110 protein-coding genes and 4 pseudogenes are annotated in these 114,008 nt (G+C 62.0%); 69 read left to right on the top strand and 45 right to left on the bottom strand.

From position 1 onward, the window contains the following. Positions 1 to 33 precede the first annotated feature (33 nt). The 6 genes from IVA93_RS23535 (at position 34) to IVA93_RS23555 (ending at position 3,645) form a co-directional block, all read left to right on the top strand. Positions 34 to 1,053, top strand: a complete 1,020-nt coding sequence (locus IVA93_RS23535; RefSeq protein ID WP_247789245.1) for a TAXI family TRAP transporter solute-binding subunit — start codon at positions 34 to 36, stop codon at positions 1,051 to 1,053. Next, complete coding sequence (locus IVA93_RS23540) at positions 1,050 to 1,601, top strand: hypothetical protein (RefSeq protein ID WP_085349056.1); 552 nt, start codon at positions 1,050 to 1,052, stop codon at positions 1,599 to 1,601. Before IVA93_RS23535 ends, IVA93_RS23540 begins: the two co-directional genes overlap by 4 nt. 34 nt (positions 1,602 to 1,635) lie before the next feature. Continuing rightward, the gene (locus tag IVA93_RS23545; protein WP_085349057.1) at positions 1,636 to 2,232 is read left to right on the top strand and encodes a DsrE family protein; all 597 of its coding nucleotides are present in this window, start codon (positions 1,636 to 1,638) and stop codon (positions 2,230 to 2,232) included. Positions 2,233 to 2,714: 482 nt separating this feature from the next. After that, positions 2,715 to 3,011, top strand: a complete 297-nt coding sequence (locus IVA93_RS23550; protein ID WP_085349058.1) for a hypothetical protein — start codon at positions 2,715 to 2,717, stop codon at positions 3,009 to 3,011. 135 nt (positions 3,012 to 3,146) lie between these two features. After that, positions 3,147 to 3,434, top strand: coding sequence for a DUF7662 domain-containing protein (locus IVA93_RS41220; protein WP_433994716.1), 288 nt, complete (start codon positions 3,147 to 3,149; stop codon positions 3,432 to 3,434). Beyond that, entirely contained in the window at positions 3,403 to 3,645 is a 243-nt protein-coding gene (locus IVA93_RS23555) for a hypothetical protein (RefSeq protein WP_204510837.1), read from the top strand. The genes IVA93_RS41220 and IVA93_RS23555 overlap by 32 nt, the downstream gene beginning before the upstream one ends. On the opposite strand, the gene IVA93_RS41225 is transcribed toward IVA93_RS23555, so the two are convergent. Continuing rightward, entirely contained in the window at positions 3,626 to 4,156 is a 531-nt protein-coding gene (locus IVA93_RS41225; protein WP_240543176.1) for a hypothetical protein, read from the bottom strand. The two genes, IVA93_RS23555 and IVA93_RS41225, sit on opposite strands and share 20 nt — an antisense overlap. Positions 4,157 to 4,335: 179 nt before the next feature. Here IVA93_RS41225 and IVA93_RS23565 point away from each other — a divergent pair, with 179 nt between their 5' ends. After that, entirely contained in the window at positions 4,336 to 4,494 is a 159-nt protein-coding gene (locus IVA93_RS23565) for a hypothetical protein (RefSeq protein ID WP_018456767.1), read from the top strand. 672 nt (positions 4,495 to 5,166) lie between these two features. Here IVA93_RS23565 and IVA93_RS23570 read toward each other — a convergent pair. Next, positions 5,167 to 5,382 (bottom strand): hypothetical protein, encoded by a 216-nt coding sequence (locus tag IVA93_RS23570; RefSeq protein WP_018456770.1) that lies wholly within the window; start codon positions 5,380 to 5,382, stop codon positions 5,167 to 5,169. Positions 5,383 to 5,462: 80 nt separating this feature from the next. Between IVA93_RS23570 and IVA93_RS23575 the strand changes: the two genes are divergently transcribed. From IVA93_RS23575 to IVA93_RS23600, 6 genes are all read left to right on the top strand, one after another. Further along, positions 5,463 to 5,888 carry a hypothetical protein gene (locus IVA93_RS23575; protein ID WP_157642985.1) on the top strand — a complete coding sequence of 142 codons (426 nt, stop codon included), beginning with the start codon at positions 5,463 to 5,465 and terminating at the stop codon, positions 5,886 to 5,888. A gap of 769 nt (positions 5,889 to 6,657) precedes the next feature. Continuing rightward, positions 6,658 to 7,026: a hypothetical protein gene (locus tag IVA93_RS23580; RefSeq protein ID WP_143273771.1), complete on the top strand. Its 369-nt coding sequence runs from the start codon at positions 6,658 to 6,660 to the stop codon at positions 7,024 to 7,026. After that, positions 7,026 to 7,238 (top strand): hypothetical protein, encoded by a 213-nt coding sequence (locus IVA93_RS23585; RefSeq protein ID WP_085409711.1) that lies wholly within the window; start codon positions 7,026 to 7,028, stop codon positions 7,236 to 7,238. Before IVA93_RS23580 ends, IVA93_RS23585 begins: the two co-directional genes overlap by 1 nt. A 321-nt stretch (positions 7,239 to 7,559) precedes the next feature. Next, positions 7,560 to 7,733 carry a hypothetical protein gene (locus IVA93_RS23590; protein WP_162847236.1) on the top strand — a complete coding sequence of 58 codons (174 nt, stop codon included), beginning with the start codon at positions 7,560 to 7,562 and terminating at the stop codon, positions 7,731 to 7,733. Positions 7,734 to 8,430: 697 nt separating this feature from the next. After that, a complete protein-coding gene (locus IVA93_RS23595) occupies positions 8,431 to 8,592 on the top strand; it encodes a hypothetical protein (protein WP_247366697.1) in 162 nt (53 codons plus the stop codon). A 34-nt stretch (positions 8,593 to 8,626) separates the two neighbouring features. Further along, entirely contained in the window at positions 8,627 to 8,839 is a 213-nt protein-coding gene (locus IVA93_RS23600; RefSeq protein WP_018456774.1) for a hypothetical protein, read from the top strand. A 99-nt stretch (positions 8,840 to 8,938) separates the two neighbouring features. Here IVA93_RS23600 and IVA93_RS23605 read toward each other — a convergent pair. Together IVA93_RS23605 and IVA93_RS23610 are read right to left on the bottom strand one after the other, a co-directional pair. Continuing rightward, a pseudogene (locus IVA93_RS23605) lies at positions 8,939 to 9,134 on the bottom strand (cold-shock protein). Between the two features lie 396 nt (positions 9,135 to 9,530). Continuing rightward, positions 9,531 to 9,830: a hypothetical protein gene (locus tag IVA93_RS23610; RefSeq protein WP_026233247.1), complete on the bottom strand. Its 300-nt coding sequence runs from the start codon at positions 9,828 to 9,830 to the stop codon at positions 9,531 to 9,533. A gap of 1,138 nt (positions 9,831 to 10,968) precedes the next feature. Between IVA93_RS23610 and IVA93_RS40960 the strand changes: the two genes are divergently transcribed. After that, the gene (locus IVA93_RS40960; RefSeq protein ID WP_338014018.1) at positions 10,969 to 11,274 is read left to right on the top strand and encodes a DNA ligase-like domain-containing protein; all 306 of its coding nucleotides are present in this window, start codon (positions 10,969 to 10,971) and stop codon (positions 11,272 to 11,274) included. A 1,671-nt stretch (positions 11,275 to 12,945) separates the two neighbouring features. Here IVA93_RS40960 and IVA93_RS23620 read toward each other — a convergent pair. Then, the gene (locus IVA93_RS23620) at positions 12,946 to 13,425 is read right to left on the bottom strand and encodes a hypothetical protein (protein WP_201264207.1); all 480 of its coding nucleotides are present in this window, start codon (positions 13,423 to 13,425) and stop codon (positions 12,946 to 12,948) included. Between the two features lie 711 nt (positions 13,426 to 14,136). On the opposite strand from IVA93_RS23620, the gene IVA93_RS23625 reads away from it, so the two are divergent. After that, on the top strand, positions 14,137 to 14,391 hold the full coding sequence (locus IVA93_RS23625) for an H-NS histone family protein (protein ID WP_346732219.1): 255 nt from the start codon (positions 14,137 to 14,139) through the stop codon (positions 14,389 to 14,391). A gap of 1,133 nt (positions 14,392 to 15,524) precedes the next feature. On the opposite strand, the gene IVA93_RS23630 is transcribed toward IVA93_RS23625, so the two are convergent. Then, positions 15,525 to 15,773: a hypothetical protein gene (locus IVA93_RS23630; RefSeq protein WP_158091481.1), complete on the bottom strand. Its 249-nt coding sequence runs from the start codon at positions 15,771 to 15,773 to the stop codon at positions 15,525 to 15,527. Between the two features lie 1,233 nt (positions 15,774 to 17,006). Between IVA93_RS23630 and IVA93_RS23635 the strand changes: the two genes are divergently transcribed. The 7 genes and pseudogenes from IVA93_RS23635 to IVA93_RS23670 all read left to right on the top strand — a co-directional run bounded on the left by IVA93_RS23635 (position 17,007) and on the right by IVA93_RS23670 (position 29,575). After that, positions 17,007 to 17,747 carry a Crp/Fnr family transcriptional regulator gene (locus tag IVA93_RS23635; RefSeq protein WP_085386237.1) on the top strand — a complete coding sequence of 247 codons (741 nt, stop codon included), beginning with the start codon at positions 17,007 to 17,009 and terminating at the stop codon, positions 17,745 to 17,747. 417 nt (positions 17,748 to 18,164) lie between these two features. After that, a complete protein-coding gene (locus IVA93_RS23640) occupies positions 18,165 to 18,407 on the top strand; it encodes a hypothetical protein (RefSeq protein WP_247371114.1) in 243 nt (80 codons plus the stop codon). Between the two features lie 1,587 nt (positions 18,408 to 19,994). Further along, positions 19,995 to 25,873: pseudogene (locus tag IVA93_RS23650) on the top strand (AAA family ATPase). A 2,170-nt stretch (positions 25,874 to 28,043) separates the two neighbouring features. Further along, on the top strand, positions 28,044 to 28,409 hold the full coding sequence (locus IVA93_RS23655; RefSeq protein ID WP_275974734.1) for a dodecin family protein: 366 nt from the start codon (positions 28,044 to 28,046) through the stop codon (positions 28,407 to 28,409). A gap of 165 nt (positions 28,410 to 28,574) precedes the next feature. Beyond that, a complete protein-coding gene (locus tag IVA93_RS23660; protein ID WP_085350876.1) occupies positions 28,575 to 28,886 on the top strand; it encodes a hypothetical protein in 312 nt (103 codons plus the stop codon). Positions 28,887 to 29,037: 151 nt separating this feature from the next. Continuing rightward, positions 29,038 to 29,208 (top strand): hypothetical protein, encoded by a 171-nt coding sequence (locus IVA93_RS23665; protein ID WP_166517563.1) that lies wholly within the window; start codon positions 29,038 to 29,040, stop codon positions 29,206 to 29,208. Positions 29,209 to 29,245: 37 nt separating this feature from the next. Beyond that, complete coding sequence (locus IVA93_RS23670; RefSeq protein WP_085350875.1) at positions 29,246 to 29,575, top strand: GcrA family cell cycle regulator; 330 nt, start codon at positions 29,246 to 29,248, stop codon at positions 29,573 to 29,575. A 128-nt stretch (positions 29,576 to 29,703) separates the two neighbouring features. Here IVA93_RS23670 and IVA93_RS23675 read toward each other — a convergent pair whose 3' ends face one another. The 4 genes from IVA93_RS23675 to IVA93_RS41230 form a co-directional block, all read right to left on the bottom strand. After that, positions 29,704 to 30,258 (bottom strand): hypothetical protein, encoded by a 555-nt coding sequence (locus tag IVA93_RS23675; protein ID WP_247366731.1) that lies wholly within the window; start codon positions 30,256 to 30,258, stop codon positions 29,704 to 29,706. A gap of 356 nt (positions 30,259 to 30,614) precedes the next feature. Next, positions 30,615 to 30,758, bottom strand: a complete 144-nt coding sequence (locus tag IVA93_RS23680) for a hypothetical protein (RefSeq protein ID WP_018458798.1) — start codon at positions 30,756 to 30,758, stop codon at positions 30,615 to 30,617. A 747-nt stretch (positions 30,759 to 31,505) separates the two neighbouring features. Continuing rightward, positions 31,506 to 33,167, bottom strand: coding sequence for a cytochrome b5 domain-containing protein (locus IVA93_RS23690; RefSeq protein WP_247370638.1), 1,662 nt, complete (start codon positions 33,165 to 33,167; stop codon positions 31,506 to 31,508). A gap of 382 nt (positions 33,168 to 33,549) precedes the next feature. After that, the gene (locus IVA93_RS41230; protein WP_502917287.1) at positions 33,550 to 34,056 is read right to left on the bottom strand and encodes an MBL fold metallo-hydrolase; all 507 of its coding nucleotides are present in this window, start codon (positions 34,054 to 34,056) and stop codon (positions 33,550 to 33,552) included. Positions 34,057 to 34,465: 409 nt separating this feature from the next. On the opposite strand from IVA93_RS41230, the gene IVA93_RS23700 reads away from it, so the two are divergent. Continuing rightward, complete coding sequence (locus IVA93_RS23700; RefSeq protein WP_157643068.1) at positions 34,466 to 34,618, top strand: hypothetical protein; 153 nt, start codon at positions 34,466 to 34,468, stop codon at positions 34,616 to 34,618. Positions 34,619 to 34,646: 28 nt separating this feature from the next. Here the strand turns inward: IVA93_RS23700 and IVA93_RS23705 are convergent, their stop codons facing one another. Continuing rightward, complete coding sequence (locus IVA93_RS23705) at positions 34,647 to 34,952, bottom strand: response regulator (RefSeq protein WP_247370640.1); 306 nt, start codon at positions 34,950 to 34,952, stop codon at positions 34,647 to 34,649. Between the two features lie 191 nt (positions 34,953 to 35,143). Here IVA93_RS23705 and IVA93_RS23710 point away from each other — a divergent pair, with 191 nt between their 5' ends. The 6 genes from IVA93_RS23710 (at position 35,144) to IVA93_RS23735 (ending at position 38,710) form a co-directional block, all read left to right on the top strand. Continuing rightward, positions 35,144 to 35,401 (top strand): response regulator, encoded by a 258-nt coding sequence (locus tag IVA93_RS23710; protein ID WP_345946361.1) that lies wholly within the window; start codon positions 35,144 to 35,146, stop codon positions 35,399 to 35,401. Positions 35,402 to 35,585: 184 nt separating this feature from the next. Next, entirely contained in the window at positions 35,586 to 35,861 is a 276-nt protein-coding gene (locus IVA93_RS23715; RefSeq protein ID WP_247370642.1) for a hypothetical protein, read from the top strand. 201 nt (positions 35,862 to 36,062) lie between these two features. Then, positions 36,063 to 36,656: a hypothetical protein gene (locus IVA93_RS23720; protein ID WP_247370644.1), complete on the top strand. Its 594-nt coding sequence runs from the start codon at positions 36,063 to 36,065 to the stop codon at positions 36,654 to 36,656. 16 nt (positions 36,657 to 36,672) lie between these two features. Continuing rightward, positions 36,673 to 37,098, top strand: coding sequence for a hypothetical protein (locus IVA93_RS23725; protein WP_244560462.1), 426 nt, complete (start codon positions 36,673 to 36,675; stop codon positions 37,096 to 37,098). 5 nt (positions 37,099 to 37,103) lie between these two features. Further along, entirely contained in the window at positions 37,104 to 37,259 is a 156-nt protein-coding gene (locus tag IVA93_RS23730; RefSeq protein WP_240543190.1) for a hypothetical protein, read from the top strand. Positions 37,260 to 37,507: 248 nt separating this feature from the next. Then, positions 37,508 to 38,710, top strand: a complete 1,203-nt coding sequence (locus IVA93_RS23735; RefSeq protein WP_247370646.1) for a calcium-binding protein — start codon at positions 37,508 to 37,510, stop codon at positions 38,708 to 38,710. 306 nt (positions 38,711 to 39,016) lie between these two features. Here the strand turns inward: IVA93_RS23735 and IVA93_RS23740 are convergent, their stop codons facing one another. The 6 genes from IVA93_RS23740 to IVA93_RS23765 form a co-directional block, all read right to left on the bottom strand. After that, the gene (locus IVA93_RS23740; protein ID WP_247477446.1) at positions 39,017 to 40,642 is read right to left on the bottom strand and encodes an FGGY-family carbohydrate kinase; all 1,626 of its coding nucleotides are present in this window, start codon (positions 40,640 to 40,642) and stop codon (positions 39,017 to 39,019) included. A 24-nt stretch (positions 40,643 to 40,666) separates the two neighbouring features. Beyond that, entirely contained in the window at positions 40,667 to 41,395 is a 729-nt protein-coding gene (locus IVA93_RS23745) for an SDR family oxidoreductase (protein WP_085350868.1), read from the bottom strand. Between the two features lie 27 nt (positions 41,396 to 41,422). After that, on the bottom strand, positions 41,423 to 42,679 hold the full coding sequence (locus tag IVA93_RS23750; protein ID WP_247789246.1) for a sugar ABC transporter permease: 1,257 nt from the start codon (positions 42,677 to 42,679) through the stop codon (positions 41,423 to 41,425). Then, on the bottom strand, positions 42,676 to 43,500 hold the full coding sequence (locus tag IVA93_RS23755) for an ATP-binding cassette domain-containing protein (protein ID WP_085350866.1): 825 nt from the start codon (positions 43,498 to 43,500) through the stop codon (positions 42,676 to 42,678). The genes IVA93_RS23750 and IVA93_RS23755 overlap by 4 nt, the downstream gene beginning before the upstream one ends. Before the next feature lie 60 nt (positions 43,501 to 43,560). After that, positions 43,561 to 44,634 carry an ABC transporter substrate-binding protein gene (locus IVA93_RS23760; protein ID WP_247370650.1) on the bottom strand — a complete coding sequence of 358 codons (1,074 nt, stop codon included), beginning with the start codon at positions 44,632 to 44,634 and terminating at the stop codon, positions 43,561 to 43,563. 206 nt (positions 44,635 to 44,840) lie between these two features. Continuing rightward, positions 44,841 to 45,728: an AraC family transcriptional regulator gene (locus tag IVA93_RS23765; RefSeq protein WP_085350864.1), complete on the bottom strand. Its 888-nt coding sequence runs from the start codon at positions 45,726 to 45,728 to the stop codon at positions 44,841 to 44,843. A 170-nt stretch (positions 45,729 to 45,898) separates the two neighbouring features. Between IVA93_RS23765 and IVA93_RS23770 the strand changes: the two are divergent. After that, positions 45,899 to 46,066, top strand: a pseudogene (locus IVA93_RS23770) (acetyl-CoA C-acetyltransferase); the annotation flags it as partial. 24 nt (positions 46,067 to 46,090) lie between these two features. Here the strand turns inward: IVA93_RS23770 and IVA93_RS23775 are convergent. From IVA93_RS23775 to IVA93_RS23805, 7 genes are all read right to left on the bottom strand, one after another. Further along, positions 46,091 to 46,309 (bottom strand): YciI family protein, encoded by a 219-nt coding sequence (locus IVA93_RS23775; RefSeq protein ID WP_247370652.1) that lies wholly within the window; start codon positions 46,307 to 46,309, stop codon positions 46,091 to 46,093. Positions 46,310 to 46,539: 230 nt separating this feature from the next. Then, positions 46,540 to 47,550 carry an NAD(P)H-dependent flavin oxidoreductase gene (locus IVA93_RS23780; RefSeq protein WP_018458778.1) on the bottom strand — a complete coding sequence of 337 codons (1,011 nt, stop codon included), beginning with the start codon at positions 47,548 to 47,550 and terminating at the stop codon, positions 46,540 to 46,542. 22 nt (positions 47,551 to 47,572) lie between these two features. After that, positions 47,573 to 48,760, bottom strand: a complete 1,188-nt coding sequence (locus IVA93_RS23785; protein WP_085350862.1) for an acetyl-CoA C-acyltransferase — start codon at positions 48,758 to 48,760, stop codon at positions 47,573 to 47,575. Positions 48,761 to 48,774: 14 nt separating this feature from the next. Further along, on the bottom strand, positions 48,775 to 49,905 hold the full coding sequence (locus tag IVA93_RS23790; protein ID WP_247789247.1) for an acyl-CoA dehydrogenase family protein: 1,131 nt from the start codon (positions 49,903 to 49,905) through the stop codon (positions 48,775 to 48,777). 23 nt (positions 49,906 to 49,928) lie between these two features. Further along, positions 49,929 to 51,110 carry an acyl-CoA dehydrogenase family protein gene (locus IVA93_RS23795; protein WP_018458775.1) on the bottom strand — a complete coding sequence of 394 codons (1,182 nt, stop codon included), beginning with the start codon at positions 51,108 to 51,110 and terminating at the stop codon, positions 49,929 to 49,931. A 9-nt stretch (positions 51,111 to 51,119) separates the two neighbouring features. Further along, positions 51,120 to 51,857, bottom strand: a complete 738-nt coding sequence (locus tag IVA93_RS23800; RefSeq protein WP_085350861.1) for an SDR family oxidoreductase — start codon at positions 51,855 to 51,857, stop codon at positions 51,120 to 51,122. A gap of 14 nt (positions 51,858 to 51,871) precedes the next feature. Beyond that, complete coding sequence (locus IVA93_RS23805) at positions 51,872 to 52,117, bottom strand: hypothetical protein (protein WP_143273138.1); 246 nt, start codon at positions 52,115 to 52,117, stop codon at positions 51,872 to 51,874. A 229-nt stretch (positions 52,118 to 52,346) separates the two neighbouring features. Here IVA93_RS23805 and IVA93_RS23810 point away from each other — a divergent pair, with 229 nt between their 5' ends. Further along, entirely contained in the window at positions 52,347 to 53,090 is a 744-nt protein-coding gene (locus IVA93_RS23810; RefSeq protein ID WP_026233658.1) for an SDR family NAD(P)-dependent oxidoreductase, read from the top strand. 1 nt (position 53,091) lies between these two features. Next, positions 53,092 to 53,769: a glutathione S-transferase family protein gene (locus tag IVA93_RS23815; RefSeq protein WP_085350860.1), complete on the top strand. Its 678-nt coding sequence runs from the start codon at positions 53,092 to 53,094 to the stop codon at positions 53,767 to 53,769. Positions 53,770 to 53,802: 33 nt separating this feature from the next. Here the strand turns inward: IVA93_RS23815 and IVA93_RS23820 are convergent, their stop codons facing one another. Further along, on the bottom strand, positions 53,803 to 55,002 hold the full coding sequence (locus tag IVA93_RS23820) for a CaiB/BaiF CoA transferase family protein (protein WP_085350859.1): 1,200 nt from the start codon (positions 55,000 to 55,002) through the stop codon (positions 53,803 to 53,805). 99 nt (positions 55,003 to 55,101) lie between these two features. After that, entirely contained in the window at positions 55,102 to 55,734 is a 633-nt protein-coding gene (locus IVA93_RS23825; RefSeq protein ID WP_085351026.1) for a 2-hydroxychromene-2-carboxylate isomerase, read from the bottom strand. Between the two features lie 238 nt (positions 55,735 to 55,972). On the opposite strand from IVA93_RS23825, the gene IVA93_RS23830 reads away from it, so the two are divergent. Next, positions 55,973 to 56,485 carry a winged helix-turn-helix transcriptional regulator gene (locus tag IVA93_RS23830; protein ID WP_018458768.1) on the top strand — a complete coding sequence of 171 codons (513 nt, stop codon included), beginning with the start codon at positions 55,973 to 55,975 and terminating at the stop codon, positions 56,483 to 56,485. A gap of 26 nt (positions 56,486 to 56,511) precedes the next feature. Here IVA93_RS23830 and IVA93_RS23835 read toward each other — a convergent pair whose 3' ends face one another. The 5 genes and pseudogenes from IVA93_RS23835 to IVA93_RS23855 form a co-directional block, all read right to left on the bottom strand. Continuing rightward, entirely contained in the window at positions 56,512 to 58,314 is a 1,803-nt protein-coding gene (locus IVA93_RS23835) for an AMP-binding protein (protein ID WP_247337503.1), read from the bottom strand. Positions 58,315 to 58,371: 57 nt separating this feature from the next. Continuing rightward, entirely contained in the window at positions 58,372 to 59,571 is a 1,200-nt protein-coding gene (locus tag IVA93_RS23840) for an ABC transporter substrate-binding protein (RefSeq protein ID WP_085350857.1), read from the bottom strand. A 430-nt stretch (positions 59,572 to 60,001) separates the two neighbouring features. Beyond that, a pseudogene (locus IVA93_RS23845) lies at positions 60,002 to 60,394 on the bottom strand (efflux RND transporter permease subunit); the annotation flags it as partial. A 65-nt stretch (positions 60,395 to 60,459) separates the two neighbouring features. After that, the gene (locus IVA93_RS23850) at positions 60,460 to 60,915 is read right to left on the bottom strand and encodes a nuclear transport factor 2 family protein (RefSeq protein ID WP_018458764.1); all 456 of its coding nucleotides are present in this window, start codon (positions 60,913 to 60,915) and stop codon (positions 60,460 to 60,462) included. Between the two features lie 39 nt (positions 60,916 to 60,954). After that, entirely contained in the window at positions 60,955 to 62,061 is a 1,107-nt protein-coding gene (locus tag IVA93_RS23855) for an efflux RND transporter periplasmic adaptor subunit (RefSeq protein ID WP_247370660.1), read from the bottom strand. An 86-nt stretch (positions 62,062 to 62,147) separates the two neighbouring features. On the opposite strand from IVA93_RS23855, the gene IVA93_RS23860 reads away from it, so the two are divergent. Together IVA93_RS23860 and IVA93_RS23865 are read left to right on the top strand one after the other, a co-directional pair. Then, complete coding sequence (locus tag IVA93_RS23860; RefSeq protein ID WP_026233656.1) at positions 62,148 to 62,726, top strand: TetR/AcrR family transcriptional regulator; 579 nt, start codon at positions 62,148 to 62,150, stop codon at positions 62,724 to 62,726. A gap of 35 nt (positions 62,727 to 62,761) precedes the next feature. Next, positions 62,762 to 63,922 (top strand): iron-containing alcohol dehydrogenase, encoded by a 1,161-nt coding sequence (locus IVA93_RS23865; protein WP_204510818.1) that lies wholly within the window; start codon positions 62,762 to 62,764, stop codon positions 63,920 to 63,922. Between the two features lie 205 nt (positions 63,923 to 64,127). Here the strand turns inward: IVA93_RS23865 and IVA93_RS23870 are convergent, their stop codons facing one another. The 3 genes from IVA93_RS23870 to IVA93_RS23880 form a co-directional block, all read right to left on the bottom strand. Beyond that, positions 64,128 to 64,322, bottom strand: a complete 195-nt coding sequence (locus tag IVA93_RS23870) for a hypothetical protein (RefSeq protein WP_247789248.1) — start codon at positions 64,320 to 64,322, stop codon at positions 64,128 to 64,130. A 261-nt stretch (positions 64,323 to 64,583) separates the two neighbouring features. Continuing rightward, entirely contained in the window at positions 64,584 to 66,005 is a 1,422-nt protein-coding gene (gene hydA, locus IVA93_RS23875) for a dihydropyrimidinase (protein WP_247371092.1), read from the bottom strand. Further along, positions 66,005 to 66,745: a maleate cis-trans isomerase family protein gene (locus tag IVA93_RS23880; RefSeq protein WP_247370665.1), complete on the bottom strand. Its 741-nt coding sequence runs from the start codon at positions 66,743 to 66,745 to the stop codon at positions 66,005 to 66,007. The genes hydA and IVA93_RS23880 overlap by 1 nt, the downstream gene beginning before the upstream one ends. 206 nt (positions 66,746 to 66,951) lie before the next feature. On the opposite strand from IVA93_RS23880, the gene IVA93_RS23885 reads away from it, so the two are divergent. Both IVA93_RS23885 and IVA93_RS23890 read left to right on the top strand, forming a co-directional pair. Next, positions 66,952 to 67,668, top strand: coding sequence for a GntR family transcriptional regulator (locus IVA93_RS23885; RefSeq protein WP_018458757.1), 717 nt, complete (start codon positions 66,952 to 66,954; stop codon positions 67,666 to 67,668). Further along, the gene (locus tag IVA93_RS23890) at positions 67,665 to 68,414 is read left to right on the top strand and encodes an aspartate/glutamate racemase family protein (protein WP_018458756.1); all 750 of its coding nucleotides are present in this window, start codon (positions 67,665 to 67,667) and stop codon (positions 68,412 to 68,414) included. Before IVA93_RS23885 ends, IVA93_RS23890 begins: the two co-directional genes overlap by 4 nt. Here IVA93_RS23890 and IVA93_RS23895 read toward each other — a convergent pair. Further along, the gene (locus IVA93_RS23895) at positions 68,411 to 69,850 is read right to left on the bottom strand and encodes an amidase (protein WP_247455076.1); all 1,440 of its coding nucleotides are present in this window, start codon (positions 69,848 to 69,850) and stop codon (positions 68,411 to 68,413) included. The genes IVA93_RS23890 and IVA93_RS23895 overlap by 4 nt on opposite strands. A gap of 40 nt (positions 69,851 to 69,890) precedes the next feature. On the opposite strand from IVA93_RS23895, the gene IVA93_RS23900 reads away from it, so the two are divergent. From IVA93_RS23900 to IVA93_RS23915, 4 genes are read left to right on the top strand one after another with little or no spacing between them, the layout of a single operon-like run. Further along, positions 69,891 to 70,985 (top strand): ABC transporter ATP-binding protein, encoded by a 1,095-nt coding sequence (locus IVA93_RS23900; protein WP_018458754.1) that lies wholly within the window; start codon positions 69,891 to 69,893, stop codon positions 70,983 to 70,985. Positions 70,986 to 71,015: 30 nt separating this feature from the next. Then, the gene (locus IVA93_RS23905) at positions 71,016 to 72,062 is read left to right on the top strand and encodes an ABC transporter substrate-binding protein (RefSeq protein WP_007608710.1); all 1,047 of its coding nucleotides are present in this window, start codon (positions 71,016 to 71,018) and stop codon (positions 72,060 to 72,062) included. Positions 72,063 to 72,079: 17 nt separating this feature from the next. After that, entirely contained in the window at positions 72,080 to 72,943 is an 864-nt protein-coding gene (locus IVA93_RS23910) for an ABC transporter permease (RefSeq protein ID WP_247371094.1), read from the top strand. Then, on the top strand, positions 72,943 to 73,758 hold the full coding sequence (locus tag IVA93_RS23915; protein WP_018458752.1) for an ABC transporter permease: 816 nt from the start codon (positions 72,943 to 72,945) through the stop codon (positions 73,756 to 73,758). Before IVA93_RS23910 ends, IVA93_RS23915 begins: the two co-directional genes overlap by 1 nt. Here IVA93_RS23915 and IVA93_RS23920 read toward each other — a convergent pair whose 3' ends face one another. Next, positions 73,759 to 74,094, bottom strand: coding sequence for a hydroxyisourate hydrolase (locus IVA93_RS23920; protein WP_026233653.1), 336 nt, complete (start codon positions 74,092 to 74,094; stop codon positions 73,759 to 73,761). It abuts the gene before it with no gap. Between the two features lie 26 nt (positions 74,095 to 74,120). Between IVA93_RS23920 and IVA93_RS23925 the strand changes: the two genes are divergently transcribed. Both IVA93_RS23925 and IVA93_RS23930 read left to right on the top strand, forming a co-directional pair. Next, positions 74,121 to 75,317 carry an MFS transporter gene (locus IVA93_RS23925; protein ID WP_204510816.1) on the top strand — a complete coding sequence of 399 codons (1,197 nt, stop codon included), beginning with the start codon at positions 74,121 to 74,123 and terminating at the stop codon, positions 75,315 to 75,317. After that, on the top strand, positions 75,298 to 76,665 hold the full coding sequence (locus tag IVA93_RS23930) for an amidase (RefSeq protein WP_247455078.1): 1,368 nt from the start codon (positions 75,298 to 75,300) through the stop codon (positions 76,663 to 76,665). The genes IVA93_RS23925 and IVA93_RS23930 overlap by 20 nt, the downstream gene beginning before the upstream one ends. Positions 76,666 to 76,698: 33 nt before the next feature. Here the strand turns inward: IVA93_RS23930 and IVA93_RS23935 are convergent, their stop codons facing one another. Next, on the bottom strand, positions 76,699 to 77,577 hold the full coding sequence (locus IVA93_RS23935; RefSeq protein ID WP_247477466.1) for a MurR/RpiR family transcriptional regulator: 879 nt from the start codon (positions 77,575 to 77,577) through the stop codon (positions 76,699 to 76,701). Between the two features lie 101 nt (positions 77,578 to 77,678). Further along, positions 77,679 to 77,879, bottom strand: a complete 201-nt coding sequence (locus IVA93_RS23940; protein ID WP_157643066.1) for a hypothetical protein — start codon at positions 77,877 to 77,879, stop codon at positions 77,679 to 77,681. Positions 77,880 to 77,894: 15 nt separating this feature from the next. Here IVA93_RS23940 and IVA93_RS23945 point away from each other — a divergent pair, with 15 nt between their 5' ends. The 25 genes from IVA93_RS23945 to IVA93_RS24065 all read left to right on the top strand — a co-directional run bounded on the left by IVA93_RS23945 (position 77,895) and on the right by IVA93_RS24065 (position 105,716). After that, positions 77,895 to 79,436 carry an ABC transporter substrate-binding protein gene (locus tag IVA93_RS23945; protein ID WP_247370673.1) on the top strand — a complete coding sequence of 514 codons (1,542 nt, stop codon included), beginning with the start codon at positions 77,895 to 77,897 and terminating at the stop codon, positions 79,434 to 79,436. Positions 79,437 to 79,514: 78 nt separating this feature from the next. Next, entirely contained in the window at positions 79,515 to 80,459 is a 945-nt protein-coding gene (locus IVA93_RS23950) for an ABC transporter permease (protein WP_085350845.1), read from the top strand. Positions 80,460 to 80,470: 11 nt separating this feature from the next. Further along, on the top strand, positions 80,471 to 81,316 hold the full coding sequence (locus tag IVA93_RS23955) for an ABC transporter permease (RefSeq protein ID WP_247789925.1): 846 nt from the start codon (positions 80,471 to 80,473) through the stop codon (positions 81,314 to 81,316). Between the two features lie 3 nt (positions 81,317 to 81,319). Next, positions 81,320 to 82,294 (top strand): ABC transporter ATP-binding protein, encoded by a 975-nt coding sequence (locus IVA93_RS23960; RefSeq protein ID WP_247541137.1) that lies wholly within the window; start codon positions 81,320 to 81,322, stop codon positions 82,292 to 82,294. Then, positions 82,291 to 83,256, top strand: a complete 966-nt coding sequence (locus IVA93_RS23965; protein WP_247370676.1) for an ABC transporter ATP-binding protein — start codon at positions 82,291 to 82,293, stop codon at positions 83,254 to 83,256. Before IVA93_RS23960 ends, IVA93_RS23965 begins: the two co-directional genes overlap by 4 nt. A gap of 339 nt (positions 83,257 to 83,595) precedes the next feature. Beyond that, entirely contained in the window at positions 83,596 to 84,846 is a 1,251-nt protein-coding gene (locus IVA93_RS23970; protein WP_026233649.1) for an ABC transporter substrate-binding protein, read from the top strand. Between the two features lie 130 nt (positions 84,847 to 84,976). Beyond that, on the top strand, positions 84,977 to 85,804 hold the full coding sequence (locus IVA93_RS23975; RefSeq protein WP_027569321.1) for an AraC family transcriptional regulator: 828 nt from the start codon (positions 84,977 to 84,979) through the stop codon (positions 85,802 to 85,804). Positions 85,805 to 86,004: 200 nt separating this feature from the next. Further along, positions 86,005 to 87,015 (top strand): branched-chain amino acid ABC transporter permease, encoded by a 1,011-nt coding sequence (locus IVA93_RS23980; RefSeq protein ID WP_085350842.1) that lies wholly within the window; start codon positions 86,005 to 86,007, stop codon positions 87,013 to 87,015. A 1-nt stretch (position 87,016) separates the two neighbouring features. Further along, the gene (locus tag IVA93_RS23985) at positions 87,017 to 88,138 is read left to right on the top strand and encodes a branched-chain amino acid ABC transporter permease (RefSeq protein ID WP_018458739.1); all 1,122 of its coding nucleotides are present in this window, start codon (positions 87,017 to 87,019) and stop codon (positions 88,136 to 88,138) included. Further along, complete coding sequence (locus IVA93_RS23990; protein WP_007593014.1) at positions 88,131 to 88,913, top strand: ABC transporter ATP-binding protein; 783 nt, start codon at positions 88,131 to 88,133, stop codon at positions 88,911 to 88,913. Before IVA93_RS23985 ends, IVA93_RS23990 begins: the two co-directional genes overlap by 8 nt. Further along, positions 88,906 to 91,119 (top strand): ABC transporter permease, encoded by a 2,214-nt coding sequence (locus IVA93_RS23995; protein ID WP_247370679.1) that lies wholly within the window; start codon positions 88,906 to 88,908, stop codon positions 91,117 to 91,119. Before IVA93_RS23990 ends, IVA93_RS23995 begins: the two co-directional genes overlap by 8 nt. A 3-nt stretch (positions 91,120 to 91,122) precedes the next feature. Continuing rightward, positions 91,123 to 91,956 (top strand): phosphoenolpyruvate hydrolase family protein, encoded by an 834-nt coding sequence (locus IVA93_RS24000; protein ID WP_018458736.1) that lies wholly within the window; start codon positions 91,123 to 91,125, stop codon positions 91,954 to 91,956. A gap of 25 nt (positions 91,957 to 91,981) precedes the next feature. Next, positions 91,982 to 94,885: a flotillin family protein gene (locus IVA93_RS24005; protein ID WP_247455087.1), complete on the top strand. Its 2,904-nt coding sequence runs from the start codon at positions 91,982 to 91,984 to the stop codon at positions 94,883 to 94,885. A 9-nt stretch (positions 94,886 to 94,894) separates the two neighbouring features. Then, complete coding sequence (locus IVA93_RS24010; protein ID WP_007593021.1) at positions 94,895 to 95,332, top strand: SRPBCC family protein; 438 nt, start codon at positions 94,895 to 94,897, stop codon at positions 95,330 to 95,332. A gap of 5 nt (positions 95,333 to 95,337) precedes the next feature. Further along, on the top strand, positions 95,338 to 95,787 hold the full coding sequence (locus IVA93_RS24015; protein WP_085394730.1) for an SRPBCC family protein: 450 nt from the start codon (positions 95,338 to 95,340) through the stop codon (positions 95,785 to 95,787). Next, positions 95,784 to 96,602: an FAD binding domain-containing protein gene (locus tag IVA93_RS24020; RefSeq protein ID WP_018458732.1), complete on the top strand. Its 819-nt coding sequence runs from the start codon at positions 95,784 to 95,786 to the stop codon at positions 96,600 to 96,602. The genes IVA93_RS24015 and IVA93_RS24020 overlap by 4 nt, the downstream gene beginning before the upstream one ends. Before the next feature lie 5 nt (positions 96,603 to 96,607). Next, the gene (locus IVA93_RS24025) at positions 96,608 to 97,084 is read left to right on the top strand and encodes a (2Fe-2S)-binding protein (protein ID WP_247789249.1); all 477 of its coding nucleotides are present in this window, start codon (positions 96,608 to 96,610) and stop codon (positions 97,082 to 97,084) included. Positions 97,085 to 97,095: 11 nt separating this feature from the next. Continuing rightward, positions 97,096 to 98,691, top strand: a complete 1,596-nt coding sequence (locus IVA93_RS24030) for a xanthine dehydrogenase family protein molybdopterin-binding subunit (RefSeq protein ID WP_247370686.1) — start codon at positions 97,096 to 97,098, stop codon at positions 98,689 to 98,691. 1 nt (position 98,692) lies between these two features. Beyond that, positions 98,693 to 99,715 carry a xanthine dehydrogenase family protein molybdopterin-binding subunit gene (locus IVA93_RS24035; protein ID WP_085352430.1) on the top strand — a complete coding sequence of 341 codons (1,023 nt, stop codon included), beginning with the start codon at positions 98,693 to 98,695 and terminating at the stop codon, positions 99,713 to 99,715. Positions 99,716 to 99,722: 7 nt separating this feature from the next. Then, positions 99,723 to 100,604 (top strand): AAA family ATPase, encoded by an 882-nt coding sequence (locus tag IVA93_RS24040; protein ID WP_018458729.1) that lies wholly within the window; start codon positions 99,723 to 99,725, stop codon positions 100,602 to 100,604. Next, complete coding sequence (locus IVA93_RS24045; RefSeq protein ID WP_247370691.1) at positions 100,601 to 101,722, top strand: vWA domain-containing protein; 1,122 nt, start codon at positions 100,601 to 100,603, stop codon at positions 101,720 to 101,722. Before IVA93_RS24040 ends, IVA93_RS24045 begins: the two co-directional genes overlap by 4 nt. After that, a complete protein-coding gene (locus tag IVA93_RS24050) occupies positions 101,719 to 102,603 on the top strand; it encodes an amidohydrolase family protein (protein ID WP_247370694.1) in 885 nt (294 codons plus the stop codon). The genes IVA93_RS24045 and IVA93_RS24050 overlap by 4 nt, the downstream gene beginning before the upstream one ends. A gap of 41 nt (positions 102,604 to 102,644) precedes the next feature. Then, entirely contained in the window at positions 102,645 to 103,493 is an 849-nt protein-coding gene (locus IVA93_RS24055) for an MBL fold metallo-hydrolase (RefSeq protein ID WP_007593031.1), read from the top strand. Positions 103,494 to 103,511: 18 nt separating this feature from the next. Further along, on the top strand, positions 103,512 to 105,086 hold the full coding sequence (locus IVA93_RS24060) for an isochorismatase family protein (protein WP_204510803.1): 1,575 nt from the start codon (positions 103,512 to 103,514) through the stop codon (positions 105,084 to 105,086). A 3-nt stretch (positions 105,087 to 105,089) separates the two neighbouring features. Then, positions 105,090 to 105,716 carry an FMN-dependent NADH-azoreductase gene (locus IVA93_RS24065; protein ID WP_247370699.1) on the top strand — a complete coding sequence of 209 codons (627 nt, stop codon included), beginning with the start codon at positions 105,090 to 105,092 and terminating at the stop codon, positions 105,714 to 105,716. Between the two features lie 23 nt (positions 105,717 to 105,739). Here the strand turns inward: IVA93_RS24065 and IVA93_RS24070 are convergent, their stop codons facing one another. Genes IVA93_RS24070 through IVA93_RS24095 form a run of 6 tightly spaced genes read right to left on the bottom strand, consistent with a single transcriptional unit; the run spans position 105,740 to position 111,605 of the window. After that, positions 105,740 to 106,789, bottom strand: coding sequence for a LacI family DNA-binding transcriptional regulator (locus tag IVA93_RS24070; RefSeq protein WP_085352453.1), 1,050 nt, complete (start codon positions 106,787 to 106,789; stop codon positions 105,740 to 105,742). Then, entirely contained in the window at positions 106,786 to 107,430 is a 645-nt protein-coding gene (locus IVA93_RS24075) for a ThuA domain-containing protein (RefSeq protein WP_247370703.1), read from the bottom strand. The genes IVA93_RS24070 and IVA93_RS24075 overlap by 4 nt, the downstream gene beginning before the upstream one ends. Before the next feature lie 10 nt (positions 107,431 to 107,440). Continuing rightward, complete coding sequence (locus tag IVA93_RS24080; protein ID WP_247370706.1) at positions 107,441 to 108,538, bottom strand: Gfo/Idh/MocA family protein; 1,098 nt, start codon at positions 108,536 to 108,538, stop codon at positions 107,441 to 107,443. 22 nt (positions 108,539 to 108,560) lie between these two features. Then, positions 108,561 to 109,409: a carbohydrate ABC transporter permease gene (locus IVA93_RS24085; RefSeq protein ID WP_247370710.1), complete on the bottom strand. Its 849-nt coding sequence runs from the start codon at positions 109,407 to 109,409 to the stop codon at positions 108,561 to 108,563. After that, positions 109,402 to 110,343 (bottom strand): carbohydrate ABC transporter permease, encoded by a 942-nt coding sequence (locus tag IVA93_RS24090; RefSeq protein ID WP_524536869.1) that lies wholly within the window; start codon positions 110,341 to 110,343, stop codon positions 109,402 to 109,404. The genes IVA93_RS24085 and IVA93_RS24090 overlap by 8 nt, the downstream gene beginning before the upstream one ends. Before the next feature lie 2 nt (positions 110,344 to 110,345). Next, the gene (locus IVA93_RS24095) at positions 110,346 to 111,605 is read right to left on the bottom strand and encodes an extracellular solute-binding protein (RefSeq protein WP_247789250.1); all 1,260 of its coding nucleotides are present in this window, start codon (positions 111,603 to 111,605) and stop codon (positions 110,346 to 110,348) included. 163 nt (positions 111,606 to 111,768) lie between these two features. Here IVA93_RS24095 and IVA93_RS24100 point away from each other — a divergent pair, with 163 nt between their 5' ends. Then, a complete protein-coding gene (locus IVA93_RS24100; protein ID WP_018458719.1) occupies positions 111,769 to 112,527 on the top strand; it encodes an SDR family NAD(P)-dependent oxidoreductase in 759 nt (252 codons plus the stop codon). A 34-nt stretch (positions 112,528 to 112,561) separates the two neighbouring features. On the opposite strand, the gene IVA93_RS24105 is transcribed toward IVA93_RS24100, so the two are convergent. Continuing rightward, positions 112,562 to 113,710, bottom strand: a complete 1,149-nt coding sequence (locus tag IVA93_RS24105; RefSeq protein WP_085352421.1) for an ABC transporter substrate-binding protein — start codon at positions 113,708 to 113,710, stop codon at positions 112,562 to 112,564. Positions 113,711 to 114,008: the final 298 nt, after the last annotated feature.

The following is a 114,008-nucleotide window of genomic DNA, read 5'->3' on the forward strand; positions in this document are numbered from 1 at the left end:
AACAGAGTAGACGTTCCTAGGGGAGCCGGATCGATGAAGCAGCTGGTTGGAATACGCTCTTGGTTTCTCCTCATCGTGATAGCCACTCCGCTTTTGATCATGGGCTGTTGCCCAGCAATGGCCCAGCAGACTCCGCGGGCACGTGCGGATCATGCAAGGGCGGAAATTGCGGCCATGAACGATTGGACTGTCGGAATAGCCGGAGGTCTGCTGGAAGGAGCTCCCATTCGGCTTGCCGCGGAAATGGCGCGAGTGGCCGATGATGGAACGGACCTCCACGTGCTGCCCATCGTGACCCGTGGCGCAACCGAAAACGTCAATTCGCTGCTGTATTTGCGGGGCATTGATGCAGCAATCATCAATTCCGACGCACTTGACGTGTACAAGAGCCAAGTGCCGGACATCCAGCGACGGATCACCTATGTGCTCAACCTGTTTCCATCTGAACTGCACGTATTCGTCAGGCCCGAAATTCAGAGCTTGAGTGATCTGGTCGGAAAGAAGGTCAATTTCAACACCCAAGGTACCGCCGCAGCTTATTCGGGCCCGCTGATCTTCAGCCGGCTGGGGATCGAGGTCGATAAGGCATTCATCCCCCATCAGGTTGCGATGGAACAAATGCGCAGGGGTGAGCTGGCCGCCGTCGTTTTCATAACATCGAAGCCGGTGGATGCATTCATACGTGGTCGCTGGGATGCCGGCTTCAAGTTCTTGCCGGTCCCCTACGAGAGCAAGTTCGAAGATTATTATCTGCCATCTTGGCTGGACGCAGCTGATTATCCAAACTTGATCAGGCAGGGGGAACGCGTGACAACTATTGCCGTTCCAACCGTGCTGGTCGCTTTCAATTGGCCGATCAAATCCAATCGCTTTAATCGTGTGGCGCGCTTTGTTGACCGCCTGTTCTCGCGGATCAACAAACTGCAGGAGCCCGGTTTCGATCCGAAATGGAAGTCGATCAACTTGGCGGCGACGGTCCCTGGCCTGACGCGTTCTCCCGCGGCGCAGGCCTGGCTCGATCGTCTGCCGCGTTCGAGCCAGGCGGCGCAATGACGTTCACCCTGATCGCTCTCGTCGTGACGCTCGCGATCGCAAATGACCTCGCTCGGGCCCGAGGCGCCGAAGACCCTATGGCGCCGGTTCGCGTCTCTGATCGGCCCGCAAATGGAGCCGGGGCGTGGATCGTCAGCGAGACCACCTCGCCAGTTGATTATTCATCGATCATCAAGGCGACACTACCATCTCAAGGGGACGCAGCAATGAGCCTGTCGATACGCTGTCGCGGCGGCCTGACCGAAGTGTTGCTTGATGGAGCCGGCCTGTCGGGCCGTCGCGAGGATTACACCCTATCCCTGCGCATCAATGATGATCCACCTCTTCAGGTCTCAACAATTACGTCGGTACGCGGTGTCGCGCTTGAAGGCGATGTCGTTCGCCTGTTGCAATCGATCCCAGGCCACAGCGAACTTTCCGTGCATGTGTCACGCCGAACGGGGACTAGCGCCGGTGCAGTGTTCGCTCTCGATGGTATCGAGAGCGTACGTGCAAAATTGGCGGCAACATGCAAATGGCCACGCGCGATCGCGAAGCCCAACAATTGATCATGAACCTCAGCTTGCTTGGAGAAACAACATAATGCACAAATTTCCGAAGATTATCACAGCGATGATCGCGACAATCATCTCGCTCCCGGTCGGGCTGTCTAGTTCCGCGGCACAGGAGACTCGCCTGCTCTCGGCACAGCCCAGTTTGCCTGCAGCCTCAACACATGGCGCGGCAAGAACGCACGCGAATTCATCGGCGCGGGCCGCGACGCCAAAACAATTTGAGCTGGCGCGCATCGCGCCATCGTCTGCTGCCAAGAAAGAGCACCGCTTAATCCTTCAGGTCAACACAAGCGACTCCGCGTCAATGAATCTTGCATTGAACAATGCACTCAACGTCGCGCAATACTACAAGGAGGTTGGTGAAGGAGTGAAAGTGGAGGTGATTACCTTCGGCCCCGGCCTCCATATGCTCCGCGATGACACATCGCCGGTGAAAGCGCGAATTGAGGAAATGGCTCTGAGCACGCCGGAAGTATCATTCAAAGCCTGTGGAAACACGCAAGAGAAAATGCAAAAGGCCGAAAATAAAGACATTCCGATCGTTGCCCAAGCCCAAGTGGTGAGGTCGGGCGTCGTTAGGGTGATGCAGTTGCAGGAGCAGGGATGGACCTACGTCAAGCCATGAAATGGCGACCAGACAATGCCTATCGAGCGGCTAGGTGCCGGCCTGCCGTCGCGACACCCCGATCGAGTGGGTCGCCGCAGCCGATGCAAATTGACTGGCCTCGATCGGGACAGATCTATCGCGCGCTATTGACCGGGCAGCGCCAGACCGACTGTCTGATCATGCGCACGAGAGCGACTTCGGGAGCGGGTTGAGCGAACATCGGTTCGTCTCAGTCACTTGCGAGGTCTGGTAGCAATTTTGCGGGGCAGCCCCTGCCCCGCCCATCCTACTCGGCCGCCTGCTAAGGTCGATTGTCCCGTAGCAGCATAGGGTATCGGAGATGCAGGGCGGCGCGAGCTGTGACGCACAGTGCTTCGATTTACGTCAGTTCTGATGACCTCTTTTTCGAGGGCAAGCGATTAAATTACACTGGATTTTATTTTGTTAACGCGTCAGATTTCTAAACTTAAAGCGAGTCGATTTTACGTTGGGGATGTTAAATGGCAAAACCTGCCGTTTCCCGTAATGCCTTTCGAGCGTTATTCGCTCTTTATGCGAAAGCTGATCACAAGCACAATGGCGATTATTGTGTGTTGAAGCTGCCTGGATCCGCTCAAGGCATTCCTGATCGGCTGCTACAGCAGTGGTCGCACCAGGCTGATCTACCCGGCGCTGAAGCCATCGCCAGCACACTGGAGCCGCGCACCCGCGAGATCGTGAATGGTCGTAAACGCTATGACCACGCCAGCGACTTTCTCCACGTGCTGCTGAGAGACCTAGAGCTAAGGGAACACTGAAGAGACGTCGCTGCGTCAGGCTCCGCGAGGTCTTGCAGACCTGAATGATAATGCCTTTTGCCTCCGCGCTCTATATGCACCAGTCTGCTATTCCAATGCCGGGCAGCCGGCCCATTTTGTCGATATGGTGCTCGCATGCCGAGGTCGATTTACCAGCCATTGCATGAAAGGCTGCGAACGGAGAACGGTCAAAGTCTCCGCCTCACCTTTTCAGAAATTGAAGCGATCTTGGGGAAGCCTCTGCCGAGATCGGCCTACACCTTCACTGCGTGGTGGAGCACACTGAAGAGAGCAGGTCCTCAAGCGAGAGCGTGGATATCCGCTGGTTATCGTGTCCGGGTCTCAATGAAGCACCGCATCGTCGAATTCTATCGTTCTGATGTGAACACCAATGATCGTCATGGAACGCCCTGGCTGCATTGAAGCTTCCCATGATGGCGGACCTATCAACCTCGGTGTTCGGGACAAACTGCGAGAACAAGCCGGCGCAGAATCAAGTTGCAACTTCAGGGCCGCAGCGAAAACTGCTGCGGCCCTGTTTTTGAGCGGAAGCCGCGAACCGGATGCTCCGGAACGTGGCGAGAAAACTCTAACGGGAACGCTGCGCGATGGCTTTAAGCCGCATGAGGGTTGACGATGGTGTACCCTCGCAGGGAGCGCGGGTGAATTCGCGTTGCGTGCCCACCTGAGTTGGCATCGTACGCCTTCCAGATGTCACCAGCGATGTGCTGTTCAAGGACGAAGACGTGTCCACGTCGCGCGGCAACCATTCCCGGTGCTGGCGAGGTGCGGGGAAAGCGCAGCCAATTGGCTGCGAGGTTCAGCTCCGGTACTACCCGACCAAACACTCGGATCGCCGCACCACATCCGCAGAACGATCGAGGGCAACCGGCCGGACGACCGCTAACGATCTCACTACTTAAGGCCCCTGAGCTGGCCACAGACATCCGTAGGCTAGCAACGGCACCTCGCTGCAGGCGCGGTGCCGGTCTCGTGTATCTCTGCGCCTGCACCAGCGAAGATGAAAAGTCGCATGGCATAATCACGTTGCATTCAGGTGGCAAAGCGGCGCGCAAGGGGCGCGCTTCAGATGAAATGGATGTCGCAAAAGCGAGCAATAAAGCTACGACTACTCGAGTGAACATGCAGGACTCCGGGTTAATAGCCCTGCCCCGACGCGCAGAAAGCGCCTTTTAATTTGGCGAAATTAAGTTGCAAAACTAGCATTAAATAGGATTTTATGGCCGAGTTAAATCAAGAAAGGAACGTTTCGATTTGCCTCGAGTCCTTGTGCGACCGATCCCTTGTTGTCGTGGATCGATAGATGGAAAAGGCAGTCGCCTACGCAATCTCAGCGGCCCTCGTAGGTATCGGTGTTTTGATACTGGTCGTTGGCCTGTCCTCCAGCTCGCCCGCTTTGTGGGTGATGGTCGCGCTCGTGCCGATCACGATCGGGATCGTGAGCGCTTTTGGCCCCGTGTAAGGATGGGGAAAACGGCCGATGCGTCAGATCGTCTGCATTTTCCGAATCGCGCCTCTGTGCACGCTCTCAACTGGTTTCAGATTTGCGGGTACACGCGCGTGAGCCATTTCGTCTCTATGCTTCTGCTTGCCCTCGCCCTGACGCTGACCTTGTGCTTCGGGGTGGCAGCCTGGCGCGTGTCGGCCGGCAATGACGTCGAGATCACCGCAACGATTCCGCATGGGGAATACGGATGGAGATCGAGGTCGAGGAACTGAATGCCTTGCGCTCACCCTTCGGCTACATCCTGGCGACTATGAACGTGGACCTTGACGACTCGCCATCGAGCGGAGGCTGCCCCGCGTCTCCTACCGTTCCTGCCTCGGGCTCGCCGACGGGCCTTTAGGACCGCAGGTCGTCCGTTCGCAACATAGCGATCAGGTTCGCGACCGCCAGCTCCAGGTGCGGCAGGGCATCACAGGGCTCTGCGGCATCGAGATCGTCTACGTGCCAATTCTGGACCCGGTCCGCGATGGCCAGGAAAGCGGCGTTCGACCATCGATTGATGCTCCGCCTCTTTTAATCCTATGACGATATCTGCTTGCCGGAAGTCAGGTAAGGTGCACGGCAGCGGAAGTTCATCAGCATCGTTGCCGAAAAATCCCCGACACGCGGCGAGGTCATAGCTTACCGTCAACTATTCTGACGAAGGAGGAATGGCATCAGCTTCTCAAAGATTTCTATCCGAAAGCGATCAATCTCCCAACTGAGCGCATCGCTGAATCCCGCGGCATACGCATGGATGATCGCTCGGTCCGCAGTCACTTTGGTCGTCACGCCATTTACGACCACCGAGCCTGTCAGGATCTTTCCGTCCCATTCAACAGCGCGACCATAACCCACCGACATGGCAACTCCAAACACAAGAAGGGTTGGTCTTATGCCGCACCAGGCGGTTATCTCACACCCACGTCGTCGCTTGTTTGTTCGTGCTGCCGCTCATCGTCCTCATCTCGGATAAGTTTGTGAGATTAGCGCAAACCAAAGCAAGGCACGACTGCGCACCACAGTCAGTTCCTTCCGATTCTCTCGATGAATTCCAACGCGGCTGGCGCAATGTCATCGAACTCGACAAAGCAGCGGCGCAGTTCATCTGCGATCTCTACGGTTACATCACGCGACCATCCCTCAACCGTGTTGAAGACCACGATCCGAGCAGGGTGCTTGTATTGACCTTCCATTATTTGGCGCATCAGCGTCGCTCGACCAGTGTCGTCTTCGGAGGTTTCGCTCCAGGCACGGCCGAGCCCACCTCCATAATCCTCGAGCACAAGATAGACGTCACGTGGATATGGATGAGGCACGATGGACGGAGAATGAGGCATGATCCCAAAACTCTGAAAATCGTCATTTAATCTATATTAAACTATATTAAATATGGAATTTCAATCTAATTTACAGCCGTCCGGCTGCGCTTTCGATCGGTCGACACTGCCTATCGAGCGACCCACTCGCCGGCACACGCGCTTTTGGAGGCGAGCAAAAAGCGAGCCGTGGGGTAACGGCGGCGGCGATGGCTGTCCCGATGGCAAGGACGACAGGGGCCGCTAACGTTTTTCGGAGGCACGGCGGTTGGTACGGGCTCGCCAATTACCGCGTTTGCCCGATTCCTCTCCCCAACTGGGCGATGCAGTCGGGCCCCAGCTTTCCCCACTGCCCCAAGGCAAGGCTCATTTTGTTCGGCTTGGAACGACTTACTGATTGCCAAGTTTTCCCGTGCCTCCCAAGGGGCAGCTGCCTTCACCAAGGCGGCTCGATAGCCCCAGCTTCACCGCCCTGAGGCTGGGGTCCTTTTGCTGTCTGGATAGCTGCAGACTCAGGAGGGCGTTGATGCAGGGTTATAGCTCGATCCTTCTTGTCCAACGGTTGAACGACCTCGTTTGTCAACTGTCAGAGCTGGAAGATCTGCGGCTTAAAGTCCAAGAGGCGGAGCGACGCGCCTCGGCTGTACCTGCATTGCAGTCGCCTCCGAGCACTCAATCGCAGCGACGGCGAGCCGCGGGGGAGCGGACCCCCGAGGAGTGACTGGAACCCGATTTATCCTGCGTTAGCGAACGAGCGTAGAGGCTGTGCAGCTCGACTGCCCTGAAGGGAGTGAACTTCACGATCCTCGCGTGGTGAGGCTTGAGCAAGGGGCTTCGCATTCCGCATTTATCTTCGGCTTTCTCGCGCGACAACACGCGCCAGTCAATTATCCGCGCAGAGCGACTGGCCGCCGAACTGATTGAAAATATCGATCGGCTGTTTGCCCCTCTTCCTCTCGATGAGGGAAATAGGGCGCAGCGCGCTCGAGCGGTCGACCAGCGCAAGCGTGTATTGGCGGATTGGCGCAGGCCGCACGCGACAGCAATGGCGATGAGACAGCATGGCGTTCTGAAGCCTTGCCCCACGCTGATGTTCGTCAATGGCGCCAGCGAACTCGACCAAAGCACGACCAGGACTTACGTGATACCTGCGTCATGCTGCTCGATCGGGCTGGCTGCGACTTGCTGATGACCTGCGACATCACTGGGCATTCATACCGAAGCGCGCAGACCATTGTGAAACACTACCGCGCCCGGAAGGCGGCTCAGGCCGAGTCCGGCATCGACTGGCTTGAATTGCAGGTGCGGAAGGAAGGGCTGAACCTGGATCGTCATTCTGTCGGTATTCAGCGGTGCATGGCTCCGGCCAAAGCCTTCGGCTATGCGCGCTCTCGGGCGTGAGAGAGGTGCGCGTGAGCTAGTTCATGTCCGCGCTGCTAGTGGTGACTGCGTTGACGCTGACCCTATGCTTCGGCCTGGCAGCCTCGCGCCAGTCCACCGGCAGGGCAGCCGATTTCACCATTGCCTCCCAAAATTCCAGACTGGGACGCGGATGGGATGCCCCTGAAGACTAGTGGCCTCGCCTCGGAAGCAGTAGCATGGCTTCCATTGACGGGGGCTCCCCACCTATCGTGAGCACCGCATCATCAACCGGCAATAAAGGATCTGGAACTATCTTACACGTAGGTTCTTCCGTTCTGATTGGCCACTGGGGGCTAACAGATGACGGATGAACAGCTAGCTCTTCAGGCTGTGAGTGACGCCCAGCGCATTTTGGAAAAATACTTAGAACCGAGGCCCCGGAATAACGAGCGCATCATCTTGGACAAGCTGGTGGAGGTGCTCGAGCGGCCAGATCTTCTGGTCGCTGTTCATCGGATGCAGCGCGGCTCGTAAGCGCGCCGTTGCTGGTCGGCTCGTGCGAATTCGAGCCAGTCCTCAGCAAGCTTTAGCCACGGCTCCGCGTCGACGGGACTGACGGGCTTGCGCCGTCCGTTCCCTGCACACGTCAGCTAACTGGTAGAAGCGAAGTACATCTTCAGACATGCAAAATGACGCGACTAGGCCCATCACCCCGCCTCAAGAGTATCGCCTCTTCCGACACTGCCTGTCGAGTATCTTACATATCATCCTGATTGGGTGACTCCTCGCCCACTGTGCTAACTGGCAACCCCGCCGGCCCGCAGACGCTTTCAAGTGCCGGCTTTGCCGGTTGCCAGCACCATATAGGCAGACGCCGCGTCACAACTCAGCAGGTGGCGTACCAGCCATCAGGAAACGGGAGCGGAGGCCATTCGCCCGCGGTGTCATTCGCGGCCTCCGGCTCGGCGTCGATTGGTCCACCTGCCGAAGGACGCCACGCAGGAGGCGCACCCGGCTCGCGGTCATAGGGGTGCTGGTCGGAAGGCGCTGTGCTGCCGAAGTGCATAGACTCTATCGAGGGCATAAGTGCACCCCGCGCTCTTGATATCTCGCAATTAAATAGACAATGCATCTATTAAATATATTAAATGTTGGACTTGTTCAATCGCGAAATGATTGAATAGGTTTGTCCTACGGCGCCCGTGAGCGCGGTATTTTGGGGCCAGCGACCATGTCCTTGGCATTCCCGCACTGGCTGATGATCGCAGGGCAAGGTGACGGCTATATTGGTGTCCTCGTCAGCGGAAAGAAAGCGAACCGGGTTGATCGACCGCCAGGCGAGCCGATCGATGTGCCGGCTTTACCGCTCCTCAACTCGCATGACCCGCAGTAGCTCGCGCGCGTTCCGCTAAGAGCGAGGGTTAGCAATGGCTGTCAGAATTGAATGGGGTCCGCTTGAGGCGATAACGAACGTCCGCAACGAAGCGTGCAAGGCCCGAGACTTCATCATCCAATCCCATGATGGACACGTGCAGGGGCAGATTGTCGTGCCTGACGACGCCGATCAGTTCGTCATGGGGGCATGTGAAATCCGGCTTCTCGAGCTGCTAAAGGACGCCATCAAGGAACTGGAGCGGTGAAAGCGCCGAAGATTGCCGCGAAAGCGAGTACTAAATTCGATACGTGGTCAAAGCGCCCGGCCCGCCTGTGCGAACCGGCGGGCCCTGTCCCAGCCACGCCTACCGTCTCAGATTACCTGCGGACTGCTCGCCCCGATCGCTCACGATCTCGTAGCTCACCTTTGCACCTTCTGCCAAACCACTGAAGCCAGCCTTCTCCACCGCTGAAATGTGGACAAAGACGTCCTTCCCGCCGTCGTCGGGCTGAATGAAGCCATAGCCTTTGGTTGAGCCACTTCACAATACCTGTCGCCACGCACGTCTCTCCTAAATGACCGTCGCCACATGACAGAAGCTGATAAAAACGAAAAGCCCACCAACTTAGGATTTAGTTCAAAATGCGAGTTGGATGAATGACCGCCTGTACTGGGACAGGCGTCATGTTGCCCACATGAGGAAGGCAGCCAACGTGAACCGGCGCCCTCCCGTCAATTTCCCACGGTGGACCAGCAGGGAACGAACACCTCGATAGGGAGCTTGAGAATCTTGCCGGCTCCTCGCGAGCTAACTGAGCGGCCGCGGCCACCCAAAAGTCGGCCTGAAGCCGGAGCAATCTCACTGCTGGCGCCTACACAGCCGGGACGAACTCGTCGGCTTGGAAATGGCCCGCAGTGTGAACCGGCGAATTTTTGTCGCAATCAAATGCGACGCGCTAACGCACTGAGCGCAGATAATGGTCTGGTCGGTTGGCGCGATTCATCTCAGCGAAGGCCTTCCCCAACTCTTCCGCCGTATGCTTCGCCTTGAAATTCTCCCATGCGATCATGAACCGCCCCTTCGCTTCATCGAGTGAGCCAGCTTTCCCGAACGGCGGACCGGGAAGCGTCACGATGCACGTCCACAACCAGAACCCCGGGGAGCATTCGTTGGCATAGCGGATGCGCCCGACTAGCTGCCGGTCCTCGTGAACCGTGTAATCATCCAGGCCTATCATCCGCAGTGTCAGAGGCATTGTGGCTTGCCGCAGGGTAGAAACGAAGATAAAGCGCGGCGGATTACATTGTGCCAATTAAACCTCGCCTGACCTGCGCGGCGAGGAACCCGTGTCCTCCACTGCGCCGTTGCTGTCTCGCTAGCTTGCCCAAGCTGGCGGAGCGGCTCCGGCGTACCTCAAAAGCCAACCCTGAAGCCGGGGCCGTCTCTCCGCCATCGGTCTTTTCGGAGCATATGTTGTTGCGCGGCGCACAACGCAGGTCCTACCGCCATAACCCCAGCTTGAGTCACGACCGCGTGCAGGAAACCGTTTCGAGCCTCACACGCAATGACGCGAAACAACGCCCTCCAAGACTGAACGGCATTGACGTCCTCTCGAGGAGAGTAAGATGAGGAAACTATTTTTCGGTGCGGCCTTACTCGCGGTCGCATTCGTGGGGTGTTCAACGATTATCTCGGCCGCTCTTTCTGCAGCCCCGGAGCCAAGGCCGCAACATTCTCCGAACGCTTTGCGCCCGCGCTGAAGTCCGCCTCGAGCGGCTAAATGCACTCATAGCCGTTATGAACCTGATCTGGCGGCGCCTTACTTACATGATACTGGCCGGCATGCGGTCTAAGCTCGTGAGAGCAACGACTAAAACGACCGGTGTGACCGGCGGGTCATTTTTCCACTTTGACAAGATAAATCGACCGCACGATGCGGCGAGCTGACTGAGACGATCATGCGTGATCGCGCGCCGCTTCTCATCAGCTGTTAGGTTCTCGCGTCAGTCAAATCGTGACGAGAACAATAATAATTGCGATTTCAACCAGTAACACCGCTGCTGTCATGGTGGGGACGATAAAAACGTAGCCATGCGGAGGATGATCCGCCTCACCATCGGCCAAGAAACGGCCCCTCACATCTCATGGCGTAAGCAGGGGCGGGATGCGGGAGCCGTTTCTCGGTGGCCAGACGCGTTCGTCCGGCGCCAGGCACTCTCAAATTAATTCTATTTTAAATATTGGTCAACATTTAAACTGGCATTATATTATTTATTTATTTAAAAATGGCCTCGTGCTTTAAAATCGCCCAGCTTGCCTTAGAGCGAGCGCATCCGTCGTTCCCCATCCTTTGCTGCCTCGCAAGAGAGCAGGACGTATCCCCGGACAAACGCGTGCCGGCCGCTATCGCGCATGGCACGGATTGGATCGAGCGTTACCCATGGATTGCCGCGGCCGCTCTGAAGAACCGCCAGAAGCACTTCGTCGTCGAGGGTGAGGAGGTAGTGCTTGGCGTCGATGACGTTTCCGATTTCAACGCCCTGCACTCTCTGCCAGGCAGCTTCAATTTCCCGTCTCCGTTGGATTTTTTCAAAGATCCGGTGGCTATGGGCAAGCAGATCCTCGCGCAGTTCGACCCGTCGAAGATACTCCCGAAGGCACCGAATCTGTCGATGCCTGACCCCGCCCAACCCTACTGAAGCGGGCCGCGACCTGGACCAGGCTCAATTGCGCTTTCAGCACGAGGACGAGAAATTGCTTCCTCGCTTCTAGTCAGGCAAAACGGCCTCGGGACTTAATGGGGCGGTTTCTGCATCCAGGCTCGTTTGTTTTAGGTTACTGACCCCTCGATAAATCCCCGGCTCCATGCCTATGAACTCACTTCGGAGAACGACACGTATGGCGCACGTGCAATTTCTCTTTCTCCACGAGATCACGCAGGAGCAGCCCACTGGAGAGGTTCCGAAGCACGACCCAATCCCGCTCCTGATACTCTTTCTTGATCCTCCCAACCGTGTTTGCTGCAAAGTCTTGCGCAACCCGTTGGCTCCTTCGCTTAGGCCGCCCACATACGCTATGATGAGAACTGTCGGAGCGAAGCCCAGCAGGCACGCGACATCTATTGCTTCTGACCCTGTTGATGCTGTCTTGGTTGTCATCACCTTGAAAGCCAAAGAAAGATAACTGTCTCGGTAGCCGTCGCACGTGCCCTGGAGGGCGGCGAGAAGAGTCCTCGGCTAGGATTTCTGACATTGCGATGCTCGCGCATGAAGCTTCGCATCTCGTGCTGCCGTCCCGTGCAGTCTCGTTCGCTTTACCGCGCAGCGGGGGTCGGCGAGCAAGCATTCGAAATCGATGTGAAGCTTAAACCGAAAGCAGTTCCCGGTCGGCTTACAAATGGAACCAAATGACCGCCATTAAATGAGAAATTTGATTATGTCATATAATCATGATGACTCCATCGCAAAAACGAAAAATATGTTGGGGGAAAACATGGGAGGTTGAAATGGAAGCTGCCCGCCGCCTGCGTGCAATGGCGCTGCTGTGCCGACAGAATGCCGCACTCCAACCTGAGAGAAGCTGGAAACTGCTTGCGGAGGCAGAGTACTGGGAGCATCTGGCGGCTGCGGCTTCAGCTCATTGAGCTTCGGTGGAGTATTCTTTATCTTTCGCTTTTCGTCGACTTCTTACTTCAAATCATTTTCTGAGGCATGTGATGTCGAGTACGCGTCAGATTTTTTCTAGTGCTGTTCTGAATGAACGGCACCAGGCGCTTCTGGAGGAGCTTAGAGAGGTGGAGAAGCTTCGAAGTAAACTCCGACATGTAGAAGCAAGAACAAGAAGAAAGCGTACCAAAGCGAGCGGCAGAGCAAGAGCCGTTTAGAGACGGCCGGGACCGCAGTAGCGAGCCTTGGTGACGACGTCGCTGCGACATGTCGGCAACCAGCCAGGCCGGGGTGCCTCACAATGCTCGAACTAACTCGGCGGCGAGACCGGCCGTCTATTCAGGATCGCGCGTTAGCTCCGATCTTCATTCGACGTTGCACTTCGGAACACAGCAACGAGTCGATCGCCTTGCCAAAGCTCAACGTCGTGCTCGTCATGCATTTGCTCGGCTCGGCGTCTCGCCGCCTGCTCGTCAATGCAGTCGAGCTTTGCAGCGCAGATCAGTTGCCGGCTGCCGTCCACCACGAACACCTTGTACCGCATAATGCAGTCCGATCCCAAAGGCGACCGTCATCGTACTCGAATGTCCGTCTAAGCCGGTGCCAAACTAGGCGTGGCGTACGGAATCTTTGTACGTGTGGCAGTTCGGCTATACCGGCTCGTGGAATCCATTGATTGCGCGGCGGATGTACCTCGCATCTAAGCTAACGTAATCTCCACGCATGCCGAAGCGTGCGGCTCGAGCTCAAGAGCGAGAGGCCACCAAGCGTCATCAGCAGCACACCGAACCAGGCCGTCCAGCTGGGCGCTTCGCCGTGCGCCTCTGCAGTGCGCGCGCCCAGCGGCATATCTTGAGGTGCGTCGGCGAGAAGCTGCCCAACGTCGACTTGGCCCGGCACGGAGTGTTCGGAGGTGATCTGGTTGGGAAGATCGACAATGGGGGCCGCCGACCCCGTGCCGAGATTGGAAGCGGCATCAGCTACCTTCATTTCGGGTACAGGCGGCTGAGATTGCTCGGGCGGTGCGGAGCGCAGCACCTCCGCGCGCGCATCAACGACCGCGCTCCACCTCGTCCCGTTCTCGTCCAAACTGGCGCTGCGGTCTTTGGCCATGCGAGCCCGAATGGGCTTCTTCACCGTCGCGATGCCCTCGGCCAGGAACCAGCATTTGCGGCGACCATCCATTCGGTAGACCCAATGCTGTCCACCAGTGGTCGAGCTACCGGGACGCGGCACGCATTCGGCTTGCGGCGGAGAGGTTACCGTGGGTTGGGGCGTAGCAGTATTGAAGAAGTCGGCAAGAGGGTTGGCAGACGCAGGCGCCGCCGATAAACCTCCGACAAGCACCAAACTGGCGAAGTATAATCGCAAATGACCGGACATCGAAAACTCCCGGGTGCGCCCCACCCCCGCTCGAACCTTAGCGGTGACAACGGCTCCCATGCGGCTTAAATCGGGCGGCGCGATGAATTAATTAATTGTACTCTTGGCTACCTGATTAATATGCCGGTCACGAGGCAGCGCGATTCATCGAGCCGTCCGCGCCGCCGTCCGGTGATCGCCATCTTTGCGCTCGTCCCCGAGCACGAAAGCGCAACTGGCCTAGGGTGAGTTTGTGGAGGTCACGAGACGTGGCTACCCCGCGCGGCGATTTAAATACTCCGCCACGATATTACCACTGTCGCGCCTTTCTCCCTGCTACCTCTCGTATTAAATGTGGATTGCATGATCAATATTTAACTGAGGGCTTGTCTGCTCCCGGATTCCCGACTTGTCTGCCTGGGCCTTCTGCCCAAGATTAGGGATGGAGCCATGAACACCGCGCATTTCAATTCGCTCTCCGTTGACGAGCTCTGGATATTTCACCAAGAGGTCGCCGCCAAACTCACTCAGAAAATGTTGGTGCAAAAAGCACATTTGGAGGAACGGCTCCACAGGATTGGACTGGCCAACGAGGCCACGCGGTTCAATCGCGAGCGCCGTCCATACCCGCCCGTTCGTCCCAAATATCGCAATCCGAAGAACCCGGCGGAGACATGGTCGGGTCGCGGCAGGCTGCCTCGATGGCTGCGGCCGCAGCTTCGAGCCGGCCGAAAATTGGACGATTTCCTGATCGATCGGGCTTCAGCCGAAAAGCGGCAGACCAATTGAGCGCGCGTTGCGGCATTTTGGGATGGAAATGCTGGCGCCTGTTCCCCACTGGGCTCTGAGCTTCTCACATCATCGTTGAAGCGCGGGTCATAACCATGCTTCGAGGCATGGCCATAGCGAGAGCGCTGGGCTGATGGTCTCGCTGAATCGCTCGGGGGGCCCGCGGCGCAGTGAGGACATCGACGAGAATCTCAAGCACGCGATGGCCGTGTCTAGTTGTCGTGCCCTCTGAAGTGCCGCCTAACCGCATTCCACGCTCGAAGGACTGGAAGGATGAGCACGATGAAAAGAACCCTGATTGCAACCGGCCTCATTGCGCGCTGCAGGAGTGGTGGGTCGTGATCGTCCGAGCGACCGGCCGTCGTGTTAATCGTCACCGGAGATGGAATTCCTGCTCGCCGAGTAGGTGACGGTCTGCGCGAGGGCAGGACAACTACAACGAACAGAACGTTCACCAGTAGCCATATTCCCACGATGAGAAGGGCAGTACGCACGAGGACCGACCACGGTTGGATCCAGAATCTGCCGAGGTTACTCCTGCCTCATACCCGGCACGCAACCGGCAACACTGCGTTCGCGGACGGAGCCGCTTCAGCGCAGCCGGCACATTTTCGCATCTCCCCGAGGCCGTTGGGCCCCGAGCGCTTTGCGAGCGTCCAGGATCGCTCCCAGCCTAGTCGGGCGCAACACTCGCGTCTGTGCGCTTTCGAACATTCATGCCCCCTTCAGGTATGCTAGTTCTATGCATCATCCGGCGAGAGCCGGACAGGGATGGCTCATCGGCCAAGACGGCCGTCCTCAGCCCGCAATCCCTGAACAGGGGCTGGGTCATGGAGCGTGGCCCAAATATCGCAGCACGAAGAGCGGCGAATTTGGCGGTCCGCATAGAACCAGTATCGAGTTTCGGCAGTTGACTCCGGGTGGATCCGAACAAGCAAACTGATTTGTTCGGGCCAAGGATAAGTTTAAAAGCTAAGCCGGCACACATGAAGGACCTCCGACGACGTTTGGAAAAGGTCCGCGCTGACGCCAGAGAGTTTATGCTGATGAGCCAGCAAGCGACGGACATAGAAAAGCGCGAGCTGTTTAAGCGCTTGGCGGATGAACTCGCCTTCGAGGCTCTCGAGCTTGAGCTAATCGTCAAGAAAAATGAGCGAGCTAATCCGTGCGACCAGCACGAGGTCGTGGAGTTTAAGCCGCCCTCTCAGCGAACGCGTGGCTGATGCGGAAGAGGTCAAGCCGGCTAGATCGGCGTGACAACGGAACTTTGCGCATGGCTCCGCCAGCGAACGCTGCTCCGCCTTCGCCGCATCGCATTGCGGTTGGGAGGGGCCCAATCCGGAAGCGGTGATGTCATTGTACGCCGCCAGCAGTTCATCCATATGGTCCTTCCGTCGATTTCGAAGAACAGCGGGGTTTCAGGCAAGACGCCGAGGCTACGGAAGTGGTCGACTATTTCTCGGTGAACCTCGATCGCAGCCCACGCGAAAGCTGAAGGGACCGGACCTGCCTCGGTAGAAGGAGGAAGCGTTCCCATGCGTCCGAGCCGGTCGAACTCGGCCGCCCGTTCTTCAGGCCCGCTGTCCCGCATCGCCCGCTTGTGGCATCGACCTGACTTTCAGAAAGTTCGCCGCGCTTTCGCGGCTGAGACAATCCGTACGAGCGCTCGAACCGCTGCCGTCAGAGTACAACATCGTAGAAGATCGTACTTTAGCGTACAAAGTCGTTGCCATGTTGGTGGCGATACGACTCGAATCCCGACCCGAACATTCTGGTTTTGGTTCTGCATCAACGGTATCTTTCTGCGGCAGACAGAACAGATCGTCCGTTTTGCCCGCTGCAATAGCCCCGCACGTCCGAACAATCCTTGCACCGCATGTAACGCTCCAACTCGTGGATCGGCGTCGTCTTCGTTCGTCGCACGACTGCGCTCACACCGTCTAATGGGACGTAAGCTCTGACAGATTGCGACGCGCGCAAGCAGGAGCCAGCGTGCAGCTTTAAACGTTTATGGGCGTGGATCGATCTCGAAGATGATCGACATGGACCGGACCGAGCGCTTCTTTGCCGGATGACTGTCGTGGGCACGATCTGCCTCTGCGCCGCGTTTACGATGTGGATGCTCGTTTGAGCCGCCACTCATGCGCCAACGGAGGCGCCCTATTTCGGTGGCTGCCATCTTGGCAAGGTCAGCCACTCGGTTATCTGAGACGTGAATTCGTTCTGCCGGGCCTTCCTAAGCAGACTGTCTCGTTTCTCCTGGCGGAAATGACCCGGCTTCATCACGTAGCTGTTGAGCTTCTAGGTCAAGCCGAGCCCCACACTTCCGAGATCGCCGCAGCGCTTGCCGCGTCCCGGAAAGCGGAACTCCCTATGGTGTTACCCATGCGCATTTCGCAATTGTGCAGCGGGGCGCTGGGACCTAACTCCTAAATCATCCTGAGAGACAACAATTCGCCTCCGAGGCGCGTGTGGTTGGAGTTTTTGAGATTGAGAGCTTCCGCAGCTGAATTGGACTTCGGGGCGCGAGGCGTAGGCGGATTCAAACAAAGTTCGAGTTGGCCGCCCTATGACGCTCGAAATGCGATGCGGCGGATCGTTCGAGGTAGGCCGCAGTGACGCTTCCCGCCGAAATTGGCAACCGACTTCTGGCAACACTGCCGGCGGCGGACCTCGAACTGCTGGCGCCCGAGCTAGAGATGGTAGCGCTCGATCGGGATGCGGTCGTCTCGCAGGCGGGTGACCAGACCGAGCACGTCCTCTTTCCTCATAGTGGCGCCATTTCTGTGATGATCGACATGGCCAACGGACAGACGGTCGCCAGCGCCGCAATAGGGCGCGAGGGAGCAGTAGGCACTCTTTCCGTGCTGGGGCCGTCCCCTTCGGCCGTTACCGCCGTCGTTCGTGCCGCGGGCATCGCCTCGCGGATCCCCGCATCGCGATTCCACGCCGCTTTTAGCCGAAGCGCCGCGATCCGCCACGCAGTCCAGATTCATTTCAAAGCGATGCTGATACAGCTACAAATCGGCGGCGCCTGCAATGCTCTGCATCCGGCCCAAGCCCGCATGGCACGCTGGCTGCTCCATCTTCGCGACCGCGCCGACCACGACGTCCTCGCACTCACCCAAGAGGCGCTTTCGCAAATACTGGGTGTGCGACGAACGACAGTGACGCTCCTGATGCGCAACCTGCGCGCTTCCGGAGCGATCAGATCTGAACGGCGAGGAGAAATCGAGATTGACCCATTGCGGCTCGCAGCGGTGGCGTGCGAATGCCACGATACCATGCGTCTCGAAATCGAGGGGATCTTCTCTATGAATGCAGCCCGGTCTCGCGCTTTGGTTCTGCCGACGTAGTAACTGAAACGGGGGGATGCCGCAAACCATCGCGCCTTTCGGCGTGATAGCCCGTTATCCCGAACATGGACGATGTGGCCAATGTGCAACGGGCGCCTAGCTTCTCCACGGCAATGTCCGCAACCGAACAATCCCGCTCATGAGGTACGCGTACTATCGGCGCGCCATGTACTGGAGGCCTGTGGATGACCTTTTCAAACGAAAGATCAGACCTTATTGTCTCTTTGGGAAAGCGTGCGGCGACAGGTGTTGGCTGATCGCGCAAATGGCGGACGCTCCCGCGTTGTTGGCGACAATCTGCGCACCTATGCTGAATCGCTCCGTTCGGAAATGGATCGACGGGAGCTCACGTACGCCTCAATCAGTTCAACTGAATGAAGCCGAGGGTGCCTTTGGGGCACACAGACGATGAGAGACATGCAAGAGCAGCTGGAGAACCTCCTCAAAGCCGCAGCCGACTGCAAATCGATCAGCGATCTGGCCACCGACCTGCAAAAACGAGAGTTGTTCGCGAGGCTTGCCGATCATCTGAGCGTGTTGGCTTCCGAGGTCGAGCGTGCAATTGCTGCGACAGCCTTTGGCACCAATTGGAGCGATAAGAGGATATGGCCCGACACCGATGATTGGGAATCAGCATGCGATGAGCGGAGGAGGACATGACTGCGGAGCGGCCTCCGTGCGAGTGTGCAATCGCGCGCTCGCCTGGCCACTAGTCGGAAGGCCTATCTGCGCGTGCAAGGCAATCAGCTAACTTCGATCGTCAGCTGCGACCGCGGGTAGGCGTACAGCCCTGACCTTGCAGGATATCCCCGGCCAGCGCGCTTTATTACGAAGGCTGCGTCATGCTCATTCGCTATAGGACCTGCGTTGCCCTGTTTCGGCAGCCTCATTCGAGGCCAAGCAACGCCGCGCCCGCTCGATCTGGGCGCCGGTGGCCCCGTGATTACGGGCATACATCTCAGCCAGGGCCGCCGAATACTTAGCAACGTAGTATTTGACCTCTGAGCAAGAAATCCGCTCTCCCGGTCTGTGCTGGCGCGCAGCATAGGCTTCAGAGCTAAGCGTCATCAGAAACAAGGCAGCAGCGCCAATCGCACGCGTGACAGTCATTGTCATCCCCCGCAGCTACTAGGTTCGTTGCAGAGAGCAGGCCTGAATCGTCCCGATCGCGCAAATTAACAGTGGTGCGCTGGTGCAACGTGTTGTGGACTGTTGCTTTCATGCCCCAGCTTCGTGAGCACCGGCCCGCCTATGCTGGCGAACCCCGTGCAAATCCAGGCTCGTCGACACAGATGTGCGACAATTGACGTCCCCATGTAAGCTGCATTGCGCAACGGGACAGGCCGCTCTGATCATCTCAGGAACCCAAGGGCGCGACACGCCGGCCGGCGCCGCTCTTAACGGGCACAAACCTCTCCTGCGCCGCCTGGGGAGGACCTCACGATGCCGACCAGCAATTCAACCCTCTGCGCGGATGACCACCGGTACGATCATCCTCTCTCGCTCCAGTCCATCTGGGCAAGTTTGAGCTACTTTCAGGAAGTGTCCTCGGACGTCGTACTATCTCACAAACGTTCGAACCAACGAACCAACGACACAGCCGCATAAGTGCAAATCAGGACCTGCAACTATCTCAAACTGCTATTTGAGGCTGTGGCCTGCACGGTCGACGGATCGGCCGATCCGCGCACAACATGAGAACCGAAACGCCAGCGCCGAAGCCAATCGACCCCGCGAGATGTAAAGGGCGCTGTCAGCGGCTGGCGCGCCTACATCCGATAGCTCTGAATTCTGGATGATGGTGACATTAACCACGGATTGTTACCACTGAGTAGGATGAAGGTCGGCGACCGGAATCAAAGGCGGTGCGCGTCCGCTTTATGAGCCAATCAGCTCGTGGGCCGCACCGCACAGCAATCCGGTGCCCAGACCACACCTGAGCCGCAGAAGCCGTTCGCATTCGAGCCGGTCCGGACGGCCAGCAGAAGTTGTGGCGACGCATCGGGCAGCATATTTCGAGTTCGATACACCGCTGAATTCGCCCGCCGGCTCGCGCGCGATCACGGTTGATGTCCGGCTAGCGCCGCTTCGGCTTTCTCGCCGTCATCTGCCTGGCGCCGCAGCTTACGCTGGGCAGAACCCCGCTTTTATGGCAGTGTCGATGTGGCCACAGAGCGCAACACAGTACCTCCTCACCTGACATTGGTCACGCGGAGGCTTCGGGGTTAAACCCAGTGTTTTGGGTTGATGCGCATGGACAGCAGGTTCCAAGTGCTATGGGAGGACGATGACCGCATCTTTTGTCGGCCATTGCGCCCGGCTTCCGATGGCGCATGCAGAACTGTATTGGCGGTACTTCCCAAGGCGAAACACGCTTCGTCCGGCCTCCTCGATCGTCTTGATCACGAGTTTGCGCTGAAAGACCAATTAGATGAGACCTGGGCAATGCGGCCGCTCGGGCTGAAGTGCGATGGTGACCGTCCAGTGCTGCTGCTTGAGGATCCTGGTGGCCAGCCGCTCGAACAGTTGCTTGGTGCGCCCATGGACATCGGACGCTTTTTGCAGCTCGCGATCGGCATCGCCGCAGCCCTGAACAAGGTGCACCAACGCGGCCTCGTCCACAAGGACGTGAAGCCGGCGCACATTATGGTGAACTGCGAGGACGAACGGGTCCGGTTCACCGGGTTCGGTATCGCCTCGCGCCTCGCCCGCGAGCGACGCGCCCCTGGGCCGCCGGAATTCATCGTGGGCACGCTGCCCTACATGGCGCCCGAACAGACCGGATGGATGAACCGCTCGATCGATTTCCGCAGTGACCTCTATTCACTTGGCGTTACGCTCTATCAGATGCTGACCGGCTCGTTGCCGTTCTCAGCGGCACATTCCATGGAGTGGGTGCATTGCCACATTGCGCGAAAGCCAGTGGCGCCCGGCGAGCGGGTAAGCACTGTACCGGCTGCAATCTCGACCATAGTCCTCAAGCTGCTCGCCAAATCCGCCGAGCAACGCTACCAGAGCGCTTCAGGCCTCGAACATGATCTACGCCGCTGCCTGATCGAATGGGAAACCGGAGGCCGCATCGAAGAGTTTGCGCTCGCACAATACGACACGCCCGACCGACTGCGGATCCCTGAGAAGCTCTACGGACGGGACCGCGAGATTGAAGCCATGCTGGCCGCCTTTGACCGGATGATCAAGAGCGGCGCGCCGGAATTGATGCTGGTTACCGGCTATTCCGGCGTTGGTAAATCCTCGGTAGTCAATGAGCTCCATCGTCGCCTTGTTCCGTCCCACGGGCTGTTCGCATCAGGCAAGTTCGACCAATACAAACGCGATATTCCCTATTCAACGGTAGTGGAGGCTTTTCAGAGCCTCGTGCGGTTCCTTCTGAGCAAGAACGAAGCCGAGCTGACGCACTGGCGCCAAGCGCTTCATGGTGCGCTGGGCGCCAATGGACGACTCGTTACCGACCTGATCCCTGAATTGCGGCTGATCGTGGGAGAGCAGCCACCCGTCCCTGAGCTCCCCCCGCAGCAAGCACAGAACCGCTTCCGTCTCGTGCTCCGGCGCTTCATAGGGGTGTTCGCACAGTCCGAGCATCCATTGGCGTTGTTCCTCGACGATCTCCAGTGGGTCGATGCCGCCACGCTCGATCTGGTTGAGGACCTTTTAACCCGCTCCGATCTGCAATACCTGATGCTCATCGGCGCCTTTCGCGACAACGAGGTCACTTTCGCTCATCCATTGTGGTACAGGCTTGAGGCCATAAAGAGTGCTGGCGCTAACGTGCAGCAGATCATTTTAGCGCCGCTTGCCAGCTCACACATTTCGCGTTTGATTTCCGATGCTCTTCGCTGCGATTCGACGCGTGCCGCGCCACTCGCGAAGTTGATTCACGATAAGACGGCCGGCAACCCATTCTTTGTGATTCAATTCCTTCAGGCGCTTGCCGAAGAGGGATTGGTCCGCTTCGATCATGACGCACGGTTCTGGTGCTGGGATCTCGCTCGCATTCGCGTCAAGGGCCACACCGACAATGTCGTGGATCTGATGATCGCAAAGCTGACCCGCCTGCCTGCCGAGACGCAGATCACGCTGCAGCGGCTGGCCTGTCTCGGCAACGTCGCCGACACGAGGACAATTTCGATCGTCCTCGGTCGCTCCGAGCAGCGGGTACACGCGGATCTGTGGGAGGCCATTCGCCAGGAATTGGTCGAGCACCAGCCAGGAGTGTATCGGTTTGTCCACGATCGAGTGCACGAAGCCGCCTACTCGCTGATTGCTGATGATCAACGCGCGGCGCTGCATTTGCGAATCGGTCGGGAGCTACTGGCGCAGACCCCCGGGAGAAGTGGGAGAAGGCTATTTTCGAGATCGTCAACCAGCTCAACCGTGGCGAGTCCTTGATCACCTCGCGAGACGAACGCGAGCAACTCGCAGAGCTTAATCTGACAGCCAGCCTGCGCGCGTGGGAGGCGGCGGCCTACGCGGCATCGCTCAACTATGCCGCTGCCGGTGCCGCATTGTTACCAGACGACTGCTGGGAACAACGCCAGCAGCTTGCCTTTGCGTTCGAGTTGCATCGCGCCGAATGCGAGTTCGTGACTGGCTCGGTCCTGGAGGCAGAACAGCGCTTACAGGAGCTGACGACGCGAACCGCGACCGCTGCCGACCTTGCTGTCGTCGCGCGCCGTCGGGTGGATCTGTATACGGCGCTCAGTGAGCCGGACCGCGCGATTAGCGCCGGTCTCAGCTATCTGGAACAACTCGGGATTCGATGGGTAGTCCACCCAAGCGATGATCACGTCCGACGCGAATACGAGCACGTCCGATCTCGGCTCGGGAATCGGTCGGTCGAGGAGCTATTGGATCTGCCGCTAATGAGTGATGCACTCGCACTAGCGACCATAGATCTTTTGACGGCGCTCATGCCGCCGGCGTTTTTCACTGATGCGAACCTTCGCTCACTGGTGGCCCTAAAAGCGGTGGAGATCAGCCTCGAGTGGGGGAACAACGATGCTTCATGCGTTCCTTACGTCATGTTCGGCGCCATTGCCGGCGCGCGCTTCGGCGACTATCAGGCGGGCCTTCGATTCAGCCGTATCGGCACTGAGCTGGTCGAGCGGTGCGGATTTTCGCGCGTGCACGCCAGGACCTACCTGAACTATGGCAACCTTGTCCTTTCATGGACCAAGCACCTCCAGCATGCCCGAGACGCCTTTCAGCGGGCATTTGAGGCCGCGAGCAGCAGTGGCGATGTCACGTTCGCGGCCTTCAGTTGCGCCAGCTTGAATACGAATTTCCTTGCGGCGGGCGATGCGCTTGCAGAAGCGCAGCGCGAAGCCGAGCACGGGTTGCAGTTGAGCAAGAAGGCGAAGTTTGCGTTGGTGGCCGACATCATAATGCCGCAGGTTGCGCTAATCCGTATGCTGCGCGGCCTGACGCGGCGTTTCGGCGCTCTGCACGACGACCCGTCCGACGAGCTTCGGTTCGAACGGCGTTTGGCCGCCGATCCGGCATTCGCGCTGCCCGAGAGCTGGTATTGGATCCGCAAGCTGCAAGCGTGCTTCTTTGCCGGCGACTATTCGCTGGCCGTCGACGCCGCATCGAAGGCACGGAGACTGCCGTGGTCACCACCGCAGCTACTCGAGACGGTGGAATACGAGTTCTATGCAGCGCTATCGCACGCTGCATGCTGGAATTCGGCACACCCCGAACAACGTCAAGGGCACCTTGAGGCCCTGACTGGGCACCACACGCAGCTCGATTTGTGGGCACAGAATTGCCCGGAGAATTTCGCGGACCGCGCTATTCTAACCGGCGCCGAGATCGCCCGTCTCCAAGGCAGAGAACTGGACGCGGAGCGTCTCTATGAACAAGCCATCCGCTCCGCTCGCGACAACGGCTTCGTCCACCACGAGGCGCTCGCTTATGAATTGGCCGCGCGGTTTTACGGCGAGCGTGGTTTCGAAGAATTTTCTGGCATCTATTTGCGGAGAGCGCGCGACTGCTATGTTCGTTGGGGGGCAGACGGCAAAGTGCGGCAACTTGAGGATATGCATCCGCACCTCAGGGAGGCGAGATCAGAGCCAGGCCCGATGAGCACGATTGGAGCGCCGGTCGAGCATCTCGACCTCGCCACTGTCATCAAGATGTCGGAAGCGGTGTCAGGTGAGATGGTTCTGGAGACGCTTATCGAGACGCTCATGCGCACTGCCATCGAACAAGCAGGGGCTGAACGCGGTCTGCTGATCCTGTCGCACGACACCGAGCCGCGCATCGAAGCGGAAGCCACCACAACCGGCGATAAAGTTACTGTTGAAATGCGCAATACAGCGGTGACCGCGGATCTCCTTCCCGAATCCGTTCTCCATTACGTACTGCGAACTAGAGAGTGCGCGGTTCTCGAGGATGCCACGGTCCAGCCTCCCTTTGCCACGGACCCCTACGTTAATCAGCGCAACGCTCGTTCCATTCTCTGCATGCCCCTGATCAACCGTGCGAAAGTTATCGGCGTGCTTTACCTCGAGAATACACTGACGCCCTACGTTGTTGCACCGGCGCGAATTGCGGTGCTGAAGCTGCTCGCCTCACAGGCAGCAATCGCACTGGAAAATGCGGCTTTGTACCGCGATCTCGGAGAACGGGAAGCGAAAATCCGACGCCTTGTCGATGCCAACATCATCGGAATCATCATCTGGGAGCTTGAAGGTTCGATTCTGGAGGCCAACGATGCGTTTCTCAGCATCGTGGGATACGACCGTGAGGATCTCGTCTCGGGCCGCCTGCGCTGGACTGACCTGACGCCGCCTGAATGGCTCGACCGCCACGAGCGATGGTGGATCCCGGAACTAAAAAAGATGGGTAGCGTGCAGCCGTTCGAGAAAGAGTATTTCCGCAAGGACGGAAGCCGCGTGTCGGTGTTGATCGGCATGGCTGCGTTCGACGAACAACGAGACCAGGGTGTCTCCTTTGTCGTTGACCTGACGGAGCGCAAACGATCGGAAGTGGCTCTGCAGGAGAGCGAGGAGCGTTTCCGGACTCTCGTACAGTTCTCTTTCGACGTGTACTGGGAATCCGATGCGCGGCATCGTTTCATTCGCCAGGAATTCGCCGAAGGCATGGTCGATGCACCCGCGTCGGGCTCTGAACTTGGTAAGACGCGCTGGGAAGTGCCCTACTTGGAGCCCGACGAGGAGGCTTGGCGCAAGCATCGGGAGACGCTCGATGCCCACCTGCCGTTCCGCGATTTCGAGCTCGCGCGCCCTACGCCCGATGGCGGCAAGCGCTACGTGTCCGTCTCCGGGCTACCGGTGCTCGACAAGTCCGGGCACTTCATCGGTTATCGCGGCGTTGGACGGCACATCACCGAACAGAAGCGGGCCGCAGAGGCGCTGCGCGAGATACAGAAGGAGCTTGCGCACGCTAACCGCCTCGCCACCATGGGCGAACTCACGGCCTCGATCGCGCATGAAGTGAGCCAGCCGATTGCCGCGGCATCCATGAATGCTGGTGCGGCCGCGCGCTTCCTGGACAGAAATCCGCCGGATCTTGAGAGGGTCAGGGAATCACTGGACTGGCTTATGAACGATACCGCTCGGGCCAGCGACATCATCCAACGAATTCGCGATCTCGTAAAAAAAGCACCGCCCCGGAAGGATCGCTTGGACATCAATGAGGCGATCAGGGACGTTATTGAGCTTACCCGCGGCGAAGCGATGAAGAACGGCATCTCAGTGCAGACGGAATTTGCAGACAGCTTACCGCTTGTCGAGGGCGACCGCGTCCAATTGCAACAAGTGGTTCTCAACCTGATTATCAACGCTGTCCAGGCAATCGGCACGGTCGCGAATGGAGCCAAGAAAGTGCTGATCACCACCGCGCAGGGTGCACCGGACGGTGTTCTCGTCGAGGTGAAGGACTCGGGACCGGGGATGAGCTCTGAAACCTTCGAGCACGCCTTCGCCCCCTTCTACACGACGAAGCCCAGCGGTTTGGGGGTGGGACTGTCGATCTGTCGTTCGATTATCGAAGCGCATGCCGGACGCTTGTGGGTGACGCGCAACCAGCCCCACGGCGCAATTTTTCACTTCACCGTACCAGCCCACCCTGCCGACGCTTCTTGATTATGGCCGGATTGCTGGTTCCAACTTCGAGCACGCACCTCGCGCTTTGCGATCGAGAAGATCAAGTCGATCGAAGCCCTGCCGATCCTGGCTGCCGCGACGGGGATTAAATCACCAAGCTGTCGCAGAAACGGTCGAGGGATCACGAGGCGACTAGGCAAAACAGGTTGTGCATTTGCGCGCCTTGGTATCCTATTCTACGACGAGCGCGTAATCGACCTGTGCCGTTTAATCTGCACACCGTATCGCATTGCGCGAAGATGCAGAAACAAAGGAAAAGCATAAGTCGCACTGCTATCCGGGGCACGATACGCAAAAAACGTCGCACCAGATCCGCCTTGTTCTCGTCGACCCCATCCGTAATTTAATTGAATACGAACAGTTTTGATATGGTTGGCGCACCAGGGCTCGAACCGGGGATCCGCTGATCCAACATCGCCGCTCGTTCTCATCGCTCTGTTCGCGCTCGTCACGTCAGCCACTGCGGCAATCGAGCCTATGGCCGACTCGGTGCCCGTAAGCCGTGCCTCAGGGACGATCACTGGCAATGGATCGATTTCCGCTCTTCCGAATTGCCCCGGCGAAACAGGGCGCGGTTGGGGCGTGATTGATGCGATAGACCAGCGTGTCGATCTTGGCAGCGGACTTGTTGCTGAGCAACGTCAGGCCGCCCCGCAGCGAGCCCTGAACCGCTCGCGCCAGTGCATCACTTCGTCCTAAGTGCATCCGCCTTCCACTAGATCGAGCATGGAAAGGCCATAGATCACGAGGAGGTAAGGATTAGTGGCCGCTCGCACACGGCTTCGATGGCAAACCACATCGATTCGGGGCACGCCCCCCCAATCATCCTCACGCTGATTGGCGCGCGGCGCTGCAAATTGGTTGATCCGGTAACCCTAGGGCCCATTACGGCGCACATAGAGGAAATTGGCGCCCTGCGCGTCGGGCGCCCCTTGACACTCGTGTCAGTCGCCGGCGTTGCACGGCGCACCACATGGCGCGCGGTCGTAGGCGGCGCGGCCGTTGGCGCGGCCGCGGTTGGCACGGCATGTCTCCGCGTTCTGATTAACGGTCGCTACGGCTGCCGCTGATAGCTGTCGGTTCTAGCTTCTGAAGAGCGCATCCTGCGGGATGAGGTTCATGCAGGATGTGCTGTTCAGGTTTCAGGGGCGCTAGTGACAGGGGCCAAGGCGCGACAGAGCAGAGATCGAGAACTCCAGCGTCGCCAGCATCGCGAGCATGTCGCGTTGTCCTGCTCCAGGGCGGCGGGGGTCGGCAGAACATCTTGACGCTCTTTGATCTCTGGCCGAGCCGAAAGGCATGAAGCTCGAGGCCGAGTGATCCATAAAGGTCGAACGCAAATTGCGAGCAAGAAGGAACGACGCGGCCACGGAGGGCTTCTGCTCCTCGTTCAAGACCGAATGGACAGTGAGCAAGATCTATTGCACTGCGAACACCGATATTCGCGCCAATGCGTCCCCACCGGCAAAGCCTTCGCGGCGATATGGGCCCCATGCGGCTTAAATCTGGCAGCGTGATGGATTAATTGCGCGCCTGGCCCCCGAATTCATAAGCTCGTCTAGCACTTTGGCGGCAATACGCGGCAGCGCGCTCAATTAATCGAGCCGTCCACGTTTCGCCGGGCGACGATCCTGTCCTCGGTCCGCGACGCAACCACCCGGTTGATGGGCGACGCTGCGGTAAGATTTGGACCGATCTCCACGCTGGCATGGCAATGTGAAAGCGCAACCGGTCGGGAGGCAAGATTGTGGATGTGATGCCGGTCTGCCGGCCTGAGCGAGGGTTGTCTCTAGCACTAAGTTAAATGCTCCGCCACGATGAGTTCGAAGACGACGATCATCGCCACGACGATCCTCGATCGCCAGATCAATGTAGTGCTCCTGCTTCCGCGGCAAATCATGAGATCTGACCGATAGCTATCTACAGACCGTCGCTAGAGCAGGTGGACAAGGGCAAGCCAGCACGGATGCGAATCCCTGCCTGGTGGCAAGCGCCGGAGCCAGGGGCTTGGACGGCTTAGCCGGTTCGTATTTTTGGTTAGTCTCAGCAGCCGCGATCGAGTGACCCGAGACTGAAATGGTCGGCACCGGGTCAAACAGGAAAGTGACAGGCAATCGGACGTTTTTCCGTCTGCTCGCTAGGAGCGGACATGATGGCGCTGGCCCGGCAGGTTGGCTCCGGCCAAAAGCTGCCCCCGCCAAATGCAATTTTGTCCCTTTCCGGCTCCGGACGGCATCCCCGTATCGGGGTCGAGATCCTGATGCTAGATTTCCTTCGTCATCCCGGACAGGAGGACGACACGCCTGATAGCGTCTACAAGGTCATTGAACTGGTCGGTACCAGCAACGACTCGTGGGAGAAGGCCGCCGCAAATGCGGTCGAGCAAGCTGCAAAATCTCTCCGAGATCTTCGCATTGCAGAGGTCGTCAAGCTGGATATGCAGCTCGATGACAAGGGAAAGGTCGAGGCCTATCGCGCCAAGCTCAACGTATCGTTCAAGTTCGAGAGCTCCTGAGCCTCAGCACCTCGCCCCATGCGCAGGGCGAGGAGGACTCATTGGAAAAGGCGCGTTGCCCTGTTCGCCTAGCCGGACACTGTGGCCCGGTCTCGGAAGTTGGCCCTAGTCCGACCGGGACCGATATGCTTTGATGCGTCGAGGCGTGTGGCGCATGGTGGCCTCATGTACATGGTCATTCGCAAGTACACCAAGGTTCGTTCGGTAGCGGACGCCGCTCGCCGCGCCAAGAGCGGCGTCGGCCAGATCCTAAGGCAATCGCACGGCTTCAGATCTTACCAAGTTCTGGATGCGGGCGACGGCGTTGGTATCGCCGTGATGATATTTGACGATCGCGAAAGCGCCAATGCAGCGAACGACAAGATACTCGCGTTTGTTCAAGCAAGTCTACATGACCTCGATCTTGGAGTTCCCGAAATCACCACCGGCGAGGTTTTGGTGAACATAGAGCCGAATGAGTTCTCGGGCATAAAGTAGCTGAAACGCCGCCATTTGCGTGCCGGTTGCCCTCCTTTGCTCATGTCGTCGACTTGATGTTTCCATCTCGTTTGCACCGATCGCGCCCTGGACGCGCGTGCCATCCGCCATGAATATGCGACTACGCGTATTCTCGAGGAGTAGCAGCCACATGAAGCAACATACCTTCGAAGCATTTTCCACCGCCGCGATCTACTGGACACCGCTTGTGCTTATGGGCACCGCGATGCCGCCAAGAGATCCCGATGAAGACGACGAGGACGACGAAGAGGAAGATGACGCTGACGAACCGCCGGTCGTGCGCGAGCCGGACGAAGACTAGACTGGCGTGTTCGGCAGCCGGCGCTATAATATCTCTCATGGGCTGGGATGCGAAAGACATAGCGCTCCTCAACAGGCTCTGGTCCGCAGGACAGAGCGCGGCGCAGATTGCGCGTCGTCTCGGGTGCAGTCGTAACGCGGTCTGCGGCATGCTGACCCGTCTGGGGTTGAAGCGCGGCCACAAGCCGCCCACAGCAACGCCCAAGATAAGGCCGCGCCCGAAGCTGAGGCCGACCTCGTCGGCTGCCTGCGCCCGTCCAGTCGCACGGAAGGTGTCGCGGAACGCAGTGCAGAGGCAGCCGCCCAAGGAATTCAGCAAGCAGCAGCTCTACTCCATGCTGGCAGAGGCGGTCAGAAACACTGGCTAAGAGCTCACCAAGAATGTGGTTGTGCTCCCGCAAGTCCCTGGCCCAGTTCGACGGGTTCGGCAGTCGTATACCCATCCCAAGGCTTCATCTGCTTGGAGTCAACAGCAGCGGTAGATGATAGGCTGAACTTACTTGTGGTTTGCCGCCGAAAGCCGACATGTCACCGATTCAAGAGATCTTCGAGTAAGCGGCACGAAGTGGAAGCCGTAATGCCGGATCTGGCCCTTTGAATGACCTGCCGTCGATATCGATGACGCCGCAACGTCGGTGGCGATCGTCGTGCGCTCGAAAAGCGATGCTTGCCAACGGTAAGGCGCTGCTTGCGGCCAACTCACCTGTTCCGCCGCGAGGAACGATTGCATCAGCCGTGCTTTAACCGTCCGCACCTTTAATTGTTCGATCAGCAGTTTGCGAAAGCCGCCGCCGATCGAAGGACCAGTCAATGCGCATCCGTCTCGTTGGTGGCACGGGGCTTGTTCGATCGGCAATCCAGGCCAGACTGTCCGCCGAAGGGCCCGAATGCGTATTGGTGTCGCGCCACCCACCGCACCTGATACGCACCACATCACCCTCGATATGGTCGGACCACCGACGCTTCGAAATGGAAGGACGCTCTTGCCGGCGTTGATGTCGTTGTCAATGCGGCGGGTGCCCTGCAGGAACGGGACATGCAGGCGGTTCATGTTGCTGGCAGCGCGGCGCGGGGGCCAATGCAACAGTGCGAAGTCATTGGAGGTCTCAGCAGGCAGTTGCTGGGCCCGGCCCGGACCTAGCAGAATCCCGCGCTAGCTTCATTGTATGCGGCGCGCGAACCGTTGGGGCTGACTGACATCAGCGCCGAACTGAACCAAGGCTGGAGCCGAGTGACTTCCGCAGTTTGCCCGAAGCTGCAAATCAGAGTCCTCTGCTCTTGTCGCCGTTTGACCCTGAACGGACGTGCTAGGCATAAACAGCTGGACGCGGTGTGGTGTGAGGTCTTGGCTTTGGTTTGCTCGGACGTCCGCATCACGGACTGACGCGCTCGCACCAAACCCCTGTCTTACTGGGCTTGATCGCAGGCCTGCAGGATCCGGACAAAATCAGCCATGCTGGATCGATCTTCAGCCATAGCTGCAACCTGAGTATTGGACACGCGTTGGCTTCCCCGTCTGAACCACATCAGGAGGTCGGCGATGTTTCTCATGGCGGACTCTCTGCACAAACTACGGCCGTAAGCGTCTGTTGAGCGGCGAAGCGCCGCTAGATCGGGAGAAGGGCCGGCGGGCGCTACGCCGCCGGTCTCGTCCCGCAACTGCCGGCTCGCAGGGCCGGTTCCGTTACTTTTCAGTCTGGATGTATCAGTAACATTAGCCCTCGGTCGGCGCCATCGCGCGCAGGTATGAAGTGACCATACTTAGGTAGACGTGGGTTAGTGAATCGGGATCGGGAGCCATCCCGACCGGCACCGTTCGAATTGGAGGCTGCCGCCGACCAGGCCATCGCTGCCTGCGGTCGAGACACCCGGGAGACGGTCAAGGCGCTCATTGTCGCGAACGGCTTCCTCGAGGCGCAGGTCGAGGATTGCGAGCCTCGGTTTCCCCCGGCTACTCGCGCGGCCGGTTCGTCGTCCGCGCGACCGTCCCCCGAATTGATCAAGTAGGACCTCGAAACCGCCGTCGAAAAGGCGTCCTCGATCAAGCTGCAGATCCGAGCTTCATCCTCCACGACCAGAACTCGAATGGCATTACTCGCCTCGGCGACCGATGCGGTCGTCTCGCGTGACGGTAAGTGCGTTGGCCCGCGAATGTCGTGCGCCTCAGCCGTCGCGAGCCGTTATTTGGAAGTCTACCGGTTGTCGGAATGCTCTTCGCGATGTGCGAGGCGGGTCGACGGCGCGGCTCGGATGCGGCCTACGGCAGTGCCGCCAGGTGCCCGGCTACGACGAGGTGGTTCAATTCTCGACGAGAGCGCCCACGCAAAAATTTGCCATGTGCGCGACGGCCTCGGTGCTGTGATAGTCACCGAATTCGGCAGTGGCCTCCTTGCCAGCGTACATTCGTGCGATTCCAGCGCCGCCAGGGTGATGAGGGGCCCACTCGGTGATGTCATAAACTTTTCCCGAGATGATGATCCAGCAGTCGTTCTGTGTGTTGTGCAGAGCGACCTCTTCGCGCGTGACGCGGCGCGTACCCTTCGCCGGATTGGCGGGCATCCAGAGCTTGATCCCACCGTACCTTACCTTGGCGGTTCGGCGGAAGTCCCACGGACCTAGCCTCTTGGCAGGCAACTCGCTGCCGATCTTGCGGGCGTCGTAGGCGTAGATCCAGGAATCGTCCTCGCCGCCGCGCTTATCGTGGGCAAAGGCAGGACTCACACGCTCATCGAGTCTCTCCAGTAGCGCCTTCTGCTCAGCGGTGTCCTTCGCTCGCAAATGGTCGAAGGCGAATTTGGATCCCAATTGAAAGCGGGTAGCGCGGTAATGCCGCACGCGTTCGTAGTGCAACAAGGCTGTAGGCACATCGCGCTGGTGAAGCGCAAAGGCGCTGGCAAGGGCGGCGGCGTCTTCGAAGGACTGAGCAGCTCCTTGACCGAATGTGGGAAGCATCGGGTGCGCCGCGTCACCGAGCAGGCAGATGCGGCCCTGCACCCAGGTTTCGAGCGCATCGCGATCGTAGAGACCCCACTTGGTAGGACGAACGATCGCCCCCGACAGAGCGATGAGGTCGTCTCTGCTGGGATGGCCCGCGAATGCCTCGCCGACCTCGCGAACGATCTCCTGCTGACTGACGGGAAACCAGTCGCCCTCCTCCTGCTCGAACGCGGCGGACTCAGGCTCATAATGCGCGATCCACACGTTCAACAACTCGCCGCCGCGTACCCAGTACGTGGTCGCGCCGCTCCTATCCGCCCGATGGCGGTCCATGCTGAAGGAGTTGATGGGATTGTGGTCCAGCGGGTTACCGTTCGCTTTGCGGAGGGACGCAACCCCCGTCCGCGGAATGAGTCCTCGAAAGCAGGTTACCTCCGTCCAACGCTTGGGACGCGAATTCGGCCACGCCAGCTGTAACGTCGCAGAGTTGATCCCGTCCGCACCTACGAGAAGCTCTCCCGTGGCGGTTCGACCATTCGAAAAGGTCGCTATTACCTCGCCTGCGGTCTGACGCAGCTGCGTCAGTCTGCAGTCCATGTGCACCGCGATCGGGCATGGCGCGCCGCTGTCCATACCGAAGTCGGACACTCGCTTGTACAGGCACATCAAAAGGTCCAGCCTGTGCATGTGATGAAAGCCGGCGCCGTCGCCTGCGGCGGTGACATGATCGAATGGCCTCTTTGTCACGCTCCCATCTGCGTTGAACTGTCGTGTCGACTCCAGGATTGCCGCGCGGCCGCCGTCAAGGACCCCGTCGGGGCCTTTGGAATCTCCCCCATCCAGGTCGACGCCTAGCCAACGACATATTCGCGCCCCGTTGGGCGGGATGTTCAACCCGGCGCCTGCGGTGCTAGGCACCTTCGCTTGCTCGTAGACATCGACCGATGCGAACACTCCCGACTGACGCAGCGCCAAGGCCGTCATCAACCCGCCCATTCCCGCACCGACGATCACTGCCCTCATCCATCTTCCTTCCGATGCAATCGAACGCCCCTCAACTCGCGGCTGGAATAAGTTTAAGGCGCCTCAATGGGCTCGAGACTAGCGCCGGGCTGATTGGCAATAAAGGATCTTGTCGCACGCCAAATAGAGTTCTGGAGTTCCTCGGTCATCGGCCTCCGTGAGCAAACGCGCCGACCGAGCGCCAACTTCCATTGAGGATGAGCCAGTCGCGTCGGCTTGGCGCTGCGTTGCAAACCTCGGTCCTCGTCTACGAACCGACATTTGGCGCCGCCTTCCGAAGGGAGCGACCGGGCAGTGCGAAAGGTCGTCGGACCTACCCGATCCTTTCATTGGCCCTCGCAGCCAGCAGCCAGACGGTGCGGTATACTCGGCGGTACAGGCATCATCGGCAGCACCGGCACGAATGGCGGCGCCCTGGCGCCCGGCAGCGGGTCCGGTACCCTGCGGCCCAAGGCAGCCTGGTATTCACGGCAGCATCGAGCCATTTGGTCGAGGTCTCGTCGGCGAGCAGCGACCGCACCGATGTAACGTGCACAGCTTGCTTCCCGGCATCCTCGACTTCGAACGAATGCGACAGCCGAGGATAAAGCATGTAGCGCCCGGTCGCACAGGCAAGCTCGCGCTCCTGAAGGTGAAACCGCGCATGCGCAAATCGGTCGAAATTGCCGGCGTGGTCGTAGTGCAGATGCGTGAGAATCACGTCCTTGACGTGGGCAGCGTCGATATCGAACGCGGCAAGCGTCTCTACCGGGCAGCGCAGGTAATTTCGCCTGCGCTGCTTCGCGACCTCGGCATTGAACCCGGTGTCGATGACGAAGATGCGGCCGCCTCCCCTCGCCAGCCACACGAAATAGTCCATCGGCATTGGTCCAAACGCGCCCTTGATCATGGGCCGTTTCGCTTTTGCGTCACCAGTCGCAGCGGGATGTTATGCAGGTTGGCGCGCCTCGCACGGCCGGCTCTGTCCTGCCGAGCGCCTGGGCGATCTCGTCGGGTCGGCGCCCAGCCGCCGCCATCACCAGCAGCTGTTGATGCTCTTCCGGTGTCCACCTCCGGATCAACGGATAGCGTGACTGTGCCATCGTCCCGCGTCCCCCAGCCTGTTGCCAGGTTATCGGGCTGCAATTGCTGAGTCGCGCTTTAACATATGATGCCTATCTCGCAGGACGAGGCGAGCGGATGGCGCCGGACTGAGCCAGCACAGGGCTTGGATGGAGGCTCCACGGCGGGGCAAGCCGGTAGTTTTCCGGGCCGTAAAATTTCGTCGGCTTTAATAATTCGAGCGAATGATCGCTCCGATGACCGGAGACCTTGACCATCAAGCAGAGGCCATCGCCGCAATGCGCAAAGCGGTCGCCGCGACCTGTGCTGCCGAGCGTTTGAAGTGGTTGAGGGCCGCTTTGGCGTGGAAACATCTTGAAAGCTTGGCGAAGGGCAAGTTGGCAGCGTGAAACTCCCCGCGAGCGGCCTGTTCGCTGGTCAAGACCTGGCGCAGTTTTCGATCATCTCCGCGAGCGCGGAGCAGAGGACGGGCTTCTCCAATCGGGGAGCATTGCGGAAGCCGCCCGGCAATCCATCGGATGTGTGGCCGGTCAGGAAGAAAAATTGCAACCCGCGACCACGAGTGATCTCCGCCACCAGTTCAGTTGTTTCATCGGCAAGCCTCAGGTCGAGAATGGCCAGATCGAAGTCAGCCACCCGCGCGACTTCGATTGCTTCCTTCAGGGTGCCTGCTTCGGCGATGACCTTGTCGCCCAACTCCTCCAGCATGTCGCAGAACATCATGCGGATCGGCGCTACGTCCTCCACCACGGAAGATTGAGAGTGCGCCCATGCTCCGTCTCGTCGGCCTCCGCCATGCAGCCGGCCAGCTCCCTGGGGCCCTCGGATCGGCCTATGTTCACTTTTGGACACATTTTCAGGGAACAAAGCCGCCGCAACATAGGTAGGTTCCAGCGTTCCGAGACGGAGTGAACATGACAGCGCCGTCGCCTCTCATCTTGGTGGTGGAGGATGAATACCCATTGCAGGCGGTGGTTGAGGAAGCCCTGCTGGAGGCAGGCTTCGCGACTGACATCCTCTCGTCTGCCGAGGAAGCTCTGACTCTCTTCAGAAGCGGCATGAAGGAGTACCGGGCGCTCGTCGCGGATGTGAACCTCAAGGGCACGCTCAGCGGTTGGGAATTGGCCAGACAGCTCAGACACGAGAGCCGACGTTTCCCGTGGTCTACATGACGGGCGCTGCGGCGAACGATTGGGGTTCGCAGGGCGTCCCAAATAGCATCCTGTTGCAGAAGCCGTTTGCACCGGCCCAGCTTGTCACTGCGGTCTCGAAGCTCCTCAATGAGGTCCCACCGACGCACAAGTAAAAACCGCGGCCGTCATTGGCTCACACAGCAAGCCAGCTTCCCAACCGTCCATGGCGGCAGGAACGAAGCTCGGCAATGAACATTTTTTAGTCCCAGGTGGCTCGTTCGCTCTGCCTGCAATGGCGCAGGGTATGCTCACGTGCGGCAAATGCGATGAGATCAACAACAAGATCGCGCACCATAGCCGGTTGTTGTCTCTTGTCACTGACAAGATCGCGAGAGAGGGTATCGCCGACTTGATCGAGGAAATGACGACGGAGAAAGCGGCACTTCATCCCAACCAGAGGAGAAGTAAGCTCGCAGTCGATTGCGCCAATCCGCGGTAGATCCTCGCCGACAGTTCCATCAACATTCTCTTTCTCGCAGCGCGACCGCAGATGCGAGCAATCAAACTCTCTCCTGAATTCTTGCAAATCTCTGCCATTTACCAAGGGCAGATTTGCTTCCGGTGAAGCGTGTCGATCAAGCGTGTCGCAAGACTGGTGCACACGTCAGGCCCGCTACCGACATGAAATGGGAGTTACGCCATGCAGCATCTGCCGAACGATACCTTCGACGTCATCCTTGACCAGTTTGGTCAAATCGAGACCGTGTACGGAGATCTCGGATTTCCCGCAGCCAAGGACGTCTGGGGCGGCAACGACACCGTGACGGCAACCGTCACCGAGCTCAATACGAGGCTCACGATCTTCGGCGATGACCAATCGATGCTGCTTGGTCACTCGCAAGGCGGAAACGACACATTGTTCGCCGATATCGGCGGCGGCTGGAACACCGCTCTCGTGGTAGGCGATGCCCAATCGATGATCGACGACGCCAACGGCGGCAACGACACCATCGTCGCGGATGCCCATGGCACGGTCTACACCACTGTCTCGGCCTTCGGCGACGTCGCGGGCGACATGTCGGGCAACGCGCAGGGCGGCCATGACGACATAACCGGCTCGATCGCGTGGCGCGGTGGCGCCAACCTGTTCGCCGGCGATGCCGGCGGTTCCATGATGACACCTCGCACGGCGGCAACGACACGCTCGATGTCAGCGTGCTCACCACGACGGCGTGGCGACCGTCAGTGGCGACGCCATCGGCGCCTTGCGCGGCCTTGCGCAAGGCGGCAATGACAATATGACGGTCACCTTGAACGGCGACAGCGCCATAGCCGGCGCGACCTTGTCGGGGGACTCGTCGACGTCCCTGATGGATCTTACCGAGGGCGGCGACGATGTCCTGACCGTCAAGATCGAAGGCCAGTACGCGGATGCGGTCTCGTCAGTGTACGGCGACGCGCCGATCATGGCCGGTCATTCTCATGGTGGCAACGATATCAATGGCGGCGTCGGCCGGGATTTCATGTATGGCGATGCAGGAATCTATGAACCGGCGGCGCCAGGCTCGATCACCGGCGGCAGCGACACGCTGAACGGCGGATCGGGCGACGACTGGATGTGGGGCGGAGGAAACAGCGACTTCTTCGCCTTCAGCACCGGCTCCGGCAACGACACGATCGCCGACTTCGATCAGGGCACAAGGCCGTCGGCAGCACCGCAGCGGAACACGATCTGATCGATGTGCAGGATTACGGCTTCGCGGACTGGGCGGCGCTGTCGAGTCTGATCAGCGACAATGCTTCCGGCGATGTCGTGATTCATCTCTCCGGCAACGACTCGATCACGCTGGACGGGATTCACGCGGCGAACCTGCATCCGACCGACTTCATCATCTGAGGGAATAAATCAAAGCGGCGATGTCGTACCCCGTCGCGCGGGGCGACATCGCAATCGCGAGTGCGCAACGACCAGTTTCGCCGCACGGCGCAGCGAAGCCTGTCGCGAACAAACTCTGTCCCGAATTCCAGCAAATCTCCGCCATCGACCAAAACTAGATTCGTCTCCGTGAAGCGTGGTCACAGCACGTCGCGCAAGAGTTTTGCCGATGTCAGGCCCGCCTCCGACAATGAAATGGGAGTTACGCCATGCAGCATCTGCCGAACGACACCATCGACATCCTGCTCGACCAATTTGGCCAAATCGAAACCGTCATCGGAGATCCGAACTTTCCGACCACCACGGACGCCTGGGGCGGCAACGACACCGTGACCGCAACCATCACTCAGCCCGAAGCAGAGGTCACGATCTTTGGCGACGACAACACGACGCTGCATGGCCAGTCCCACGGCGGCAACGACACGCTCACGGTCAACGTCAACTACGGCTGGAACGCCGCCCTCGTGGTCGGCGATGCCCAGGCGATGACCGACGACGCCAAGGGCGGCAACGACACGATCGATACCCAAGACCACTCGATGTACACCAACGTGCATGCTTTCGGCGATGTCGCCGGCGACATGTCCGGCAATTCGCACGGCGGCAGTGACACCATCACGGGCGCTGTGGGCTGGCGAGGCTTCGACAATGTGTACGCCGGCGATGCCGGTGGCTCCATGAGCGGCACGGCGCAGGGCGGCAACGACACGCTCGACATCAGCTTGAACACCCGGGAGGGTTCAGCGAGAGCCAGCGGCGATGCCATCGGCTCCATCAGCGGCGATGCGCATGGCGGCAACGACAACATCATCTTGACCATGAGCGGCGAAAACGTCTGGGCCGGTGCGTCGCTGTCGGGAGATTCCTCCACGTCCCTGACCGACAACGCACAGGGTGGCGACGACATCCTCAAGGTCAAGATCAGCACCGAGTACACCGACGATGCGCGCGATCTGCTGTTCGGCGACGCTCCGACCATGTCCGGCAATGCCCATGGCGGCAACGATATCCTCACCGGCGGAGCGGCCACCGACTTTCTGTATGGCGATGCGAAGGTCTATGATCCCGCAACACCGGGCTCGATCACCGGCGGCAAGGATATGCTCAACGGGGGCGCCGGAAATGACCAGCTTTCGGGCGGCGGAAACAGCGACACCTTCGTCTTCAACACCGGGTCCGGCAACGACCTCATCACCGACTTCGATCAAGGAAACAAGGCGGCCTGCAGCACCGTGACCGAGCACGATCTGATCAACCTGCACGATTACGGCTTTACGGACTGGACGGCGCTGTCGAAGCTGATCAGCGACAATGCCGACGGCGATGCCGTGATTCATGTATCGGCGAGCGACACCATTACACTCGACGGTGTCCACGCCGCGAGCCTGCACCCGACCGACTTCCTCATCTGAGAAAAGCAGGCATCTCGCCCCGCCTACAGCGGGGCGAGACCCGGGTTCCTCCCCGCCCACAGGATCCCTTCAGCCGCCCCCTGACGCTGGCCACCCGCCTTTGGCCGCGACGAGCGAGTTGATGTCGTCGAACTTCTCCGTCAGGTCCGCGACCAGATGCGTCGTGCCGGGATGTAGCGGTCCTGCCTCATTGGCGGTCACCGTTCACGAACTTGCCCCATGGGCTATCCGAACCGCGGATAGTCTAGGATCGCGGCTCGGCCCGGGTCAGATGCCGTGCTTGGTGCCGGGTCCAGTTGGCAAGAGCTAAGAAGCTCTTCTAATTGCCCGGCCGACCTTCTGCAGAGCCTCGAAGGCTCCCATGCGCTGATCAACCCAGCCTGCCAAAGCGGCCTGGGGTTGATGGATGTCTCCCAAGACCGACATCGCCTGCATCGCCTCACTGAGGTCGGAATGGTCGCCCGAGGCAACTGATCCAAGCATCGCGGAGCCGAGCAGGACGGCCTCCGGAGAGGCTGGCGCAGCGACCGTCAAACCCGTCATATCGGCGAGGACCTGCCGCACGAGGCGGCTCTTTGCGGCACCGCCGCTGACCACGATCGTATCGACCGCAATGCCCTTGTCTTGCTGAGCGCGAACGATCTGCCGGGCCCCGCAGCCGAGGCCGCAAAGCCCTGCAAGATAAAGCGCGAGCAGACTCTCCAGATCCGAGCGCATATCAAGGCCCGCAATCAGTGCGCGCGCGCCGGGATCGGCGAACGGCGCTCGATTGCCGAGGAATTCGGGGACGACATGAAGCTGGCCGACCAAATCCGGGAGCATTTCGGCACCGCCGCGTGATTCGATTTCCGAGGCAAGCCAATCGGCAAGCGTCTGCTGCTTCTGGCCCGCAGCCTGTGTCGCTTGCGCGGAATTCGGATGCATCTGCAACAGATGCTCGATCGCAGCGCCGGCGGCCGACTGTCCGCCTTCATTGAGCCAAAGCCCAGGCACCATGGCGGAGAAATAAGGTCCCCAAACGCCAGGGACGAAGGATGGGTCCGGTGTGGTCGACATGGTGCGGGCGGACGTTCCGAATACATAGGCCATGCGCGTGAGCACCGTACCCGCCGCTCCGCGCGCCCCCACCGTACCAACCCCGCCGGCATGTGCATCGATGAGGCCGGCGGCGACCGGCGTACCCGTCGCGAGTCCGAGATCGGCCGCGGCCTTCGCCGTCAGGCCCGCTGCCAGCCTGGTCCCGCCGGGCACGATCTCGGTGCCGATCCTGCGGAACTGCTCATCCGGCAGCACGCCGAGGCCAATCCTGCGGAAGAATTGATCGTCCCAGCGGTCTTCGTGGCCCAGATAGGTCCACTTGCACGTCACGGTACAAATGGAGCGGGACAAACTCCCTGTTGCACGCCAAGTGAGAAAATCAGTCAAGTCCATAAACTGCCACGCATGGGAGAACGTCTCGGGCATGTTTTCGGCGAGCCACAACAGTTTCGGCGTCTCCATCTCGGGAGAGATCGTTCCGCCGACATAGTCGAGAACTTTCTCGCCCGACTGGTTGATACGGCGCGCCTGATCCGCAGCGCGGTGATCCATCCATACAACGACGTTACGAGCAGGATCGCCGGACGGCCCGACGGGCAGCGGCACACCCGCCTCGCCAAGCACCACCAGCGAGCAGGTCGCGTCAAAGCCGATGCCAGCGATACTGTCCGCCGCGATACCCGCCTGCACCACCGCGCTACGCACGCTGCGGCATACGGCACGCCAGATATCCTCGCTCGACTGCTCGACCACGTCGCCAGCCTCCCGCCAAAGTGCAACAGGGGCGCTGTCACTCGCCAGGAGCCTGCCGGAGCGGTCGAAGAGTCCGGCCCGTGCGCTGCCGGTGCCGACATCGATGCCAAGGAAATGGCGGTTATCGGGTTGCTTGTTCATCTCAGGATCGCCGATCGGAAGATGTTACAGATCGTTGCTCTGCGGCAGAATGACGAGGTCGCGGATGGTGACGTTTCTCGGGCGCGTCAACATGAAGAGCACTGCCTGCGCGACTTCCACGGGCTGCATCAAGCCACCGGCCGCCATTTCCTCCTCGATCTTCTCTTTGGGCCAATCCTTGATGAGCGCGGTCACGACTGGACCGGGCGCAACGGCGCCGACGCGCAAACCGTGTTTCGCGACCTGCCGGCGGAGAGTATGCACAAAAGCCTGCACGGCGTGCTTGGACGCGGTATAGATCGGTTCCCAGACGACAGGCACGAGACCTGCGATCGAACTGGTGACGATGATGTCGCCGCTCTTGCGCTCAACCATGTGCGGCAGCACCGCATGGATCGACCGGAACAGCGCATTGACGTTCAAATTGAGCATGCGGTCCCACGCGTCGGGATCGCCGCCAAGCACCTCGCCGCCGACATAGGCACCAGCATTCGCATGGAAGATGTCCAGTTGACCCGCTTTCTCCAGCACCTGCGGCATCATCTCTTCCATGCTCAGGGGATCGGTGAGGTCGATACGTAAAGGAATCGCCTGATCGCCCAGCGCAACGCAGGCGCTGCTCAGCGCCTCCTCCGCCCGATCGATCAGCACTACCCGCGCGCCGGCCCCGATCAATGTTCTAGCGCATTCGAGACCGATGCCCGATGCGGCGCCGGTGATCGCCGCGACTTTTTCTGCAAGTTCCTGGGCCAAGGCTTGTCCTTTTCCTATGAGAGTTGTTCAAGCTCGGCCGTGGGAAAGGCGCGAGCGCCGTGCCAGCGAATCGACGATGACTGCAATGGCAAGGACTGCGCCCGTAATCATGTACCGCAGCGACGAGGAGAGATCGAGCAGCGTGAGGCCGCTCGCGATGGACTGGATGACGATGACGCCGAGGAGCGCGGAATAGGCGCTCCCGCGGCCGCCAAACAGGCTCGTGCCACCGATGACCGCGGCGGCGATCGCGTTGAGGTTCACATCCCCGGTCCCGGCCTGCTGGCTGGAAGATGCCAGCCGCGCTGCGGCCAGAATGCCGCCGGCAGCGGCCAGCGTGGAGCACAACATGAATGCGGTCGAATAGACCCGGCGAACGTTGATGCCAGCCCGACGGGCCGCCTCGCGATTGCCGCCGACGGCAGATATCGAGCGGCCCCATTTGGTTCTCGTCAATGCGTAATTCATGATCACGCACAAGCCGACGAACAGACCAAACATCCAGGGAATGCCGCGCCCGAGATTGAGATAATAGACAACGAATTCGAGCACGATGGTGACCAGCAGCGCCTTCAGCACCATGCGGCCAAGCGAACTGGCCGATAGCCCCGCCGCCCGCCGGCGCGCGGCCGTTCGGTAGCCGGTCACGAACATAACCACGCTCGCGACCGCCGCCAGCACGTAGGATACGATCGACGGCATGACGAGCATCTGTCCGAAATTGACCAGCGTCGATCCATACGGAAGGTTGATCGAGCCGGAGGAGCCGAGCAGATACAGCTGCAGGCCGAGCCACGTCAGCAGGCCGGCCAGCGTCGAGACGAAGCTCGGCATACCCAGACGATTGAACAAAAATGCATAGAGCGCGCCGATGGCAGCGCCCAGCACCAACGCCGTGACGATCGCCACGGCGACCGGCCAATCCTGAGCGACCCAAAGCACGCCGACGAGCGCCGAAGAGAACCCGCTCACCGATCCGACCGACAGATCGATCTCGCCGACCATCAGGATACAGACGATGCCCAGCGAGATCACACCCACTGTCGCGCAATCGAAAAGCAAATTGACCAGATTGTTCGGCGCGAGAAAAACAGGGTTGAGAGTCTCGAACGCCGCGCAGATGACGATGAGCCCGACGACCACCGGCAGCGCTCCGAGATCACCCGACCGCACACGGTCCACAAAGGCGCCGATCATGTTTCCAAGCGTGTCCGCGTGCTTGACTCGTTCGTCACTGCGGTCGAGCAACCGCGCCGTCGAAACCTGTTGCGTGTCGTCGGTCATCGCCCAAGCTCCGGCGACTGAGGGGCGCGGCGCCGCCTGGCGCGGCGCGAGACAGAATTTTCGTCCGCTCCGGTAATCGCCGTAACGAGATCCTGATTGGACACGTCGGGATCGAACTCGCCGTTGTTGCGACCGAGGCGCAGCACCACGATCCGATCGGCAACCGCGCGGACGTCCTCCATGTTGTGACTGATCATGATGACGCCGAGACCGCGTGCGCGAACGCGTTCGACGAGGTCTAGCACCTCAGCGGTTTGGGCAACGCCGAGCGCCGCAGTCGGCTCGTCGAGCAGAATGAGTTTCGGCTCAGTCAGCAGCGAGCGCGCGATCGCCACGGTCTGGCGCTGTCCGCCGGAGAGCGACGCCACGGGCTCTCGCACGCTCGGGATCCGCGCTGACAGCTCGTTGAGCAAGGTCCAGGCGCGAAGCTCCATGGAGACCTCGTCGAGCCGCAGCGGGTTGAGCTCGCGGCCGAGGAAGATGTTTGCGACCACGTCGAGATTCTCGCAGAGGGCCAAATCCTGGAAAACGGTGGCGATGCCGAGGCCGAGTGCCATGGATGGGTCGGACAGGACAACATGTTCACCGCCGAACGTGATCGTTCCGGAGGTGGGTTGGTGCACGCCGGCAAGGATCTTCACCAGCGTGGATTTTCCTGCACCGTTATCACCCACAAGTGCCACGACTTCGCCGGCATGCACATCGAGATCAACATCGGTCAGGGCGGACACGGCGCCGAAATGCTTGGAAATTCCGCGAAGACTCAAGACCGGCTTGCGCGGTCCGCCCTGCGCGTCATCGGCATCCGAGATCGTGGTCATGTCCCAATTCGCCCTCTCATCCTTCGTCCCGGCCGCCGGAAGCGGCCGGGACCGACGTCGTCACTGCGTGATGCCAAGCTTCTTGCAACCCGCGGCATATCGGCCCGTGCAGAGCTGATCGGCCGTCTGGATCTTCTTATCGATAATCTCCGCCTTCAGGTTCTCCTGAGTGACGACGGCCGGCACGAACAACTTCGATGGCGCATTGAATAGCGTAGCTTCCGCCTTGGGCATCTCTCCGGAGAGGAATTTCACCGCCGCTTGCGCCGCAGCAGCTGCCACGATCTCACCGGGTTTGGAGATCGTGTTGTACTGATCGCCTGCGATGACGAGCTGAAGCGCGGCAATCGTCGCATCGTTGCCCGTCACCGGCGGCACCGGCTCGATACCTGCGGCCTTGAAGGCGGCAATTGCGCCACCGCCCGTGCCGTCATTGGCAGCTACGACGCCGAGGATCTTCTTGCCGAAGCGGGTGATCTGGCCACTCGCCCATTGCTGCGCCTTCGGCGGCGCCCAGTCCGGCGTGTCGTATTCGGCCAGAATTGGATAGCCGCTCTTATCAAGCCCCTCGTGGATCCCCTTCTTGATGAGTCCCGCAGCGGCATCGGTCGGCGATCCATTGATTTCGAGTACGCCTTCGCCCTCCTTCGCCGTCGCGTTGGCGGCCTTAAGATGCTTGACGAGCGATTCGGAGATAGCCTTGCCGATGGCTTGATTGTCGAAGGACACGTAAAAATCGACCTTGGCGTCGGGGACCGGCCGGTCATAGGCAATGACCTTGATGCCTTGCGATTGTGCCATCTTGACCAGGGATGCCGCGGCAGTGGAGTCGACGGGGTCGAGCACGATTACCTTGACGCCCTGCGAAATCACCGAGTTGAATTGCTGTTGCTGCCGCGCGGCATCCGCGCTGGCGTTCTGGTAGATCACCTTGCAACTGTCGCACAGCTTCTTCATCTCTGCGACGAAACCCGGATAATCATGTTGTTCATAGCGGGTGGAGGCCTGGTCCGGCATCAGGAAGGCGACGGTCGCGTTCTTCACCTCTGCGGCCCGCGAAGAAATGGCTGTTGTGCCGAGCAGCGAGAGGGCTATGCCAATTGTGCCCGCATATTTAGCAGAGAACTTTCTCATTTCAGATTTCCTTTCCAGACTGGGTGTCAGGGTGTCGTCGTTGATCCTTCGAAGTCAGGCCCTCGCTGCTTCCGTTTCCGACGGCACGATGAGCGCCGGTGCTCGGAGCCGCGCAGAATTCTGGTCGAACGATTGCTGTCGCGGACCGCCGTCGGCGTGTCCGCGTCATTCTTCCGTAACGATCCTCCTTCTTTGCTCCTATGCGGCTAGGCCGCGTGCGCCGCATCGATGTTGTGCGCCAACAATCGTCTGAAGCGCGAAGGGGGCATGCCTTTCTCGGCCAGGAACTGCCGGTTAAAATTGGAGAGATTGTTGAAGCCGACCTCGAAGCAGATGTCGGTGATGGAAGCCTGCTCGTTGCTCATCAATATCTGACAAGCGAGATTGATACGCAGCCGCTTAACGTATTGCACCAATGACATGCCCGTGTGCCGGCGGAACGAGCGCGAAAATGCGCTTTGCGATTGACCGGCGATCGCAGCAAGCTCCGCTTCGCCGAAAGGTTGCGTCAGATTCTTCCGGATGAATGCGAGTGCCTTGTTCATTCCCGCCGACATGTAGCCAGACGGATCGGGCAGATAGTTTGGGCTGGACAGCGGACGCGCCTGTCGGGCGGCGCGACAGAGTATCCCCAAGATCATCAAGAACAGCTCGATCCGGCGCACGCCGTTCGCCGCGACGATCTCCTCCATGAGTGGGACGAGCGCATCGCTCGTGCTGCGGGTGAACAGCGCACCACGCCGGGAAAAATCCAGCAGTGCGGCAAGGCCCGAAAGCTCAGGCATGACCTTCATAAGGTCGCCGATGAATTCTTCGCTGAATTGAAGGATGCGTCCGCGTAGCGGGATGGCGCACTCTGCCGGCAGATCGCTCACCCAATTGTGCGGCAAATTGGGGCCGGTGAGCACGAGATTACCTGGTTCGAAGTCGCCGATGAAGTCACCGACGAAATAGCGTCCGCTGGTGGCCACGACCTGATGGAGCTCGTACTCGGGATGGAAATGCCAGCGGACGGTGTGGAATGGGTAGCCGTGCGACCACGCCTTGAATGACTCGCCGCGCCGTATCTGGACAACTTCCAGGTCCGGTTCCATGTCCGCTCCCTTCAGGCCGGTGCGGCTTGTAATGATCCGCCTCCGCTCCCTTATCGGCTGATTGGTTCAGCGCTTCCTCTCGTTGGCAGAGTAGCGACCAGTACCTAGGCACGCCACCACCATTTCAGATGTGAACTGATACTTTTTTGACGTGCAGCACGCCGTCCGGCCAAGTTCCCGGATTGAAGGCAGCGTTCCGCACCAACGGCACTATTACGCCGGCCGCCTCCCCCGCCAATGCCGACGGCGCCGCGGCTCCCATCCTTGCAAAACGCTGTCTCGCCGATCGCGATGGCCTACCCGTGCTGGCACAGATCAAAGGTCATGCCACCCACGCTGCCAAATTGGTCCAGGGGAGGATCTCAGCCGCGCGCCTTCAAATGCATCATCGGGTAATGCTCATAGTGGCCGGCGCCGTTCTTCACGACAGGATCTTCCGAGGTGACCGCCTCGATGTCGAGATCGTCCGGGATCTGATAGAGCGACACGCCATAACCGCCACGCGGGTCCGTGACGGGACCGTGCGCGACGATCTGCCCCTTTGCGAGCAGATCATCCAGGAACGCACCGTGCTGCTTCATCCATTGTTCTCAGCGGCGCTCATGGTCGCCAGGAAATCCGCCCGGGGCGGAATGTACTTGCAGAGATAGTACTTCATTGGCCGCTCCTCGGTGAAAACGACATTTCAGCTTGCTTGTCGGCCTGGCCCGCCCCCCCCAACTTGAGAGATCAATCGGTCACGCCGATCCGCTGCTCAATGCGATCAGCGAGCATTGATCTCGGCACTGAAGCGCTCGCATGCAAACCTTTGTCAAGCAACGGCGCGCGTGGCCAGATCGGCGACAGTACCGTCAAGAAATCCAGTCAGCCGCTGCCGGATGATCTGCTCGGCTTCCCTCATGATGCGGTCGATCAGCTCCTTCACCGTCGGGATATCGTGGATCAGTCCGACCACCATGCCGCAGCTCCAAGCACCGGCATCCATGTCACCATCGACCATCACCCTGGGGTAGACACCCGCGACCTGCTCATGGATGTCCTCGATCTTGAGGCTCGCCCCCTTCTCGCGCTCGACCTCGAGCAATTGATCGACACCCTTGTTCTTCAGCACGCGCTCGGTGTTACGCAGCGCGCGCATGACCAGCACGGTATCGAGTTCGGTGGCTTTGACGAGGGCCTGCTTGACGTTGGCGTGGACGGGAGCTTCCCTGGTTGCGACGAAGCGGGTACCCATGTTCATGCCGGCGGCGCCCATCGACAGCGCAGCAACGAGGCTGCGCGCATCCGCCATGCCACCCGAGGCCACGAACGGAATCTTCAGTTCATCCGCCGCGCGCGGCAGCAGGATCATGTTCGGGATATCGTCCTCGCCGGGATGGCCGCCGCATTCGAAGCCGTCGACGCTGACGGCGTCGCATCCGATCTTCTCGGCTTTCAGCGAATGCCGCACCGAAGTGCATTTGTGGATCACCTTGATGCCGGCAGCCTTCAGCGCGGGCATGTACGCTTCCGGGCTGCGGCCGGCGGTCTCCACCGCCTTGACGCCACCTTCCTTGATGGCGGCGATATATTCCGGATAAGGCGGTGCAGTGAAGCTCGGCAGGAAGGTCAGGTTCACACCGAACGGCTTGTCGGTCATGTCGCGACAGCGCGCGATTTCCTTCGCCAGCAGCTCCGGCGTCCGCTGGGTCAGGCCGGTGATGATGCCGAGACCGCCGGCATTCGAGACCGCGGCGGCAAGCTCGGCAAAGCCGACATAATGCATGCCGCCCTGGATGATCGGATGCTGGATGCCGAACAGTTCAGTGATTGCTGTCTTCACGTGCGCTTTCTCCGCTTTCCGATCAGTTGACGAGTTCAAATAGGCCGGCCGCGCCCATGCCGCCGCCGATGCACATGGTCACCACGCCGTACTTCGCCTTGCGCCGCCGCCCCTCGATCAGGATATGGCCCGCAAGCCGGCTGCCCGTCATGCCGTAGGGATGGCCGATCGCGATCGAGCCGCCATTGACGTTCAGCTTGTCCGGATCGATGCCGAGCTTGTCGCGGCAGTAGATCACCTGGACAGCATAGGCTTCGTTCAGCTCCCAAAGATCGATGTCATCGATCCTCAGGCCGTGGCGCTTGAGAAGGCGCGGGATCGCCGCGACCGGACCGATGCCCATTTCGTCCGGCTCGACTCCGGCGGCGACGAAGCCGCGGAAGATGCCGAGCGGCTTAAGGCCCTTCTTGGCGGCGGTCTTGTCGCTCATGAGCACGCAGGCCGATGCTCCGTCGGAGAGCTGGCTGGCATTGCCGGCCGTGATGGTCTTGCCTTCGAATACCGGCTTGATCTTCGCCAGTCCTTCCGCCGTGGTCTCGGGGCGCGGCCCTTCGTCCTTCGACAGCGTCACCTGCTGATAGGAGACCTCCCTGGTGTCCTTGTTGACGACGGCCATCGTCGTTGTGATCGGGACGATCTCGTCATTGAAGCGACCGGCCTGCATCGCGGCACCAATGCGGCGCTGACATTCGAGGCTGTATTCGTCCTGCCGGTCGCGACCGATCTTGTAGCGCTCGGCGACAATCTCGGCAGTGTCGAGCATCGACATGTACATCTCGGGCTTCATCGCCATCAGCTCGTCGTCGACGGCGTGGAACCTGTTCATGTGGTCGTTCTGCACCAGGCTGATCGATTCGATGCCGCCTCCGATCGCGATCTCGACGCCATCCAGCATGATCGAGCGGGCCGCGACCGCGATCGCCTGCAGGCCGGAGGCGCACTGCCGATCGATCGTGGTGCCGGCGACGGTGACCGGCAGGCCGGCACGAACCGCCCCCTTGCGTGCGACGTTCATCACCATGGTGCCCTGCTGCATCGCGCAACCCATCACCACGTCTTCGACCTCGTCCGGCTCAACGCCCGCGCGCCTCACCGCTTCGGCCATCACATGGCCAGCCATGGTCGGCCCCTCGGTGTTGTTCAGCGCACCGCGATAGGCCTTGCCGACGCCGGTGCGGGCGGTGGAAACGATAACTGCCTCTGTCGTCATGGCTGCCTCTTTGGTTACGCTGCCGCGTCGAGCTGCACATAACGCAGCAAGTGGTGAGCGGGATCGCCGAACTGGATATTGATCGAGGAGATTCGCTTAAAGTAGTGACCGACGTTCAATTCGTCGGTCATGCCCATGCCGCCGTGGAGCTGCACCGCCTGGTCGGCGATGAACTTGCCGGCATAGCCGACCCTCGACTTGGCGCCGGAGGCGAGGCGCGAGATGCCACTTTCGCCGGCACCGAGGCTGAGACTGAGATGCTGCATCAGGGAAAGCGCCTCCTGATGCGCGATGAACATGTCGACCATCCGGTGCTGCAACACCTGGAAGCTGCCGATGGTGACGCCGAACTGCTTTCGGGCCTTGGCGTATTCCAGCGTCGCAGAGTTCAGTTCGGCCATCGCGCCGACCGCCTCGGCGCAGAGCGCGCCGATGGCCCTGTCGCGGCAGCCTTCCAGCAGGGCGACGCCTTCGCCCTCGCTGCCGAGCAACTCGCCGCGCACATCGCGGAAAGTGATCTCCGCGGCACGGCGGCCGTCGATGGTCTTGAAGCTCCGCAATTCGAGATTCGCCGCCCGGGCGTCGACGACGAACAGGCTGACGCCGCCACAATCGTCGCGCTTGCCGGCAGTCCGGGCGGAGACGATGAGATAATCGGCCCAAGGCGCCGCTATGACGGCGGTCTTCTCACCACTAAGCGTGTAGTCCTTTCCCTCTCGCCGCGCCGTGGCCGCGACATTGGCGAGATCGAAGCGCGAGTTTTTTTCGGTCCAGGCCAGCGCCCAGATCTTGTGTCCGGCGATGATATCGGGAATGAAGGTCTGCTTCTGCTCTTTCGTCCCTGCCTGCTCGATCAAGCCGCCGACCAGCACGACCGTCTCCACGTACGGCTCCACGACAAGGTGGCGGCCGAACTCCTGGGCAACGATCATAGTAGAGAGCGGGCCGCCACCAAGTCCGCCGCTCTCCTCGGAGAATGGCGCGGCGAGCAGGCCGAGCTCCGCAAAAGCGCCCCACTGCTTGCGGCTCCAGCCCTCTTCGCTGGCCACGATCTTGCGGCGCGCCTCGAAGCTGTATTGGTCGCGTAGCATACGCTGTACGCTGGAACGCAACAGTTCCTGCTCTTCCGTGAACTGGATATCCATCCGATCCTCTTGTTGCGCTGTTGCTAGAGACCGAGCACCGCTTTGGCGATGATGTTGCGCTGGATCTCGTTTGATCCACCGTAGATGCTGAGCTTGCGCGCGTTCAGGTATTTCTCCGACGCTGTGTGGCCGTAATCGGCACCCGGCATGAACTGGTTTGCGCCCGACGGTTGCTCGCGAAGCGCCAGGCCATAGTTGCCGATGGCACGATGTGTGAGCTCGGTAATGCCCTGGAAGATCTCGGTGCCGCGGATCTTGAACAGCGAGGCCGCGGGCCCCGGATCGATGCCGCGCGCCATCTGGGCAACGACCCGCAGCTCGGTGGCCTCGAGCGCGAGCACATCGAGCTCGAGCCGGCCGATCTCCTTGCGAAATTCGAGATGCGCCGGATCGTCCGCTGCGATCTCCGCTTTCACGATCTTCTTCAACCGGTCGAGGTAGCGCGTCGACCGGCCGATCCCGGCCATGCTGGTGCGCTCGTTGCCCAGCAGGAATTTTGCGTAGGTCCAGCCCTTGTTCTCCTCGCCGATCAGGTTCTCGACGGGAACGCGGACATCCTCGAGGAAGACGTCATTGACCTCGTGCGAACCGTCGATCGTGATGATCGGACGCACGGTCACGCCTGGCGACTTCATGTCGATCAGGAGGAACGAGATGCCCGCCTGAGGCTTGGCGCTCGAATCAGTACGCACCAGGCAGAAGATCCAGTCGGCGTGCTGCGCCAACGTTGTCCAGGTCTTGTGACCGTTGACGATGTAATGGTCGCCGTCGCGCACAGCCTTGGTCCGGACGGTGGCGAGGTCTGAGCCTGAGCCCGGCTCGGAATAGCCTTGGCACCACCAGTCTTCACCCGACAGTATCCGCGGCAAGAACTTCTGCTTCTGGGCATCATTGCCGAAGGTGTAAATGACCGGACCAACCATGGTGACGCTGAACGCCAACGGCGGCAGCGTCCCGGCCCGGCTGGTCTCCTGCTCGAAGATGAAACGCCGGGTGATCGACCAGCCGGGGCCGCCAAATTCCTTGGGCCAAAGCGGCGCGATCCAGCCCTTCTCGTAGAGAATTTGGTGCCAGAGCAACGATTGCTCTTTGGTCAGGTCGGTCTCCGGATTAGGGACCCGCATTTCCTTCGGATAGTTTTCGGCGATGAAAGCGCGCACCTCATCACGGAAGGCCGCATCTTCGGGAGACAGTGCGAGTTCCATCTGCGCTTCCTACCACTTCTCACCGAAGGGGCGGATTTCCAGCTCAAAGGTCCAGGCGCTCTTCGGCTGCTGATACAGCTGCCAATAGGACGCCGCGACCGAGGCCGGCGGCATCAGCAGATCCGGATCGTCGAGCGCATTAGGCCCGAGCGCTTCCAGGCGCCGCTGGCGGACCCATTCGGTGTCGACGCCGGAATCGATAACGAGGTGCGCGACGTGGATATTCTTCGGGCCGAGCTCTCGCGCCATCGCCTGCGCCACAGCGCGCAGCCCGAATTTGGCACTGGCAAAGGCGGCATAGCCGCTGCCGCCGCGTAAGGACGCGGTCGCGCCGGTGAAAAAAATGTTGCCTTGCCCGCGGGGCAGCATCAGCCGGGCCGCCTCGCGGCCGGCGAGGAAGCCGGAGTAGCAAGCCATCTCCCAGACCTTGCGAAACACGCGCTCGGTCGTGTCGAGGATCGGGAAGTTGACGTTGGCACCGATGTTGAAGATGCAGACATCCAGAGGCGCGTGCTTGTCGGCGTCGCTCAGGAAGGAGACGATCTCCTCCTCCTTGCGCGCGTCGAGCGAACGTGCGTGGATCTCGCCGCCGGCGGCCTCGATCTCCTTGACCAGCGGCGCTAGCTTGTCGCCGTTGCGGCGACCCGCGAAGACAGTAAAGCCCTCGGAGGCAAATTTCTTGGCGATCTCGCCGCCGATGAAATCGCCCGCGCCGATCACGGCGACGGTTGCATTTCTCTTTTTCAAGGAACTTCTCCCAGTTAGGTTAGGCGCGCTGTGTGCGAAGCTGTTCTATCGGCCCTGGTGGACCACGTTTTTTGAGCGAGACCAGAACGATCGGGATCCGCCATCGCGCCGATCGAGGCTACCATGGTCGTGGCGCAGTCCTCGATCGGCCCGATCTGGTCCACCGCTTTGGCAAGATGGCGATCTGTCGATTGGTCGATGCGGCCAGCAAACCGAAAAGCGGTTTGATCGAGACCGAGTGCTTGCGACAGCTTCGCCACGACTAACCGCCTCCCGACTGAAAAACATCGGCGCCTTTTTCAGCATTGCGCCTCGAAGTGAAACATGCGTTCTTTTTTAGAACTCGTCAATCGCTATTTTGTTGTCACGATCGGATCAGAAAACGGCAAGCTTACTGCCCTATTCCAGCGCTCTTGAGAACACCGTTTACAACCGGACTTCCAACCGATACCCCTAGCGTATCAAATAAGAACTTATTGGAGAGGCAGCATGGGAGAAAGTCGCGGGGTCGCGATGCTGGTCGGCGCGGGTGATGCCATCGGCGCTGCCGTTGCGCGGCGGTTTGCCAGCGGCGGCTACACTATTTGCATCTGCAGACGCGATCCGACCAAATCTCAGGCGCTTGTCGACGAGCTCAGGGCGAAAGGCCACAACATCCACGCCTTCAGCGTCGACGCCCGTCAGGAAGCAGAAGTCCAGAAGCTATTCGCGGGCGTCGAGCGCGACATCGGTCCGATCGAGATCTGCCTGTTCAATGCAGGTTCGAACGTCAACAAGCCCCTGCTGGAGACTACCGAAAAGCTCTTCTTCAAGGCCTGGGAGCTGGCCTGTTACGCCGGCTTCCTGGTCGGACGCGAAGCCGCGCGCGTCATGCTGCCGCGCCGATGCGGCACCATTCTTTTTACCGGTGCGACCGCAAGCATCCGGGGCAGCAAGGGATTTGTCGCGTTCTCGTCGGCAAAATTCGGCCTTCGCGCGCTGGCCCAGGCGATGGCGCGCGAGCTCGGGCCGAAGAACATTCACGTCGTCCATCTCATCATCGACGCTGGCGTCGATAGCGAGGCTATTCATCAGCGCATGAAAGCGGCCAGGGGGATCGAGGCCAGTGAGATCCCGCCCGACAGCCTGACCAAGACCTCCTCAATTGCCGAAGCGTATTGGTTTGCCCATCAGCAAAGCCGCGACGGCTGGACCCATGAACTCGATCTTCGCCCCGCCGTAGAGAAATGGTGACATGAGCGACAATCCAGACCTCACTTTGTGGGGCGTCGGGACAAGCCGCACCGTTCGGCCGCACTGGGCGATGCACGAGCTGGGGCTGGCCTACGAGATCAAACCGATCGGCCCACGGACCGGCGAGACCAAGACCGCCGAATATACCAGGCTCAATCCGCGCCAGAAGATTCCGCTGCTGCAGGACGGTGATTTCCGCATCGGCGAGAGCGCCGCGATCGTCGCTTATCTGTCGCGGATGTACTCGACGCCGGAGCGTGCCTTGATTCCGGAAGCCACCCGCGACTATGCCGCGTGGCTGGAATGGTGCTTCTTTATCGTCACCGAGCTCGACTCCACCAGCCTGTACGTGATGCGCCGTCACAGCGCCGATGCGCTCGGCCCGATCTACGGCGTCGCGCCGGAGGTCGTAGCTCAAGCCGCAGAATACTTTCGGGCGCAGCTGCGCCATGTCGAGGTCGCGCTGGCCGACGGCCGACATTTTATCATGGGCGAGCGATTCAGCAGCGCCGACATCCTGCTGACGACGTGCCTGGACTGGGCGATCGCCTACGGGGTAGGCATCTGCGACAATGCGCAGCCCTATCTCGAGCGCATGCGAAGCCGGGAGGCTTACCAGCGAGCGGTTGCCGCGAATGCTCCGCGCGCACCAATTAAACCGACGCCTGCCAAGGCCTGAGAACCGTTCGCCGGACGCGCGAAGTGCATCGACCTACATGGCCACGCGTAACGTGCGTGCAGCGACCATATCGTCGATGGCGCCATCATCGTAGCCCAGTTCGCGCAGCACCTCGCGCGAGTGCTCCCCGACGCGCGGGGCCGGTCCGCCGATGGCAGCCTGGTTGACCTCGAAGCGAGCCGCGGGCTTGGGCTGGCGCACACGGCCGACCTTCGGTTGGTCGAACTCCGCGATGATTCCGCGCGCCACGACCTGCTCATTGTGGATGATCTCGCCGCGCCGCAGGATCGGCGCGCAAGGGACATCCGCAGCGTCCAACCGCTCCAGCCATTCGGCGGTCGTGTGCCGGCCGATATACTCCGCCATCTTGTTGATGCGCGCCGTGGCGTTCACCGAACGCGCGGACGGGGTCGCAAACCGGGCATCGTTGGCGAGTTCGGGATCGCCGGACGCGCGGCAGAAGCCCTGCCATTCGGAATCTGAGATGGTGCCGGCCGTGATGTAACCATCGCTGGTCTTGAACACGAGATCCGGGCGGTCGTTGGGATCGGCGGCAGCGGCCTCGGCTCCGACCACCGTGTACTGCATCATGCCTTCCGGCCAGAGGTAGGAAATCATCGCGTCCAGCATCGCGACCTGGATATGATCCCCCTGCCCCGTCTTCTCACGCGCGTAGAGCGCCGCCGCCACCGCCTGCGCGGTGAACACGGCGGTGGTCTTGTCGCACACGATGGTGCGGATCATCTGCGGGCGATTGGTGACCGGCTGCGACTGGATATCGGCAAAGCCCGACAGGCCCTGAATGATTGGATCGTAGACGCGCTTCTTCACATAGGGCCCGGTGTCGCCGACGCCGCTGATCGAGACATAGATCAAGCGCGGATGACGCCGGCGCAGTTCTTCGACGCCGAGGCCGAGGCGCTCCATGGTGCCGGGCCGGAAGTTCTGCACCAGAACATCGGCCTGCGCGACCAGCTTGGCCAGCACCTCGTGCCCGGCGGGGCTCTTGACGTCGATCGAGAGCGAACGCTTGCCGCGGTTGGACGAGATGAACAGCGCGGAGAACTCGCCGTCCTTGTCGATGGTGGCCCGGCTGCGACGGGTGATATCGCCACCGATCGGCTCGATCTTGAGCACGTCGGCGCCCTGGTCCGCCAGAAACATGGTCGCAAACGGGCCCGACACCACGCCGGTCAGATCGAGGACACGAACGCCGCTAAGCGGACCAGCCATTTCACTCTCCCTGGATTGTTTTTCTGCCGACGGGCCGAGGATAAACTCCGGCTTACCGTCAGCCCTTCGCCTCAACCCGCACGGACCGCAAGTCGGTAACTAGCCGGTCTTGGAAACGGGCTGCCGGGTCTGTTCGACGATCGATTCCTCGACGTCCCGGAGTTGATCCTTGCCGAAAAACATCTCCTTACCGACGAAGAATGTCGGCGAGCCGAAGGCACCGCGGGCGACGGCGTCATTGGTCAGGTCAATCAGCTTCTTTTTGACGTCATCCTGCTGCGCGCGCGTAACCAGCCTGTCGATGTCGATCCCCGAGGAGGCAAATGCGGTCCGGAACACTTCGGGATCATCCATCTTCTTGGGCTCCTCCCACATGTGATGATAGGCGGCGCGGAAATAGGGTTCGAATACGCCTTCGAACTGGGCCGCGACGGCGCCGCGCATCAGCATCAAAGTGTTGACTGGAAAGAAGGTATTCTGACGAAATTTCGTGATGTTGTGGCGGCGGATAAACCGCTGGGTCTCGAGCGCCTGGTATTCCGGCTTGTTCTTGATCCCGCGAAGCGAGTCGAACGGGGACATGTTGCCGGTCGCCTTGTAGATCCCGCCGAGCAGGACCGGGACGTACTCGAATTTTACCGCGGTCCGCCGCTCGATCCCGGGGATGGCGACCTCCGCCAGATACGCGTTCGGGCTGCCGAAATCGAACTGGAATTCAACCTTGAGGGTCATGACCGCTTTCTCCCGCAGAGCGTATTGGATGGTCAGGGACCGGCGATCCAATCGCATGGCTTGCCTGTTCTCATCTTTATAGTTCTAAAAACGAACTGTCAAATTCGGCTAGATTTATGCTGGTTTGACCGATTCATCGGGTATTGTTTGGAATTCAGTACCTATCTAGAATGAAGGCAAACGTGGCGGCCTCGGCAGCGATTCGAGCGGGTCTCGCTGGGATGATTGGAGAATACGGATGAAGTGGAAAGAACTGGAGGAAGAGCCGTGTTCGATGGCCCGAACCATCGGCGTGATCGGTGACCGCTGGACCCTTCTGATCCTGCGCGAATGTTTTCTGCGCACGCGGCGCTTCGAAGGATTCCAGTCGGCGCTTGGAATTACACGCCATCTGCTTGCGGAACGCCTGAAGAAGCTGGTCCGGCAGGGCATTCTGCGCCGCATTCCCTACCAGGAGGCGCCAAAGCGGCACGAATATATCCTGACCCAGAAGGGTCTCGATCTTTATCCGATCATGATGGCGCTCGTGCATTGGGGCGACACTCACATGGTCGACGAGCGCGGCCGGCCGCTGCTGCACCAGCACCGCAAGTGCGGAAAGGACTTCGACCCGGTCATGGTGTGCTCTGAATGCGGCGAGCCGCTCTCGGCCAAGGAGGTTCATACCCATCCAGGCCCCGGCGCCCAAAGCCCGCTGACGACAGCCGCACCTGACAAGCCGAAGGCAAAGGCGCGCCGCAGCGCCGCTTGAGCCGGCCACCGGCGTCAGGCACTGAATCAGACTCGAATCACGGCTGCGTCGGGTTCGTTGCAGTGGAGACGGTCCGCTTGTTCAGCCCGGTGCTTGAGCACAGCACGTTGATTGACATAGGCCTTGTCGGTGATTTCTCCCGCGGCCAATGAGGGCGGATCCTTCAGCAGGGTGAACGTGCAGATTTTTTCGCTGCTTCCGACGGCCTCATTGTATTCCTGCAAACGATGTCTCAGGAATTCGATCACCTTGGGGTCGCAGGTCAAATCCGCAGCCGGCGCGTTCGAAATCCGCGCCGCCTCGGTTGGATTCAGCCAGCACAGCAGCGCGCAGGCATCACGGTTTTCTCCGGCAACGACAATGTCCAGTAGGACGCCGCGCGTTGCGGCCAGGATGGCGGCACGCATATTGCCGATCGCAACCCAGGTGCCGTTCGCGAGCTTGAAGTTCTCCGAAATTCTGCCGGTGAAACGCAGACCGAGCTCCGGCTTCTCGGGATCGATAAACGACACGGTGTCGCCGATGCGGTAGAACCCCTCCTCGTCGAAAGCCTTCTCCGTCAGATCGGCTCTGCCGAGATAACCGGGGGTGACGTTGGGGCCCTTGACCCTGGCCTCGTACGTGTCGGAAACAGGGATCAGTTTCAGCTGCACGCCCGGCGCGGGAAGGCCAATCTCGCCCGGCCGATCCGTTGCCCAATGCGTCGTGCTGATTGTCGGCGCCGTTTCGGTCGTCCCGTACCCCGACATCACCGGAATCCGCCGGCCCGTGACCGATGAAGTCAGCCGATAGAGTTTTTCGAGCGTTCCTTGCGAAATGGCAGCCCCCGCGTAGCTCAATCGATCCAGCCGTTTGAAGATGCTGGCGCCGAGGGCGAAGTCGTTCTCGATGGCATCGCACAACAGGTTATAGCCGGCGGGAACGTTGAACATCGCCGTCGGCGAGATCTCCTTGAGGTTCGCCACCGATTTGTGAAAGAGCTGAGGCAGCGGCCGACCGTCATCGATGTAGAGCGTCCCGCCGTTCCTGAGAATGCCGTGAAGAATGACGTTGCTGCCCATCGTATGGTGCCACGGCAGCCATTCGACCTGAACCGGCGCCTCCGGAGGCGACACCAGCAGGCTCCCCATTTGCAGCGAGCTCGCCATCATGCGATGCGTGTTCAGCACGCCCTTTGGCAGGCCGGTCGAACCGGAGGTGAAGAGAATTTTTGCAACGGCGTCGCTGGGGATTGCACCCGACGCACGCGTGAATCCTTCACGGTCCGTTCGATCCGTCAGGACCCGGAAGGGCGTCGTCTCCGGCGCGCCATCGACGCTGATCCAGGTCGAGTCTGCCAATTCGGGGATGGAACGGGCCGCGGAAAAGTCGCGTCCACTCTGAACGAAAACGAAGTTCGGACGCAGCACCTGCGCGATGTCCTTGAGGCGCGCAAGGCCGCCGGGCATCAGCGTGTAGTTCGGCGATATAGGCGCCAGAATGACACCTATGGACATCGCCGCAAAGGAGATCACCGCGTTCTCGATGGAGTTGCCCGAAAGCACTGCCAGCCTGTCAGCCGGCTTTGCGCCCATGTCGATCAAGCTCTGGCCGACCGCCTGCACCTGCGACCATGCCTCGCTATAGGTGATCTCGTCCCATCCCCCTTTGGGATTGCGTTGCGCGAGGAATATTCTGTCCGGAGCCGCGTTTGCCCAGCGCGGCAGAAAATCGGTGACGCGCCAGTCGCATGGCCCCAATTCGAGCGGCGACCTCAATATGAGCGTGCCGTCGGTGCGGCGCTCGACAGAGAGCTCCCGTGGCGCAAACGTCAATGGCTTCGCCGACATCGAAAACGATCTCCTGAATTACCGCGGATGGATAGAACGGGCGGGCTGCGCCAAGCGTCACTCCGACCTGGCGTCCAGGACGTCTCCGAACGCTTGCCACGTCGTGCCGGTCCAGCGCTGCAGCCGCATCTGCGTCCAGATCATGTTCTCGGTCTCGCTCGTGTTGACCTTGATCCCGGGCAGCACAGTCGGAACGACGACGTCTTTCAGGTTCTTCGCCTGCGCCAGAATATTCTTCCGCGACAGATCATCACCGCATTGCTTGAGGATCCGCTCGAGCAGGACGCCTTGCTGATAACCGGTCAGATAGCTGCCGTTGGTGATATCGGCGCCCGTCAGATACTTTTCGAAAAACGCCCGGTAGGCCTGCATACCCGGGTCGTCTTTCCATGTCTCGTCCAGGACGTCCTTGTTGGTGGTCCCGACCATCACGCCGACCGATTTGTCGAGGCCGGCCGGTGCGAGCGTGCCTCCGACCGATCCGGACGGGAAATTGATGATTACGGTCGCCTTCCAGCCAATCACCGAAGCTTGCCGGATGGCCTGCGCCGCAAACTTCGGCGTCCCGGCGATCACCAAGGCCTCGGCACCCGAGCTCTTCAGATTGGTAATCTGTGAGTCAATCGTCGGTTCAGTGACCTCGTAGGAAGCACTGACGACCTTGCGGTCGAAATCCTTGCCGAGAAACGCCTTGAAGGCAGCGACGTAATCTTTGCCAAGATCGTCGTTCTGATAGAGGATGGCATACTTGGCGTTCGGTAGCGTTCTCGTCAGGTATTTGGCGTAGATTTTTCCTTCGGTGTCGTAGCTGACAAGACCCGTGGTGATCAGCGGGTAATTGGCGACGTCCGTGAACTTGGACGAGCCGCTGACGATGGCGACACTCGGTACCCCTTTGGCCCTCAGGTATTTTGCAGTGGCCGAGATGCCGGGCGTGCCGAGCTGGCCGAACATGAACGACACTTCGTCGCTTTCGACCAGCTTGCGGACGTGCTCCACCGCTTTGGGAGGACTATATCCGTCGTCATAGGCGATGTAGTTGATCTTGCGTCCTTTGACGCCGCCGCGGTCGTTCAACGCCTGAACGTAGGCCATGAGCCCCTTGCCCACGAGACCGATCGATGATGCCGGTCCGCTGAAGGGAAAAACCCCGCCAATCTTGATTTCGGTAGCAGAGATTCCCGGCTCGTCGGCGGCGAATGCGGGACCACTCAGGAATAGAGCCAGAGCCGCGACGATCTTCCATCTCACCAGCATTGCGTCCTCCCAAACTTGCACCCCTTCTCGAGTGTGCGGCTTTGTTTTGTTGCGCCGGTGGCGGCTCGTCGCGCCCTTTGCGAAGAGGCATCGCGCAGAACAGGTCCAGCCGTAAATCCGGCACGTCGCGGCCGTTGCGTTCGGCCATCTTGTGCGCAGCCTACAGTTCTTTTTTTGAACTCGTCAAGCGATTAGATGCTCACGTGCCGTGACTTGGACGACAGGCCCCGTCCTCGTACTTGGAAATAATTTGGTCTAGATCCTGCGTATAAGGCCGCGTTTTCGGCTGTCTAGGACAGGATCGCTGGCGCATTTCCATGCTGCTGCACACATTCTTTTTTTGAACTATAAGGCCGCCGCGAGACCACGCAGTGCCTGGCTTATCTAGCCAGGCACCCACGGCGCAGCAGGGATAGATTTCGCCGACGCCCTACTCGGCGGCGATTGCTGTTCGCAATTCGGCATCCTTCGCCGAACGCTCATAGAGCTCGTCCGGGGCCGGCTTGATGCGAAACCAGGCCACATAAAGCGCAGGAAGGAACAGCAGGATCAGGACCTTGCCAACTGCCGTGCCGCCAATCAGCGTATAGGCCATCGATACCCAGAACACGGAATGCGTCAGAGGAATGAAGGCCAGCACGGCGGCCAGTGCGGTCAGGATCACCGGCCTGGTGCGTTGCACGGTGGCTTCGATGACGGCGTGATAGTCATCGAGGCCGGCAGCACGATTCTCCTTGATCTGTTCGGTCAGGATCAGGGCATTGCGCATCAGGATGCCTGCCAGTCCGATCAGGCCAAGAATGGCGTTGAACCCGAACGCAGGATGATGAAGAACAGGGTAACGGCCCGTTCGCGAACGGCGATCGCGGAAAGATTAAGGTTCATCTGCTAACTTACAATTGGCTGGGCGGCAGCTTCCTTGAGGCCAGCTGCCGCTTGGGCGGCAAGCCCGCGCGCGGCTTCCTGTGAATCTTGAAATTCCTCGAGGGCATGGACTCTGCCCCACCGCAGGGTGAACACGTGGAGACCGCGGTTGACGTACGAGCCGTCGCCATCGAGCAGCGTTGCGGTGCCGTCCCATTCGACAAACACGGTGGTGTTCCAGGGCCAGCCCTTCACCCAGACGTTGTTGACCCTGATATGGAGCGTGGGCAGGACGCGTCCGAGCCGCTCGAACCAGCGGCGCAGGGCCGCTTTGTCGTGGCGCTCCCCGCCCAACGCGTGATGGCCGGAAACACGGTGATGGATGTGCGGCGCGACCGCCTTCACCGCTTCATCCCAGCGATGGTTGTTGACATGGTCGAAGGTCTTTCGGATTTCCTGCTCGACGATGTAGCTGTACATGTGCTTCTCCAGCGGCTGGGGCGGAACGATTGAGACTCTTCAGTTGCTCCGGCTTTCAGCGGCGGTCCTGACACGAGCGCCCTCCTGCAGGAGGTGAGCGCCGAGCGAAACAATTGGATCACCAGAATTCAAGCCGGAGATCACGGCGGTTTCGTCGGTCACCCGAACAAGCTTGATCGGCCGAAAGCGTACGGTTGAGGTGGCGCTGTCGAGGATCCAAACTCCGGTCTTGCGGCCATCATCGAGCACTGCTCGGAGCGGCACCTGAACTTGCGGCTCGCTCGTTTGGCTCGGTAGCCGAATGGTCACCGTCGCGCCAAGTGGTGCGGCCGCGGCTTCACCGTCCAGGACATACCGGGCTTCATAGGTTCGGGTCTGGGCATCGGCGGCGTCGGACAATTGCCGCAAACGTGCCGTATAGCGCCACCCTTCGGCTGCTCCGTACACGCTGGCCTCGGCCACGGAGTCGATTGCCGGCCGGATCGTTTCAGGGAGCGCGACCACCGCCTCGCGAGGACCGGCCTTGGCAATCCGAACAACCGTCTGGCCGGCCGAAACGACCTGCCCGGGCTCGCCAAGCGTTTCGACCACCGTTCCGTCCGCGTCCGCGACCAGGATCGAGTACGTCGCCTCGTTCTCGGCAACCCGTGCATCGGCTTCAGCGCTCGCAAGCTGCGCCTCGGCCGTATCCAGCGCGGCCTTGGCTTGCTCGTAGCGCTGTCGGGAAGCCCAGCCGTTGCTCACCAACTTGGCGTATCGCGGTTCGTCCGCTTCGGTCTGCACGACGGACGCGCGCGCGGCAGCAACGGCGTTGCGCTTCGCCGTGACCGCAAGACGAAGGTCGGTTTCGTCGATCCGCATCAGCGGCTGACCGGCTTTGACCTGCTCACCGGTATTCACAAGCCGCTCCACGATCTTGCCGGGAACGCGAAAACCGAGGCTGCTCTGCACCCGCGCCCCGATGATGCCGGTGAAGCCACGCTCCGATCCGGTCACCCGCGCCGCGGCCGCGATCCTGACGATCGGGGCTTCTTGCCTCGGATCGCTCACGGCCGAGGCCGCCGGCGCGCGAAGCGTAACGAATGCGGCCACCGCGCATCCCGCGATCAGGACGCTCCCCAGCACGATCATCTGTCGCTTTTTCATAACGTGGCCTCATGCCAGATAGATTGCGTTCGAGCTCTATACCGGATAATAGATGTCGAACGCAATCTAAAATGGGGAGACCAATGATGCGAGTGAGTCGCATTCAGGCTGAGGAAAACCGGCAAAACGTCATCAATGTCGCAAGCCGCCTGTTTCGGTCGCGGGGATTTGACGGCATCGGCCTCAAGGACCTGATGGAAGCTGCCGGGCTGACCCAAGGCGCATTCTACAAGCAGTTTGAGTCAAAGGAGGACCTGGCCGCGCAGGCGTCGACGCGCGCGCTGGAGAGCGCCACGCTGCGATGGTCGACCGCCATCGCCGCGGCCCCTGAGGATCCCCTCGGGGCGGTGATGGGGTTCTATCTCAGCACGGATCATCGCGACGAAAAGATGGACGGTTGCCCGATCGTGGCGCTCGGCTCGGATGTGGCCAGACAGAGCAGCGAGGTGAAAGCGTCGTTCGAAGGCGGGATCAAAGCGCATATCGAAATCCTCAGCCGCCTGATTGCCGAAACGAGCGACGAGGAATCCAGGAGCAAAGCCATGGCCATTCTTTCGACGATGGTCGGAGCGTTGACACTCTCACGCGTCGTCAACGATCCCGATCTCGCTCAGGCCTTTCTGGAAACGGCGTCGCGACAGATTCGCGACACTGTCGCCGCTTGAAGATCGGTGCTTGATAACTCACAGGGAGAACGCAAATGCGCAAAGCAGGGATACACAATTTTCCGGCGATCGACCGTGTCGTTTACGGCAAAGCTGCGTCTGAGGCCTTGAACGATGAAGCGGTGCGGCTGGATGCCAAGCGCGTCTTCCTGATCGTCAGCCGCACCTTGAATACCAAGACCGACGAGATCGAGAAGATCCGGCGTGCGCTCGGCGAAAGACATGTCGCGACCTTCGATGGAATTGCAGAGCACACCACGCGCAAGCAAGCTGCCGAGGTTGCCCGTCAAGCCAAAGACGCCGGAGCCGACCTGGTGGTCGCCGTCGGGGGAGGCTCGGCGATCGATCTCGCCAAGATCGTCATCATGGCGATGGAACATGACATCCGTGACGAAGCGGGTTTCGATCCATTTCCCATGGGCCCGGGCGTCACCGTCTCTCCGTTCCGATCGCCAAAAGTTCGACAGATCGCGGTGCCATCCACGCTGAACGGCGGCGAATACAATGCAGCAGCGCTCGTCACCGATGAACGCAGCAGGCTGAAGCAGATCTTCTTCCATTCTCTGATGATGCCGGTGGCGATCATTCTCGACCCTGCCCTTACCGTCCATACGCCCTCGAAGCTCTGGATGGGATCGGGAACGCGCTCGATGGACCACGGCATCGAAGCATTGTGCTCACCCGCCGGCACGCCGCTTAGCGACGAGGTGGTCCTGGCCGGCATCCGCACGCTTCGGGAGGGAATGCAACGGACCTTGCAGCAACCCGATGATCTGGAGGCGCGTCGACTGTCTCAATATGGCGCGTGGCTCGCCGCTTTCGGCCTCCAGGCGCGGGTCCCGATGGGAGCCAGTCACGGCATCGGCCACGTGCTTGGCGGGACCTTCGGCGTACCACACTATTATTGCACACCGGTCATCATGCCGAGCCTACTTCGCTACAACAAGGCGTTCACAGAGGATGCGCAAACGCGCTTAGCAGCGGCTCTTGGCGAGCCGGGCATGGAAGCGGCAGCCGCCTTCGCAGAATTCACCAGGAGACTTGGACTACCCGGTCGCCTTGCCGACGTCGGGATCGGCGAAGACAAGTTCGAGCAGATCAGCAAGATTGCGATCAATCATCGCTTCGTGCAGGCCAATCCGCGGCCTTTTAAAAGCGAAGCCGACATCGTCGATCTGTTGCGAATGGCCGCCTAGCCAAATCCGAATGAACTGATACTTGCCCAAATTGACGTGCGGGAGAATCCAGCCATGACATCAGCTCCGCGCCCACGCCGGCAAGTAGGGCCGGCGACGCGCCGGCAACCGTCTATCAACTGTTCCGCAGGAGAGCGCGGATGCTGCCCGCTGGCATGAACATCCAGGCGGAGAAAGCCGTAAAGACAAGGAAGCGATCCCTTGCTCAACCTGTCACATGACTTCGACGCAAGTAAACGAACCGGCTCCCGCTCCGCCCCGCGCCGGCATCGACTGGCAACTCGCTCCCGTTGACTTCATCCGGTTCGGAAAAAGCGGCGCCGAGATCTGCGCGCAAATGAAGGATCCCAAGCGCAATGGCGGCCGCGATGCCGCCGGGCTGGTCGAACATCTGCGCCATGACGCTTCGTTGAACGGCTTCATTCCGCGCGGCTGAGCGCCCGGCACAGGTCGGACGACGCCACCAGGCAGCTTCGAGAATCGTGTCAAGGACGTCGCCTTATGGGGGACGGCCTGACAACCTTGTCCGAATTGATTAGATTCGTTTTGCCGCATGCGAAGGCTGGATACGAACATATGACCGGCATGATCTGTGGACTTGAGACGGCCGTCGCGCCGCGCGCACGGGCGCCATAGTTGAGCAGCAACGCGTTGAGTCCGATCAGATCAGGCTCGACCTGCCGCGGCTGAGAATGTCGCCTGCGCCTTTGTCGCCGACGATCCTGCCGTGTTCGTACACCACCCGGCCACGGGCGATCGTCGTTACCGGCCATCCGGTGACGTCGAACCCTTCCCATGGCGTGTAGTCCGAACCGTGATGCAGATCGGCCTGCCGAATAGGCTTCTTCAATTTGGGATCCCAGAGCACGATATCCGCATCGAAGCCGACGCCGATCGAGCCCTTGCGCGGATAGAGGCCGTAGATGCGCGCATGGTTGGTCGCGGTCAGCTCGACGAATTTTTGCAGGCTGATCCGTCCCTTCGACACGCCTTCGGAGAACAGAATCGGCAGCCGGGTCTCGACACCTGGAATGCCGTTCGGCACCCAGCGGAACGAGGTGCGGCCGTTCGGCGTCAGCTTGCCCCTGGGATCGTCGTAACGGAACGGGCAGTGATCGGACGAGAAAGTCTGGAACACGCCCGTGGTGATGCCTTCCCAGATCGCCTGCTGGCTTTCCGCGTCGCGCGGCGGCGGCGAGCAGACATATTTCGCGCCTGACATGTCCATGTTCAGACCCTTCATGTCGTCAGCCGTCAGCGTAATGTATTGCGGGCAGGTCTCGGCATGAACAGGCAATCCGCGCTGCTGAGCCCAGCGCACCTGCTCCATCGCCTCGCGCCCGGAGACGTGCACGATCATGATGGGAACGCCGATCACCTCGGCATGACTGATGGCGCGATGCGTGGCTTCGCGCTCGACCGCCTGTGGCCGCGACACGCCGTGATAATAGGGCGCGATATGGCCCTCGCGTTCCAGCTTGGAGGTCAGGAAACGGATGGCGTCGTAACCCTCGCAATGGACCATCACCAGCGCCTCCTCGCGGCGCGCGACCTCGAAGACCTCGAGCAGCTGCTTGTCACTGAGCACGAGGTCGTCATAGGTCATGAACACCTTGAACGAGGTGTAGCCGTCCTTGACCAGGGCCGGCAACTCCTGCCCGAGCACGACCGCGGTCGGATCGGAGATGATGAGATGGAACGCCGTGTCGATATAGCACTCGCCTTCGGCAAGCTTGCGGTAGTTCTCGACACAGGTCCGCAGCGACGTGCCCTTCTGCTGCAGCGCGAACGGCAGCACCATGGTGTTGCCGCCGGCGGCTGCCGAACGGGTCGCTGAGGCGAAGTCGTCGGCCATCACCACGTCGGGGCCGGAGGCCTGCGAGATGTGGACATGGCTGTCGATCCCGCCCGGCAGGGCCAGCAGCCCGGTCGCGTCGATCTCGCGCGCTGGGCCTTCGAGATGATCGGCAATGCTGACGATGCGGCCGTCGCGAATGCCGATATCGGCGCGGAACTCGTCGTTGGCCGTCACGATGGTGCCGCCGCGAATAGCAAGATCGAGCTGCGTCACAGGAGTCTCCATCACTTGATGACCGTCGATGTCTGGAAGATCCGCCCCCAGTCGGCAAGAGCCCCGGCATCGCCGCCGGCGAGCTCCAGGGTTCGCCACAGCGTGACCGCTACCGAATCGACCACCGCGACATTCAATTCCCGTTCGAGCGAAGCCGCCAGCGCGGCGCCGTCGAGGTTGGTGCAGAGGATGACGACAGCATCGGCGCCGTCAGCCGCCACAGCGCGGATCATGCCAGCAATCGTCGCAGGCGCGACCTCGCCGAAAGAGAAATTGTCGCGCAGTCCGAGGTGCCGCTCCGCGTGCGGGGCGATCCCCTCCTCGGCCCAGACGTGACCGATCCGCCGCTGCACGTCGTCGGTATAGGGTGAGACCAGGCCGACACGTTTGGCGCCGAGCGCGCGAGCGGCATCGATGCAGGCGAGCGTGGAGGTCGTCGCCGGCACGCCGGTGCGCACCGTGATTGCCTCGCAAAGGCTCCGGTCTCTGCCGATGCCGAGCCAGCTTGCGGACGTACCGCTCCAGGCGATGGCATCGACCTTCGCATCGGCCAGCAGGTCCGCCGCAGGCAGCATCACCGAGGCGTCGAACTGGTTCAGCGCGGCGGCGTCGAGTGCGATCTCGGTGACGCGGAAACGCGAGAAATGCGCGGTGACATCGGCCACGCCGGCGAGCATCGCACTGGTGACGGGCTCCAGCACCGAATTGGAGGACGGCGTGATCATGCCGAGGCGTTTGCGCACAATTGACATCGATCGCAGTCGCTCCGTTGCGGCGAAAGCGCTCCTCCGCTTCCTCAAAAGGATCATCCGCGTCCGCATCGGTCCACGCAACCCGCAATCTGCATGCTGCATACAATTTATTCGATATGCACGTGTTTTGAGCCACATACGTCTTCTATTTGGGCACCTCACGTGAAGGAAATTAGCTACGATCGCACGTCAGCAGGAAGGCCGGCGTGCCGCAAAAATCCGAACCGAACCCGGGCCGAAAGTCGCCCAAACTCAAACGGATGGGCCTGCATGAGCGCGCCGCCGCGCGGATGCGGACGATGATCATTCGCGGCGAGCTGCCGCCGGGATCGCAGACCCAGGAAACCAGGCTGTCGAAGGAGCTGGGCGTATCGCGCACTCCGCTGCGCGAGGCGATGAAAGTGCTCGCGGCCGAGGGATTGATTGAGCTCCGCCCCAACCGCAGCCCGCGCATCGCCGACCTCGCCGTCGACGGCATCTCGGAATTGTTTGAGGCGCTGGCCGGCATCGAGCGGCTGGCCGCCGAGCTCGCCGCCGAGCGCGCCACCGAGCGCGATCTCGCCCGCCTGCGCACGCTTCAGACCCGCATGGAAGGTCATCATCGCAACGGCAAGCTCGACGAGTACTTCGCCATCAACGGCGAGATCCACGACACCATCGTCCGCATGGCGCGCAACACGCCGCTGCGCGAGGCGCACGTGACGCTGATCTCCCGCGCCGAGCGCGCGCGTTACCTCGCGCTCGGCGCCGACCGGCGCTGGAGCAATTCGGTCGACGAGCATGCCGGCGTCCTGGCCGCGCTCGAGGCGCGCGATAGCGAAACCGCAGGACGCCTGCTCGGCGCCCATGTTCGGCGCACCGGCACGGCGCTGCTCGAAGTCATCGCGGCCTCTCAAGCCAAGCAGACGGCGGCGCAATCATGAAGCTGCTGCTGCTCAACCCGAACACCAGCACCGCAGTCACCCAGTTGATGACGGATGTCGGGCAGCGCGCGGCTGCGCCCGGGACCGAGCTGATCCCCTGCACCGCGACCCGCGGCGTGCCCTATATCTCGACACGCACCGAGGCACAGATCGGCGGTGCCATTGCGCTGGAGATGCTGGCCGGGCAGCATCGCAAGGTCGACGCCGCGATCATCGCCGCCTTCGGCGACCCCGGCCTGTTCGCCGCGCGCGAAACCTTCGACATTCCCGTGGTCGGCATGGCGGAAGCGGCGATGCTGACCGCCTGCATGGCCGGACGGCGTTTCGCCATCGTCACCTTCGCCCAGGCGCTCGGCCCCTGGTACGAGGAATGCGTCCGCGCCCACGGGCTGTGGGAGCGCTGCGCCGGCATCCGCATGCTCGATACGCCGTTCCAGGCGATCTCCGAGGTCGGCACCGAGAAGGAGGATGTGCTGGTCGATCTCGCCCGGCGCGCGATCGTGGAGGACGACGCGGACGTCTTGATTTTTGCAGGTGCGCCGCTCTCGGGCCTCGCCGAGCGCGTGGCCGACCGGATCCCCGTCCCAGTCGTCGATCAAGTCATCGCGTCGGTGAAGCAGGCCGAGGCCCTGGTCGCGCTTCGCCTGCGCAAGGCAACCGCAGGCACGTACCGCCGGCCCGCTGCCAAACCCACCCTTGGTCTTGCCGATGCGCTCGCCGCCCGGCTCGAGCATCGCGATAACTAGGGGAGCTGCGGCCAGCGATGCGAAAAACCAAGCTTGTTCTCAATCGCACGGCCGAAGGCAAACAGGCGGGATTCGCATCCCGGCGGTGCAATGATCTGGATACCGAACGGCAGTTCGTTCTCCGCTCGGGGGGCCGGCAGGGTCAGCACCGGGAAACCGACCAGCGACACGATGAAGGTGACGGCGAGATAATCGATCGGCGTCTCCAGCGCCGCGCCATCGATCGTGGTGACGTCGCTGATCTCATTCGGCCAGGGCAAAACGGACGCCGCCGGCGCTACCAGGAAATCGGCGCGGCTGAACAGCTCGCGAAAGCTGCGATAGATCGCGGTGCGGCGACGCTCGGCATTGAGATAGTCCTCCGCGGAGAGCTTTGCGCCCGCCTCGATATTCCAGATCACGGTGGGCGTCAGCTCGGCGCGGCGCGACTTCAGCAGCTCGCCATAGCCGTTGGCGATGTGCGCGGCGCGCAGCGTCCGAAATGCCTCGATCGCACCGCCGCAATCGGGCGCGGACGGCACCACATCGGCCACGGCTCCGAGCGCCTCGCAGGCCGCGGCGAAACGTGCACGGACATCGCGCGCGACGGCCGCGATCCCGAAATCGGGCGTCGCTGCGATCCGGGGACGCACTGCAACCGGCCGATCCTCATTGACGACACCGATCGAGAGTGGGTCGTGCACATCGCCTCCCCCACAGATCGACAGCGCAAGCTCGAGATCGTCGACGCCGCGGGCGAGAAAACCGTGGGTGGCGAGCATGTCCCAGCCGAGGGGGCGATGCGGCGCCGGGATGCGACCGGGCGTCGGCCGGATCGAGGCGACGTCGCAAAAACTTGCGGGCGTGCGCACGGAGCCACCGAAATCGGTGCCATGGGCCAACGGCACCATGCCGGCCGCGACCGCAACCGCGGAGCCACCGGAAGATCCACCCGAAGTCAGTACCGGATCGAACGGATTGCGCGTCGGCCCGCACAATTTGTTGGTACAGACCGCGCCGAAGCCGAATTCGGGTGTGTTGGTCTTTCCCAGAATGATCGCGCCAGCGCGCCGCAATCGCGCGACCACGAGATCGTCTTCGGCCGGAATATGATCGCGGAACAGAGCCGATCCGTACGTGGTCGCAACCCCCGCAGTGTCGGTGAGGTCCTTGATCCCTATGGGCACCCCATGCAGCGGGCCGACCCGCGTTGGCGCGGCGTCGCAGATATCAGCGGCACGGCGGGCCCCCTCCGCATCGACAGTCACGAAGGCCGCCAATTGGCTATCAAGACTCGCGATCCGCGCCAGATGCGCCTCGACCGCGTCGCGCGAGGAGAGTTCGCCCTTCGCGAGGGCGCGTGCGAGGGCCGTGGCAGTGAGGTCGCAAACCGATCGATCCGACGTCATCACCCCACCATGCCAAACCTCGCGGCGAAAAGCGACCGGTGCGGGCATGAGACTTGCTTTCTACTCCGGGGCAACGGGAGGCAACACCATGGCTGAAGCGCAAGGCGGCCGATCGCTCGTGGTCGACGCCGTCACCCACCGCTATCCGAGCGGCGCGCTCGCGGTCGAGAACATCAATCTCAACATCAAAGGGGGCGAGATCATCGCCCTGCTCGGCCCCTCCGGCTGCGGCAAGACTACCCTGCTGCGCATCATCGCCGGCTTCATCGCGCAGACGCAGGGGCGGATCATCATCGGCGACGACATCGTCGACGCGCTACCGCCGAACCGCCGCGCGGTCGGCATCGTGTTCCAGAACTACGCACTATTCCCCCATCTCAGCATCAGCGAGAACGTCGCTTATGGGCTTGCCGCGCGCGGGATCGACAAGGCGACCCGCCAGCGCGAAGCACAGCGCTTGCTGGATCTGGTGCAGCTGCCGACCATGTCGGAACGGTTGCCACGGCAGCTCTCCGGCGGCCAGCAGCAGCGCGTCGCGCTGGCCCGCGCGCTCGCGATCAAGCCGTCAATCCTGTTGCTCGACGAGCCCTTTGCCGCGCTCGACAAGAATCTGCGGCTCGACATGCAGATCGAGGTCAAGCGGCTCCAGCGCGTCTCCGGCATCACCACGCTGATCGTGACCCACGACCAGGAAGAAGCGCTGTCGATGGCCGACCGCGTCGCCGTCCTGAGCCACGGCAAGCTCGAGCAGTTCGGGTCGCCGTCGGACGTCTACGACCGGCCGCAGACCCTGTTCGTCAACACGTTCGTCGGCGCCAGCAACCGCATGCCCGGCGTGGTCGTCTCGGCAGACCGCACGGCCGCAAAAGTCCGCCTCGATGCCGGCGCGGAAATCATTGCGCGTCCCGCCGGCGGCGCTCTCACCGAGGGCGGCCGCGTCACCGTGTGCATACGCCCCGAGCATCTGCAATTCGTTGGCGACGAGACCGGCTTTGCCGGCGTGGTCGGCATGTCGCTGCCGTTAGGAGCCACCGTCGTCCACGAGGTCACCACCGCGGACGGCTCCGGCGTCAAGATCTCCCAGGCGCGCATCGGCGAGACGCGCACCCTGGAGAGCGGCGCCGCGGTGCGCCTCGCGCCGCTCGCCCCGTCGCTCGCAAACGCTTTTCCTGCAACGCTTTGAATTCAGTTTTTGTCCAGAGGGAGTTCGACCATGATCATGAACCGCCGAAGCCTGATGACGACCGCACTCACACTCGGCGCCATGAAGGCGTTTCCCGGACTGAGCTACGCCCAGGCCCGCCCGCTGGTGTTTGCGACCTTCACCGGAAGCTGGGAGGAGGCGCACAAGGCCGTGCTGGTGCCGGCCTTTCGCAAGGCGAACGCCGATGCCGCGATGGTGCTCGACCCCATGCTCTCGGTCGACCAGATCGCCAAGGTGAACGCCGCCAAGGCCAATCCGCCGATTGACGTCATGCTGCACGATCCCGGCCCGGCCCTGGTCGCAATCGGCCAGGATCTGGTCGAGCCATACCCCGTCGAGAAGAGCGCCTATTACAAGGACCTGATCGCCGAGGCCCAGGAGCCGATGGGCCCTGCCCCCTTCTTTCAGGTCGTCGGCCTCACCTACAATCCGGAAGCCGTCAAGACGCCGCCGACCTCCTGGGCCGATCTGTGGAAGCCCGAGTTCAAGGGCCGCGTTGGCATCACCAACCTTAACTCGACGCTCGGCACCGGCTGGCTGGTCGAGATCGCCAAGATGCGCGGCGGTTCGGAAGCCAATGTCGATCCCGGCTTCAAGGCGATCGAGGAGCTGAAGCCCAACCTCGCCGCGGTCGCCGCCAATCCCGGCGCGCTCGCCACCCTGTTCCAGCAGGGCCAGATCGATATCTCGCCCGGCAATTTCAACGCCATCCAGATCCTGAAAGCGCGCGGCGTGCCGGTCGAGTTCGTGGCCCCGAAGGAAGGTGCCATCGCCTTCAAGACCACGATCCACATCGTCAAGAACTCGCCCAACCGCGAGCTCGCCTTCAAGCTGATCGAGGCGTCGTTGACCCCGGAAGTGCAGACCACGCTGATGAACCCGCCCTACCTGATCGTGCCGACCAATTCCAAGGTGGCGATGGGCGGCGAGATCGCGCGCGTGCTCGCCAAGGACACGGCCGAGCTGAAGCAGAAATTCGTGTTCCAGGACTGGAAGAAGATCAACGAGCAGCGCTCGGCCTGGATCGAGCGTTTCAACCGCGAGATCAAGATCTAGAGCTTCAAGGACTCATGATGGGCACAGCACCGGCATCACGAGACGTCACGTCCTACGGGATGGGATTGGCAGCGCCGCTGGCGCTGTTCTTCCTAGTGTTCTTCGTGGCGCCGCTGCTGCAATTACTGTGGCTCTCGTTGCACAACGACACGGCCGCGCTCCATTGGGGACTCGGCCAGTATCTGCACTTCCTCACCGATCCCTTCAGCCTCAGCGTGCTCGGCTCGACGCTGCTGCTTGGGGCCGAGGTGACGGCCGTCTGCCTCGTGCTCGGCTTTCCCATCGCCTGGCTTTACCAGCGGGTCGGGCCGCGGCTTCAGACCATCATCATCTTGATCGTGCTGCTGCCGCTTTTGACCAGCGTCGTGGTCCGTACCTTCGCCTGGATCGTCATCCTGGGCCGCCAGGGCATCATCAACGCGACGCTGCAATCGCTCGGCATTATCGAGACGCCCCTGAAACTGCTCTACACCCAGTTCGGCGTCGTCCTCGCGCTGGCGCAGGTGCAGATGCCGCTGACGACGCTGCCGCTGATCACCGCGCTCGGCCGGATCGATTCCAATCTCGACGACGCCTCCTGCTCGCTCGGCGCTGGAAGCTGGCGCACGTTCTTCCGGATCGTGCTGCCGCTGTCGCTGCCCGGCGTGATCGCCGGCTGCACGCTGACCTATGCCGCCGCGATCACGGCCTTCATCACCCAGTCGCTGATCGGCGGCGGACAGATGCTGTTCATGCCGATGTATCTTTACCAGCAGGCTTCGACCCTGCAGAACTGGCCGTTTGCCTCCGCAATCTCGGTCATCTTTTTGCTCGCGGTGCTCGCGGTCGTCTCCGTCTTCACCACGCTCGGCCGCCTGTCGCGCGGCTATGGAGGTGCGTGATGAGCGGGCGCAAGCGCACCCTGGAGGCGTTCAGTTTCGAGCTGGTCATGAGCCTGATCGCCGCGATTGCGCTGATCATCATCATCGCGCCGTCGCTGGTGGTGCTGATCGTCTCGTTCACCAGCGGCTTCTCGCTGCGTTTTCCGCCGCCGGGCTATTCGCTGCGCTGGTACGCCGAATTGTGGAACGCCTGGCAGCTGCACTTCGCAGCCAAGAACAGCCTCATCGTGGCACTGTGGGCGACGGGCCTGTCCGTGGTGCTCGGCGTTGCCGCCGCGCTCGCGATCTCGCGCTCACCGACGCTGTCGGCGCGGCTGCTCGATTCCCTCTTCATGTCGCCGCTGGTTCTGCCGGCGCTGGCCTTTGGCCTTGCCGCGTTGATGCTGTTCTCGCTGGTCGGCCTGCCGGTGTCGCCGTTGACGCTGGTAATCGGCCACACCGTGGTCTGCGTGCCCTATGTCGTGCGCAATACGATTGCGGCGCTTGCCCAGCTGGAGCCGACCCTGCTGGAGAGCTCGGCCGTGCTGGGCGCCGGCCGCATCTACACGTTCCGGCGCATCGTGCTGCCGCTGATCCGGCCGGGCATCATCGCGGGCGCCTTCATCGCCTTCATGTCGTCCTTCGACAACGTGCCGGTGTCGCTGTTCCTGCGTGATGCCGCCACCGACATGCTGCCGATCCGGATGTGGCAGGACCTCGAGGGCAAGCTCGACGTCACCATCGCCGCGCTGTCGGGCGTGCTGATCATTGCAACCGTCGCGTTGGTCGCGATTATGGAGCGCGTCACGGGGTTATCGCGGCGGCTGACCAACTGATCAGGCGCCGCGGAACAGCGAATAGCCCCAGCGCGTGAATTTCAGCGGCAGGTGAAAATGCTCGTCAACATTCTTGATGCGAAAGCGGAACGGCGTCACCGTGAGAAACCCGTCGCGCTCGCCAAAGAACTCGCCGAGATGAAACAGGACCTCATACTCGCCCGCCGTCACGCCCGCCCCCTGCGCAACGGGATGATCGAGCACGCCGTTGACACCAAGCCGTCCGTCGGCGACGCGCAGCGAGTCCGGATCGATCCGCCAGATCTCGACGCGCAGACCCTGCGCCGGGCGTCCGCTCGCCACATCGACCGCGTGAATGGAAATGCCACCTGCCACAATGTTCCCCCCGAGAGCGGTGCACCATGGTAGACGCAAACACGGCCGTTCGACCAGCGCCCGCATTGCTGCCCGCGCTTGGCGCCACGACCTCATTGCAGGCGCTGGTGGCTCTGGCTCTGTTCGCGCCGGGCGTGGTGGCACCGCGCGCCCATATCGAGGTCTGGCAGCTCTCGATGTTCTCCTGCGCCGTGTTCGCGGTCGGCATTCCCGCCTCGTTCTGGGGCGGCGGCTTCATCGCCCGCCTGGGCTCGATGCGGATCGCGAGCCTCTGCGCGGCGGCGATCATCGCCAGCATGGCGCTGGCTTCGCTCGGCTCGACGGCGGCCCTGCTCGCAGCCGGCCTCTGTCTTGGCCTCGCCTTCGGACCGGAGACGCCCGCAAGCGCGGTGCTGCTGGCGCGGCTCGTGACGGCCGAGCGGCGCGCGTTCGTGTTCTCGGTTCGCCAGACCGGAAACCAGATCGGCGCCGTCTGCGGCTCGCTGGTTCTGCCCGCGATCGCAATCTCGCTCGGGCCCGCCTGGTGCTATGCCGCCGTGGGCGCCTGTGCGCTGCTGGCGATAGCGTGGTTCGAGCGCCTGCGGCCCGCCTACGCCGTCAAGGTCGTGCCACTGCCGGAGCTTAGCCTTCGCACGCGGCTGGCACTGGTGACCGCGGACCGGCGCATCGCAATGCTGGCGCTGGCCTCGATGCCCTTCAGCGCGATGCAGGTGTCGCTCAATACGGTCTTCGTCACGCTCGGCACCCGCGAGCTCGGCCTCAGCCATGTCGAGGCCGGCATGGCGCTTGCCTGCGCCCAGGCCGGCGGCCTGATCGGCCGGCTCGGCTGGGGCTTCGTCGCAACGCGCCTCAATGCCTCGCGCGGAGTTCTCGTCGTCATCGGCCTCGGTATGACGTTCTGCGCCGCGCTGCTGGGTCTCGATGGCGTATCGCTCGGGCGGACCGGCCAGTTCGCGATTGCAACTCTGTTCGGCCTGACGGCCTCCGGGTGGAACGGTGTCTTCGTCGCCGAGATCGCACGCCTCGCCCCGCAGGACAGGATTGGCGAAACCACCGGCGCGGTGCTGACCGCATCCTACGCCGGCCTCTTGGCAGCACCGGCGCTGGTGTCCTTCCTGGACAGCGCAGCCAGTCTCGGTGCCGCCTTCTTCGCCTTGGCTTGCCTCGCCCTCTGCGGCACATTGGCACTGGTCTGGGGAGGCCATGACAAAGGGAAGAAGTAGCGCGTGCGAGATTGCGGCCGACGTCTCCGCCGGACGAACGAGTGCGGTCGAGACCGCCAAGGCCGCGCTTGCGCGCATCGAGGCCGCCAAGGCGCTGAACGCAGTGGTGACGACCGCTCCTGCGCGTACGCTTGCCGACGCCGCAGCGGTCGATGATCGCCTGCGTGCCGGCGAGACGATGCCGCTCGCCGGTGTCCCCGTCGTCGTCAAGGACAACATCTGGGTCCGTGACTGGCGTGTGACACAGGGCTCGCGCCTGTTCGCCGAATTCGTCGCGCCGCAGGATGCGATTGCGATCGAGCAGCTGCGCAAGGCCGGCGCCGTCGTCGTCGGCATCGGCGCAACGTCGGAATTCGCCTGCAAGGGCGTGACCACCTCGCCGCTGTATGGGCCAACGCGGCATCCGCTGGATCCCACGTTGACGCCCGGCGGCTCGTCGGGCGGCCCTGCCACGGCGGTTGCGGCCGGCCTCGTGCCGCTAGCGATCGGCACCGATGCGGGCGGCTCGAGCCGCAGGCCGCCGGCCCATGTCGGCGTCGCGGGGTTCAAACCGTCCTATGGCGCGATCCCCTATGGGCCAGGCTTCGCCGAACCGTTTTTCGGCCTCTCCGTCATCGCGCCGATCGCCACTGACGTTGCCGATATCGCGCTGGCGTTCGAGGCCATGGCCGCCGTCGATCCGCGCGATCCGGATTCAGCCGGCATCGCTCAAGAGGCCAAAAACATCGCCGGTCTGCGCATCGCGTTCTCGCCGCGCCTTGGGCTCGACGTCGCCGTCGACGATGTTGTCGCTGAAGGGCTCGCTTTCGCCATCGCGCGTCTCTCCGCCGCTGGCCTCAGCATCGCGCAGCGCGATCCCGTCTGGCCGGCGGGCGCGACGGAAGAGGCTATCATGCCGCTTCAGCAGGCCGGCCTCGCCGCACTCTATCGAGATGCCTTCCGCGAGGATCCGACCGTGTTCGATTCTGACATCGCCAGACAGATCGAGCGAGGGCTGTCGTGGTCGGGCGCCGACGTTGCCGGTGCGCTGCTGGCAAGCGCCGCAATCGCCAATGCTTTCGCGGCATTCTTCACCGAGGTTGATCTGCTGCTGGCGCCAACCGTTCCCTGTGTCGCCTGGCCATTCACCCAGCTCGGACCCGACATGATTGGTGGCCGCGCGGCGAGCCCGCGCGCGCACGCGGCGTTAACGCCCTTTGTCAATCATGCTCGTCTGCCGGCGATTTCGCTGCCGTGCGGAACGGATCGGTGCGAACTTCCATTCGGCCTTCAGGTCATCGCCGCGCGCGGACAAGACCGCACGCTGCTTGAAGCAGCGCAAGAGATCGAGGCCATATTGCGAACATAATCCCGAGAGGCGGGCGGTGGGCTAATTGCCCGCTCAGTCTCCCAGCGGCCCTTTGGCGTCCCCGTCGCTCCCCTTCAGCAACTCGTATTTGATCCGCCGCATGCGCGCCTGGGCTTCGAGCGGTTTGCAATAGGCAGTTGACGCCGCAAGCAGATCGATGGTGGCGAGAAATGCATAGCGCGACGCCGTCGGCTTGAGCGCGTCGGGCGCTTCGGGCACGTGTACGCCAAGCGCAATATCGGCGATTGAGGCCAGCCTGCTTTGCGGCTTGGTAATTGCGACGACCAAGGCGCCGTATTGCTTGGCGATACTGGCTGCCTCGATCACCTCGTTCGCTGCACCGGTGGTCGAGATGGCAACGACGACATCATCCCGTCCGAAGGTCGCGGCAATCATGCGCATCAAGCTCGGATCGGAGGCATGCGAGACGGCAATCCCAAGACGAAAGAACCGGTTCTGAACCTCCGCCGCCGCAAGAGTGGAACCGCCCCCCACCCCGAACGCTGCAAGCTTCGAACAGCGGGAGATAGCTTCGGCAGCCCGCTCGATGTCCTCCTTGCGAAGTCCCTCCTCGGCAGCGGCAATTGCACGGCGAATTTCCTGAAACACCGACCGCCAGAGCGCGGGGCGCGCCAGATCGGTCCCGACATGCGGGGGAAGCTCAACGTAAATCCGCCCGACCGCCATTGCTTGAGCCAGCCTCACCTTGAGGTCGCGGACGCCCCGGCAACCGACGGAGCGGCTGAACCGGGTTACCGTCGGCTCGCTGACGCGCGCCCGACGGGCCAACTCGGAATTGCTGGCGTGAACGGCAAACTCCATATCGGCCAGCAGCACCGTGGCAACGCGTTGCTCGGACGGGCTGAGGCTTAGAGCGCTCTGCCTGATGAGGGAGATGATGTCGCCGGCCACGACATTGTCGTCGCCGGGCGGCTTCGAGATTGCTGCACCAACGGCTCTCGCCGGGTGATTTCGCTTTGCACGCGCCATTGCCCGCCCTTTCCCAGGTCAGATCAACCTGCGCCCTTGGCAAGAAGCTGCCGTAAGAAACCTTCAGCATCGACCAAACGTATATCGGCATGCCACATCAATAACAGCATTTTCTGCTTGATAATTGCCAAATTGTGTATGTAACTTTCAAACAAGCAATAGCGTGCCGTCAGCCCAACAGCTGAAAGGCACATCCCTGCACCGGGAAGCAGGCGGCTCAACAAGGCGGGAGGGCGATCATGAGATACGGTCCAAGTGTCTTGATGCGTGGCGTCGTGCGGCTGGCCACCGCGTCATTTTTGATTGCGCAGGCCAGTGCCGCCACCCTGCTACGCGAAGCCACCATCGGAGAACCGCCGCCGCTCGATGTCATGCTGACGACCGCCGACGTCGCATCGGTCATCGGCCGCCACATCTTCGAGACCCTGTATGCGCTAGACTCGACCTATACGCCGCGTCCGATGCTGGCCGAGAGCGATCGCACGGAAGACGGCGGTCGGACCATCGTCATCAAGCTCCGCGAAGGAGTCCTCTTCCACAACGGCAAGGAGATGACCGCCAAGGACGTAGTCGCCTCGATGACGCGATGGGGCAGTTTCGGTGCACGCGGCAAGCTCCTGATGGCGGCGGCTACGTCGGTCGAGGCGACCGGAAAGTATGAAGTCACGCTGAAATTGTCCGCGCCGAACGGCGCCTGGAAGGCTCTCATTGCGGACGTCAATGGCGGTCTTGCGATCTATCCGGAAGACATAGCCGCCAAAGCGGGGAACCGGCCGATCGAGCAGAAGGACTATATCGGCACCGGGCCCTACAAGTTCGTGGAGTGGCGGCCGAACCGCTATGTCGAGGTGGAGAGGTTCGAGGGCTACAAGCCGGTGAAGGAAAAGGGTGACGGCTTCGCCGGCGCCCGCGTTGCGAGCTTCGACAAGATCCGGTTCATTCCGGTGCCTGACGTCGGCACGCGCGTGAGCGGCGTGCAGGCGGGTGACTACGACTATGCGGAAATGATCTCCGGCGATCTGTACGAGTCCCTGAGCAAAGATCCATCGGTCCAGGTGCAGCGTACCAACGCGCCGATCTTCGGCCTTTTCTTCATGAACTCGAAGCAGGGAATCCTGAAGGACAATTACAAGCTCCGCCGCGCCATCCAGACCGCGCTGGACAAGTCGCAGGCGCTGCGCGTCGCCTTCGGTCCCAAAGACCTGTGGAATGCCGAAGGATCGATCTTTCCCAATGGCACCCCCTGGTACTCGACGGAAGGCGCCTCAAATTATAGTGCGCACGATCCGAAGAAGGCCAAGGAGCTCGCAAAGGAGGCGGACTACACGGGGACGCCGATTCGCCTGCTGGTCTCGACGAACTATCAGGCACACTATGACGAAGCCTCCGTCTTCACCCGTCAGCTGGCCGACGCCGGAATCAATGTTCAGATGATGGTCGTCGATTGGGCGACCCTTCTGAAGATGCGCGGCCAGCCGGAACAGTGGGACATCTTCGTCACGCACCATTCCTTCGCGCCGGACCCGCTGCTGCTCACGTTCCTGAATGCGAGCTATCCCGGCTGGTGGGACAGCCCGGAGATCGGCTCGCTTCGGGCCGAGTTGATCAACACGACCGATCCAGCCGCGCGCAAGTCGACATGGGACAAGATCCAGTTGCTGATCTATGAGCAGGTACCGGTGATGAAAGTAGGCGATGCCTACACCTACGACATTGCTTCTCCCAAGCTCAAGGGGCTCAACCCAAACGGTCCCGTGTTCTGGAATGTGTCCACGAAATAAGGACGGGCAATGAGGCCGCGAGGACTGTCGAGCGCCGGCGCCGGCGCGCATCGTTGCCGCTGACAGGCGCCCAATCACATGTGGTCTTACGCATTCAAGCGCGCAGGAACGACGGCGGTGACGCTGCTGGCAGCGTCCATCATCATCTTCGCGTTCATCCATATCGTGCCGGGTGACCCGATCTATGTTTTGCTCGGTGATACCGCGACTCCCGACCAGATCGACGCCTTGCGACACCAGCTCGGTCTCGACCAACCGATCATCCTGCAATATCTCACTTGGGCCGGCCATGTGCTCGAGGGCGACCTCGGGCGGTCGATCTTCTTCCAGGCGCCCGTGCTGTCGGTGATTGCCGATGGCGCCGAGACCAGCACCTTGCTCGCCACCATGACGATGATCTGGGTTGCGGTCATCGGCGTGCCGATCGGAATGATTGCGGCGGTCCGGCACGGCACGTGGCTCGATCAGGGATTGTCCGGTGGGGCGATGCTGATGGCCTCGATACCCACGTTCTGGGTCGGGCTCTATCTGATCCTGATCTTCGCCGCGTGGCTCGGCTGGTTTCCTAGCTCCGGCTATCCGTCGATCTTCGAAGGCGGTGTCGTCAATCTCCGCTATCTCGTCCTCCCCAGCCTGGCGCTTGCGGCTCCGAATGCTGCTTTGATCCTGCGGCTGACGCGCGCCAGCATGCTCGACGTCTCCCGGGAGGACTACGTGCGCACGGCGCGGGCAAAGGGAATCCGGCCGTGGCAGGTCGTGCGCCGCCACATCTGGCGCAATGCACTCCTGGCGGTCGTCTCGGCCTTCGGCTTCACCTTCGCCGCGCTGCTGTCCGAGGCGGTGGTGACCGAAACCGTGTTTGCCCTGCCCGGCATCGGACGCCTCGTCGTTCAGTCGATCCTTCGCCGAGACTACCCTGTGATCCAGGGCGTCATCCTGGTCATCGTGGTGGTTTATCTCCTGATCAATCTGATCGTCGATCTGAGCTATCGTCTGCTCGATTCGCGGGTTGAACTTCAATGAGCAGCAACAGCGTGACATTGTGGCTCAAGCCGTTCATCGCCCGCCCGATCGCGCTGGCCGGGCTCGGCGTCCTTCTGGCGACTGTGCTCGCCGCGGTCTTCGCACCCTGGCTGTCGCCTTACGATCCGTATGCCATCGATCCCCTGATCCGCCTGACGCCCCCGAACATGACCCACTGGTTCGGCACCGACCAATTCGGCCGGGATACCCTGTCGCGCACCATTCATTCAGCACGCATGGCACTTTTGATCGGCTCGGGCGTGGTCGTCTTCGCTCTCGCGACAGGCGTTCCGGCCGGCGTACTTTCCGCACTGTTCCCGCGGCTGGGTCACCTGCTGATGCGCATGGTCGACGTGCTGATGGCCTTCCCGACTCTGCTTCTCGCACTTGGCCTGATTGTCATCTTGAGCCCGAGTGTGGCCACCGTCATTCTGGCCATTGGGATCGGCTACATGACGACGACGACCCGCATCGTCTACGGACTGACGCTGCGCTTGCGCGCGGAAACCTATGTCGAGGCGTCCCGCAGCATGGGCGCCGGAGCGGCATGGCTCATCAGTCGGCACATCTTGCCGAACCTGTGCTCGCCACTTCTCGTGCAGGCCAGCTTCGTCTTCGCGTTCGCGCAGCTCGGCGCGGCTTCACTCGATTTCCTGGGCCTCGGCGCCCCTCCGGACATTCCGAGCTGGGGCAATATGCTGGCGGAGTCACGGACCTTCATCACCCGCGCGCCGTGGCTGCTCTTCTTCCCGGGCATGATGATCGTGGCGACGGCATTTTCTCTGAACCTGGTCGGCGATGCATTGCGCGATCGACTCGATCCGCGGTTCCGTCAAGTCTTTGGTGAGAAGGGTTAGGCCGTGCTGACAGTTTGCGACCTTACGGTGTCAGTGGGGCCGGAAACCGCGCCGGTCGACATCGTCGCGGGCGTGTCCTTCGGCTTGGCCAAGGGCGAAATCCTCGGCCTCGTCGGCGAGTCCGGCTGCGGAAAGAGCATGACCTCGCTTGCGGTCATGGGATTGCTGCCGCAGCCCGGTCCCCGAGTCCGGGCCGGGCGCGTCCTGTTGGAGGGCTGCGACGTAACGCAGCTGCAGCCCTGGCAACGTGTCGAAGCGGGCCACGGCCGCATGGCAATGATCTTTCAGGAGCCGATGACCTCACTGAACCCTGTTCGTCGGATCGGCGATCAGATCGCCGAAGCCGTACGCGTGCATGAGGGAATTTCGGGCGCAGCGGCGCTGGTCCGTGCGCGCGAACTGCTCGAACTGGTACGTATGCCCGACCCCAAAATGCAGCTGTCCGCGTATCCCCATCAGTTGTCCGGAGGCCAACGCCAGCGGGTCATGATCGCGATTGCGCTGGCCTGCAGGCCACAGGTGCTGGTCGCCGACGAACCGACCACTGCGCTGGATGTCACCATACAGGTTCAGATTCTCGGGCTCTTGCGCGAGCTCTGCAATCGGCTCGATATGGTGATATTGTTCATCACTCACGACATGGGAGTCATTGCGCAGCTCGCCGATCGTGTCGCTGTCATGTACGCCGGCCAGATCGTGGAAACCGCTTCAGTCGATGCGCTGTTCGGCGCACCCCGTCATCATTACACCCGCGGACTGATGGATTGCATGCCGTCGCGAAATTCCGGCGCGCGCCGGCTGCCGACCATTTCTGGTCAGCCGCCGCTGCCAGGTTCGGTCGCCGCTGGCTGCGTGTTTGCCTTGCGTTGCGCAGCGGTGCGCGATGAGTGCCGCGTGGCGACCCCGCCCCGCCTGGAGGCTTCCCAAGGGCACGAGGTGCTCTGCGCGTTTCCGCTGGCCGGCGGAGAGCTGCCATGAGCGGCAATGTAATCCTCGAGGTCCGGGACATGATGGTCTCGTTCAGTGCCAGGCGGGCCGGTCGGAAATACCGGGTGCAGGCGGTGGATGGTGTATCGCTGTCGCTGGCCGAAGGCGAGGTCCTCGGGATCGTGGGCGAGTCCGGCTGCGGCAAGACCACGCTGGGCCGAGCCCTCGTCGGGCTGGTCCAGCCCGACAGCGGCAACTTCAATTTGAAGGGAACCGAAATGATCGGAGCCCGCGGCTCCGGCCTCCGCGAGATGCGTCTGAGCGTCCGGATGGTTTTCCAGGACCCCAATGCATCGCTCAACCCGCGGCGCGCAATTGGAGATTCGGTGGTGGAGGCGGCCGACATCAGCGGCTTCTTCAAGAACCGCGCCGAGCGCAGCGCGGCCATAGCTGCCACCTTGACGGCCGTCGGGTTGAACCCGTCTTTCGCCGCTCGCTACCCCTACGAACTGAGTGGCGGGCAACGGCAACGGGTCGGAATCGCACGCGCCATTCTTCCCACGCCGTGCATCATCGTCGCCGACGAGCCGGTCTCGGCCCTCGACGTGTCCGTGCAGGCCCAAGTGCTCAATCTGATGATGGATCTGCGTGACCAATTGAGACTGTCGATGCTCTTCATCTCGCACGACCTTGGCGTGATCGGGCAGATCAGCAGCCGCGTTGCTGTCATGTATATGGGCCGCATCGTGGAGCAGGCCGGGACGCGGACGGTCCTGGATCATCCGCTCCATCCCTATACGCGCGCGTTGGTGGCGGCAATTCCGAAGCCCGATCCATCGAAACGGATCCAGGGCGCGATCGAAATGGGTGAACCGCCAAGCCTCTTCACGCGACCGCACGGCTGTGCATATGCGCCCCGCTGCCCTATGGCCAGCGATCGCTGTCTCGTCGATGTGCCACAACTTCGATTTGTCGGTGCGGACGGTCGGACGATCGCCTGCCACAACGTATAACCAGCGAGTGCCGCGCGCCGCGAAATGACGCAACGCCTACGATTGATTTCTCCTCTATTCGAGCGATCCAATTCAAGCGGCGGCAGTCCGCGGCCGCCATGCGGCTGGCGGGTGCAAATCGGGAAGCCTGACGCCTGTTGCACCGCGATGTTAATCGCGACGCAACATTCAAAATGAGACTGCCCGTTAAGCCGCGCACGGCTCCAGCACGTGCGCTGCATCGGAGTTCGGTTAGCCTCCGTTTCAAGCACCGTTAGCCTTGTCCGAACGCCGCACCGCGCGGCGGGCGCGTCAAGGCGCGGTGAAAAACAGTGACAAGAACGCCCAGGGAGGAGAGCAATGTTGAAAGGCAGTCTAGGACTGATCGCGTTGAGCAGCCTGTTACTTTCGGGCACCGCCTTCGCACAGGAGAAGATCAAGGTCGGCGTCACCGCGACGCTCGAAGGCACCTACACCGTACTCGGCGAGGACGGCATCCGCGGCTTCCAGACGGCCCTCAACGTCCTCGGCAAGAAGGTCGGCGACAAGGAACTCGAATTTGTCATCGCCTCGACCGACGCGACGCCGGACTCCGCCGTACGAGCCGTGCGCAAGCTGATCGAGCAGGACAAGGTACAGATCCTGCTGTCGCCGCTCTCTGGTGACGAAGGCATCGCGGTCAAAAATTTTGCAAAGACCCATCCCGAACTGACCTTCATCAACGCCGCCTCCGGGGCCCAGGAAACGACCTATGTCGATCCGGCTCCGAACTTTTTCCGCTACAACATGGACGGTGCGCAGTGGCAGGTGGGCCTCGGCAAATATGCTTATGACGAAAAGAAGTATCGCAAGATCGCGACCGTCGGCGAAGACTACTCCTTCATCTATACGCAGGTGTTCGGCCTCGTGCTCGAGTTCTGCGGTGCCGGCGGACAGGTCACCAACCGGCAATGGGTGCCGCTCGGCACCAAGGACTTTGCCTCGGTCATCGCCGCACTGCCCGACGACGTCGACGCAATCTATCTCGGCCTCGGCGGCGCCGACGCCGTCAACTTCCTGAATCAGTACCAGCAGGCCGGCGGCAAGGCGCATCTGATGGGCGGCTCGATCATGATCGACCAGACCATCCTGTCGTCCAAGGGAAACGCCAAGAATGCCCTGATCGGCACGCTGGCCGCGAGCGGCCAGGCCGACACTTGGGAGAACCCAAGTTGGCAGAAGTTCGTGAAGGACTATCAGGACGCCTTCCCGCCCAACAAGCGCTTCCCGAGCCCATCGCTGCTCGCCACCAACTATTACGGCTCGACCATGGCGCTGATCCAGGCGCTCCGCCAGGTCAATGGCGATCTCTCCAACAATCAGGCCAAGTACAAGGAGGCCCTTGCCAAGATCGAGATCGACGCACCCAACGGCAAGATCAAGCTGGACTCCAACCGCCAGGCGATCGGCACCAACTTCGTCACCGAGGTTGTCGACGACGGCAAGGGCGCGCTGTTCTCGAAGGTCGTGAAGGTGATCCCGGACGTCAACCAAACGCTGGGCTACGATCCCGCGGTGTTCGCCAAAATCGGTTTGCCGAGCCGCACAGTACCGGAATGTAAGAAATACTGACCTAGTCTCATTCGCGAGCGATGACCGGCCGGGGAGAGATTTGCCAGAAGCGCGACACGTGCGCCCTTGCATTCTCTCCTCGGTTGTTGAACGCTACCAAAAAATACCAAGAGCTTTTGGGAGGAGAGGCATGAGCCGGGCGCTCGCCGTCTTCCACGGCCGCTTTGGTCGGGCGACGGTCTATCAGTTGAACCGCCCTTTCAACATCCACGCACATCGCGAAGGTCATTTGATCTTCCATGTCGGCGGGCGTTCCGCATGCATCGATGTCAGTGACGGACGTTACGAGCTCACCGAAGGTTCCGTCGTCGCGGTCAATCCGTGGGAGCCGCATAATTTCCTGCCGTCCGATCTCGAAGGCGGCGCCGTTTTCTTCGTGCTCTACGTCAATGCGGAGTGGTTTGCGCCCGACGCGCCCGGCGCCGACCGCCTGCGCTTCGGCCGCACCCAGTTCACGCGGTCCGTTGCGCTGGACAAGCACATCAGGCACGCAGCCGCCCTCGTGTGCGGCGCTCCCTCGCTCAACAGCCTCGATGGCGAGCTGAGAAGCCTGATCGACATCTGTTATGACGAAAGCTGGCAACAGGCGGCGACCGCGCGCGATCCGCGCGCAAACGGTTCCGTCACGGATTTTCGCGTGCGCAAGTGCATCAAGATGATGTCGGAGAGTCCTGGCGCCGAGATCGAGCTCGATACCATCGCGCGCGAATCTGGCCTTTCCCGGCCGCATTTCTACCGGCTCTTCCGCACCCAGACCGGCGTCACGCCACACCTCTATCTCAACACGCTGATGATGGAGCAGGCGCTGGAGGCGCTGGTGGCGAGCGAAGCGCCGATCGCCGATATCGGCTTCGATCTCGGCTTCTCGTCGCAGAGCGGATTCACCCGCTTCTTCGCTGCCAATGTCGGCATGGCGCCGACCGATTATCGCCGCGCGGCCAAGGTTTTGCGCGCCTGAGGTCACGCGAAAAGATACTCACGATCAAGCGCCTCCGTTACAGCCGCATTAGGATGCGACAAACGCGATCCCGAAACGAGGATCGCGCGCGATAGGGAGCGCACGTTCATGGCAGGGCTTGCGGCCGGCGACGGTCTGCGTGCCCCTCCGCCCCGCTTGCGGGGTGAGAGATGGGGTGACGCGAAGACGGAGCGGCGATAATGACCCGCTTTGTCGAACGCCATCCCGCCTGGGCACTGATTGTCATCATCGCAATCGCGGTAGCACTCTGGCTGATTTTCGCAGTGTGGCCGCAGAGCGTCGAAGATGCGTTCGGCCGCAAGCGGGTCTTCCTCAACGCGCTCTTCAACGGCATCACGCTCGGCGGTCTCTATTTCCTTGTCGCCAGCGGCTTTACGCTGATCTTCGGCTTAATGCGTAACGTCAACCTCGCGCACGGCTCGCTCTATTTGTTCGGCGGCTATGTCGGCTACGCCATCAGCGTCGCGACCGGTTCATGGGTCCTCAGCTTCATCGTCGCTTTCATCCTGACGGCACTGGTCGGCGTCCTGCTCCAGGTCCTCGTCTTCCGCCGCATGGAAGGCCAGGACCTGCGCCAGACCATGGTGACGATCGGACTCTCGATCGTGTTCGCCGATTTGATGCTGTGGGCATGCGGTGGCGATTTCTATCAGATCCAGACCCCGAACTGGCTGATCGGACCTGTGGAGCTGCCGCTGGTCACTGCGGTCAAGTCCTCAGGTGAGCCGGTCTATCTCCGCTATCCCCTGGTCCGACTCGTGATCTTCGTCGCCTCCGTCGTGATCGGCGTGGCGATGTGGCTGGCGCTCAACCGCACGCGCATCGGCATGATCATCCGCGCCGGGGTCGACGATCGCGACATCCTGGCTGCGACCGGAGTACGGATCCAACTCGTTTTCGTGGTGGTGTTTGCGCTCGGCGCCGGCCTCGCTGGCGTTGCGGGCGTTGTCGGCGGAACGTTCCAGTCGCTCTCACCCGGCGAGGATATCCGCTTCCTGCTCGCCTCCCTCGTCGTTGTGATCGTCGGTGGCATGGGCTCGATCCCAGGGGCTGCGCTGGGCGCGCTCATCATCGGCCTCGCCGAACAGCTCGGCTCGGTCTACATCCCGACCTACGCCATCGTCGTGACCTTCCTGATCATGGTTTTGGTGCTGGCAATTCGGCCGCAGGGCCTGTTGGCGAGGCGCTGACATGTCCCTCGCCCACGACGCCCGCGTCCCGGTTCGTCCCGCCACTGCGGTGCAGCGCTCGAAATTGCGCGGATGGCCGGAGATCGACAATCCGGCGGCCTGGGCCGTCGCGGCCATTCTCCTAATCATGCCCCTGATCGCCAACGGCTTCTTCCTGATCGAGATCTTTGCGACCACGCTGATCCTCGGAACCATGGCGCTGAGTCTGATGTTTCTTGCCGGCTATGGCGGCATGGTCAGCCTGATGCAGCTCACCATCGCGGGTTTCTCCGCCTATATGGTCGCGGTGTTTGGCGTCAGCGGCAACGCCAATATCAGCCTGGGCTGGCCGTGGTGGCTTGCGGTCCCAATGGCGCTCGCGCTCGCGACCATATTCGGCACGCTCGGCGGCGCGCTGGCGGTGCGCACCGAGGGCATCTACACCATCATGATCACGCTCGCGATCGGCGCGGCGTTCTATTATTTCACTAACCAGAACTGGGCGATCTTCAACGGTCATACCGGCATCAATACCGTTGCCACACCGCATTTCTGGGGCGTCAACTGGCGCGCCGACATTCCATTCTACTATATCGTCCTCGCAGTAGCCGCGCTGTGCTACTTCGCCGTCGACTACATCTCCCGCGCACCGTTCGGCCTCGCGTTGCAAGGTGTCCGCGACAATCCCCGCCGCATGGCGGCACTCGGCTTCAACGTCAATGCGCATCGCGTCGCGGCCTACGTCTTCGCGTCCTTCGTCGCGGCGCTGGCAGGGGTACTCCAGGTCTGGAATTACCGGCAGATTTCGCCGGGATCCGTGAGCGTTGGGGCCTGCATCGATATCCTCATCATCGCAGTCGTCGGCGGCATCACGCGTCCCATCGGACCCTTTATCGGCGCGCTGATCTTCGTACTGCTGCGGACCTTCGCACTCGACTTCCTGGTCAAGCTGGGGCTCGACGGCAACCGCTTTCGGCTCCTGATCGGCCTCGGCTTCCTCGCTATCGTGTTCTGGTCCTCGGACGGCGTCATCGGACTCTGGCAGAGCTGGCGGCGCCGCCAACGCTCCGGCGCGGCAAGTTCAAGCGGACGACGTGGCCGAGAATCTGACCAAGGATCCAGCCAAGGATCCCACCATGGATAGCGTCGCGCAACGCCTCTCTGTCGTGGGCGCCGGCGCGGCGCTGGAGCTGCGCGGCGTGACACGTCTGTTCGGCGCGCTGGCGGCACTCACCGACATCACCATTACCGTCCGCCCCGGCGAACGGCGCGCCGTGCTTGGCTCTAACGGCGCCGGCAAGACCACGCTGTTCAACTGCATCACCGGCGACTTCCCACCTTCTTCCGGCACCATCCGCTTCTTCGGCGAGGACGTCACGCACTTCCCGCCCTATGAGCGCATCCGCCGTGGCCTGCGCCGGACTTACCAGATCTCCGCGCTGTTTCCGGGCCTTACCGTCCAGGACAATGTCTACCTCGCCTGCCGTGGCGTCTCACGGGGACGCTTCTCGTTTCTCCGCCCCGGTCAAAACGATGCGTTGATGCACGCGGCCGAAAATCTCGTGCAGGCCGTCCATCTCTCGGGCGTGAAGGATCAGCGCGTTGCCGAGCTCGCGCATGGCCAGCAGCGCCAGCTCGAGATCGCACTTGCGCTTGCCGGCGCGCCGCGATTCGTCCTGTTCGATGAACCCGCCGCGGGGCTGTCGCCGACCGAGCGTGCCGAGCTGATCGAGATATTGACCTCCCTGCCCGCGCATATCGGCTACATCATCATCGAGCACGACATGGACGTCGCCCTGCGCGTCGTCGAGAGCGTCACGATGATGCACAACGGGCGGATCTTCAAGGAAGGCCGTCCGCAGGAGATCGAGTCCGATCCCGAAGTGCAGGAGCTTTACCTCGGAGGCGGCCATGAATGAGGTCCGCCGTACCGCCGCCGCGCTCGAAGTCCGCGGCCTGGACGTCTATTACGGCCATTCGCATGCGCTGCAGGGCGTGGATCTGACGCTCGAGGCCGGCGTGTTCTCGGTCGTTGGCCGCAACGGCATGGGCAAGACCACGCTATGCAAGGCCATCATGGGGCTGGTGCCGGTCAGCGGCGGCTCGATCCGCATCCGCGGGGATGAGATCACCCGACAGCCGCCTGCCCACATAGCCCGACTCGGCGTCGGCTACGTTCCGCAGGGACGGCGGCTGTGGCGTTCACTCAGCGTCGATGAGCATCTGCGGCTTGCCGCCGGCTTGCGCCGCGGCGCCTGGACGGTCGAGCGCATCTACAAGACGTTTCCGCGGTTGGCCGAGCGCAAGGATCACGGCGGCGGCCAGCTCTCCGGCGGCGAGCAACAGATGCTTGCGATCTCGCGCGCGTTGCTCACCAACCCGCGGCTCCTGATCATGGACGAGCCCACTGAGGGGCTCGCGCCCGTCATCGTGGCCCAGGTCGAGGAGATGCTGCTACGACTTGGCGAGGACGGCGACATGTCCGTGCTCGTGATCGAGCAGAATATCGGCGTGGCGACCGCCGTGTCGCCCAATGTCGCGATCATGGTCAACGGCCGCGTCAACCGCATCATCGATTCGGTGCGGCTTGCCACCGATCGCGAACTGCAGCAGCGCCTGCTCGGTGTCGGAATGCACGCCGGACTCGAGCTCGACCTCGACGTGCCGCCGGTGGATACGGAAGCGAAGCCTTCTCCGCCGCAAACGCGGCCAGGCGGCGCGATCCGCATCTACATGTCCAATCCGACGCCGCCGACACGCTGGTCGCAACCGGTGCCGATCGCCCGCATCGAGGCCGCGGCTCGCACGCTCTCGACACAGGTGATGCGTCTCGACGAGACGGCACGACGCCGGCACGAACCAGTCGCGGCGCAAACGCAGGGCTCCCCGGTCGTGCTCGTCGTCGGTACGCTCGACACCAAGGGCACGGAGCTCCGTTTCATCCGCGACATCATCGCCGGGACAGGCCTGCGAACCCGATTGGTCGATGTCTCCACCAGCGGCAGGCAGGCGGCCAGCGACGTCTCCGCCCAGGAGATCGCCTTGAATCATGGTCGCGGCGGATCGGCTGTGTTCGGACCCGACCGCGGCGCCGCCGTCACTGCGATGGCCGAGGCCTTCGCCAGCTGGCTGCGGCGCCAGAGCAATGTTGCCGGCGTGATTTCGGCGGGCGGCTCGGGCGCAGCGTCGCTGGTCGCGCCCGGTATGCGGATGCTTCCTGTCGGGGTGCCGAAGCTCATCGTCTCGTCCGTGGCCTCTGGCGACGTCGGGCCCTATGTCGGCCCCACCGACATCACCATGATGCATTCGGTTACCGACGTTCAGGGCCTCAACTCGATCTCGCGCGCCGTGCTGGCCAACGGCGCCAACGCGCTGGCCGGCATGGTCAAAGCGCGCCTTGATCAGCATGCGCGGAAGGATCGCGGCGACAGCGGATTGCCGTCGGTCGGCATCACCATGTTTGGTGTCACCACGCCGGCGGGGCAGAAGATCGCGGCCGACTTGCGCGAGGATTTCGAGTGCCTGGTCTTCCACGCCACCGGCGTCGGAGGACGCTCAATGGAGAAGCTCGTCGATTCCGGACAGCTCGCAGGCGTCATCGACCTCACGACCACGGAGGTCGGCGATCTCCTGATGGGCGGCGTGTTCCCGGCCATCGACGACCGCTTTGGCGCCATCATCCGCAGCCGGGTGCCTTATGTCGGCTCGGTGGGCGCTCTGGACATGGTGAATTTCGGCGCCCCCGAGACCATCCCGGAGCGCTACCGCGGCAGGAAATTCCACGTCCACAACCCGCAGGTCACGCTGATGCGCACCACTGCAGAGGAGAACGAGCGCATGGGGCACTGGATCGCCGACCGGCTCAACCGGATGGACGGCCCGGTGCGCTTCTTCCTGCCTGAGGGCGGTGTCTCCGCGCTCGACGCGCGAGGACAGCCATTCTGGGATCCGGACGCCGATGCGGCGCTGTTCCGCACGCTGGAGCGCAACGTGCGGCAGACCGCCAACCGTCAGCTCATCCGCATTCCCAAGAATATCAATGACCCCGAGTTCGCCTCCACCATCGTCAGCGCGTTCCGAACATTGTTCGGCCGCATTGGGGCGCGCCGGAGACTAGCGAGGTGACCGATGGCCCGGTTTGAACGCGCTGCACTGTTGAATCGCTTCCGCGAGATGGCAAGGCGCGGCGAGCCCATCGTCGGCGGCGGCGCCGGCACCGGCCTGTCGGCCAAGTGCGAGGAGGCCGGCGGTGTCGACCTCATCGTCGTCTACAATTCCGGCCGCTACCGCATGGCCGGCCGAGGCTCGCTCGCGGGATTGATGGCTTACGGCGACGCCAACGCCATCGTGCTGGAGATGGCCGGCGAAGTGCTGCCCGTGGTGACCAGGACGCCAGTGCTCGCCGGCGTCAATGGCACGGATCCGTTCCGCGACATGGATCTTTTCCTGGACCAATTGAAAGCGCTCGGATTCGCTGGCGTACAAAACTTTCCGACCGTCGGCCTTATCGACGGCGTGTTCCGCGCCAATCTCGAAGAGACCGGTATGTCCTATGCCCTCGAGATCGACATGATCGCAAAGGCGCGCGAGAAGGACCTGCTGACGACGCCCTACGTCTTTAGCGAGAAGGAAGCTGCCGCGATGGCGATCGCAGGCGCGGATATCATCGTCTGTCATCTGGGCCTGACGACCGGGGGCAGCATCGGCGCGCAGACCGCACTCAAGCTGACGGATTGCCCAGCGCACATCGATACCTGGGCCTCCGCCGCGCTCGGCGTCAATCCGGACATTCTGGTGCTCGCTCACGGCGGACCAATCTCCGATCCGGACGATGCCGATTTCATCATGAGGAACACACGCAACTGCCACGGCTTCTACGGCGCCTCCTCAATGGAACGGCTGCCGGTCGAGCGGGCGCTGACGGATCAGGTTCGCAAATTCAAGGCGATCGGCGCGCGATAACGCCGAAAGGTCGAGGGAGAGAAACATGTCAGGGACTCTGGTCGGTGAATTGATCCTCTGGCTGATCGTCGCCGTCGTGGTGATCGTGGTCGGCGTCTACATCGTGAACTGGCTCTATCACCGCTCGTCCAAGGAGACCTCATTCGTCCGGACCGGCCTGCTCGGCGAGCGCGTTGTGATCAACGGCGGCGCCTTCGTGCTGCCGTTCATCCACGACTACACGCCCGTCAACATGAACGTGCAGCCGATGGGCATCGTGCGCTCCCGCCAGGACGCCGTGATCACCCGTGACCGCATGCGCGTCGACATCGAGGCCGATTTCTATGTCCGCGTGCAGGCGACCCGCGAAGCCGTGTCTATCGCGGCCGCCACACTCGGCCGCCGCACCATGGAGCCCGAACAGCTCCACGCCCTCCTCGCCGGCAAATTCATCTCGGCCATTCGTTCCGTTGCCTCGGAGATGACCCTCGAGCAAATGCACGAGCAGCGCGGTGAGTACGTCGCCCGCCTCAAGGCGAACGCCGCAGAGGCCCTCGCCCAGAACGGGCTCGAGCTGGAATCAGTCGCGATCACCGATCTCGACCAGACCGATCTCGAATTCTTCAACCCCTCGAACCGCTTCGACGCCGAAGGTCTGACCCGCCTGATGGAGGACATCGAGGCCAAGCGCAAACTGCGCAACGACATCGAGCAGGATTCGATGATCAAGATCCGCTCCCGCAACCTGGAGGCCGAGCGGCAGGCTCTCGAGATCGAACGCGAAAGCGAGACGGCGCGCCTCGAACAGGAGCGTGACATCGAGATGCGCCGCGCCCTGCAACGCACCGAGGTCGCACGCGAACGGGCCCTGCGCGAGACCGAAGCTGAGCAGGCGCAGATTTCCGCCCGTGAAACCATCGAGAAGGCGCGAATCGCCAACGACCAGGCGATCGCCGAAGCCCGTATCGCCTCGGAGCGTGAGACCCGCCAGCGGGAGATCGAGCGCACCCGCACCATCGAGGAGAAGGAACTGCTCGCACGGGAGGAAATCGAAAAAGCCCGGATCGCCAACCAGCGCTCGATCGATACCAGCCGCATCGCTTCCGAGCGCGAGGTGCGCCAGCGCGAAATCGAGCGGATGCGGACCGTCGAGGAAGCCGAGATCACCGCCCGCGAAGCGATCGAGAAAGCGCGTATCCAGCAGGACCGCGTCGTGACCGACGCCCGCATCGCTAACGAAGAGGAGACCCGGCGCCGCGAGATCGACCGGACCCGCGCCGTGGACGAAGCCGAGATTGCTGCCCGCGAGACGACCGAAAAGGCCCGCATCGCCCAGACCATGATTGTCAATGTCGAGCGCATCGCATCCGATGAGCGCACCCGTGCGCTGGAGATCCAGCAGGTGCGTAACATCCAGGAAGCCGAGATTGAGGCGCAGCGCGCGGTCGAGGCGGCGCGCATCGACCGGGAGCACAGACTCGCCGTCGAGCGCATCGCGGTCGAGCAGAATACCCGGCAGTTGGAAATCGAGCGAAATCAGACGCTGGAAGTCGCAGAGGTCGCGGCGCGCGAAGCCACCGAAGCTGCCCGCATCACCCAGCAAGAGCGCGTGCGGTCGCTGGAAATCGCCCGCAACCGGGCTGTCGAGGAAGCCGACATTGCCTCACGCGAAGCCATCGAAGCCGCCCGGATCGCGCAGGAGAAGTCCGTTGCAGCCGAGCGTATCCAGGCCGAGCGTGACACGCGCGCGCTCGAGATCGAGCGTACTGCCGTGATCGAGGCCGCCGAGTTGAACCGGCGCGACACCATCGAACGCCAGCGCATCGGCGTCGATCTCGCGCTCGAGGCCGAGCGGATCACGTCCTCCAAGAAGCGCGAAGTCCTCAATATCGAGCACAAGAAGGCGATCGAGATCGCGGATGAGGACCGCGTCATCGCGCTCTCGACCAAGAAGTCCGAGCGCATCGACGCCGACCGCCAGGTCAGGCAGGCCGAGATTGTCGCGCGCAAGGAGGTCGAGACCACCGACGTCTCGCGCGAGCATGCGCTGGAGGCGGCGCGAATCGAGCGCCGCCGTTCGATCGAACAGCTCGAAGTCGCTCGCGTCCAGTCGCTCCAGGAAGCCGAGATTGCCGCGCGGGAAGAGGTTGAGCGCTCCCGCATCGCCTCCGATCGCGGCCTCGACGAGGCCCGCATCGGCCGCGAGCGCGAGTTGCGCAAGCTCGAAATCAATCGCGAGAAGGAGGTCGAGACCGTCTTGATGGAAAAGGCGATTGCTATCCACCTCAAGTCGCTGGAGGAATCCGCGGCCAAGGCCTCGGCTGAGGAAGCGCGGGTGCATGCCACTGAAGCCACCGAGCGCGTCATAACCGCGCGCGAGAGCGAGATCGCGAAGCGTCGCAAGACCGTGGAGATCCTGATCGCCGAGAAGCAGGCCGAGGAGACGCGAATTGCCGCGGAAGCCGAACGGATCCGCGCTGCAGTCGAGGCCGAGGCGCAGCGTATGCTCAACGAGGCCGAGAACGTGCTGACCGACCAGGCGCGCTACTCGCTATTCCGTAGAAAGCTGCTCGACCGCATCGAGGGCATCGTCCGTGAGAGCGTCAAGCCGATGGAGAAGATCGAGGGCATCCGCATCCTGCAAGTCGATGGTCTCAACGGCAACGGCCATGGCGGGAATGGCGGCCGTAGCGCCACCGACGAGGTGATCGACTCGGCGCTGCGCTACCGCGTCCAGGCGCCGCTGATCGATTCGCTTCTGGCGGACATCGGCGTCGAAGGTGGCAGCCTCGCCAAGATGCCAGGCCTGATCCGGGAAGCTCGCGACATGCAGGGCATCAAGGACTCCGCGCGCAAGAGCGGCGGCGGTGGCGAGAAGCCAGCCACTGCGCCCTCGCCTTCAGCCGACGGCGAGCCGCCCGCCGAGCGCAGCCCTCGGAAGAAGAGCTGAGGTCGCACCATGGCCCGGGTCTACGTCTCAACCGTCGTCAACGCACGCAACGATCGCGTCTGGGCGCGCGTGCGCGACTTCAACGGTCTGCCGAACTGGCATCCCGCGATTGCGGAAAGCCGCATCGAGGGCGGCGAGCCCTCCGACAAGATCGGCTGCGTCAGGGATTTTCGCCTGCGCAACGGTGATCGCATCCGGGAAAAGCTGCTCGGCCTGTCCGATTACGATATGTTTTGCACCTACTCGATCCTCGAATCCCCGATGGGAGTCGAGGACTACGTCGCGACGCTTCGGCTAACGCCGGTCACGGATGGCGACCAGACCTTCATGGAATGGACCGCGGAGTTCGACTGCGCACCCGAGCGGGAGGCGGAGCTCGTCGCGAATATCGGGGGTGGCGTGTTCCAGGGCGGCTTCGACGCCCTCAAACGCCAGTTCGGAGGCTGAGCGCCGTGCCGCATATCGTCAAGAGCACGATCCTGGATGCGCCGACCGGCTCCGTGTGGGCCGTGCTGCGCGACTTCAACGGGCACGATCGCTGGCATCCGGCGGTCGCAGCCTCCACGATCGAGCGTGCGCAGGCCCCAGACAAAATCGGCTGTGTCAGGCGCTTCAAGCTGCAGGACGGCTCGGAGCTGCGCGAGCAATTGCTGACGCTGTCGGATCTGGAGCAGGCCTTCAGCTATTGCCTGCTCGATACGCCTGTCCCGATGTTCAACTATGTGGCTCATGTCCGCCTGCTGCCCGTGACCGACGGCGACCGCACCTTCTGGCACTGGGAATCCCGCTTTTCGACGCGGCCGGAGGACAAGGACCGGATCACCCACATGGTCGCGGAAGATATCTACCAGACGGGATTCGAAGCGATCCGCCGGTACCTCAAGGAGGCTGTGTCAACATGACTGTGACGGTGAAGACCTTCACGAGCTCCAGCGAGGCCGCCGCCGCGCTGTCGTCCGATCGCACCGCGCGCTATCTCGGTGGCGGCACGCTCGTGATGCGCGCGCTGAACGAAGGCGATATCTCGCTCTCGACCATCGTGCGCGCCAATGACCAAGCCTTGACGCGCATCGACCCATCTGGTCCGCGGATCACCCTGGGTGCTGGCGTAACTTTCGCCCGGATTCTGGGCGAGCGCGACCTCGCTTTCCTGCACGCCCCTGCCCGCTCGATTGGCGGCCCGGCGGTGCGCAACATGGGTACCGTGGGCGGCAATCTGTTTGCGCCAAATCCCTACGGCGATTTCACCGTCGCCCTGCTTGCGCTCGATGCCACGGTGGCCCTGCAAGGCGGCTTTGGATCGCGCGACATTCCAATTGAGGAGTTCTTGCAGTCACGTGAAAGGCAGGCGGGCGCGCTCGTGCTGTCGGTGTCATGCACGCGACCGACTAGCGCGGAGGCTTTTCGCTACCGCAAGATCGCACGGATCAAGCCCAAGGGCGGCTCGGTCATCACGCTCGCCGCACATCTGCCCATCAGTGGCGGGCGGGTCGCCGGGGCACGAATCGCATTGGGATCGATGGCGCCGACGCAAATACGTGCGCGGGCGGCCGAACGCGCTCTGGAAGGTCGCTCGCTCGATGCCGCGACCGTTGCGGCCGCAGCCTCCGCAGCGGCGGAAGGAACATCGCCCTCCGACAACGCGCTCGGCAGCGCCTGGTACCGCCGCGAGATCGTCGGCGTCCATCTGCGTCGTCTTCTCTTGGGTCAGGAATAGATCGTATGGCCAAGACTGCCCTGCAATTTCGTCACAATGGCAGCGATGTCGCCATTTTCGTCGATGGCGGCACCAACCTGCTCGTCGCGCTTCGCGAATTGATCGGCGACAAGACGCCGAAATTCGGCTGCGGCCAGGGGGGCTGCGGCACGTGTAGCGTCCTGATCGACGGCGAGCTCCATCTCTCCTGTCTGACGCTGGCCGAGACCGTCGCCGGCCGCTCTGTCGAGACGCTGGATAGCCTGAAGCAGGGACCGAACCTCCATCCGCTGCAGCGCGCCTTCGCCGAGAATTTTGCTGCCCAGTGCGGCTATTGCACGCCGGGCATGCTGATGGCTGCCAAGGCGCTGCTCGACCGCAATCCCTCCCCGAGCCGCGCCGAGATCGTGGAGGCGATCTCCGGCAACATCTGCCGCTGCACCGGCTACGAGCCGATCATCAACGCCATCCTCGCCGCCTCCGGCGGCAGGGTGAGCGCCTGAAGGACCAGATCATGCTGGAACTACGCAAGGACATCTTCGCCGACGAGCGCGACGATAATCTCAACGAGATCGGCAAGGGCACACAGCGCCAGGACATGCTTGGCCATGTCACGGGCACCTCGAGCTATTTCAACGACCACAAGCTCCAGGGCATGCTGCACCTGAAAGTCGTTCGCTCGACCCATTCGCATGCAAGCATCCGGCGGATCGATACCGCGGACGCCGAGCGCTCAGCCGGCGTGCGCCGGATCATCCGCGGCTCCGACGTGCCCCGCAACCTCAACACACTTTTGAGCCTGATCAATTTCGGCAAGGACGACGAACCATCGCTGGCCGTCGACAAGGTCCGCTACAAGGGTGAGCCGATCCTGGCCATCGTCGCCGACAGCGAGCGCGAGGCGTTCGAGGCGATCGCAAAGGTGCGGATCGACTATGAGCCGTTGCCAACCGTGTTCGACGTGGAAGATGCGCTGAAGGCCGGAGCGCCCGTCGTCAACGATACCTATCCGAAGAATGCCTTCATTTATCACGACACATACGACCACCAAAAGCTCCGCTTCGGCGATGCCGATGCCGCACTCGCGACCGCCGATCACGTGCTTGAACAACGCTACCAGATGTCACCAATCGAGCACGCGCCGACCGAAACCAATGGGTCGATCGCGGCGCCCGACACCAACGGGCGCTATGTCGTCTATACGTCGACGCAGGCGCTGTTCTTCTCGGTCGATACCTGCGCCAAGATCCTCGACGTCCCCTCCAACACCTTCCATTTCATTGGCGGCACCGTCGGCGGCGGCTTTGGCGGCAAGGTCGACACGCTGACCGAACCGTTATGCATCCTGGGTGCGATGCTGACGGGACGTCCCGTGCGCTACGTGTTCGGACGCGAAGAAGAGATGCAATACGGCCCGCCGCGCGGCGCCGAGCGCATCTACATCAAGGACGGCGTGATGCGCGATGGCCGCGTCGTCGCGAGAAAGATCCGCGCATATTTCGACAGCGGCGCATATACGCGGCTCTCCAGTTATGCAGCGGTGAAATGCGCAGCCCATCTGCCAGGACCCTACACCATCCCGAACGTCTATGGCGACGTCTACTGCGTCTTCACCAACCGTACGCCTGCAACCGCGATGCGCGGCTTCGGCGTCACCGCCATGGACTTTGCGATCGAATGCCAGATGGACAAGCTCGCGAACCTCGTCGGCATGGATCCGATGGAGTTCCGCATCCTCAATGCCTATCGCGACGGCGACATGAAGGCGCATCGGCGCGAGGCCAAGAACACGGCGCTGATCGAGTGCGTCCAGGTCGCGGCCGAGAAAGCCAAATGGCCGATCCGCGACGAGTTCAAGCGCGCCTCCTCCCGCAAAGACGGAGGCGGCAGCCGCGCTGCCATCCCGCGGACGCCTGCCGACATCCACGTACGGACGACCGCGCCGGCGCAGCAGCGCACGAGCTATGATCGCCTGCCAACGGCCGCGTCGCGCGAACCCCCGCGCGAGCCCCCACCGCCCGCGCCGCCACCGCCATCGCCACCGCGACCAACATCGCCCTCGCATGGGGCGGGCCGATTCTCATCCGTGTTCGGCACCAGGAGGCGTTGAGATGACGCGACATCGCGGACGCGGCATCGCGTCGGTCAACTATCCCATCGGCATGAACCTCGGCGGCGATCCCAGCCAAGCCCTGGTTCATTCCAATCCAAGCGGCAAGTTCACCGTAGCGCTGTCCTCGATCGACCTCGGCCAAGGCATGAAGTCGGTCACGCGGCAGATTTGCGCAGAGACGCTCGGCGTACCCGTCGAGGACGTCTATGTCGATACCGCCGATTCCGATACTGGCCCGCATTGCATGGGCTCGTTCGCCTCGCGCGGCACCCATCGCGTCGGCAATGCAGTGATGGCGGCGGCGCGCGAGGCGCGCGGCGTGATGATGGAGGCGGCCGCAGAAGAACTCGAGGTCAACGCCGCCGATCTCGAAACCGACGGACGTGGCAACATCCACGTCAAGGGCGCGCCGCACCGCTCGATCTCCACCAAGGACGTCGCCATCGCCGCGCAGTTCAAGCAGGGCAAGACCATCGCCGGCCGCGGCATCTTCCTGGTTCCTCTGTCCAATGTCGATCCGGAAACCGGCGAGATGTCGCCGGCGACCTGTTACGCCCATGCCTGTCTCGTCGCCGAGGTCGAGGTTGACGACGAGACCGGCGAGGTCACGATGATCCGCATGGATTCTGCCTATGAGCTCGGCCGTGCGCTCAACCCGCGCCTGGTCGAGCAACAGCTCGTCGGCGGCGCCTGGATGGGCGTCAGTCACGCGCTCTACGAGACGCCAGAACCCTATTATCCCGACCCGGTCCACGGCCCTCGCGACTTCGTCGAATATGTCATGCCCGGTCCTGGCGATATCTGCCCGCACGACATCGCCGTATTGGAACGCCCCGCTCCCGATGGCCCCTTCGGCGCCAAGGGGCCCGGCGAAATGTGCGCGAATCCCGTATTGCCGGCCGTTGCGAACGCCATCTTCAACGCCGTCGGCGTGCGCATCGACGATCTGCCGATTACGCCGGAGAAGGTGCTGCGCGCGATCAAGGCCGAGGGCGGCGCGCGCCCTCAGGCGCGGCGCTGAGGTCTCGATGGCCGTCCGCAGCAACATCGTCGGCATCGACAGCCCAGAGGCACTGGAGAAAGCGCTTCGGGCAGCCTATTACCTTGCCGACGAGGGGCTGGCGACCGCAGCCTATCTCGGGCTGGCACTCGGCAAGCCATTGCTGCTCGAGGGCGCGCCGGGCGTCGGCAAGACCGAGGCCGCCAAAGCCATTGCCGCGGTCCTGGGCCGCCGCCTGATCCGCCTGCAATGCTACGAAGGCATCGACGCATCTGCCGCACTCTACGAATGGAACTATCCGCGCCAGATGCTCGCAATCCGCCAGGCCGGCGATGAGAGCGTCGACATCTACGGCGAAACGTTTTTAATCGAGCGACCGATGCTGGCGACGCTGCGCGCACCTGACTCAACTGTGCTGCTGATCGACGAAATCGACCGCGCCGACCAAGAATTCGAAGCCTTCCTGCTCGAGTTCCTGTCCGACTTCCAGATCTCGATTCCGGAGCGCGGTACGGTTCGCGCCTCTGAGCGCCCGGTTGTCGTCCTGACCTCGAACCGCACGCGGGATCTTCATGAAGCGTTGCGGAGGCGATGCGTCTATCACTGGATCGACTATCCCTCCGCCGAGCGCGAAGCGCGCATCGTGATGATGCGGGCCTCCAGCGTCGCCGAGGGGACCGCGCGGGCCGTCGTCGCCGCCGTCGAGAAGCTGCGACGCGAACCACTCAGCAAGGCGCCCGGGATCGCCGAGGCCGTCGACTGGGCCGAGGCCGCCACGCTGCTGCACAAGGGCGGCGCACGGTGGCCTGATGCCTTCAGGCGCTCGATCGGCGTTGCCTTGAAAGACGAGGAGGATCTGCACTTCATTTCGCCGCGCCTCGATGCCCTGCTGGCGGAGGCCTCTGCATGAGCGCCGAACCCGAACTGCCGCGCGCTGCGCGTGTATTCATCTCGTTCGTCGGCTTGTTGCGAACGAACGGATTTGCCGTCGCACCGGAACAGACGACGTCGTTCCTGGCCGCAATCCAGTTGCTCGGTCCCCGCAGCCTGGAGGACATTCGGCAGGCAGCCCTCGCAACACTGGCTCCTCCACCGGAGCGTCGCGCAACGTTCGACCGGCTGTTCGATCTGCACTTTCGCGGAAACGAGGCAATCGAGCGCGTCGATGACGGTGAGGACGACGAGACTGTTCGGCTGCAAGAGGAGGCCCGTGGAAACGACGAGCCGCTGTTGTCGGACGAGGCCAACGAGTCCGGTCTCGCAGCTGCGCGCGCCGAAGCCCTGGTCGAGCGCCGCTTTGCGCAGCTCTCGACCACCGATGCGCTGCGCCGGCTGTCCCGCGAGGCGCCGAGGCGCCTGCCGAAGCGGCGCGGCCATCGCCGCATGCGGGCTCGCAGCGGACCCTACGCGGATTTGCGCCGCACCCTGCGCGACTCCGTTCGCAGCGATGGCGAAATTCTCCGGCTGGGGCGTTTGAAGCGGCGGCAGCGCCCACGCAAGATGTTGCTTCTGATTGACGTCTCCGGCTCGATGAAGACCCGCACCGAAGAGAATATGAAGTTCGCGCACACGTTGGTGCAGGCGGCGCCCAGCGTCGAGGTCTTCACCTTCGGCACGCGGCTGACCCGCATCACCCGCCCGTTGCGACTCAAACGCCGAGAGCAGGCGCTCAGGGCGGCGGCCCATGCGGTCAGCGACTGGGACGGCGGCACCCGAATCGGCGATGCGCTTCAGGCGTTTCTCGCCGTGCCCCGCTTCGGTGGATACGCGCGGGGCGCTGCCGTGATCATCGTTTCCGACGGCCTGGAACGGGGCGAACCCGATGCGCTGCGCGATGCGGTCGCGAAACTATCGCGCCGTGCGTGGCGCGTGAGCTGGCTGACACCGCTCGCGGCTGGTCCCGACTTTCGCCCGCAGACCGAAGCGCTGGTCGCGATCGAACGCTTCGTCGACGACCTCGTCGATGGTGGCTCGAGCGCGTCGATCGTCGCGCATGTGCTGGCGCTGGGACAAAGGAGAGTTGCGTGACCGACGTCGTCGATGGGCACCATCATATCTGGCGCCAGACCGACCTGCCCTGGCTGGTGGGTCCGATGCAGCCGCGCATCTTCGGTCCGTACGAGCCGATCCGGCGCGATTACCCGATCGAGGAATATCTCGGCGACATCGAGGGCAGCGGCGTTACCCGCTCGGTCTATGTCCAGACCAACTGGGCCAATGACCGCTTCGAGGACGAGGCCGCTTGGGTGCAGCAGACCGCCGAGGAGCACGGCTGGCCGCATGCCATCGTAGCTTACGCCGACTTTTCGGTGGACGACGTGCGTCCACAGCTCGACCGCCTGAAGCGTTATGCCCTCGTACGCGGCGTTCGCATGCAACTGCATTGGCACGAGAACCCGCTTTATCGCTTTGCCGCGCGGCCGGACCTTTGCACCGATCCCGTGATCCAGCGCAATATCGCCCGCCTTGCGGATTATGGCTGGAGCTTTGACCTTCAGGTGTTCACGCCACAGATGCCTGACGCTGCGCGCCTTGCGGAATCCTGCCCTAAGGTGACCTTTATCCTCCAGCACGCCGGCATGCTGGAGGACCTTTCACCGGCAGGCCGCGCCGCGTGGCGCGCCGGGATGGCCCGCCTCGCCGCATGCCCGAACGTCGTGTCGAAACTATCGGGGCTCGGAACCTTCATCCACCGCAACGACCCCGCGCATGTCGCATCCGTCCTGACCGATACGATTGCGATCTTCGGCGCCGAACGCTGCCTGTTCGGCTCGAATTTTCCGATCGAGAAATTGTGGACCAGCTATCGCGCGTTGATCGATGCATTCCGTGCCGCCGCGGCGCCGCTACGCGATGATCAGCGCGAAGCCATTTTCAAGACCACCGCTATGCGCGTCTATCGGCTCTGAGCGCCGAGGAAACAACGAGAACGGACACAGGGAGGGACGGAATGCCGCTGGAGATCAAGATTTTGGACTATGGCGATATTGAGCTGGAATCGAGCTTTTTGGTTCTCGGCCGCGATTGCGGCCGCACCCGCCGCGTCCTCACCCTCGGTTTCCTGATCCTCGGCGGCAAGTATCCGGTCGTGGTAGACACCGGTTACCGTTCCAACCAGATCATGGAAACGCTGGGGATGCGCGGCCTGCAGTATCACGAGCACATGATCGAGAACCAGCTTGCGCGGCACGGCGTGCGGATGGGCGATGTGCGTTTCGTCTGCCACACCCATCTGCACATCGACCACGCCGGCAAGGACGATCTGTTTCCGATGAACACGACCGTCGTCCTCAACCGCCGGGAGCTTGAATATTCCGTGTCCGGCCTGATGCATCCGCAATATCCGGCGCCGGATATCAAGCATCTGATCGACCGTCTGCACACCAAGAGTGCGCTGCGCTTTCTCGACCTCGAGATTACAGGTCCCATCGAGCTGATGCCGGGCGTCTACTGCGACGCTGCGAATGCGCATACCGAGGGCTCGATGAACATCATCGTCGAAACCGCCGACGGCATCGCCACCATCTGCGGCGACGTGATCTACGATTTCAACGATCAGATCGTGACGCCCTTCAACGAGATCCACGACTGGGAGCCACGCACCACTGGCAACCACGGCACCACCAAGCGGGCCGAGAAGGCCGCCATCAAAAAGCTGCTCAGCAATTCGCGCTATCTGCTGCCGGTCCACGACCGCCCCGCCAAGATCGAAGGCGGCAACGTCGTCGGCCGGCTGCACGACCAGGTGCCTGGGCCGGTCGTGCAGTCTCTGCCCCAGCGCAACTGGTTTCCGGCCTAGACGCCAGAGGATCGACCGATGACCCACGTCACCTTGCGCTCCGAATTCGAGACCCTGATCGATCCCTACGCACCAGTCGCGCAAATCGGCACCGGTTTTGACTTCACGGAGGGACCGATCTGGCATCCGGTCGATCATTATCTGCTGTTCTCAGACATGCCGGGCGACGTGCGCCGGCGGTGGGATTCGCGGCACGGCATTGCCGAGGTCAAACGCCCGTCGAACAAATGCAACGGCATGACCTATGACGCCGAACTTAATTTGGTCGTTTGCGAGCACGCGACATCGTCGTTGATCCGCGAGCGGCCGGACGGGCGGCGCGAGGTGCTGGCCTCGCACTTTGGGGGACAGGAGCTCAACAGCCCCAACGACGTCTGCGTGCACTCCTCCGGCGCGATCTATTTCTCGGACCCCTGGTATGGCCGCATGCCGGTCTATGGCGTCGAGCGGCCGAGGCAGCTCGGTTTCCAGGGCGTCTATCGCGTCGTGCCCGGCGCCGAGCCGAAGCTGGTCGTGGATCGCAATCTGTTCGACCAGCCGAATGGGCTGTGCTTCTCGCCCGACGAGAAATTGCTCTATGTCAACGACACCGTACAGGCACTCATCCGTGTATTCGACGTCAACGGCGACGGCTCGCTGTCGAGTGCGCGTGTGTTCGCGAGCGGTATCCGCTCCGAGCTCGAGCCCGGCTTGCCCGACGGCATGAAGTGCGACCAGCACGGCAACGTCTGGGTTACGGCACCCGGCGGGGTCTGGGTCTATTCGCCGCGCAGCGAGCTGCTCGGCAAGCTCCGCTTGCCCGAACTCGTCGCCAACCTTACCTGGGGCGGGCCGGATTTCCGCACGCTGTATCTGACTTCGACGCACTCGGTCTATGCCATTCCCACCAGGGTCGGACCGCGCCACGAGCCCTATATGAGCGGCAAGCGAGGCAGCGGCACGGCGGCCGCGGGCTCTGCTTCCGCTGCCCCCATCCTTGCCGACGGCGAAATGCAGCTCGACCCGCGACGCTGCGCCATGATCATCCAGGATCTCCAGAACGACGTCATCATGGACGGCGGCGCCTTTGCCGATTCCGGCGCGCCAGGTCACGCGAAGCAGCAGCGCGTCGTCGAGAATGTCCGCCGCCTGGCCGAATCGGCGCGGGTGCGCGGCGTCGCTATCATTCATGTCTGGTTCGTCGTCGAGCCCGGCGCGCCCGGCGTGACGCTGAATGCGCCGCTGTTCGAGGGTCTCGTCGACAGCAAGGCGATGGTGCGCGGAAGCTGGGGGGCGGCACCGGTGTCAGGTCTCGAACCACGGCCCGGCGATTTCGTGGTCGAGAAGGTACGAATGAGCGCCTGGGAGGGCACGAGGCTCGAAACGATCCTGAAAGCCACCGGCCGCGACATGATCATCAACACCGGCGCCTGGACCAACATGTCGGTCGAGCACACGGCGCGGACCGGTGCCGACAAGGGCTACTTCATGATCGTTCCCGAGGATTGCTGCTCGACCATGAACGCCGATTGGCACGCCGCGTCGATCAATTTCGCCATGCAGAACGTCGCCGTCGTGACCAAGGCCGATGCGGTCATCAAAGCGCTGGGATGAACGGTGGCGAAGCTCCTGCACCTGTCCTGCTCGCCCCGCGACGACTCCTGGTCAGGCGCCGGCGCACGCGTTTTCCTCGACGGCTTTCGCCAAGCTCGGCCCGACTGGGACGTGGACGTTATGGATCTCTGGCGCGAGCGCTTGCCGGAATTTTCAGGCCCCATTGTCGAAGCCAAATATGCACGGATGAAGGCGCAGGCCTTCAACGACGCGCAGCGCGACAGCTTCGCGGAAGCCGAGCGGATGGCGGTGCGCTTAGCGCTCGCCGAGCGGGTGCTGATTTCGACGCCGATGTGGAACTTCGGTATTCCCTATAAGCTCAAGCAATGGTTCGACATCATCGTCCAGCCCGGGCTCACCTTTCGGTTCGATCCGTCGCTGGGGTATATCCCGTTGCTGAAGGACCGGCCGACCATCGTCATCATTGCCAGTGGCAGCGATTTCGCCACCGGAATGAACCGCGGGCGCATCGACATGGCAACGCCTTACCTGCGCGAAATTTTGCGTTTTGTCGGTATCAACAATGTCCGTTTCATTCCGATCGGACCAACCACCGGACCGCAACAGCCCATTGAGGTGGCTCGCGAACGAGCCCATCGACGCCTGGCCGCAATGGCCGAGAGCTTCTGATGCGCCCCGCAGGTCAGTCGAGGCTACGGCAGATTGTCCCGCAGAAAAATGTCGATGCGGATGCGCTCCTGGTCGGGGCTGATCGGCTCACCCGAACAATGCGCGAGCAGGACTCGCGCCGCAGACCGTGCCTCGTGGCCGGGATCCTGGTTGATGATGGCATCGAGCGTGCCGCGGACCAGGAAACGCCGCGTGTATTGGGTCAGCTCATGGGCAATCCAGACCACCTCGCGCGCCCGTCCCGAGGCCTCGAGCGCGTCGGCGATGCCACGGTTCCCGGCGCCGCAGCAGTATATGCCGCGCAGATCGGGCTGGCGCGCGAGCAGTGCCGCAGTGAGCTCCCGGGTGCGCTCGCTGTCGTCGCGGCCCTCGATCACGGGCAGCGCGTGCAGGTTCGGATACTCGCTGGACAGGATCTGGTGGAAGCCGAACTGCCGCTCGGTGTGATCGCGCAGCGACAACGATCCCGCGATGACGGCCACCGTCCCCTTGCGACCAGTGAGGAACCGTCCCATCAGCGTTGCAGCGGTGCGGCCTGCCGCCGGGTTGTCGATGCCGACATAGTGCAGCCGGCGCGAGCTCGGCGCGTCCGACACGAGGGTCACCACAGCGACCCCGCGCGCAGTGAGTTCGTCGATCGCGGCGCGCACCCTGGGATGGTCGAGCGCGATCACGGCGACGCCCTGATAGGCAGGCGAGAGATTTTCCAGCGCGGCGGCGAGTACGTCCGGATCGAACACGTCGACACGCAGGATATCAATGAAGCCGCGCTGGCCGGCGAGCCAGTCTGCGGTGCGCTGGACCTGCTCGGTCAGGTTGGTCATGAAGCTGTTGCTGCCCGTCGGCAGCACAAAGGCAAAGCGGAACGTCTGCCCGCGGGCAAGCCGCGCGGCCGCGACGTCGGCTCGATAGCCGAGTTTTGCCACCGCGGCCTCGACCCGCGCGACGGTCTTGGCGCGCACGCCCTCGCGCCGGTTGACGACGCGGTCGACCGTGGCGAGCGAAACACCCGCCGTGCGCGCAACGTCCTCAAGCGTGGCACGAATCACCGGCTGGCTCGCACCAGCATTCATTCGCGCGCCGCCCACAGCATGCCGCGGGTCATCAACGTTCGGATTTCCGGTACGTCGAGTTCGTAAGCGCGGTGGCCGAGCGAGGAATAGAACACCCTGCCCGCGCCGTATCGCTTCTTCCAGACCACGGGCATTACCACGCCCTCGATCCAGGGCGCGTGCTCGCCGGTGAAGGTCGTCGTCGCCAACACCTCGTTGGCGGGGTCGACATGCATGTAGTACTGCTCGGAACGATGCTCGAAACTCTTCAGGCCCTTCATGATGGGATCATCCGGCTTCGTCAAGTCGACCTTGTAGTCGATGATGTTGCCGGGATGCGCAACCCACTGCCCGCCGCACAGGAACTGGTAGTCGACGGAATCGCGGAATGCGTCGCCCATGCCGCCATGATGGCCGGCGAGCCCGACGCCGCTCCGGACCGCAGCGCAGAGATTGAGCGCTTCCGCCTTCTCGATTGTCGACATGGTGTAGATCGGGATGATCAGCGACAGGTCGTGAATCGCGGGATCGGCGAACGCGGTGGTGGTGGTTTCGATCCGCACCTCGAAGCCTTCAGCCTTCAGCCAACCACGGATCATCGAAGCACAGAGATCGGGATCGTGCCCGGGCCAACCGCCCCATACAATCATTGCCTTGCGCATGTTTCTGTCCTCAGTCGATCTGTCCGGTTTCACGCCCGGCCGGCAGCATCGCCGGCCGCTCGACGCGGCTCTCGATCTTGACGCGCCGGCCTTCCTCGGCAGAGATCTGGAACGCCTCCATCACCTCCAGCACGTGGAAAGCGAGCGCGCCGCTCGCACGATGCGGCCGGTTGTTCAGTATCGCGGAGGCCATATCGGCGGCGCCAATGGAACGGAACTCGCCATCGACATGACCGTGGGTCAGCGACACCGGTTCCCAGTCGCCGCCGGTCTTGGCGACCTGCACCTCGCCACCGAAGCGGTTCGGATCGGGCACGAGCATGCTGCCCTTGTCGCCATAGATCTCGATCGGCGCGTGCCGGTGCTTCGGCACATCAAAGCTCATCGCGATCGAGACGACCGCCCCGCCCTCGAATTCGAGCGTGCCGGCGACATGGGTCGAAACTTCGACCGGGATCAGCGTTCCGTTCATCGGCTGGCTGGTGACCAGCCGCTCGGATTTCGGACGCGCGGTCGAGCCCATCACGCTCGCCACCGGGCCGAGCAGCTGCACGAGATCGGTGATGTAGTACGGGCCCATGTCAAGCATAGGGCCGCCGCCGCGCAAATAATAGAAACCCGGCGCCGGATGCCAGCGCTCATGGCCGGGGCAGCCGAAGAACGCGCTGCCGGCCACGGGCGTGCCGATCGCGTCATCGTCGATCAGCTTGCGCGCGGTCTGGTGCCCACCGCCCAGGAACGTATCGGGCGCGCAACCGACGCGAAGATTCTTCTGCGCGGCGAGCTCCATCACCTTGCGCGCTTCCGTGACGTTAATGCCGAGCGGCTTCTCGGAATGAACGTGCTTGCCGGCGTTCAGCACCGCCAGGCTGACGTCGGTGTGGGCGAGTGGCACAGTGAGATTGATGACGATCTCAACGTCGTCTCGCTTGAGCAGCTGATCAACCCGCATCGCCGGCAACCCGAAGGCGGCGCCCTGCCGCTCTGCCGCATCGCTGCGCATATCGGCGAGCGCCTTGATTTCCATGACCGCGAAGCGCTGGGCCGCCTTCAGATAAGCGGTGCTGATATTGCCGCAGCCGATGATGCCGATGCCGACTTTTCTCATTGTGATCTCCGTGAGGTACCGTTCATCCCTTGACCGCGCCGGCGGTGAGGCCTGCGACGATGTGCTTCTGCGCCAGGAGGAAGAGAATGATCGTCGGCAGGATGGTCAACGTGATGAAGGCCAGGATCAGATGCCACTCGGACGAATACTCGCCCTGATAAATCATGATACCGAGCGGCCAGGGATAGAGCGCGTCGGTGTTGAGCATCACCAGCGGCAGCAGATAGGCGTTCCAGCTGTTAACGAAAGTGATGGTACCGACGGTCGCCAGGATCGGCCGGGACAAAGGCAAGGTCACATAGCGGAAGAATTTGATATAGCTGCAGCCGTCGACCAGCGCGGCCTCCAGCAATTCGTACGGGATGTCCTTGAAGAAACGCCGCAGCAGCAGCACGCTCATGGCGAGACTGAAAGCCGTCTGCGGCAGCGCAACGCCAAAATATGTATCGAGCAGCCCGAGATCGCGTACCTTGATGAAGAGCGGCAGCACCGCCGTCGCGGCCGGAAACAGCAGGCCCAGCGTCAGGTAGCTCAGCAGCATCGAGCTGCCGTAGAACCTGATATGGGCGAAGGTGAACGCCGCCATCGAGGCGACGATCAGGGTCAAGGCTACCGTGAGGGTCGAGATGATCAGCGAGTTGCGCAAGAGCTGCCAGTAGCGTGCCGAGAACAGGATGTCGGCATAGTTCTGCCACTCCCAGTGACGTGGCAGGCCGAACGGATTGACGCGCAGTTCGCCGAGCGACTTGAAACCACCGAACAAGGTCGCGAGCAGCGGCACCATTACGATGATGGCAACAACGGCCAGGAACACCAGCTTGAACAATACTGAGGGATCGAACGGCGCTCGGATGGTCCTGACGTTACTCATCGCGCATGAACCATCGCTTGTACGTGAAGGCAAAGGTCACGCAGATCGCAAACAGAATGACGCCGATGGCACTGCCGTAGCCGACCCGCATGCGCGAGATGCCATTGTTGTAAAGAAAGCTCACCATCGTGTTCGAGGCGTCCGCGGGCCCGCCGCGCGTCAGGGGCATGACGAGATCGAACAGCTGCAACGAGCCGACGATGGCGAAGAACACGGAGAGCCGGATCGTCGGATAGAGCAAGGGGATGACCACATGTCGCAAGGCTTGCGATCGGGTCGCGCCGTCGATACGCGCCGCCTCGACCAGGCTCTTGTCGAGGCCCTGGAGCGCTGCGATGAATAGCATCATGTGGAAGCCAAAGTACTTCCAGACGACCACGATCAGCACCGCCAGCATGGCCGTATCCGTCGATGCAAGCAGATGCGGCGGCTCGGCGCCGAAGCTGCGCCAGATCGAGGCCACAAGGCCGTAGTCGCCATCATAGACGAAGCTGAAGATCAGCCCGGTCGCGATCTCCGCCAGGATATAGGGCATGAAGAACAGCATGCGCAGCGCCACCGCCCCTCGAAAGCGTTCGGCGAGCATCAAGGCCAGGGTGAGCGCAAGCGGCAGCTGGATGGCGAGCGAAACAGCGATGATCAGGCCGTTGTTACGCAGCGCGAGCCAGAAGGCGCGGGTCTCCAGCACAAAGCGGTAATTGTCCAGGCCAATCCAGTTGGTCGGCCTGCCGAACCCGTTCCAATTGAAGCCCGAATACCAGGCTGCTTCGCCGATCGGCAGCACAACGAACAACGTGAACAACAGCAGCGCCGGCGGCAGGAACAGGATGAGCACCGTCAGCCTGCCGTCCCAACTCGGGCCACGGATCGTGACCTGCGGGATCATCTCGCCAGCAGCGCCGATCGCCGACACGCTCGCGGTCCGCCGCGTCACCGTCAGTTGCCCTGTTTCCACGCCGCCTCGATCGCCTTGGCGGCCTCTTGCGGGCTCATGCTGCCGCCGGCGATCTCGGCGGTGACGTCGTTGACGACGCGGCCCACCGACGGACCCAGGCTCTGGTCATAGAAGTTCTGGTGGTAGTTCGACTTCGCCAGATTGGCGGCGATCAGCTTCATGAAGGCGTTGTTGAGGCCGACATCCGCACCCTGCACCACCGGGATGATGAAGTTGCCCGCGGCAAGCCGCGTCTGCACCTCTTTGGAGACGAAGTATTTCAGGAAATCGACAGCCTCCTTCGGCGAGCCTTTTGTGATCAACCAACCGGTGATGCCCCCGAGCGTATCGGTCGGAGCGCCCTTGCCGCCGGTCACGACCGGGAAGTCGAACCAGCAGATCTTGTCTTCGATCAATCCGACCTTGTCGGCGGCGAGAGCGCGCTGCAGATGATAGACCGTGCTGATCGCGAGCGTCATCGCCGCCTTGCCGTCGCCGAAATAGCCGACCGCCTGCGGGTTCTTGAAACCCAGGAAGCCATTCTGGAACGGTTGGAGATCCACGAGTTGCTTGAACAGCTCGCCGGATTTCTGGAAGGTTTCCCCGGCAAAGCCGCCGTTCTCGCCACGCAACGCCGCATCGAACGCCGCCTTGCCGCCGATGCGCACAGCAAGATGCGTCCAGTAGAAGTGCAGTGGCCACTTATCGGCGCCGCCGACCACGATCGGGGTCACGCCGGCGGATTTCAACGTCTTCACGGCAGCAAGCAGATCGTCCCAGCTCTTGATCCCGGCAGGGTCGACCTTCGCCTTGGCCATCAGCTCCTTGTTGCAGAGGAAGCCGACCTGCGAGAGCGCCGTGGGCAGACCATAAACACGGCCGTTGCTGGTGAAGGCGGCGAGCGCCGCCGGTGTGAGACTGTCGCTGTAGCCCTTCACAGAATCGGTGATGTCGTCGAGCACACCGGCCTCGATCTGCGTCTTCAGGACACCGCCGGCCCAGCTGTAGATGATGTTGGGCCGGTGTTTGGATTGCAGGATGGTCGGCAGCTTGGCCTTGTAGGCCTCGTTCTCGAGGAACTGCATCTCGACCTTGACGCCGGGATGCGACCCCTCATAGGCGCGCGCAACCTCCTCCCAGATTTTGACCTGGGCCGGGTTGGCCTCGATGTGCAGCCACTTGACCGTCGTTTCGGCCGCAGCGAGTTTCGCTCCGAACAGGCATGCGACAACGGCTAGTCCCAGTTTCCCGAGCAGTCTCATCACATTCCTCCCAAGGGCTCTTATTCTTTGATGCAATCCTGCCTTCGATTTTTGAGGTACGCAACTGAAATTCTGACCTATGCACCTCACGAGGGAGGTCGCTAAGGTGAGCGGGAGAGTCGGGCCGCGTCGCGCTGCCCCCAACGCAAATCGAGGGATATCCATGGCTGCCGTTTATTCCGACCTCGCCGGCAAGGTCGTTCTCGTCACCGGAGGCGCATCGGGAATTGGCGCTGCGATCGTGCGGCGCTTCGCACAGCAGAAATCCAATGTCGTGTTCTTCGACATCAATGTCGACGCGGGCCAATCGCTGGCACGCGAGCTGTCGGATCAAGGTCTTAGCGCGCGTTTCATGCGTGTCGACTTGACCGATATTGCCGCGTTACGTGCCGGTGTCGCGGAGGCGCGCAATGTGCGCGGCGCGATCAACATCCTCGTCAACAATGCCGCGCATGACGAGCGGCACAGCACCGAGGAAATGACACCGGAATATTGGGACGACCGCATCGGGGTCAACTTGAAGCACCAGTTCTTTGCTGCGCAGGCCGTGTTGCCGGACATGAAGGCGGCGAACGCCGGCGCTATCATCAATTTCGGCTCGGTATCGTGGATCGCCGGACAAGGCGGCATGGCCGCCTACACCGCCAGCAAATCGGGTGTGATCGGTCTCACACGCTCTCTGGCGCGCGATTACGGCGCCTACAATATCCGCGTGAACGCGATAGCGCCGGGATGGATCATGACTGAGCGCCAGCTCGATAAATGGATGACACCCCAGGGCGAGGTCGAGCTCATGCAACGACAATGCCTGAAGCGCAAGCTCATGCCCGACGAGGTCGCGAAGTTCACCATCTTCCTCGCTTCCGACGAGGCTTCTGCCTGCACAGCCCAGCACTACATCGTCGATGGCGGCTGGGTCTGAGGCGGACCAGACCAGATCGTGCATCGGCGCGCCGCTACTTTGCCAGGCGGAACTTCCCGCCTTCGACCTTGATGAGAAAGGCCGAGCGCTCATCATAGCCGTTGTGATCGGCCTTGCTCATGTTCGACAGCCCATTGTTGAGATAGATGTTCTGCCCACGCTCGAGTGCGTCCCGCAGCGCCGCGCGAAATTCGATTGTGCCAGGCTTTGCCGTCTTCAGCGCATCCGGTGCAGCTTTTCCGATCAGTGCCACGACATCCCAGAGGTGAGCAGCGAACATGTTGGGCTTTTGTCCGTTCGCCGCTTCATACGCGGTCACGAACTCCTCCGTCGAACGACGGAACGGATCTCCTGCGGGAAGATCGGCGGCAATGGTAAAAGCTTCGCCCGCGAATACCGCACCTTCGACGTTCGCGCCGCCGAGCTTGATGAACTCCTCACTGGCCACGCCGTGTGTCTGAAATATCTTCCCGGCGTATCCGCGCTCGCGGAGCGCCTGCTGCGGCAGGACGGCCGGAGTTCCTGCGGACGCGATGAAGACGGCATCGGGATTGGTCGACATCACCTTCAGCGCCTGACCGGTGACGCTGGTGTCGGCGCGCGCGTAGACCTCATGTGTGGTTACGGTCAGCCCCAACGCAGGCGCGAGGCGGCTCACCTCCTTGTAGTAGCCCTCGCCGTAGCCATCCGAAACGCCGATATAGCCGAGCGTCTTCACGCCTGATGTCGCGATATGCTTGAGGATGGCGGCCGCCATGAGGTCGTCATTGGGAACGACCTTGAAAGCCCAGGCACGCTTCTCATCCATCGGTTGAACGATGGCCGTAGCGGCAGCGAGCGACAGCAGCGGCGTCTTCGATTCGAGCGCGACATCCAGCATCGGCATGGTCACCGGGGTCAGAGAGGAGCCGACCAGCACGTCGACCTTATCCTGGATCACCAGCCGGCGTGCGTTCTGGACCCCTTTGGTCGAATCCGACTCGTCGTCCAGGACGATATAGGTCACCTTCTCTCCACCGATCTCTTTCGGAAGAGCTGCAACCGTCTTGAGCTGCGGCTGTCCCAGAGCGGATCCCGGGCCGCTTGCCGAAATCACAATTCCAATTTTGATGTCCGCGTGAGCAGCATTTCCAAAAAGGACGCATGCCACAAGAAGCGAGGCTCGCGCGAAACCGATCTTCATGTCCCGTTCCTCCCTGTCCGCTTTGATGACTCCGCCGGCTGCATCGGGCGCCCCGGCTCGAGCTTGCACTGCTCTCCGGGACGCACCGACGCTGCCCAGAAGGCACGTCGTCCGACATACGCGTTCCCTCCTGCGGTCCCGAGCAAGCGGGCGATCATGCTAAGCGGATCGCGGCAACGTGTCTGTCCCTAGCGTTAGGGACAAGACATCGGTGCTCGAACCGGAATCTCGAGGTAGACGGACACGCCTTCGCGTTCTCGCGGCGCATTTCGCCCGAGCTTTGCTTGGTCGCTTCACC

The sequence above is a fragment of the Bradyrhizobium sp. 155 genome, assembly GCF_023101105.1.
GTDB lineage: Bacteria > Pseudomonadota > Alphaproteobacteria > Rhizobiales > Xanthobacteraceae > Bradyrhizobium > Bradyrhizobium canariense_D.

Bases quoted from the DNA above. Each gene is read 5' to 3' on its own strand.
- IVA93_RS23630 (WP_158091481.1), bottom strand. From the start codon at position 15,773: ATGGATGAACTGCTGGCGGCGTACAATGACATCACCGCTTCCGGATTG.
- IVA93_RS24035 (WP_085352430.1), top strand. From the start codon at position 98,693: ATGACGCGACATCGCGGACGCGGCATCGCGTCGGTCAACTATCCCATC.
- IVA93_RS23865 (WP_204510818.1), top strand. From the start codon at position 62,762: ATGCGCAAAGCAGGGATACACAATTTTCCGGCGATCGACCGTGTCGTT.
- IVA93_RS23640 (WP_247371114.1), top strand. From the start codon at position 18,165: ATGCAAGAGCAGCTGGAGAACCTCCTCAAAGCCGCAGCCGACTGCAAA.
- IVA93_RS23550 (WP_085349058.1), top strand. From the start codon at position 2,715: ATGGCAAAACCTGCCGTTTCCCGTAATGCCTTTCGAGCGTTATTCGCT.
- IVA93_RS23785 (WP_085350862.1), bottom strand. From the start codon at position 48,760: ATGACGACAGAGGCAGTTATCGTTTCCACCGCCCGCACCGGCGTCGGC.
- IVA93_RS23625 (WP_346732219.1), top strand. From the start codon at position 14,137: ATGTTGGTGCAAAAAGCACATTTGGAGGAACGGCTCCACAGGATTGGA.
- IVA93_RS23690 (WP_247370638.1), bottom strand. From the start codon at position 33,167: ATGAGGGCAGTGATCGTCGGTGCGGGAATGGGCGGGTTGATGACGGCC.
- IVA93_RS23680 (WP_018458798.1), bottom strand. From the start codon at position 30,758: ATGAGAAACATCGCCGACCTCCTGATGTGGTTCAGACGGGGAAGCCAA.
- IVA93_RS23905 (WP_007608710.1), top strand. From the start codon at position 71,016: ATGATCATGAACCGCCGAAGCCTGATGACGACCGCACTCACACTCGGC.
- IVA93_RS24055 (WP_007593031.1), top strand. From the start codon at position 102,645: ATGCCGCTGGAGATCAAGATTTTGGACTATGGCGATATTGAGCTGGAA.
- IVA93_RS23760 (WP_247370650.1), bottom strand. From the start codon at position 44,634: ATGAGAAAGTTCTCTGCTAAATATGCGGGCACAATTGGCATAGCCCTC.
- IVA93_RS23825 (WP_085351026.1), bottom strand. From the start codon at position 55,734: ATGACCCTCAAGGTTGAATTCCAGTTCGATTTCGGCAGCCCGAACGCG.
- IVA93_RS23910 (WP_247371094.1), top strand. From the start codon at position 72,080: ATGGGCACAGCACCGGCATCACGAGACGTCACGTCCTACGGGATGGGA.
- IVA93_RS24005 (WP_247455087.1), top strand. From the start codon at position 91,982: ATGTCAGGGACTCTGGTCGGTGAATTGATCCTCTGGCTGATCGTCGCC.
- IVA93_RS24085 (WP_247370710.1), bottom strand. From the start codon at position 109,409: ATGAGTAACGTCAGGACCATCCGAGCGCCGTTCGATCCCTCAGTATTG.
- IVA93_RS23620 (WP_201264207.1), bottom strand. From the start codon at position 13,425: ATGGATGGTCGCCGCAAATGCTGGTTCCTGGCCGAGGGCATCGCGACG.
- IVA93_RS24080 (WP_247370706.1), bottom strand. From the start codon at position 108,538: ATGAGAAAAGTCGGCATCGGCATCATCGGCTGCGGCAATATCAGCACC.
- IVA93_RS23810 (WP_026233658.1), top strand. From the start codon at position 52,347: ATGGGAGAAAGTCGCGGGGTCGCGATGCTGGTCGGCGCGGGTGATGCC.
- IVA93_RS23555 (WP_204510837.1), top strand. From the start codon at position 3,403: ATGATCGTCATGGAACGCCCTGGCTGCATTGAAGCTTCCCATGATGGC.
- IVA93_RS23735 (WP_247370646.1), top strand. From the start codon at position 37,508: ATGCAGCATCTGCCGAACGACACCATCGACATCCTGCTCGACCAATTT.
- IVA93_RS23765 (WP_085350864.1), bottom strand. From the start codon at position 45,728: ATGGAACCGGACCTGGAAGTTGTCCAGATACGGCGCGGCGAGTCATTC.
- IVA93_RS23675 (WP_247366731.1), bottom strand. From the start codon at position 30,258: ATGAACCGCCTGCATGTCCCGTTCCTGCAGGGCACCCGCCGCATTGAC.
- IVA93_RS23990 (WP_007593014.1), top strand. From the start codon at position 88,131: ATGGATAGCGTCGCGCAACGCCTCTCTGTCGTGGGCGCCGGCGCGGCG.
- IVA93_RS41225 (WP_240543176.1), bottom strand. From the start codon at position 4,156: ATGTTCACTCGAGTAGTCGTAGCTTTATTGCTCGCTTTTGCGACATCC.
- IVA93_RS23600 (WP_018456774.1), top strand. From the start codon at position 8,627: ATGGCTGTCAGAATTGAATGGGGTCCGCTTGAGGCGATAACGAACGTC.
- IVA93_RS23835 (WP_247337503.1), bottom strand. From the start codon at position 58,314: ATGTCGGCGAAGCCATTGACGTTTGCGCCACGGGAGCTCTCTGTCGAG.
- IVA93_RS24070 (WP_085352453.1), bottom strand. From the start codon at position 106,789: ATGAATGCTGGTGCGAGCCAGCCGGTGATTCGTGCCACGCTTGAGGAC.
- IVA93_RS23850 (WP_018458764.1), bottom strand. From the start codon at position 60,915: ATGTACAGCTACATCGTCGAGCAGGAAATCCGAAAGACCTTCGACCAT.
- IVA93_RS23705 (WP_247370640.1), bottom strand. From the start codon at position 34,952: ATGATGTTCTGCGACATGCTGGAGGAGTTGGGCGACAAGGTCATCGCC.
- IVA93_RS23545 (WP_085349057.1), top strand. From the start codon at position 1,636: ATGCACAAATTTCCGAAGATTATCACAGCGATGATCGCGACAATCATC.
- IVA93_RS23670 (WP_085350875.1), top strand. From the start codon at position 29,246: ATGGGCTGGGATGCGAAAGACATAGCGCTCCTCAACAGGCTCTGGTCC.
- IVA93_RS24095 (WP_247789250.1), bottom strand. From the start codon at position 111,605: ATGAGACTGCTCGGGAAACTGGGACTAGCCGTTGTCGCATGCCTGTTC.
- IVA93_RS23665 (WP_166517563.1), top strand. From the start codon at position 29,038: ATGAAGCAACATACCTTCGAAGCATTTTCCACCGCCGCGATCTACTGG.
- IVA93_RS24060 (WP_204510803.1), top strand. From the start codon at position 103,512: ATGACCCACGTCACCTTGCGCTCCGAATTCGAGACCCTGATCGATCCC.
- IVA93_RS23790 (WP_247789247.1), bottom strand. From the start codon at position 49,905: ATGGATATCCAGTTCACGGAAGAGCAGGAACTGTTGCGTTCCAGCGTA.
- IVA93_RS23565 (WP_018456767.1), top strand. From the start codon at position 4,336: ATGGAAAAGGCAGTCGCCTACGCAATCTCAGCGGCCCTCGTAGGTATC.
- IVA93_RS23775 (WP_247370652.1), bottom strand. From the start codon at position 46,309: ATGAAGCAGCACGGTGCGTTCCTGGATGATCTGCTCGCAAAGGGGCAG.
- IVA93_RS24020 (WP_018458732.1), top strand. From the start codon at position 95,784: ATGACTGTGACGGTGAAGACCTTCACGAGCTCCAGCGAGGCCGCCGCC.
- IVA93_RS23900 (WP_018458754.1), top strand. From the start codon at position 69,891: ATGGCTGAAGCGCAAGGCGGCCGATCGCTCGTGGTCGACGCCGTCACC.
- IVA93_RS23750 (WP_247789246.1), bottom strand. From the start codon at position 42,679: ATGACCGACGACACGCAACAGGTTTCGACGGCGCGGTTGCTCGACCGC.
- IVA93_RS23895 (WP_247455076.1), bottom strand. From the start codon at position 69,850: ATGCCCGCACCGGTCGCTTTTCGCCGCGAGGTTTGGCATGGTGGGGTG.
- IVA93_RS23715 (WP_247370642.1), top strand. From the start codon at position 35,586: ATGGCGGCAGGAACGAAGCTCGGCAATGAACATTTTTTAGTCCCAGGT.
- IVA93_RS23870 (WP_247789248.1), bottom strand. From the start codon at position 64,322: ATGGCGCAGATGTTCGACCAGCCCGGCGGCATCGCGGCCGCCATTGCG.
- IVA93_RS23655 (WP_275974734.1), top strand. From the start codon at position 28,044: ATGATGGCGCTGGCCCGGCAGGTTGGCTCCGGCCAAAAGCTGCCCCCG.
- IVA93_RS23950 (WP_085350845.1), top strand. From the start codon at position 79,515: ATGTGGTCTTACGCATTCAAGCGCGCAGGAACGACGGCGGTGACGCTG.
- IVA93_RS23570 (WP_018456770.1), bottom strand. From the start codon at position 5,382: ATGTCGGTGGGTTATGGTCGCGCTGTTGAATGGGACGGAAAGATCCTG.
- IVA93_RS41220 (WP_433994716.1), top strand. From the start codon at position 3,147: ATGCCGAGGTCGATTTACCAGCCATTGCATGAAAGGCTGCGAACGGAG.
- IVA93_RS23830 (WP_018458768.1), top strand. From the start codon at position 55,973: ATGAAGTGGAAAGAACTGGAGGAAGAGCCGTGTTCGATGGCCCGAACC.
- IVA93_RS23890 (WP_018458756.1), top strand. From the start codon at position 67,665: ATGAAGCTGCTGCTGCTCAACCCGAACACCAGCACCGCAGTCACCCAG.
- IVA93_RS23860 (WP_026233656.1), top strand. From the start codon at position 62,148: ATGCGAGTGAGTCGCATTCAGGCTGAGGAAAACCGGCAAAACGTCATC.
- IVA93_RS23710 (WP_345946361.1), top strand. From the start codon at position 35,144: ATGACAGCGCCGTCGCCTCTCATCTTGGTGGTGGAGGATGAATACCCA.
- IVA93_RS23660 (WP_085350876.1), top strand. From the start codon at position 28,575: ATGTACATGGTCATTCGCAAGTACACCAAGGTTCGTTCGGTAGCGGAC.
- IVA93_RS24105 (WP_085352421.1), bottom strand. From the start codon at position 113,710: ATGAAGATCGGTTTCGCGCGAGCCTCGCTTCTTGTGGCATGCGTCCTT.
- IVA93_RS23970 (WP_026233649.1), top strand. From the start codon at position 83,596: ATGTTGAAAGGCAGTCTAGGACTGATCGCGTTGAGCAGCCTGTTACTT.
- IVA93_RS23595 (WP_247366697.1), top strand. From the start codon at position 8,431: ATGTCCTTGGCATTCCCGCACTGGCTGATGATCGCAGGGCAAGGTGAC.
- hydA (WP_247371092.1), bottom strand. From the start codon at position 66,005: ATGGAGACTCCTGTGACGCAGCTCGATCTTGCTATTCGCGGCGGCACC.
- IVA93_RS23995 (WP_247370679.1), top strand. From the start codon at position 88,906: ATGAATGAGGTCCGCCGTACCGCCGCCGCGCTCGAAGTCCGCGGCCTG.
- IVA93_RS23540 (WP_085349056.1), top strand. From the start codon at position 1,050: ATGACGTTCACCCTGATCGCTCTCGTCGTGACGCTCGCGATCGCAAAT.
- IVA93_RS23820 (WP_085350859.1), bottom strand. From the start codon at position 55,002: ATGGCTGGTCCGCTTAGCGGCGTTCGTGTCCTCGATCTGACCGGCGTG.
- IVA93_RS23815 (WP_085350860.1), top strand. From the start codon at position 53,092: ATGAGCGACAATCCAGACCTCACTTTGTGGGGCGTCGGGACAAGCCGC.
- IVA93_RS24100 (WP_018458719.1), top strand. From the start codon at position 111,769: ATGGCTGCCGTTTATTCCGACCTCGCCGGCAAGGTCGTTCTCGTCACC.
- IVA93_RS23915 (WP_018458752.1), top strand. From the start codon at position 72,943: ATGAGCGGGCGCAAGCGCACCCTGGAGGCGTTCAGTTTCGAGCTGGTC.
- IVA93_RS23585 (WP_085409711.1), top strand. From the start codon at position 7,026: ATGACCTGCGACATCACTGGGCATTCATACCGAAGCGCGCAGACCATT.
- IVA93_RS23755 (WP_085350866.1), bottom strand. From the start codon at position 43,500: ATGACCACGATCTCGGATGCCGATGACGCGCAGGGCGGACCGCGCAAG.
- IVA93_RS23610 (WP_026233247.1), bottom strand. From the start codon at position 9,830: ATGCCTCTGACACTGCGGATGATAGGCCTGGATGATTACACGGTTCAC.
- IVA93_RS24030 (WP_247370686.1), top strand. From the start codon at position 97,096: ATGCTGGAACTACGCAAGGACATCTTCGCCGACGAGCGCGACGATAAT.
- IVA93_RS24075 (WP_247370703.1), bottom strand. From the start codon at position 107,430: ATGCGCAAGGCAATGATTGTATGGGGCGGTTGGCCCGGGCACGATCCC.
- IVA93_RS24000 (WP_018458736.1), top strand. From the start codon at position 91,123: ATGGCCCGGTTTGAACGCGCTGCACTGTTGAATCGCTTCCGCGAGATG.
- IVA93_RS24010 (WP_007593021.1), top strand. From the start codon at position 94,895: ATGGCCCGGGTCTACGTCTCAACCGTCGTCAACGCACGCAACGATCGC.
- IVA93_RS23980 (WP_085350842.1), top strand. From the start codon at position 86,005: ATGACCCGCTTTGTCGAACGCCATCCCGCCTGGGCACTGATTGTCATC.
- IVA93_RS23880 (WP_247370665.1), bottom strand. From the start codon at position 66,745: ATGTCAATTGTGCGCAAACGCCTCGGCATGATCACGCCGTCCTCCAAT.
- IVA93_RS23795 (WP_018458775.1), bottom strand. From the start codon at position 51,110: ATGGAACTCGCACTGTCTCCCGAAGATGCGGCCTTCCGTGATGAGGTG.
- IVA93_RS23945 (WP_247370673.1), top strand. From the start codon at position 77,895: ATGAGATACGGTCCAAGTGTCTTGATGCGTGGCGTCGTGCGGCTGGCC.
- IVA93_RS23925 (WP_204510816.1), top strand. From the start codon at position 74,121: ATGGTAGACGCAAACACGGCCGTTCGACCAGCGCCCGCATTGCTGCCC.
- IVA93_RS24045 (WP_247370691.1), top strand. From the start codon at position 100,601: ATGAGCGCCGAACCCGAACTGCCGCGCGCTGCGCGTGTATTCATCTCG.
- IVA93_RS24025 (WP_247789249.1), top strand. From the start codon at position 96,608: ATGGCCAAGACTGCCCTGCAATTTCGTCACAATGGCAGCGATGTCGCC.
- IVA93_RS23720 (WP_247370644.1), top strand. From the start codon at position 36,063: ATGCAGCATCTGCCGAACGATACCTTCGACGTCATCCTTGACCAGTTT.
- IVA93_RS23965 (WP_247370676.1), top strand. From the start codon at position 82,291: ATGAGCGGCAATGTAATCCTCGAGGTCCGGGACATGATGGTCTCGTTC.
- IVA93_RS23535 (WP_247789245.1), top strand. From the start codon at position 34: ATGAAGCAGCTGGTTGGAATACGCTCTTGGTTTCTCCTCATCGTGATA.
- IVA93_RS23975 (WP_027569321.1), top strand. From the start codon at position 84,977: ATGAGCCGGGCGCTCGCCGTCTTCCACGGCCGCTTTGGTCGGGCGACG.
- IVA93_RS23590 (WP_162847236.1), top strand. From the start codon at position 7,560: ATGACGGATGAACAGCTAGCTCTTCAGGCTGTGAGTGACGCCCAGCGC.
- IVA93_RS23985 (WP_018458739.1), top strand. From the start codon at position 87,017: ATGTCCCTCGCCCACGACGCCCGCGTCCCGGTTCGTCCCGCCACTGCG.
- IVA93_RS41230 (WP_502917287.1), bottom strand. From the start codon at position 34,056: ATGATCAAGGGCGCGTTTGGACCAATGCCGATGGACTATTTCGTGTGG.
- IVA93_RS23740 (WP_247477446.1), bottom strand. From the start codon at position 40,642: ATGAACAAGCAACCCGATAACCGCCATTTCCTTGGCATCGATGTCGGC.
- IVA93_RS23855 (WP_247370660.1), bottom strand. From the start codon at position 62,061: ATGAAAAAGCGACAGATGATCGTGCTGGGGAGCGTCCTGATCGCGGGA.
- IVA93_RS24040 (WP_018458729.1), top strand. From the start codon at position 99,723: ATGGCCGTCCGCAGCAACATCGTCGGCATCGACAGCCCAGAGGCACTG.
- IVA93_RS23700 (WP_157643068.1), top strand. From the start codon at position 34,466: ATGACCGGAGACCTTGACCATCAAGCAGAGGCCATCGCCGCAATGCGC.
- IVA93_RS23840 (WP_085350857.1), bottom strand. From the start codon at position 59,571: ATGCTGGTGAGATGGAAGATCGTCGCGGCTCTGGCTCTATTCCTGAGT.
- IVA93_RS23930 (WP_247455078.1), top strand. From the start codon at position 75,298: ATGACAAAGGGAAGAAGTAGCGCGTGCGAGATTGCGGCCGACGTCTCC.